The 114,804-nt window shown below is 61.0% G+C and carries 104 protein-coding genes (2 of these 104 running past the window's edge); 64 read left to right on the forward strand and 40 right to left on the reverse strand.

From position 1 onward, the window contains the following. Window positions 1-240, reverse strand: partial view of a LacI family DNA-binding transcriptional regulator gene (locus IFT59_RS13510; RefSeq protein ID WP_192087207.1) — the start only. The gene continues 783 nt to the left of window position 1, outside the view; only the first 240 of its 1,023 coding nucleotides appear in the window; it begins with the start codon at window positions 238-240; the stop codon falls past the left edge of the window. A gap of 236 nt (window positions 241-476) precedes the next feature. Here IFT59_RS13510 and IFT59_RS13515 point away from each other — a divergent pair, with 236 nt between their 5' ends. The 11 genes from IFT59_RS13515 (at window position 477) to IFT59_RS13565 (ending at window position 11,374) form a co-directional block, all read left to right on the forward strand. After that, on the forward strand, window positions 477-1,769 hold the full coding sequence (locus IFT59_RS13515) for an ABC transporter substrate-binding protein (RefSeq protein WP_192087208.1): 1,293 nt from the start codon (window positions 477-479) through the stop codon (window positions 1,767-1,769). A 77-nt stretch (window positions 1,770-1,846) separates the two neighbouring features. Next, complete coding sequence (locus IFT59_RS13520; protein WP_192087209.1) at window positions 1,847-2,722, forward strand: carbohydrate ABC transporter permease; 876 nt, start codon at window positions 1,847-1,849, stop codon at window positions 2,720-2,722. A 10-nt stretch (window positions 2,723-2,732) separates the two neighbouring features. Then, window positions 2,733-3,560 carry a carbohydrate ABC transporter permease gene (locus tag IFT59_RS13525; RefSeq protein ID WP_113167729.1) on the forward strand — a complete coding sequence of 276 codons (828 nt, stop codon included), beginning with the start codon at window positions 2,733-2,735 and terminating at the stop codon, window positions 3,558-3,560. A 5-nt stretch (window positions 3,561-3,565) separates the two neighbouring features. Then, entirely contained in the window at window positions 3,566-4,564 is a 999-nt protein-coding gene (locus IFT59_RS13530; RefSeq protein WP_249407593.1) for an alcohol dehydrogenase catalytic domain-containing protein, read from the forward strand. A 3-nt stretch (window positions 4,565-4,567) separates the two neighbouring features. Continuing rightward, the gene (locus tag IFT59_RS13535) at window positions 4,568-5,644 is read left to right on the forward strand and encodes an ABC transporter ATP-binding protein (protein WP_192087210.1); all 1,077 of its coding nucleotides are present in this window, start codon (window positions 4,568-4,570) and stop codon (window positions 5,642-5,644) included. After that, window positions 5,641-6,564: a PfkB family carbohydrate kinase gene (locus IFT59_RS13540; protein WP_113167727.1), complete on the forward strand. Its 924-nt coding sequence runs from the start codon at window positions 5,641-5,643 to the stop codon at window positions 6,562-6,564. Before IFT59_RS13535 ends, IFT59_RS13540 begins: the two co-directional genes overlap by 4 nt. Before the next feature lie 11 nt (window positions 6,565-6,575). Continuing rightward, the gene (locus tag IFT59_RS13545) at window positions 6,576-7,622 is read left to right on the forward strand and encodes a tagatose 1,6-diphosphate aldolase (RefSeq protein ID WP_192087211.1); all 1,047 of its coding nucleotides are present in this window, start codon (window positions 6,576-6,578) and stop codon (window positions 7,620-7,622) included. Window positions 7,623-7,703: 81 nt separating this feature from the next. Beyond that, a complete protein-coding gene (locus tag IFT59_RS13550; RefSeq protein ID WP_192087212.1) occupies window positions 7,704-8,438 on the forward strand; it encodes an SDR family NAD(P)-dependent oxidoreductase in 735 nt (244 codons plus the stop codon). Between the two features lie 15 nt (window positions 8,439-8,453). Continuing rightward, window positions 8,454-9,602, forward strand: a complete 1,149-nt coding sequence (locus tag IFT59_RS13555; RefSeq protein WP_192087213.1) for a mandelate racemase/muconate lactonizing enzyme family protein — start codon at window positions 8,454-8,456, stop codon at window positions 9,600-9,602. Window positions 9,603-9,607: 5 nt separating this feature from the next. Next, window positions 9,608-10,360 (forward strand): TSUP family transporter, encoded by a 753-nt coding sequence (locus tag IFT59_RS13560; protein ID WP_192087214.1) that lies wholly within the window; start codon window positions 9,608-9,610, stop codon window positions 10,358-10,360. A 162-nt stretch (window positions 10,361-10,522) separates the two neighbouring features. After that, complete coding sequence (locus IFT59_RS13565) at window positions 10,523-11,374, forward strand: formylglycine-generating enzyme family protein (RefSeq protein WP_342366100.1); 852 nt, start codon at window positions 10,523-10,525, stop codon at window positions 11,372-11,374. Window positions 11,375-11,383: 9 nt separating this feature from the next. On the opposite strand, the gene IFT59_RS13570 is transcribed toward IFT59_RS13565, so the two are convergent. Beyond that, the gene (locus IFT59_RS13570) at window positions 11,384-12,055 is read right to left on the reverse strand and encodes an SDR family oxidoreductase (RefSeq protein WP_192087216.1); all 672 of its coding nucleotides are present in this window, start codon (window positions 12,053-12,055) and stop codon (window positions 11,384-11,386) included. Window positions 12,056-12,213: 158 nt separating this feature from the next. Here IFT59_RS13570 and IFT59_RS13575 point away from each other — a divergent pair, with 158 nt between their 5' ends. After that, window positions 12,214-13,710 carry a sulfatase family protein gene (locus tag IFT59_RS13575; RefSeq protein WP_192087217.1) on the forward strand — a complete coding sequence of 499 codons (1,497 nt, stop codon included), beginning with the start codon at window positions 12,214-12,216 and terminating at the stop codon, window positions 13,708-13,710. On the opposite strand, the gene IFT59_RS13580 is transcribed toward IFT59_RS13575, so the two are convergent. Then, entirely contained in the window at window positions 13,707-14,795 is a 1,089-nt protein-coding gene (locus IFT59_RS13580) for a LacI family DNA-binding transcriptional regulator (protein WP_192087218.1), read from the reverse strand. The two genes, IFT59_RS13575 and IFT59_RS13580, sit on opposite strands and share 4 nt — an antisense overlap. A 170-nt stretch (window positions 14,796-14,965) precedes the next feature. Between IFT59_RS13580 and IFT59_RS13585 the strand changes: the two genes are divergently transcribed. The 5 genes from IFT59_RS13585 to IFT59_RS13605 all read left to right on the forward strand — a co-directional run bounded on the left by IFT59_RS13585 (window position 14,966) and on the right by IFT59_RS13605 (window position 20,346). Next, window positions 14,966-16,402: a sulfatase family protein gene (locus IFT59_RS13585; RefSeq protein WP_192087219.1), complete on the forward strand. Its 1,437-nt coding sequence runs from the start codon at window positions 14,966-14,968 to the stop codon at window positions 16,400-16,402. Window positions 16,403-16,513: 111 nt separating this feature from the next. Beyond that, the gene (locus IFT59_RS13590) at window positions 16,514-17,248 is read left to right on the forward strand and encodes an ABC transporter permease (RefSeq protein WP_192087220.1); all 735 of its coding nucleotides are present in this window, start codon (window positions 16,514-16,516) and stop codon (window positions 17,246-17,248) included. Continuing rightward, window positions 17,245-18,018, forward strand: a complete 774-nt coding sequence (locus tag IFT59_RS13595; RefSeq protein WP_192087221.1) for an ABC transporter ATP-binding protein — start codon at window positions 17,245-17,247, stop codon at window positions 18,016-18,018. The genes IFT59_RS13590 and IFT59_RS13595 overlap by 4 nt, the downstream gene beginning before the upstream one ends. A 46-nt stretch (window positions 18,019-18,064) precedes the next feature. Next, a complete protein-coding gene (locus IFT59_RS13600; RefSeq protein ID WP_446737838.1) occupies window positions 18,065-19,039 on the forward strand; it encodes an aliphatic sulfonate ABC transporter substrate-binding protein in 975 nt (324 codons plus the stop codon). Between the two features lie 587 nt (window positions 19,040-19,626). Beyond that, window positions 19,627-20,346: a dihydroorotase gene (locus tag IFT59_RS13605; protein WP_192087223.1), complete on the forward strand. Its 720-nt coding sequence runs from the start codon at window positions 19,627-19,629 to the stop codon at window positions 20,344-20,346. Window positions 20,347-20,351: 5 nt separating this feature from the next. On the opposite strand, the gene IFT59_RS13610 is transcribed toward IFT59_RS13605, so the two are convergent. Beyond that, entirely contained in the window at window positions 20,352-20,498 is a 147-nt protein-coding gene (locus tag IFT59_RS13610) for a hypothetical protein (RefSeq protein ID WP_192087224.1), read from the reverse strand. Between the two features lie 384 nt (window positions 20,499-20,882). Here IFT59_RS13610 and IFT59_RS13615 point away from each other — a divergent pair, with 384 nt between their 5' ends. The 7 genes from IFT59_RS13615 (at window position 20,883) to IFT59_RS13645 (ending at window position 27,614) form a co-directional block, all read left to right on the forward strand. Continuing rightward, on the forward strand, window positions 20,883-21,518 hold the full coding sequence (locus IFT59_RS13615; protein WP_174197842.1) for a TetR/AcrR family transcriptional regulator: 636 nt from the start codon (window positions 20,883-20,885) through the stop codon (window positions 21,516-21,518). 41 nt (window positions 21,519-21,559) lie between these two features. Next, the gene (locus tag IFT59_RS13620) at window positions 21,560-22,411 is read left to right on the forward strand and encodes a metallophosphoesterase (RefSeq protein ID WP_192087225.1); all 852 of its coding nucleotides are present in this window, start codon (window positions 21,560-21,562) and stop codon (window positions 22,409-22,411) included. 29 nt (window positions 22,412-22,440) lie between these two features. After that, window positions 22,441-23,739: an ABC transporter substrate-binding protein gene (locus tag IFT59_RS13625; RefSeq protein ID WP_192087226.1), complete on the forward strand. Its 1,299-nt coding sequence runs from the start codon at window positions 22,441-22,443 to the stop codon at window positions 23,737-23,739. Window positions 23,740-23,829: 90 nt separating this feature from the next. After that, window positions 23,830-24,549 carry a tyrosine-protein phosphatase gene (locus IFT59_RS13630; protein WP_192087227.1) on the forward strand — a complete coding sequence of 240 codons (720 nt, stop codon included), beginning with the start codon at window positions 23,830-23,832 and terminating at the stop codon, window positions 24,547-24,549. A 75-nt stretch (window positions 24,550-24,624) separates the two neighbouring features. Further along, on the forward strand, window positions 24,625-25,545 hold the full coding sequence (locus tag IFT59_RS13635; RefSeq protein WP_092662735.1) for a carbohydrate ABC transporter permease: 921 nt from the start codon (window positions 24,625-24,627) through the stop codon (window positions 25,543-25,545). Further along, complete coding sequence (locus IFT59_RS13640) at window positions 25,535-26,407, forward strand: carbohydrate ABC transporter permease (protein WP_192087228.1); 873 nt, start codon at window positions 25,535-25,537, stop codon at window positions 26,405-26,407. The genes IFT59_RS13635 and IFT59_RS13640 overlap by 11 nt, the downstream gene beginning before the upstream one ends. Before the next feature lie 85 nt (window positions 26,408-26,492). Next, window positions 26,493-27,614 carry an ABC transporter ATP-binding protein gene (locus IFT59_RS13645; protein ID WP_062577692.1) on the forward strand — a complete coding sequence of 374 codons (1,122 nt, stop codon included), beginning with the start codon at window positions 26,493-26,495 and terminating at the stop codon, window positions 27,612-27,614. 210 nt (window positions 27,615-27,824) lie between these two features. Here the strand turns inward: IFT59_RS13645 and treS are convergent, their stop codons facing one another. After that, entirely contained in the window at window positions 27,825-29,891 is a 2,067-nt protein-coding gene (gene treS, locus IFT59_RS13650; RefSeq protein WP_062577695.1) for a maltose alpha-D-glucosyltransferase, read from the reverse strand. A gap of 986 nt (window positions 29,892-30,877) precedes the next feature. On the opposite strand from treS, the gene IFT59_RS13655 reads away from it, so the two are divergent. From IFT59_RS13655 to IFT59_RS13670, 4 genes are all read left to right on the forward strand, one after another. Further along, entirely contained in the window at window positions 30,878-32,866 is a 1,989-nt protein-coding gene (locus tag IFT59_RS13655; protein ID WP_192087229.1) for a BCCT family transporter, read from the forward strand. A gap of 254 nt (window positions 32,867-33,120) precedes the next feature. Next, window positions 33,121-34,380 (forward strand): DUF2254 domain-containing protein, encoded by a 1,260-nt coding sequence (locus IFT59_RS13660; protein ID WP_192087230.1) that lies wholly within the window; start codon window positions 33,121-33,123, stop codon window positions 34,378-34,380. A gap of 164 nt (window positions 34,381-34,544) precedes the next feature. Next, complete coding sequence (locus IFT59_RS13665; RefSeq protein WP_192087231.1) at window positions 34,545-36,047, forward strand: dihydrolipoyl dehydrogenase family protein; 1,503 nt, start codon at window positions 34,545-34,547, stop codon at window positions 36,045-36,047. Then, window positions 36,044-36,661: a CDP-alcohol phosphatidyltransferase family protein gene (locus tag IFT59_RS13670; RefSeq protein ID WP_192087232.1), complete on the forward strand. Its 618-nt coding sequence runs from the start codon at window positions 36,044-36,046 to the stop codon at window positions 36,659-36,661. The genes IFT59_RS13665 and IFT59_RS13670 overlap by 4 nt, the downstream gene beginning before the upstream one ends. Window positions 36,662-36,678: 17 nt before the next feature. Here IFT59_RS13670 and IFT59_RS13675 read toward each other — a convergent pair whose 3' ends face one another. Next, complete coding sequence (locus IFT59_RS13675; RefSeq protein WP_174197002.1) at window positions 36,679-37,287, reverse strand: RNA polymerase sigma factor; 609 nt, start codon at window positions 37,285-37,287, stop codon at window positions 36,679-36,681. Window positions 37,288-37,441: 154 nt separating this feature from the next. Here IFT59_RS13675 and IFT59_RS13680 point away from each other — a divergent pair, with 154 nt between their 5' ends. The 6 genes from IFT59_RS13680 to IFT59_RS13705 all read left to right on the forward strand — a co-directional run bounded on the left by IFT59_RS13680 (window position 37,442) and on the right by IFT59_RS13705 (window position 43,332). Then, on the forward strand, window positions 37,442-38,233 hold the full coding sequence (locus tag IFT59_RS13680; protein WP_342366101.1) for a TVP38/TMEM64 family protein: 792 nt from the start codon (window positions 37,442-37,444) through the stop codon (window positions 38,231-38,233). A 35-nt stretch (window positions 38,234-38,268) separates the two neighbouring features. Beyond that, window positions 38,269-38,514 carry a zf-HC2 domain-containing protein gene (locus IFT59_RS13685; protein ID WP_184655502.1) on the forward strand — a complete coding sequence of 82 codons (246 nt, stop codon included), beginning with the start codon at window positions 38,269-38,271 and terminating at the stop codon, window positions 38,512-38,514. An 87-nt stretch (window positions 38,515-38,601) separates the two neighbouring features. After that, on the forward strand, window positions 38,602-39,831 hold the full coding sequence (locus IFT59_RS13690; protein WP_092662806.1) for an ABC transporter substrate-binding protein: 1,230 nt from the start codon (window positions 38,602-38,604) through the stop codon (window positions 39,829-39,831). A gap of 42 nt (window positions 39,832-39,873) precedes the next feature. Beyond that, on the forward strand, window positions 39,874-41,562 hold the full coding sequence (locus IFT59_RS13695; RefSeq protein ID WP_092663438.1) for an ABC transporter permease: 1,689 nt from the start codon (window positions 39,874-39,876) through the stop codon (window positions 41,560-41,562). Beyond that, on the forward strand, window positions 41,562-42,236 hold the full coding sequence (locus tag IFT59_RS13700) for an ATP-binding cassette domain-containing protein (protein WP_192087233.1): 675 nt from the start codon (window positions 41,562-41,564) through the stop codon (window positions 42,234-42,236). Before IFT59_RS13695 ends, IFT59_RS13700 begins: the two co-directional genes overlap by 1 nt. Beyond that, the gene (locus tag IFT59_RS13705; protein WP_192087234.1) at window positions 42,229-43,332 is read left to right on the forward strand and encodes an FAD-dependent oxidoreductase; all 1,104 of its coding nucleotides are present in this window, start codon (window positions 42,229-42,231) and stop codon (window positions 43,330-43,332) included. The genes IFT59_RS13700 and IFT59_RS13705 overlap by 8 nt, the downstream gene beginning before the upstream one ends. Window positions 43,333-43,552: 220 nt before the next feature. Here IFT59_RS13705 and dhaL (IFT59_RS13710) read toward each other — a convergent pair whose 3' ends face one another. From dhaL (IFT59_RS13710) to IFT59_RS13745, 8 genes are all read right to left on the reverse strand, one after another. After that, window positions 43,553-44,197, reverse strand: a complete 645-nt coding sequence (gene dhaL, locus IFT59_RS13710) for a dihydroxyacetone kinase subunit DhaL (RefSeq protein WP_192087499.1) — start codon at window positions 44,195-44,197, stop codon at window positions 43,553-43,555. A gap of 43 nt (window positions 44,198-44,240) precedes the next feature. Beyond that, on the reverse strand, window positions 44,241-46,310 hold the full coding sequence (locus tag IFT59_RS13715) for a bifunctional sugar-binding transcriptional regulator/dihydroxyacetone kinase subunit DhaK (RefSeq protein WP_249407618.1): 2,070 nt from the start codon (window positions 46,308-46,310) through the stop codon (window positions 44,241-44,243). A gap of 192 nt (window positions 46,311-46,502) precedes the next feature. Continuing rightward, on the reverse strand, window positions 46,503-47,150 hold the full coding sequence (dhaL, locus tag IFT59_RS13720; protein ID WP_192087235.1) for a dihydroxyacetone kinase subunit DhaL: 648 nt from the start codon (window positions 47,148-47,150) through the stop codon (window positions 46,503-46,505). 10 nt (window positions 47,151-47,160) lie between these two features. Further along, a complete protein-coding gene (locus tag IFT59_RS13725) occupies window positions 47,161-48,153 on the reverse strand; it encodes a dihydroxyacetone kinase subunit DhaK (protein WP_062578282.1) in 993 nt (330 codons plus the stop codon). Window positions 48,154-48,162: 9 nt separating this feature from the next. Beyond that, entirely contained in the window at window positions 48,163-48,936 is a 774-nt protein-coding gene (locus IFT59_RS13730) for an SDR family oxidoreductase (protein ID WP_192078551.1), read from the reverse strand. A 74-nt stretch (window positions 48,937-49,010) separates the two neighbouring features. Next, window positions 49,011-49,997, reverse strand: coding sequence for a substrate-binding domain-containing protein (locus IFT59_RS13735; RefSeq protein ID WP_062578278.1), 987 nt, complete (start codon window positions 49,995-49,997; stop codon window positions 49,011-49,013). Between the two features lie 84 nt (window positions 49,998-50,081). Then, window positions 50,082-51,086, reverse strand: a complete 1,005-nt coding sequence (locus IFT59_RS13740) for an ABC transporter permease (protein ID WP_062578276.1) — start codon at window positions 51,084-51,086, stop codon at window positions 50,082-50,084. Window positions 51,087-51,153: 67 nt separating this feature from the next. Continuing rightward, window positions 51,154-52,632 carry a sugar ABC transporter ATP-binding protein gene (locus IFT59_RS13745; protein WP_062578274.1) on the reverse strand — a complete coding sequence of 493 codons (1,479 nt, stop codon included), beginning with the start codon at window positions 52,630-52,632 and terminating at the stop codon, window positions 51,154-51,156. A 368-nt stretch (window positions 52,633-53,000) separates the two neighbouring features. Between IFT59_RS13745 and IFT59_RS13750 the strand changes: the two genes are divergently transcribed. Further along, the gene (locus IFT59_RS13750) at window positions 53,001-54,047 is read left to right on the forward strand and encodes an NAD(P)-dependent alcohol dehydrogenase (RefSeq protein ID WP_175487276.1); all 1,047 of its coding nucleotides are present in this window, start codon (window positions 53,001-53,003) and stop codon (window positions 54,045-54,047) included. 191 nt (window positions 54,048-54,238) lie between these two features. Here the strand turns inward: IFT59_RS13750 and IFT59_RS13755 are convergent, their stop codons facing one another. From IFT59_RS13755 to rsgA, 9 genes are all read right to left on the reverse strand, one after another. Further along, window positions 54,239-55,354, reverse strand: a complete 1,116-nt coding sequence (locus tag IFT59_RS13755) for a TRAP transporter substrate-binding protein (RefSeq protein ID WP_062578270.1) — start codon at window positions 55,352-55,354, stop codon at window positions 54,239-54,241. A 62-nt stretch (window positions 55,355-55,416) separates the two neighbouring features. Continuing rightward, a complete protein-coding gene (locus IFT59_RS13760; RefSeq protein WP_062459274.1) occupies window positions 55,417-56,985 on the reverse strand; it encodes a TRAP transporter large permease in 1,569 nt (522 codons plus the stop codon). A 21-nt stretch (window positions 56,986-57,006) separates the two neighbouring features. Continuing rightward, entirely contained in the window at window positions 57,007-57,555 is a 549-nt protein-coding gene (locus IFT59_RS13765) for a TRAP transporter small permease subunit (protein ID WP_062459277.1), read from the reverse strand. 388 nt (window positions 57,556-57,943) lie between these two features. Continuing rightward, window positions 57,944-59,047 carry a branched-chain amino acid ABC transporter substrate-binding protein gene (locus IFT59_RS13770; RefSeq protein WP_192087236.1) on the reverse strand — a complete coding sequence of 368 codons (1,104 nt, stop codon included), beginning with the start codon at window positions 59,045-59,047 and terminating at the stop codon, window positions 57,944-57,946. Between the two features lie 412 nt (window positions 59,048-59,459). Continuing rightward, window positions 59,460-61,061, reverse strand: a complete 1,602-nt coding sequence (locus tag IFT59_RS13775) for an ABC transporter ATP-binding protein (RefSeq protein WP_192087237.1) — start codon at window positions 61,059-61,061, stop codon at window positions 59,460-59,462. Between the two features lies 1 nt (window position 61,062). Continuing rightward, complete coding sequence (locus tag IFT59_RS13780; RefSeq protein WP_062459285.1) at window positions 61,063-62,196, reverse strand: ABC transporter permease; 1,134 nt, start codon at window positions 62,194-62,196, stop codon at window positions 61,063-61,065. Continuing rightward, the gene (gene oppB / locus IFT59_RS13785) at window positions 62,189-63,112 is read right to left on the reverse strand and encodes an oligopeptide ABC transporter permease OppB (protein ID WP_062459288.1); all 924 of its coding nucleotides are present in this window, start codon (window positions 63,110-63,112) and stop codon (window positions 62,189-62,191) included. The genes IFT59_RS13780 and oppB overlap by 8 nt, the downstream gene beginning before the upstream one ends. A 57-nt stretch (window positions 63,113-63,169) precedes the next feature. Beyond that, window positions 63,170-64,753, reverse strand: coding sequence for a peptide ABC transporter substrate-binding protein (locus tag IFT59_RS13790; RefSeq protein WP_244508866.1), 1,584 nt, complete (start codon window positions 64,751-64,753; stop codon window positions 63,170-63,172). Window positions 64,754-65,306: 553 nt separating this feature from the next. Further along, complete coding sequence (gene rsgA / locus IFT59_RS13795) at window positions 65,307-66,308, reverse strand: ribosome small subunit-dependent GTPase A (RefSeq protein WP_092663297.1); 1,002 nt, start codon at window positions 66,306-66,308, stop codon at window positions 65,307-65,309. A gap of 446 nt (window positions 66,309-66,754) precedes the next feature. On the opposite strand from rsgA, the gene IFT59_RS13800 reads away from it, so the two are divergent. From IFT59_RS13800 to IFT59_RS13810, 3 genes are all read left to right on the forward strand, one after another. Continuing rightward, window positions 66,755-66,964, forward strand: coding sequence for a cold-shock protein (locus IFT59_RS13800; protein WP_062459297.1), 210 nt, complete (start codon window positions 66,755-66,757; stop codon window positions 66,962-66,964). Window positions 66,965-67,093: 129 nt separating this feature from the next. Then, window positions 67,094-67,324, forward strand: a complete 231-nt coding sequence (locus IFT59_RS13805) for a hypothetical protein (protein WP_062459299.1) — start codon at window positions 67,094-67,096, stop codon at window positions 67,322-67,324. A 13-nt stretch (window positions 67,325-67,337) separates the two neighbouring features. Further along, entirely contained in the window at window positions 67,338-68,327 is a 990-nt protein-coding gene (locus IFT59_RS13810) for a sensor histidine kinase (protein WP_113166133.1), read from the forward strand. Between the two features lie 111 nt (window positions 68,328-68,438). On the opposite strand, the gene IFT59_RS13815 is transcribed toward IFT59_RS13810, so the two are convergent. Together IFT59_RS13815 and IFT59_RS13820 are read right to left on the reverse strand one after the other, a co-directional pair. After that, window positions 68,439-68,840, reverse strand: coding sequence for a response regulator (locus tag IFT59_RS13815; RefSeq protein ID WP_062459305.1), 402 nt, complete (start codon window positions 68,838-68,840; stop codon window positions 68,439-68,441). 606 nt (window positions 68,841-69,446) lie between these two features. Beyond that, the gene (locus IFT59_RS13820; protein ID WP_192087238.1) at window positions 69,447-70,202 is read right to left on the reverse strand and encodes a phosphatase PAP2 family protein; all 756 of its coding nucleotides are present in this window, start codon (window positions 70,200-70,202) and stop codon (window positions 69,447-69,449) included. 95 nt (window positions 70,203-70,297) lie between these two features. Between IFT59_RS13820 and IFT59_RS13825 the strand changes: the two genes are divergently transcribed. The 7 genes from IFT59_RS13825 to IFT59_RS13855 all read left to right on the forward strand — a co-directional run bounded on the left by IFT59_RS13825 (window position 70,298) and on the right by IFT59_RS13855 (window position 76,925). Next, on the forward strand, window positions 70,298-70,996 hold the full coding sequence (locus IFT59_RS13825) for a response regulator transcription factor (RefSeq protein WP_192087501.1): 699 nt from the start codon (window positions 70,298-70,300) through the stop codon (window positions 70,994-70,996). Further along, the gene (locus IFT59_RS13830) at window positions 70,989-72,131 is read left to right on the forward strand and encodes an ATP-binding protein (RefSeq protein WP_192087239.1); all 1,143 of its coding nucleotides are present in this window, start codon (window positions 70,989-70,991) and stop codon (window positions 72,129-72,131) included. Before IFT59_RS13825 ends, IFT59_RS13830 begins: the two co-directional genes overlap by 8 nt. Before the next feature lie 357 nt (window positions 72,132-72,488). Further along, window positions 72,489-74,054: a GMC family oxidoreductase gene (locus IFT59_RS13835; protein ID WP_197978111.1), complete on the forward strand. Its 1,566-nt coding sequence runs from the start codon at window positions 72,489-72,491 to the stop codon at window positions 74,052-74,054. Between the two features lie 67 nt (window positions 74,055-74,121). Further along, window positions 74,122-74,865: an SDR family oxidoreductase gene (locus IFT59_RS13840; RefSeq protein ID WP_062460066.1), complete on the forward strand. Its 744-nt coding sequence runs from the start codon at window positions 74,122-74,124 to the stop codon at window positions 74,863-74,865. Continuing rightward, a complete protein-coding gene (locus IFT59_RS13845) occupies window positions 74,862-75,308 on the forward strand; it encodes an SRPBCC family protein (protein WP_192087241.1) in 447 nt (148 codons plus the stop codon). Before IFT59_RS13840 ends, IFT59_RS13845 begins: the two co-directional genes overlap by 4 nt. Window positions 75,309-75,392: 84 nt before the next feature. Continuing rightward, window positions 75,393-76,313, forward strand: coding sequence for a LysR substrate-binding domain-containing protein (locus tag IFT59_RS13850; protein ID WP_192087242.1), 921 nt, complete (start codon window positions 75,393-75,395; stop codon window positions 76,311-76,313). Between the two features lie 36 nt (window positions 76,314-76,349). Then, the gene (locus tag IFT59_RS13855; protein ID WP_174197827.1) at window positions 76,350-76,925 is read left to right on the forward strand and encodes an NADPH-dependent FMN reductase; all 576 of its coding nucleotides are present in this window, start codon (window positions 76,350-76,352) and stop codon (window positions 76,923-76,925) included. A 145-nt stretch (window positions 76,926-77,070) separates the two neighbouring features. On the opposite strand, the gene IFT59_RS13860 is transcribed toward IFT59_RS13855, so the two are convergent. The 3 genes from IFT59_RS13860 to IFT59_RS13870 form a co-directional block, all read right to left on the reverse strand. Next, window positions 77,071-78,078 (reverse strand): Atu2307/SP_0267 family LLM class monooxygenase, encoded by a 1,008-nt coding sequence (locus IFT59_RS13860; protein ID WP_174197826.1) that lies wholly within the window; start codon window positions 78,076-78,078, stop codon window positions 77,071-77,073. A 135-nt stretch (window positions 78,079-78,213) separates the two neighbouring features. Further along, window positions 78,214-79,797, reverse strand: a complete 1,584-nt coding sequence (locus IFT59_RS13865; protein WP_192087243.1) for a Na+/H+ antiporter — start codon at window positions 79,795-79,797, stop codon at window positions 78,214-78,216. Window positions 79,798-80,162: 365 nt separating this feature from the next. Next, window positions 80,163-80,936, reverse strand: a complete 774-nt coding sequence (locus IFT59_RS13870; protein ID WP_197978113.1) for an SDR family oxidoreductase — start codon at window positions 80,934-80,936, stop codon at window positions 80,163-80,165. 108 nt (window positions 80,937-81,044) lie between these two features. Here IFT59_RS13870 and IFT59_RS13875 point away from each other — a divergent pair, with 108 nt between their 5' ends. From IFT59_RS13875 to IFT59_RS13895, 5 genes are all read left to right on the forward strand, one after another. Next, window positions 81,045-81,920: a helix-turn-helix domain-containing protein gene (locus IFT59_RS13875; RefSeq protein WP_192087244.1), complete on the forward strand. Its 876-nt coding sequence runs from the start codon at window positions 81,045-81,047 to the stop codon at window positions 81,918-81,920. Window positions 81,921-82,495: 575 nt separating this feature from the next. Next, on the forward strand, window positions 82,496-82,786 hold the full coding sequence (locus tag IFT59_RS13880) for an NAD/NADP octopine/nopaline dehydrogenase family protein (protein ID WP_249407594.1): 291 nt from the start codon (window positions 82,496-82,498) through the stop codon (window positions 82,784-82,786). 165 nt (window positions 82,787-82,951) lie between these two features. Continuing rightward, window positions 82,952-84,142, forward strand: coding sequence for a glycine C-acetyltransferase (locus IFT59_RS13885; RefSeq protein ID WP_062459309.1), 1,191 nt, complete (start codon window positions 82,952-82,954; stop codon window positions 84,140-84,142). Between the two features lie 44 nt (window positions 84,143-84,186). Then, window positions 84,187-85,221, forward strand: a complete 1,035-nt coding sequence (gene tdh / locus IFT59_RS13890) for an L-threonine 3-dehydrogenase (protein ID WP_192087245.1) — start codon at window positions 84,187-84,189, stop codon at window positions 85,219-85,221. A gap of 150 nt (window positions 85,222-85,371) precedes the next feature. Further along, window positions 85,372-86,646, forward strand: coding sequence for an MATE family efflux transporter (locus IFT59_RS13895; protein WP_197978114.1), 1,275 nt, complete (start codon window positions 85,372-85,374; stop codon window positions 86,644-86,646). Window positions 86,647-86,664: 18 nt separating this feature from the next. On the opposite strand, the gene IFT59_RS13900 is transcribed toward IFT59_RS13895, so the two are convergent. Next, the gene (locus IFT59_RS13900) at window positions 86,665-87,228 is read right to left on the reverse strand and encodes an NIPSNAP family protein (RefSeq protein ID WP_192087247.1); all 564 of its coding nucleotides are present in this window, start codon (window positions 87,226-87,228) and stop codon (window positions 86,665-86,667) included. 85 nt (window positions 87,229-87,313) lie between these two features. Further along, complete coding sequence (locus IFT59_RS13905; protein ID WP_062578250.1) at window positions 87,314-88,213, reverse strand: helix-turn-helix domain-containing protein; 900 nt, start codon at window positions 88,211-88,213, stop codon at window positions 87,314-87,316. A gap of 116 nt (window positions 88,214-88,329) precedes the next feature. Between IFT59_RS13905 and IFT59_RS13910 the strand changes: the two genes are divergently transcribed. Genes IFT59_RS13910 through IFT59_RS13920 form a run of 3 tightly spaced genes read left to right on the forward strand, consistent with a single transcriptional unit; the run spans window position 88,330 to window position 91,551 of the window. Next, the gene (locus tag IFT59_RS13910) at window positions 88,330-90,039 is read left to right on the forward strand and encodes an FAD-dependent oxidoreductase (RefSeq protein WP_192087248.1); all 1,710 of its coding nucleotides are present in this window, start codon (window positions 88,330-88,332) and stop codon (window positions 90,037-90,039) included. Beyond that, a complete protein-coding gene (locus IFT59_RS13915; RefSeq protein WP_192087249.1) occupies window positions 90,036-90,815 on the forward strand; it encodes an SDR family NAD(P)-dependent oxidoreductase in 780 nt (259 codons plus the stop codon). The genes IFT59_RS13910 and IFT59_RS13915 overlap by 4 nt, the downstream gene beginning before the upstream one ends. After that, window positions 90,808-91,551, forward strand: a complete 744-nt coding sequence (locus tag IFT59_RS13920; protein ID WP_192087250.1) for an SDR family NAD(P)-dependent oxidoreductase — start codon at window positions 90,808-90,810, stop codon at window positions 91,549-91,551. The genes IFT59_RS13915 and IFT59_RS13920 overlap by 8 nt, the downstream gene beginning before the upstream one ends. A 40-nt stretch (window positions 91,552-91,591) precedes the next feature. Here IFT59_RS13920 and IFT59_RS13925 read toward each other — a convergent pair whose 3' ends face one another. From IFT59_RS13925 to IFT59_RS13960, 8 genes are all read right to left on the reverse strand, one after another. Continuing rightward, entirely contained in the window at window positions 91,592-92,314 is a 723-nt protein-coding gene (locus IFT59_RS13925; protein WP_113166127.1) for an ABC transporter ATP-binding protein, read from the reverse strand. A 1-nt stretch (window position 92,315) separates the two neighbouring features. Beyond that, entirely contained in the window at window positions 92,316-93,074 is a 759-nt protein-coding gene (locus IFT59_RS13930) for an ABC transporter ATP-binding protein (RefSeq protein ID WP_184655470.1), read from the reverse strand. Beyond that, on the reverse strand, window positions 93,071-94,045 hold the full coding sequence (locus IFT59_RS13935) for a branched-chain amino acid ABC transporter permease (protein ID WP_062459343.1): 975 nt from the start codon (window positions 94,043-94,045) through the stop codon (window positions 93,071-93,073). The genes IFT59_RS13930 and IFT59_RS13935 overlap by 4 nt, the downstream gene beginning before the upstream one ends. Then, window positions 94,042-94,920 (reverse strand): branched-chain amino acid ABC transporter permease, encoded by an 879-nt coding sequence (locus IFT59_RS13940; RefSeq protein ID WP_113111559.1) that lies wholly within the window; start codon window positions 94,918-94,920, stop codon window positions 94,042-94,044. Before IFT59_RS13940 ends, IFT59_RS13935 begins: the two co-directional genes overlap by 4 nt. Before the next feature lie 101 nt (window positions 94,921-95,021). Further along, window positions 95,022-96,149 carry an ABC transporter substrate-binding protein gene (locus IFT59_RS13945; protein ID WP_092663271.1) on the reverse strand — a complete coding sequence of 376 codons (1,128 nt, stop codon included), beginning with the start codon at window positions 96,147-96,149 and terminating at the stop codon, window positions 95,022-95,024. A 117-nt stretch (window positions 96,150-96,266) separates the two neighbouring features. Further along, window positions 96,267-97,079, reverse strand: a complete 813-nt coding sequence (locus IFT59_RS13950; RefSeq protein WP_342366102.1) for a shikimate dehydrogenase family protein — start codon at window positions 97,077-97,079, stop codon at window positions 96,267-96,269. A gap of 108 nt (window positions 97,080-97,187) precedes the next feature. After that, window positions 97,188-98,075, reverse strand: a complete 888-nt coding sequence (locus tag IFT59_RS13955; RefSeq protein ID WP_192087251.1) for an NAD-dependent epimerase/dehydratase family protein — start codon at window positions 98,073-98,075, stop codon at window positions 97,188-97,190. Further along, window positions 98,072-99,802 (reverse strand): FAD-dependent oxidoreductase, encoded by a 1,731-nt coding sequence (locus IFT59_RS13960; protein WP_192087252.1) that lies wholly within the window; start codon window positions 99,800-99,802, stop codon window positions 98,072-98,074. Before IFT59_RS13960 ends, IFT59_RS13955 begins: the two co-directional genes overlap by 4 nt. Before the next feature lie 139 nt (window positions 99,803-99,941). Between IFT59_RS13960 and IFT59_RS13965 the strand changes: the two genes are divergently transcribed. The 6 genes from IFT59_RS13965 to IFT59_RS13990 all read left to right on the forward strand — a co-directional run bounded on the left by IFT59_RS13965 (window position 99,942) and on the right by IFT59_RS13990 (window position 106,595). Continuing rightward, entirely contained in the window at window positions 99,942-101,039 is a 1,098-nt protein-coding gene (locus IFT59_RS13965; RefSeq protein WP_192087253.1) for a Gfo/Idh/MocA family protein, read from the forward strand. Then, entirely contained in the window at window positions 101,036-101,872 is an 837-nt protein-coding gene (locus IFT59_RS13970) for an IclR family transcriptional regulator (protein WP_192087254.1), read from the forward strand. The genes IFT59_RS13965 and IFT59_RS13970 overlap by 4 nt, the downstream gene beginning before the upstream one ends. A 51-nt stretch (window positions 101,873-101,923) precedes the next feature. Beyond that, entirely contained in the window at window positions 101,924-103,666 is a 1,743-nt protein-coding gene (locus IFT59_RS13975; RefSeq protein WP_192087255.1) for an FAD-dependent oxidoreductase, read from the forward strand. Beyond that, the gene (locus tag IFT59_RS13980) at window positions 103,663-104,274 is read left to right on the forward strand and encodes an NIPSNAP family protein (RefSeq protein ID WP_192087256.1); all 612 of its coding nucleotides are present in this window, start codon (window positions 103,663-103,665) and stop codon (window positions 104,272-104,274) included. The genes IFT59_RS13975 and IFT59_RS13980 overlap by 4 nt, the downstream gene beginning before the upstream one ends. Window positions 104,275-104,451: 177 nt before the next feature. Beyond that, window positions 104,452-105,621, forward strand: a complete 1,170-nt coding sequence (gene pobA, locus IFT59_RS13985) for a 4-hydroxybenzoate 3-monooxygenase (protein WP_062459363.1) — start codon at window positions 104,452-104,454, stop codon at window positions 105,619-105,621. A 314-nt stretch (window positions 105,622-105,935) separates the two neighbouring features. Then, window positions 105,936-106,595, forward strand: a complete 660-nt coding sequence (locus IFT59_RS13990) for a helix-turn-helix domain-containing protein (RefSeq protein ID WP_192087257.1) — start codon at window positions 105,936-105,938, stop codon at window positions 106,593-106,595. Here IFT59_RS13990 and cydC read toward each other — a convergent pair. Next, a complete protein-coding gene (cydC, locus tag IFT59_RS13995; RefSeq protein WP_192087258.1) occupies window positions 106,589-108,250 on the reverse strand; it encodes a thiol reductant ABC exporter subunit CydC in 1,662 nt (553 codons plus the stop codon). The two genes, IFT59_RS13990 and cydC, sit on opposite strands and share 7 nt — an antisense overlap. Then, on the reverse strand, window positions 108,247-110,013 hold the full coding sequence (gene cydD / locus IFT59_RS14000) for a thiol reductant ABC exporter subunit CydD (protein ID WP_249407595.1): 1,767 nt from the start codon (window positions 110,011-110,013) through the stop codon (window positions 108,247-108,249). Before cydD ends, cydC begins: the two co-directional genes overlap by 4 nt. Before the next feature lie 160 nt (window positions 110,014-110,173). Here cydD and IFT59_RS14005 point away from each other — a divergent pair, with 160 nt between their 5' ends. From IFT59_RS14005 to IFT59_RS14025, 5 genes are all read left to right on the forward strand, one after another. Continuing rightward, the gene (locus IFT59_RS14005; protein ID WP_342366113.1) at window positions 110,174-111,754 is read left to right on the forward strand and encodes a cytochrome ubiquinol oxidase subunit I; all 1,581 of its coding nucleotides are present in this window, start codon (window positions 110,174-110,176) and stop codon (window positions 111,752-111,754) included. A gap of 24 nt (window positions 111,755-111,778) precedes the next feature. Further along, on the forward strand, window positions 111,779-112,927 hold the full coding sequence (cydB, locus tag IFT59_RS14010) for a cytochrome d ubiquinol oxidase subunit II (RefSeq protein ID WP_192087260.1): 1,149 nt from the start codon (window positions 111,779-111,781) through the stop codon (window positions 112,925-112,927). Window positions 112,928-112,939: 12 nt separating this feature from the next. Beyond that, a complete protein-coding gene (gene cydX / locus IFT59_RS14015; RefSeq protein ID WP_062459376.1) occupies window positions 112,940-113,098 on the forward strand; it encodes a cytochrome bd-I oxidase subunit CydX in 159 nt (52 codons plus the stop codon). Then, window positions 113,095-114,426 carry an oxygen-independent coproporphyrinogen III oxidase gene (gene hemN, locus IFT59_RS14020; RefSeq protein WP_192087261.1) on the forward strand — a complete coding sequence of 444 codons (1,332 nt, stop codon included), beginning with the start codon at window positions 113,095-113,097 and terminating at the stop codon, window positions 114,424-114,426. The genes cydX and hemN overlap by 4 nt, the downstream gene beginning before the upstream one ends. A 110-nt stretch (window positions 114,427-114,536) precedes the next feature. Beyond that, a protein-coding gene (locus IFT59_RS14025; RefSeq protein ID WP_162734831.1) for a pyridoxamine 5'-phosphate oxidase family protein crosses the window boundary here: on the forward strand, window positions 114,537-114,804 show its 5' portion. Its footprint extends 179 nt past the window's final position; the window shows 268 of its 447 coding nt (coding positions 1-268); the start codon lies at window positions 114,537-114,539; the stop codon falls past the right edge of the window.

Raw genomic sequence — 114,804 nt, forward strand, 5'->3', positions numbered from 1 at the left:
GAACATCGCATTGTCGATCGTTGGGATGATCGCGCCGATCGTGCGGGTGCGATTGCTCGAAAGCGCCCTAGCCATGCCATGCGGCACGTAACCTGTCTGATCGACGATACTCGTAATACGCAGTCGCAGTTCCTCACTGACGCTCTGCGGATTGTTCAGGGCGCGCGAGACCGTTGCAGTGGAAACTCCCGCAAGTCGGGCGATGGCGCGTATCCCGGTTTTTTCTTTTTCAACACTCATCTGCGAGCCTGTATGTAACGTTACATACCCTAGCAACCATTTATATTCGTCTGTCAAATGGATTTTACTCGGCACCGCAGCAGTCGTGATGACTGCGATTACCCTGTTGACAGCGTTTCTTGATAGGGTCTATGTAACCGGTTACAAGATGTGCGTTCGGGAGAAATGCAGATCGAAGTCGCTCAAGGAGGAGCGTAGGAGGAACACCGCCCAAGGGCGGCGACGTGGAGGAAAGCATGCCGAATATCTCCGCAGCACGTATTGCGATCGCATCAGTTCTACTGGCAGGCGTTGCCAGCCCCGCCTTCGCCTTCGACTGGAAGGCGCATGACGGTGACACCGTCTCGTTTCTTGCCAACAACAATCCCTGGTCCCAGGCCATCCTCTCCTACAAGGACGAGTTTACCGCGCTGACCGGCATCACCTTGAAAGTGGATTCCTACCAGGAACAACAGATGCGTCAGCGTCTCGTCACGGTTCTGAATTCCAAGAGCGACGAAGTCGATGTGTTCATGACGCTGGCTTCGCGCGAAGGCCAGCAGTTTGCCGCCTCCGGCTGGTATGCCGACCTTTCCGCCTATACTCAGAAGGACGTTTCGCCGGACTACGACTTCGCCGGCATCAGCCCGGCCCTGGTCAAGGCAGCAACGTTCGAGGGCAAGTTGACGAGTGTGCCCCTCAATCTCGAAGGCCCGCTGCTCTATTATCGCACCGACATTTTCCAGAAATGCGGTATCGTCAAGCCTGCAACCCTGGATGATGTGAAGGCCGCAGCCAAGAAGATCAGCGAATGCGAAAGCGGCGTCTCGCCGATCACGTCGCGCGGCCTGAAGGCGGCGCTCGCCTATACGTTCAGCAATGTGCTGCACAACATGGGCGGCCAGTATGTCGTCGACGGCAAGTCTGCGCTTTGCTCCCCGGCCGGCCAGAAGGCGATCGGCTATTATGGCGAGCTGCTCAAGGATTACGGACCTCCGGGGTCGTCCAACTACAGCTTCTATCAGATCTCCGCGCTCTATCGCGCCGGCCGCGCCGCCATGGCGTTCGAATCCTCCAACGAACTGCGGACCATCATGGAAGGCGGCGAGCGGCTGAAGGATACCGATGTGATCCCGCTGCCTGCCGGAGAGGCCGGCAGCGTGCCGACCGCGATCGGCTGGGGCCTGTCGGTGTCCGCCAACAGCGCCAACAAGGATGCTGCCTGGTATTTCATCCAGTGGGCTTCGAGCCCGGTAATGCAGAAGCGTCTGGCCATCCAGGGTGTCGCGGCGCCACGTCCTTCCGTGTCGGAAGATCCGGAATACAAGAAGTGGATCGCCGAGGCGCCGGTACGCGCCAGCTGGCAGTCGGCGCTCAATGTGTTGGCGACCAAGGGATCGTCGGAGGTCGGTTATCCGATCGTCGCCAATCCAGAGTCCCGCGACTATATCGGTCAGGCGGTTCAGGACGTGCTCCTCGGCCAGAAGCCGGTCGCGGAGGCCTGCGCTGCCGCTGACACGGCACTCGACCAACTGATCGCACGCAAGTAAAGCGCGTCAGCGCTGCGTGAAAAAGTGCTCCGCTTCGGCGGAGCTCCCACTCCCCGATCCGATACCGGAGACCGGTCATGACCTCAGGCTCGACGAACAGCCAGGGACGGCAGCTTGCTGCCTTGTCCGCCCCAGCAGTGGTGTTTACCGTGGCGATGATCGCGTTTCCGATCGTCTACACGATCTGGCTCGGTTTCCGCTCCTTCTCGAGCAGTGGCGAGTCGCGCTTTGCCGGCCTCGCGAACTACGCCCAGCTGGCCGGTGACGGCGAGTTCTGGAACGGGCTTTATGTCACCTTCGCGCTCTACCTTCTTTCGATGGTCCTGCAACTGGTGCTCGGGATCTATCTCGCGATGCTGCTCTTTCATTCCAAGAAGCTGTCGGGCCTGCTGCGATCTCTGCTGATCTCGCCGTTCATGATGCCGCCGGTCGTTGCCGGCATGATGTGGCTCGTCATTCTCGATCCGTCGCTCGGTGCAGCCAACTATATCCTCGAATCCGTCGGCCTGCCGGCATCCGAGTGGCTGGCGTCGCCTACCTGGGTCATCCCGACAATCGCCCTGATCGACACCTGGCAATGGGCTCCCTACGTGGCGCTGATCGTTCTCGGTGGCCTTCAGTCGCTGCCGCCGAGCGTCTACGAAGCGGCCCAGATCGACGGTGCATCACCGGCACGGATCTTTCGCCGCATCACGCTGCCGCTTCTGCTTCCGACGATCGTCACTGCGGCGGTTCTGCGCAGCGTTGATCTGCTGCGGTTTTTCGACATCATCTACATCACCACGCAGGGCGGCCCGGGCAATGCGTCCAACACGCTCAACATCTACGGTTTCCGGGTCGGTTTCGAATTCTTCAACATCGGTTACGCCAGCGCGCTGATGATCACCCTGTCGGCCATCGTGCTGGTGGCGGTGCTGATGCTCAACCGGCTGCGCGCCACAGTCGCCTGGTAGGGAGAAGACGATGAACGGAACAAATCGCTCCGACCGCTGGATCCACTGGCTTAACACCATCCAGCTGACGATCGCCGGCATTCTGATCCTGGCCCCGACCGTCTGGATGGTGCTGTCCTCCTTCAAGCCGTCCTTCGAGGTGACGTCTTATCCGCCGACAGTGATCTTTCAGCCGACCTTCGAGAACTACATCATTCTGTGGGAGACGACGCCGTTCCTCTCCTACGCGGTGAACAGCTTCATCGTCACCATCGGCTCGACGCTGCTTGGCCTGATCTTCGGCATTCCGGCGGCCTTCGCCGTCTCCTGGTCGCGGGTCACCTGGCCGGCAATCCTGACGCTGGCTGCCCGCATGGCGCCGGGAACGCTTTTCCTTCTGCCCTGGTACATCATGTTCCGCGAGGTCGGGCTGATCGGCTCCTACACGGCCCTGATCCTCAGCCACGCGGTCATCACCATGCCGATCGTCATCTGGGTATTGATGCCGTTCTTCGACAATATTCCGCGGAGCGTTTTCGAGGCGGCGCAAATCGACGGCTGCTCGGTGACGCGTGTGCTGTGGAGGATCGCCATGCCGCTGGTGGGCTCGGGCATCGCCGTTGCCTCGATCCTCGCCTTCGTCTTCTCGTGGAACTTCTTTCTCTTCTCGCTGATCCTGTCGAATTCCGACACGAAGACGCTGATCGCCGCCGCATTCAATTTCGTCGGAGAGGGCTCGACTCAATGGGGGTCGTTGATGGCCGCAGCAACGCTGATTGCGCTGCCGCCGCTGGTGCTCGCCATTCTGGTCCAGCGCTGGCTCGTCGCCGGCCTCACTCTTGGCGCTGTTAAAGGATGATTATGATGACTGACGGACAGAGTTCCCGCATGCGCGCTTCGGTGTTTCACGGCGATCGCAAGATCACCATCGAGACGCAGGGCATACCCGAAGTCGGAGAAGGCGAGGTCCTCGTCAAGGTGCTGCGGACCGCGCTGTGCGGCTCCGATTTCAAGCTCTGGCACAAGGGCGCCGAATTCACCGCCGGTCACGAGATCTTCGGGATCGTCGACGAGCCTGGTCATCCGCGCCATGGCGAACGGAACGTCGTTTATATTCCGCTGCATTGCGATCACTGCGAGGCCTGCCGGGCCGGCGATACGCAGATGTGCCTCGAGGTCTCCAGTCTGATCGGCTGGAACCGGCCGGGCGGTTATGCCGAATATGTGCCGGTGCCGAAAAACTGCCTGCTCCCCGTGCCGGACGACATCGAAGACGACCTCGCGCCGCTGCTGCTCGATACGATCGGCACGTCCGCCCACGCTGTCCGGTTCGCCATGCCGCTTGTCCCGCCGGAAGAAAACGCACCTATCCTGGTCATGGGGGCCGGGCCGGTCGGCCTGGGCGTCGTGCTGGCGCTTCAGAGCCTCGGTTACAAGGATATCCACGTCGCCGACCCCAACGAGGAGCGCCTGTCGATCGCACTGTCCTTCGGTGCCAAGGCACACCCCGTCGGCTCTCGGGAAAAACGCTTCAAACTGATCTTCGAATGCTCGGGCGCGCATGCCGCCCGCAATCTCGGCATCGAGCTGGTTCTGCCGCGCGGCGCGTTGATGCTGGTCGGCGAGAATGCAGCGCCCTGGACGATCGAAGAGGGAAAGATCTTCCGCCGAAAGGACTTCTACATGATCCGCACCTTCTATTTCCCGATCCGGGATTTTGCGCCGAATGTCGAACTGCTGCGTAGCAACAAGGAGCGGTACCGGCGCTTTGTCGACGCGTCTTTCGGTCTGGACGCGCTGCCGGACTATTTCGCCCGCTTTGCCGAAGGCAAGCTGATCAAACCTGTCCTCTCATTCGGGTGAACCATGGCCTCCATCAGCATCAAGAACCTCGTCAAGAAATTCGGCGAACTGACCATCATTCCCGGTCTCGATCTGGAGATTGCGGACGAGGAATTCGTCGTCTTCGTTGGTCCGTCCGGCTGCGGCAAATCCACACTGCTGCGCATTATCGCTGGCCTCGAGCCGTCGACCTCAGGTGATCTCTTTATTGGCGATACCAAGGTCAATGACGTGCCGCCGTCGAAACGCGACATCGCCATGGTGTTTCAGGATTACGCGCTCTATCCGCATATGACCGTCTACGACAACATGGCATTCGCGCTCGAACTGCGCGGCATGACAAAGGCGGAAATTGACCAGCGTGTCCGCCGCGCTGCCGGTCTGCTTCACATCGAACCTTTCCTCGAACGAAAGCCAAAGGCCCTGTCCGGCGGCCAGCGACAGCGCGTCGCGATGGGCCGCGCGATTGTTCGCGATCCGAAGGTCTTCCTGTTCGATGAACCGCTGTCCAACCTCGATGCAAAACTGCGCAACCAGGTCCGCACCGAGATCAAGGGGCTGTCGCAGGAACTGAAAACGACGATGATCTTCGTTACCCACGACCAGATCGAGGCGATGACGATGGCGGATCGCATCGTCGTCTTGAAGAGTGGCGAAGTGCAACAGTACGGATCGCCGGAAGACGTCTACGAACGGCCGAATAACCAGTTCGTCGCCGGTTTTATCGGCTCCCCGGCGATGAACTTTTTTGATATCCGCCGGTCGGGCGAAGGCTTTTCGCTGGTTGGAGCATCCGATCTGGCAGCGCCCGTTCCGGCCGCCACTCTGGCGGTGCTCGCAGGCGCGCAGGATGCCGTTCTCGGCATCCGCCCAGAACACTTCATCCACGCGCCGGAGGACTCACGTGCCTTTGCGGTGACGATCGACCTCGTCGAACCGCTCGGTTCCGATACGCTGGTGCATTTCATGCTGGCCGGGGTGAAGACGGTGGCACGCGTCAATCCTGAGTTGCGGCCGAAGGTTGGCGAGACGCTTAAGCTTGCGGCCCAGCCAGGCAAGCCGCATGTCTTCGACAAGGCGTCGGGGGAGGCAATCCGGTGAGCGGGTCGAAGATCGGACCCGTCACCATCCCCGATACGGCGCATCCCCGCGTGATTTGCCTGGGGCTGTCGGCACTCGACCGCATCTGGCGGGTGGAAGCGCCGTTTTCCGGTGGCAGCGAAAAGATCCGAGCCGGGGAACACCTGACCGAGCCGGGCGGCATGGCCGCCAATGCGGCCGTCGCGGTCGCAAGGCTCGGTGGTCGCGCTTCCTTCTGGGGCAGGGGCGGCAATGACGATGCCGGTCGCGCCATGTCCGAGGCTTTTGTCGCTGAGGGCGTCGATGTCGGTTGTTTCCGGCTGTTCGACGACGGTGCGTCGTCGGTCTCGGGCATTATCGTCGATCAGACCGGCGAACGGCAGATCGTCAATTTCCGCGGCGCCTTTCCGACGGATCCCGCATGGCTGCCGCTGGCAAAGCTTGATGCTGATTGCGTGCTCGCCGACCCCCGCTGGCCGGACGGCGCCGTAGCCCTGTTCACCAGGGCGCGGGAGCAGGGCATTCCGACCGTGCTGGACGGCGATGTCGCCGATGCTGACATCTTCGAACGGCTGCTGCCGCTGACGGATCACGCAATCTTTTCCGAACCCGGCCTGTCCGGTTTTGCCGGCCCCGATATCGGCGCGGCTCTTGAAAAGGCTGCGTCCTTCGGTTCCCGTATGGTGGCGGTGACGCGCGGCAGCAAGGGCGTTGCCTGGCGCGAGGACGGTGCGGTTCACGACCTGCCGGCGCCCAGTGTCCGTGCGATCGACACGACGGCTGCCGGCGATGTCTTCCACGGCGCCTATGCGTTTGCGATCGGCGCCCAGTTCGAGATCCGTGACAGCCTGGCGTTCGCCAGCGCTGCCGCCGCCTTCAAATGCACCCGCGCAGGCGGCCGCGCCGCCATCCCGACACTCGATGAACTCAGGTCTTCTTGAAAGGAAACGTCATGCTTACACTCGGTAAAACCCGCGGCCTTGCTCGTCTGGCCAACAACGAAGGGCATTTCTGCATGGTCGCCCTCGACCAGCGGCCGCCGCTGTTCGAGGCAATCGCCGCAGCCCGCAAGATCGACAAGTCGCAGGTCCCGTTCTCCGACGTGATCACTGCCAAACGGCTGCTGGTCGAAAACCTGTCGCCGCATTGCAGCTCGATGCTGTTCGATCCAAACTACGCAATCCCCGCGGCAATCGATGTTCTGCCCGCCGATTGCGGCCTGATCGTCACACTCGAGGATCACCGCACGGAAGAGACGGAAGGGGGCCGCAAGACAAAATCGATCGCCGACTGGAGCGTCGAGAAAATCCGCCGTCTTGGCGGCGATGCGGTCAAGGTTCTGGTCTGGTACAGGCCCGATGCCTCGGCCGAGGTCATTGAACATCAGAAGGCGTATGTCCGCCAGATTGGCGACGATTGCAGGCGCTACGACATCCCTTACGTGCTTGAGTTGCTGGTCTTCCCATTCCTCGGCCAGGCGGGCCATACCGCGGATTACGTCGAATCCCCGACCAAGCTGCCGGAACTGGTGATCGAAAGCGTCCGCGAGTTCGCCAAGCCTGAATACGGCGTCGATCTGCTGAAGCTCGAAAGCCCGCTTGCGGCCAACAGCTTGCCGCCGCGCGACGGCAGCGAGGCTTCGAAGGCTGCGCAACGGGAATTCGACGCGGTCGGCAAGATCTGCGCCGATGCGGGCATCCCCTGGGTGCTGCTTTCAGGCGGGGCCGCACCTCCAAAATTCGAGCTCGTGCTGGAATACGCCTATGCAGCGGGTGCCGGCGGTTTCCTCGCCGGACGGACAATCTGGCTCAATGCCATCCGCTCGCATTTTCCCGACACCGCCGCGGTTGCCAAGGCTTTGTCCGAGGAAGGCGTCGGCGTGGTCGAGAGCCTGAGCAAACTCACCAAGGAGAAGGCACCGCGCTGGAAGGCGCCGGCTCCGGCCTTCCAGTCGATCAGCAAGGAAGGCGATCTCGCCAGCAGCTATGCCGCTGCGTGAGCGCTTTTGAGCCGGCGCCCCGGAGCAGACTTTCGGGGCGCTGGATCGTCGCAATCGATGATGTTTGAAGATGAGGCCAGCATGCAGGATCCATTCAGTTTTTCGCCCGGCTTCCATGCAGTCGTCGTCGGTGGCGCCGGCGATATAGGTTCCGCGATTGCCGAACTGTTTCTCGCTCGCGGAGCGTCCGTCACAGTCACCGGGCACGACCAGCCGGCGCTCGATCGCTGCCGTCTGAAAGGGCAGAAGGGTGTCGCCGTCGAAATACTGGACGTCACCTCGGATGCCGGCGTCGAAAACTTCGCCACCGGCTTCGAGCGTGTCGACGCCGTTGTCAACTGTGCCGGCATTCTGGCACGCGATGAAGAGTTCAAGATTGAAATGTTTCAGCGGGTGCTGGACGTCAATCTCACGGGTACGTTTCGCATCTGCATGGCATTTCGACCGCATCTCGTCGCCTCACGCGGTTCGATCGTCAATGTCGCTTCGATGAATGCCTTCGCCGCGCTTCCCCGGATTCCCGCCTATTGCGCCAGCAAGGGCGGCGTCGTGATGCTAACCAAGGCGCTGGCGCTCGCCTGGGCCGAGGACGGCATTCGGGTCAATGCCGTGGCGCCAGGCTATATCGAGACGGCGATCAATGCCGAGGGGCGCAAGGACGCCGCTCATCACGAGCGTATCGCGGCACGCACCGCGTTAAAGCGATGGGGCAAGCCGGAGGACGTGGCGGGCACCGTCGTGTTCCTGTGCCTGCCGGCATCGGACTATGCCACCGGTACCGTCTTTGCGGTGGATGGCGGCTTTCTGGCTGGGTGAAATGAAGGAGGTCACATGACGGATCCAGTAACGATCATCTCCGCGCGGACGCTTGTTTTTCGCGTGCCATTGGCGAAACCGGTTTCTACATCTTTCGGGACGATGTTCAATCGGCCCGCTGTTTTCGTTCGACTGGAAGATGAAATTGGAACGGTCGGATGGGGAGAGATCTGGTGCAACTGGCCGGCCTGCGGCGCGGACCACCGCGCCCGGTTGCTGACGACAGATCTCGCTCCGCGCATTCTTGGCCGGCCTTTACCTGCACCTCCGGAAGTATGGAGGCAACTGACTGCCGCCACCGAGATCCTCGTGCTGCAGACCGGCGAGGTCGGTCCTTACGCGCAGGTGATTGCTGGTTTCGACATGGCCTACTGGGACCTTACGGCGCGTCGCGCCGGGGTGCCCCTGGGAAAGGCGATGGCAGCCGGTGCGACCGGAAAGGTGCGCGCTTATGCCAGCGGCATCCATATTCTCGATGCCGAGCAGATGGTAGCGCAGGCACGCATTGATGGTTATCGCGACTTCAAGGTGAAGGTCGGGTTCGATTTCGACCGCGATCTCGATCTGCTGCGCGGCCTGCATGCAAAGCTCCGCCCTGGCGAGACATTGTACGCCGATGCAAACCAGGGTTTCCCACTAGATAAAGCACGCGTCTTTTTGCAGGCGACCGACAATCTCGGCCTCGGATGGATGGAAGAGCCGTTGCGGGTGGATTGCCCGGATACGGTCTGGCAAGAACTCCGTGGATCGACATCGACGCCGATTGCCGGCGGCGAAAACCTTATCGGTGAGCAGGCGTTCGAGGCAGCGATTAAAGCCGGCAGCCTTTCGGTCATACAGCCGGATGCTGCAAAATGGGGAGGTCCGAGCGGTTGCCTTGCCGTCGCCCGTTCAGCCCGCGCGGCGGGGCGACGTTATTGCCCGCATTTTCTGGGTGCCGGCATCGGCCTGGTTGCCTCTGCCCATATTCTTGCAGCGGCCGGCGGCGATGGATTGCTCGAGATCGATGTCAACCCAAATCCGCTGCGTGACGCCATTGTGCCTCGCTGGCCGGTCGTCCGGGAGGGCTTGGTCGAGCTGCCTGCAGGTGCAGGGCTCGGTGTCGAACCCGACCTCGACCAACTGGCACCATTCCAAACGTTAAGTCTTAGCGCAGAAGGGTAGTCGTAATGCCCAGCGAAGGCGTTGCCCTTTTCCTCTTGCTCTCCTTTGCTGCGGCCTATGTCCAGACACTCACGGGGTTCGCGTTCGGGTTGTTGCTGATGGGGGCAATCGCTCTGACGGGTCTCATTCCGCTTCCAGACGCTGCCGTCATCATTGGCTTCCTCACCTTGGCCAACGCGGTTGTCGTGCTTGTCAAAGGTTGGCGCGCAATAGCCCTGATGCCATTTCTGCTGTCATTGCTCGGTGCAATCCCAATGATCGTTGTTGGGTATATATTGCTGAACCTTCTGGCTTCGTCATCTTTGGTGGCGCTGCGGCTGGTGCTTGGTCTCGTCATTATCATGTCCAGCCTGCAGCTAATCCTCCGGCCAGCGGCCTGTGGAAGCTTGTCATCGAAACCAAGCTTCGTTTTCTTCGGTGCACTTGGCGGTCTCATGGGAGGCCTGTTTTCGACCGCAGGGCCGCCGTTGGTCTATCACGTTTACAGGCAACCTCTGTCGCATGCGGCGATCCGCGAGACGCTTGTGGCGGTTTTCGCGATCAATGCCATGTTTCGTCTCGTGCTGGTAACAGCATCAGGCGAATGGCCAGCGCTTGCCTCAATATGGGCACTGGCTGGACTTCCCGGTGTGCTGGTCGCGAGTTATGCCGCGCGGCGATGGCCACCGCAACTGTCGCAGAACACGATGCGAAGGCTCGCTTTTGTATTGTTGCTGATGTCGGGGCTGTCTCTGGTTGTCCCGGTGATTGCCGGATGAGTGTTGCGCTGTCGGCAGCGAAGGCCGATAGAGGTTTTGCGGGTTAAGGCAAATCTGAGCACTTTCTGGGAGGAACGCATGGGTGGATGTTGTTCGGGAGCGGCGCGAGCTGGGGAAGGCCAGAAGTCGGCAGGAGCGAAAAGTTTCACGGTTCGAGGTCGCGTGGCCCAAACGATTGCTGTGAATGGAGGAGAGAGCTTCGTCGGCACCCATGATCCTGTCATCGCCGCCGATGGTGAAGGACCGGAGCGGAGGGTCTTGCTGCAGGATTTCCATCTTGAGGTCGAGACCGTCACGGTCGTCCGATTTGCGGACTTCATCGAGGCGACGGGCCATGTGACGGAATCGGAGCGGTTCGGCATGTCGGCCGTGTTCTCCCCACTCCTCAAAAACCAGTCCATCGCCACTGGAGGTGTCGTCAACACCCCCTGGTGGACACGCGTCGACGGCGCGACATGGAATCAACCGGAAGGGCCAGGCAGCTCGATCGAGGACCGTCCGGATCATCCTGTAACGCACGTCTCCTGGCATGATGCGATGGCATTTGCCGCATGGGTAGGTGGCCGACTGCCTACCGAAGCCGAATGGGAACATGCCGCACGCGGCGGCAACCGGAGGCGCCGGTATCCCTGGGGCGACATTGAGCCGAGCGACGATCTGAGTTTCTGCAATATCTGGCAGGGCCGGTTTCCGAACCACAATACGATGGTTGACGGCTACTTCGGCACGGCGCCGGCACGCAGCTTCGAACCGTCAGAAGCAGGTTTCTACAACCTTTCCGGTAACGTCTGGGAATGGACCGCGGATGCCTTCAAAGTGCGGTCGCTCTTCAAGGCTGCGAAGCTTCGCAACGACCAGGCGAAAAAGTCCGCTGACAAGGTTCTGAAAGGTGGCTCTTTCTTGTGCCACAAGAGCTACTGCTATCGCTACCGAATAGCTGCCCGCATGGGCCTTTCGGCCGACAGTGCTTCGAGCAATACGGGTTTCCGTGTCGCCTATGACGTGCTGCCGTAACCGTGACTTTTACCAAGGGAGGATCTGGCCATTGTAATCGTAGAAGCTGCCTGTCTGGTGCGGGCCGGAATGATCGATGACCTCGCGCATCCGCACGATGCTCTCGGATATGCTCAGTCCGCCGTCCCCTTGACGGGCGACTTTGCCGGGGTGAAGGCCAAGCACGCAGATCTGGCGGGGACCGAGATCGATGGCGAGGCTCTTCATGACCATGTTGAGGCCTGCCTTGCTGGATCGATAGGCATAGGAGCTGGCGGTATTGTTGAGCCCGATCGACCCCATGCGACTTGTTATGAACGCGATCACCTTCCGCTCGCTACTGGCTACGTGCTCGGTAAGAGCCCTTGTGACGACGAAAGGCGCGATCAGATTGACTTCCAACATGTTTCGCCAGAGCGTCAGGTCTGTTTCTTGCAGGCCCGGATGCGGGCCGGGAATGCCGGCATTGTTGACCAGCACGTCGATCGCAACGCCGTTCAGCTCCGCAGCGAGGCGCAGGACGGATGTTTCATCGGTCACGTCGAGCTTGACGGTTTCTATAGTGCGGAGATGTTTGTGCCGTTTGCTAAAAGCGTCGGGATCGAGGCAAGTGGCGATGACACGATCGCCTTTGGCCGCGTATTGAAGCGCGAATTCCTCGCCAAGCCCGCGATCGCAGCCGGTGATCAGAACGGTCGCCATTGGTCCTCCTCCTGCTCGCCGGCATTGCTTGCGTCCGCATCGGGCGCAGCATCATATTTGGTACTAGAGTTTTTGGCAGATGAGAACAGCTGCTTGTTGAGAGTGAAAGGCTTGCGGTCGCTCGGGCTGTAAGCGGGTGTCGGACTGGGAGGAACATCATGTCAAACGAGAAGAAAAAGCCGAACATCATCTTTGTCATCACCGACCAGCAGCGGTTCGACACGATAGCTGCCGGCGGCTTTCCCTACATGAAGACGCCAAATCTCGACCGGATGGTAAGGGAAGGCACCTATTTTCGCCAGACCTATGTCACCTCGCCATCCTGCGCCCCGTCGCGCGCAAGCCTATTTACCGGTGTGTATCCGCATACCAACGGCGTGTTCCGCAATGACGAACCCTGGGCATTCAGCTGGGTGCAACTGATGGCCGAGGCGGGATACCGCTGCGTCAACGTCGGCAAGATGCACACGTCTCCCTTCGAGGATTCGTTCGGGTTTCACGAGCGGCACGTGGTGGAAAACAAAGACCGCGCCACGCCGCGGCTCCCGTTTTTCCTCGACCAGTGGGACAAGGCGATCTGGACGCGTGGCTTTGAAAAGCCGAGCCGTGTCACCTATCGTCGGCGGGAGGATTACCGCTCGTCGCTCGGCGCCTTCGTCTGGAACCTGCCCGAGGACCTGCATTCCGACAACTTCGTCTCGGCGCTCGCCCAAATGTGGCTCGATACCTACACCGGCAATGAACCTTTCTTTCTGCAGATCGGTATCCCGGGGCCGCACCCGCCCTATGATCCGACCCAGGACTTCCTCGACATGTATGCGGATACCGAGATGCCTGAACCCATTTTCAGCGACGAAGACATCGCCGCGCAGCCGGCGGCGCTGAAAGTGCTGCGCGACCAGCATCTGGCGGTCGACCACGATGCGGTCGTGCATCTGGCCGAACCGACACGGGAACAGACACGCCGCCAGCGGCAACACTATTTCGCCAACGTTTCTATGATCGACGCACAGATGGGCAAGCTGATCGAGGCCGTGACAAGGCGCGGCGTGCTGGACGATACGATCATCATCTTCACGTCGGACCACGGCGACAGCCTAAACGATCACGGACACAGCCAGAAATGGTCGATGTACGAGCACAGTGTCCGCGTGCCGGCAATTGTCTGGGCGCCGGGGCGGGTGGCCGAGGGCAGGGTGGTCGACGATCTCGTGTCGCTCTTCGACTTTGCTCCGACTGTTCTGGACATGGCTGGCGTGCCGGTGCCGGACTGGATGGAGGCACAGTCGCTGATGCCTTATCTGCGCGGTGAGCAGTGCGAACCCCGACGATACGTCTTTTCCGAACATGCCGGCGACCGCATATTCAGCGGAACGACGTTCATGACGATGATCCGCAGCCGGCGCCACAAGCTCGTGCATTTCGTCGACAGCGACGAAGGCCAGTTGTTCGACATGGACGATGATCCGACGGAGGTCAACAATCTCTGGTCCAACCCAGCGCACCAGGCCGTGAAGCAGGAACTGATCAACGCGATCTTGGCTTGGCGCATCGAAAGCTCGCTGAAGACGCAAGGGTGGACGCTTGCGAGTGTGCGCCTTGGCGCCAGTTCCAGCCGCACGCCGGAAAGCAAGTCGCGGCAGGAAGGAGCCTAGCCCGCGTCCGTCGGTTCCACCGTATCGCGTTGCGTGCTTTGGCGAGCAACCAGTTTCCAGTCGACGATCGTCGTCTGGGGTTCGCCGCCGTTGATGCGGGCGACGATGGCATCGGCGGTCAGGCGACCGATCCGTTCGCGATCGGGACGGATGGTGGTCAGCGGCGGAGTGATGCAGGCGGCGGCTTCGTTGTCGCCGAAGGCCATCACGCCGATGTCCTCGGGCACACGTTTGCCAAGCTTTCTCAGGCCGCGCATCACGCCGAAAGCAACGACGTCGCTGTTGCAGACGATGGCATCGATGCCGGGATGGGTCTGGAGCAGGTCAAGCGCCAGCTTTTCGCCGAGATCGGGGCTGCCACCTATCGGTTCTGTGGAGGTGACGACCGGTGCAATCCCGGCTTTGACCGCTTCGGTTTCGAGGCCGAAAAGACGTTTTCGCGCGCGCCGGTCGTTTTCGCGGAGGCTGCCGACAAAGGCTAGCTTTCGGTAACCGCGATCGATCAGGTGTCGGGCCTGGGCTGCCCCCACCGCTTGGTGGTCGAAGCCGATCGCCGTGTCGATCACCGGACCGCTGGTATCCCACATCTCGATGATCGGTATGCCGGAGGATTTCAGGAGCTCGACCACTTTTGGCGGATGGTCGATTCCGATGATCGCCACGGCCGCCGGCCGCCAGCTCAGGATCGAGCGTACCAGTTTCAGCTCCTGGTCGGGATTGTAGCGGGTATTGGCAAGCATGACCTGAAGGTCGTGTTCGAGAAGGGATGACTGCAACGTATCAATGATGCTGGCGAATTCCGAATAATACAGCGAGGTCACGACGACGCCGACGATATCGGTGCGCGTGCCGGAAAGGCCACCGGCTAGGCGGTTCGGAACGTAATTAAGTTCTTCCATCGCCACGTTGATGCGTTTGCGCAGTTCGACCCTTACCGTATTGGGTGCCCGAAGTGCGCGCGATACGGTGTTGACGGAAACGCCCACCCGGTCGGCGATCGAGGCGAGCGTTGGGGCAGGGCGGTCCTTCCTCTCACTCGCACTTCGGTCGTCGTCCCCGTCCCTGGCTTTCGTACTGATCGTCATAGGTCCAAAACCTGCCAACTAACGTCGTTCGAGCAGCGATAGTGATCGTTGCGTTATCGATAACTTTGTGTCATTCATTGCTTCGGGAGGCAAGCGAAAGAGGGGGATAGTTCCTTCGCATGCTGTAATGTCCGCCGCGCCGTTTGGATGCAGCGGGGAGGAGCTGTTTGATGGCTGACAGGCCGAACATCATTTTGATCATGACCGACCAGCAGCGCTACGATTCCATTTCGGCGCTCGGTTACCCTTACGCCCATACGCCGAATATCGATGCGATGATCGAGAAAGGTGTGGCGCTGACCGACTGCCACATCACCGCGCCGAGTTGCGTGCCGTCACGCGCAAGCCTGTTTACCGGCTATTACCCGCATACGACCGGCGTTCTCGCCAACGGTCAGAAATGGCAGCGGACCTGGGTCGAGAGCCTGCGCGATGCCGGTTATCGCTGCGTCAATGTCGGCAAGATGCACACCATCCCCTATAATTCGGACAGCGGTTTCCACGAGCGTTACGTCGTGGAAAACAAGGACCGCTACATGGAAGGACGTTGGTACTTTGACGAGTGGGACAAGGCGCTCGCCGCTCAAGGTCTCGTCAAGCAGCAGCGCGAATTCTACCGCGAGCGTGCGGACTATCGAGAGCGGCTTGGATGTTTTGACTGGGAGCTTCCAGAAAACATGCATTCCGATGCCTTCGTCGGCGACATGGCGAAGTGGTGGGTCGAGACCTATCCGCCGACAGAGCCATTGTTCTTGCAGGTCGGCTTCCCCGGCCCCCATCCGCCGTTCGATCCGCCGGCGCGCTATACCGAGCGTTATTTGAAGCGCAACGATTTGCCGCTGCCGAAGCCGACGAAAGAGGAACTCGAAGGCCTGCATCAGGAGCTGAAGGACAAGCGTCAGCACGATGTCGAGGTTGACCATGATTCCGTCGTCTGGAGCCTGGATCCGAGCGAAGACCAGATGCAGCGGCTGTGGGCTCACTATCTCGGCAATGTGACGCTGATCGACGAAAAGGTCGGCGAACTGCTCGCCTCATTAAAAGAGCGTGGATATCTCGAGGACGCGATCGTCATCTTCACCTCGGATCATGGGGAGTGCCTTGGCGAACATGGGCTAATCCAGAAATGGTCGATGTACGATATCGTGACCCGCGTTCCGACGGTCATCTGGTCGACTGCCGGCCGGTTCGAGGGCGGCCGAACCGTGGACGGGCTCTGCCAGCTTTTCGACCTGGGGCCGACCATTCTCGACTATGCCGGCATCACGCCGCCGGAGACTTTTGAAGCGAAAAGCCTGCGGCCTGCATTGGAAGGCAGGGACTGGACGCCCCGCACGCACGTCTTCTGCGAGCAGATCGGCGACGTGGCAATGGCCGGCGGCGTCGAATTCATGACCGGTGTGCGCAGCGACAGATGGAAACTGGTTCATTTCAAGGGCTCGACCGACGGACAGTTGTTCGACCTCGAGAATGATCCGAAGGAGGTTAGAAACCTCTGGAGCGATTCAGACTATCAGGATCGCAAGCGCGAGCTTTTGGACGTGATGCGCGACTGGCTAATCGAATCAAATTTCAAGACTCGGAATGTTATGGCGGCGGCGCGCTGACCGGATGACGGACTGGCCGAATGCTCGGGAGGAGTGGTCTTGGCAGTTATAGAGAACGAAAACACATCGGATAGAGCAGGTGTTGTGCCTCGGCGTTCGGGTCCACTCACAATGCTGATGATCAACATCGTTGCCGTCGTTTTCGGTATCTCGATGTGGGCCCTGGTAACAGCCTATGGCGTTGTCGGGCTACCTACGCCGCTGGCGGTCGCCAGACAAGCTGTGATCCAAGCGCAAAGCGGCCTTCTATGGTCCGACGCGCTGGCAAGCCTCGGCCGCGTCTTTACCGGTTTCGCGCTCGGCATTCTCGTTGCAATTCCGGTCGGCTTCCTGATGGGCTGGTACAAAGTCGCCCGCGCCATCATCGAGCCCTACGTCCAGTTCTTCCGCACCATTCCGCCACTTGCCATCATTCCGCTGGCAATCGTGACGATGGGCATCGACGAGACGCCGAAGATCTTCGTCATCTTCCTCGCGTCTTTCCTGTCTTCCGTCGTCGCCACCTATCAGGGCGTCATCAGCGTCGACAGGACGATGATCAACGCGGCGCGGGTGCTGGGCGCCAACGATTTTACCATCTTCCGACGCGTCATTGTGCCGGCTTCGCTGCCTTATATCATGGTGGGGGTGCGTATCGGTCTTGGTTCTTCGTGGTCGACCGTGGTGGCTGCCGAGCTGATCGCAGCACAGTCGGGCCTCGGTTTCCGGATGCAGCAGGCACAACTCTACTACGACCTGGCGACCATTTTCGTCAGCCTTATCTCGATCGGTCTTCTTGGACTGCTCATGGATCGCATCGTCATGGCGATCGACAGTGTGCTGACCGCCTGGCAGGAGAAGCTATGACCCCGAAAATCTCATTCAAAAACGTCAACAAGACGTTTGATATCGCCGGTCGGCCAGCGTTTACGGCACTCGAAGGTCTGAACCTTGATATCAAGGATGGCGAGTTCATCACCGTCGTCGGACCCTCCGGGTGTGGCAAGTCGACGGCGATGAATATTGCAGCCGGCCTGACCGCGCCGTCTTCCGGACAGGTTCTGGTCGACGACACGCCAGTCAGTGGGCCGGGACCAGAACGCGGCGTGATCTTTCAGCAATATGCGCTTTTTCCGTGGCTGACTGTGCGGCAGAATGTTGAGTTCGGCCTGAAGATTGCCGGCCACAAACGGGATGAGCGGCGGCGGATCGCCGATCATTTCATCGCCCTTGTCGGGCTGACCGAATTTGCCAGTTCACTGCCGAAGACTCTGTCTGGCGGCATGAAGCAACGCTGCGCGATTGCCCGTGCCTATGCGGTCAATCCGAAGACCTTGCTCATGGACGAGCCGTTTGGAGCGCTCGATGCTTTGACCCGCGTGCAGCTTCAGGATCAGTTGCTGACGATGTGGAGCAAGGAACGGCGCACGGTGATGTTCATTACCCATGATGTCGACGAGGCCGTCTATCTCGCGAGCCGTGTCGTTGTCATGGCAGCTCGGCCGGGTCGGCTTCACAAGATCGTCAATGTCGACCTGCCCTATCCTCGCACCGAGGACATGCGTCTGTCGTCTGAATTTTCCGAATTGCGCAACGAAGTCTGGCGGGCAGTGTATCACCCTGCCGCAGCCGCCTGATCCTTGCCAAAAAAAATTGCAGCCCGTCAAAGGAGGAATGACCATGCTGACGAGACGACATCTTATGGTAACGAGCGCCGCACTTGCCGGCGCCAGCGCGTTTTCCATCGGCGGCCGGGCCCGTGCCCAGTCCGCCGAGATGACGATCGGTTATATCGCCGATTTCCCGAATGCCAGTGTGCTGGCAATCGCCAAGGACCAGAAGCTGTGGGAGGCAGAAGGTCTCGAGCCAACGGTGAAGGTCTTTACCAATGGTCCGATCCAGATCCAGGCGATGGGTGCGGGCAGTCTCAATTTCGGGACGATCGGCCCCGGCGCCCTCTGGTTGCCAGCGAGCGGCCGCGCAAAGGTGGTTGGCGTCAACGATATCGGCTTTTCTGACCGCGTTATCGCCCAGGCCGGTATCGCGTCGATGGCCGATCTCAAGGGCAAGAAGGTCGGCGTTCCTCAGGGAACGTCTGGCGATATGATCTTGCGCATGGCGCTGACAAAAGCCGGCATGACGATCGCCGACATCCAGATGGTGCCGATGGACCCGTCGACCGTTGTCGCGGCATTCACGTCGAAACAAATCGATGGCGCAGGCATCTGGTACCCGCTGATCGACACGATCAAGCCGCGCGTGCCCGACATGAAGGAACTAGCCTCTAACCAGGACTTCTATCCGCAGACGTCCTTCATCAACACGTTTGTGGCACGCAACGAAATCGTCGAACAGAACCCGGACTTGGTGAAGAAATTCCTGCGGGTGATGAAGAAGGCGATGGATTACCGCGTCGCCAATCTCGATCACTCGATCGAGATCACCACGGCGTTTCTCAACGCACCGAAGGAAGCAACCGACAAGGTTGCCCGCAGCCGCAAGATGCTGACATCCAAGGAACTTGAAGGCTTTACCAAGGACGGCACGGTCAACAGATGGCTGGCTGATTTCAACAGGATGTTCCAGGATTTCGGCACGGTCAAGGACCCGCTGGCGCCGGAGAAGTTCTACACGGGCGAGCTCTTCACCAGCGCTTAAGCATTGCTAACAGAAGTTGACGTCATGAACGGACGACAGTCGGGGATGGCTCCCGACTGTTCTACTAGCACGCAAAATCTGGGGGGACCTGAAAGGTTTACTGTAGATATCGGTTTGCGTTTGAGCGAACAGACCAAACGTGGGCACGTGGCTTTAGACCCTTCGAAACGCGTCGGAAGGGTTCCAATAACGTAACCCGGCGCCGAAGGTTCGGACCTCATCAAGGTAGCTGAAATTACACGTCTCGGTGCGCTCAGGCTCCGCAACTACCGAGACTTGACACACTCTCCGTCCAAGTTGTTTTCTCAAAAGCTCCCGGGCATAAGCCGGAAGGAGCTCTTGCTTATTGCGTTCATTGTCAAGCTTACCTGAAAGCTAACGGCAGGACGTCCTTCCACCACTGCCTCGAACTTTGCTTCCATCATGCTTTCCTGTTCAAGCTTTGCGAGCTCGCGGCTGCGAACAACGGCATGGTGTGCGCTCATCCGGAATATATCTCGTTCGCGTGGGTCTTGCGCGACCGCCTCAAGGTGGACAGCCCAGGACTGGATGACCTTGCACTCTCAAATACATCGAGGCCGCCGTTCTTGGAAGCAGATGCGGTACAGAGTTCTGCCTACCTTGCGCGACAGGCCGGCGCTCCGCTCTACGTCGTTCACACTTCGTCCCGTGAAGCCCTTGAACTTGCCCTCATGCAACGTACGCGTGGTACCCAAGTATTTTTCGAGACATGGACGCATTACCAGACGCACGACATTTTTTGGGAGGGCGGAAAGAAAGGCAAGATCAATCCGCCGTTGCGCGTGCGCAGCGATTGCAAGCACCTGCGGCAGGGGCTGCCGAACGGAGAGATTGATACAATCGGAACAGACCATGTCCACCGCGACATCTCGTCCAAGTCAGCCGACATCCAGGGGTCCTCGCACGGTTGCCCAGGTTTGGATACCATGCTGCCGGTATCGTTGACCGACGGTCGTCACAAGCGTGGATTGTCGCTGGAGCGAATTGCCAAGTTGACGTCCACGAACTCGGCTCGGCTCATGGGGCTCGACCATGCTAAGGGGTCGATGGCGACCGGTATGGACGCCGAGCTTACGATGACCGATGTCGATGCAGAGTGGACGCTCGAACGGTCGGACGTGCTGAGTTCGGCAGGGTATTCGATCTATGAAGGCAAGCGCTTCAAGGGCGCGATCGAGCATACCATGGTGAGCGGACGATTTGGACTGAGGGGCCGCAAGCTCGTCACCGAGGATGTAGGGCGTGGTAGATATGTCTATCAAAAGCTTCGGTCGATCGGCGAGTAATCGCGTCAAGGCGTCGCATGAGGATGATCCAGATCGGTAATATCATCGCTCATTCGACTGAACTGCCCAAGCGGGCGATGAAAAATCACAATAAACACAAAATCGATCGATCGTTCCTGCCTGTTTAAGAATGATGAAATCTTCGTTGCCATACTCCACTCCGGGATTTCACAAATCCGGCGGTATCGGCTTCGGGACCGCCGCAGCGAGCTGCCCATTTCCCATCTTAAGAAGCATTTTAAGCGGCAATCCTCTCCCTGCGGAAGGTCCGCCGCTTTTGGCGACGCACGTATATCCGGTCTCGAGTGGCCTCATTTCACTGAAAGTCCCAACCGGCTCGGCGTGTTGCGACAAACCTCAGCGCTTCTCGGGCGCGGTTGCCGGCAGCCCCTTTCAGGGGGCGTTCTCGCGGGCCTGCCCGACCCGATTTGCGCGAGAGGCGTGGTCTCCGCGCCAGCCTTCTCCTTGACCTTCACTCGGATGTCACAGAAATTGCGCTACGCAACCGTATGATAGCAAGCCATACGCGAGAGAAATTGCGCACTGCGTGCGAGCAACTGCTGTCGGCTGCTCGGCACCCCGATGACGTGACGGTGCGGACGATCACCTGTCGGGCGGGCACCAATGTGGCGGCGGTCAACTATCATTTTGGAACCCTTCAGCACCTGATTTTTTCGGCTGCCGAGCGCGTCTACCTCCGCCTTAATGCCGAGCGCCTGGCATTGCTTCAGGCGGCGGTCCAACGGGCCGATCCCGCACCTGCCTGCGCCGGCGATCTTATCGCAGCGCTTGTCGGGCCATCCATCCGCTGGAGCCTCGATCCCCATTCCAGTTACGGGGTGCTCCGTCATCTGACGACGCTTGCACAATCCAGCGACGACCCGGAAATATTCCGGCCGATGGTCGAGGATATCGAGCATCATCGCCAGTTCGTCCCGCACTTCAGAAAAATCGCGCCATGGCTGAGCGAGGTCGATGTCGGATTCCGCATCTCGTGCCTTCTCGGGGTGCGCACGCAGATGACGAGAAGCCGCGGCCGCACCGACGAACTGACGGACCACCAGCTCGATCTTGGCAATGCCAGCAGCATCATTGCCCTCGTTGTTGCAGCAACGGAGCCGATGTTTACCACGCCGATTTCAAACAGCGTTTCAAAGCCGTCATCCCGCTGAGACGGGAAGCGCCTAGACAGGCTCCAACGCAGGAGCTCCCCATGGTCGAAACGACGTTCATCCACATCACCGATCTACATGTCGGCAATCCTTCCGTCGCCGATAGCCATCTGTTCAGCGACACCTCGGCCACGCTTTCGCGCGTGCTCGCGCTGATCGGGTCGATGGATCAGAAGCCGCAGTTCATTATCGCCAGCGGCGATCTCACCAATCGCGGCGATGTCGAGAGCTACCGCCAGCTGCGGTCGCTGATGGCCGCCACCGACGTGCCGGTCGTCTACGCGATCGGCAATCACGACACGCGCGCCGGGTTCTACAAAGGCATGCTTGACCGAACCAGCGATCTCGATGCCCCCTATGACCACGACCAGGTTATCGGCGGCATCCATATCGTCACGCTCGACACCACGACCCCTGGCGAGATCGGCGGCAGCCTGACGCCCGCGCAATTCGCCTGGCTCGCTCACGCGCTCGACCGGCACGGCGATCTGCCCAAGCTGATCGTTGCCCACCACGCCCCGGTGCTGGGCGACGCTGTTCCGTGGGACCACTGGCGCACGATCGAGTTCAGCCAAAGCCAGCAGCTGGCCGGGTTGCTCAAGGGCCGCAACATCCTCGCGATCCTCTCCGGTCATATCCATCACGACCGGTTCTCCTCATGGCATGGCATCCCGGTCATCGTCGGCATGGGCCAGCATGCCGCAACCGATATCCTGACGACAGACATCCTGCGCATGGTCGAAGGCGCCTCCTTCGGGATCGGCACCATTCGCACCTCGGGCCTGACCATGGCGCTCGTTCCCCTGCCGCAGACCCGCAACGAACTCAACCGCTACGACCTGTCTCTGCTGCGCCACAAACAGGATGCGGCCATGGCGGGCGCCACCGAATGACCAACTTCTCCCAACAGGAGCTTCCCGCAATGAGAAAACGCACCTTCCTCGGCCTTGCGGTCGCCGTAGTCCTCGGTGCTGCCGGAACAACCGGCGCCGCGCATGCCGAAATGGCCGCCGAGATTACCAAGCCGGTGACCATCACCTTCTACAACTACAACCTCGCCACGGCGAGCGCCGGTGCCGACGCCACCCGCGAGATGATCGCCAAGTTCGAGCAGGAACACCCGCTGATCAAGGTGAAGACTGTCGGAGTTCCGTCCAATGACATCATCACGCGCCTGCAGGCCGATATGGCCGCCGGCATGCAGCCCGATGTGGCGCAGCTGGTGTTTCGCGACCTCATCTATCTCGCCTCCGATCTGGGTGCACAGCCGCTCGAGGATCTGGCCGGGGCCAAGGGCTACGCTGCCCTTACCGACGGACTGATCCCGCGTGGCGTCAACCTTGGCAAGATCAACGGCAAGACCTATGGGCTTGCCTATACGTTCTCGACGCCGATCCTCTACTACAACGCCGACCTCTTCCGCAAAGCCGGCCTCGATCCCGAGACCCCACCCAAAACCTGGGCCGAAGTGAAGACGGCCGCCGAAGCCATCGTCGCCAAGACCGGCGCGGACGGCTTCTTTCCCGGCGCCTATGGCCCGACAGACGGCACCTTCGTCTATCAGGCGATCCTGATGTCGAATGGCGGCAAGGTCCGCGATGGCAACACGCTGACCTTCGCCGACAAGAATGGCATTGAAGCGGTGCAGATGCTGCGCGACATGGTCGACAGCGGCGCCCATGCCCGCCTCGACCCGGCCAATCCGCAGGAGGCTTTTGCCGCCGGCCGGCTGGGCATGTATCTCTACACCAGCGCCCTGCAGAACTCCCTGTCCAAATCCGCCGACGGCAAGTGGGAACTGCGCGTGACCGGCATGCCGGCCTTCGGGACCAAGCCGACCGCGCCCACCAATTCGGGCTCGGCGCTCTATGCCTTCTCGCAGGATCCGGTCAAGCAGCGCGCCGCCTACGAGTTGATGAAGTTCCTCACCTCCGACTACGGCTACACAATCATCACCTCGAAGATCGGCTATCTGCCGCTTCGCCTCAACATCGTCGACGATCCAAAGCTGCTCGGCCCCTGGACAGCGACGCACCCGCTGATCCGTCCGAACCTCGAACAGCTGTCGCGTCTAACCCCCAATGTCGCCTTCCCCGGCCCGAACTATCGCCAGGCCGAAGCGATGATGAAGGAAGCCGTCTCGGAGGCCGTGCTCGGTCCCAATGACGTGGTGAAGACCCTGACCGAGGCGCAAGCCAATGCCCAGGCGCTGATGCCCTGACCACGCGCGAGTGGGGGCGTTGCATCCGCGACGACGCGCGCCCCCAAATTGTACCAAGACAAACAGACCGAAGCACAGCAGGAGGCCGCCATGCGTCACTGGACGCTGCCCGACACCCACAACATCCGCGATCTCGGCGGGTACAACCGGCAGGCCGGCGGCACCACGCAATGGCGCCGGATCCTGCGCGGTGAAGCGCTGCACCCGCTGACGAGCGACAGCCTGGCGACGCTTGTCGCCGATGATCTCTCGCTCGTGATCGACCTGCGCGGGCCGCACGAGACTGCGGTGACCAGCCACCCTTTCATCGGCCACGAGACGGTGTCCTACCGCAATATCGTGCTCTTTGATGCGCTGGCGCCGATCGCGATGGTGCAGCAGCCCTTCGACATGGCAGAGCGCTATTGCAGCGCGCTGGATCATTGTGGCGCGCAGTTCGCCACGGTGTTTCGCGCCATCGGGCAAGCCCGGCCGGGGATGGTGCTGTTCCACTGCACCGCCGGCAAGGACCGTACCGGCGTCGTCGCTGCCATGCTTCTGGCCATCGCCGGCGTTTCGCATGCCGACATCGTGGCCGACTATGCGCTCACCGCCTCCGCCGAGGGCCTGATCGCGCAGCTTCGCGCCCGTTCGCTTGCGGCAGGCATCGATGCCGGCCATGTCGATCGGATGCTCGCCAGCGACGCCGTAACGATGGAGGCCTTCCTCGCCTTTCTCGATGCGGCGCATGGCGGGATCGCGGCCTATCTTCAACGGATCGGCCTCACGCCCGCGGAGATCGAAGCGCTGACGGACCGTCTGTGCGCGTAAGACACCCGTCGCCCGAATTGCCACGACCGGACCGACGGAAAAGGCCAACGCCTTTCAAACCCACTGGAGCGTAGAATGGCCTTGGCCACACAAGTACCGACCCGCCGCAGACGGATGACCCAGTCGCGCTGGGCACCCTGGCTCTACCTGTCTCCGGCCATCATCCTGCTTGTGGTTTGGATCTACTGGCCGCTGGTCGATGCGCTGCGTCTGAGCTTCTACCAGTGGAACATGCTGCCCAATTCGCCGCAGATCTATGTCGGCTGGAACAACTACACGCGCATCTTTGCCCTGCCCAAATTCTGGCAGTCGCTGCGCAATACCGGGATCTACATTTTCGGTCTTTTGCCGCTGGCCGTGCTGATCCCGCTGGCGATCGCCATCTATACTCATGACCTTCCCGAGCGCTCGCGCAACATCTACCGCGCCATCATCTTCGTGCCGATGATCATCGCGCCGGTGGTGGCCGCCGCCGTCTGGCGCTGGCTGCTCGATCCCGGCTACGGCCTAGTCAACCAGATGCTCCAGGGCATCGGCTTCAAGCCCGTGAAGTTCCTCTCCGATCCCAACACCGCCATCTGGACCGTCATCCTGATCACCGGCTGGAAGCTGATCGGGTTTTCGACGCTGATCCTGTCTGCCGCCAATGCCAACATCAACCCCTCCCTGGTGGAGGCCGCGCGCATGGACGGCGCCAGCAAATGGGAGATCATCCGCGACATCCGCCTGCCGCTGCTCAGTTCCACGGCCCTGTTTCTGGTCGTCATGACGATCCTGCTCGGCGCGCAGTGGAGTTTCACCTACATCAACGTGCTGACAGGCGGCGGCCCGCTCGGCTCCACCTCCAACATCTACTATCTCCTTTGGGATTTCGGCTTCTCCACCATGTCGGTGGGCTGGGGCTCGGCTGCGGCCGTCATCCTTTTCCTCGGCTTCGGCGCAGTGGCCTTTGTGCTCTTCCGCCTGATCGACAGGTATACTTTCCATGACAACTGACGTCCTGCACGCGCCCCGCCCGATGGCGCGCCCGCTTCGTCGCATCTCGGACAAATCCGGCCTCGACACCGCGGCCGGGCACGTCCTCATGGTCCTTCTGTCGATCCTGTGCCTTTTCCCGGTCTACTGGATGCTGGCCAGTTCGCTGCGTCCCGCCAATGCCATGTTCGAGACGAGCCTATGGCCGACGAGCATGTCGCTCGACAATTACCGGCAGGCGCTGGAGGCCATCCCGATCGGCCGCATGCTGGTCAACACGCTTGTCTTTTCCGTCGTCTCCACGGCCTTTCAGCTTCTGACCGGGCTTCTTGCCGCCTTCGCCTTCGCCCGCTGGACATTCGCGCTCGACAAGCTGGTGTATAGCGCCGTGGCGCTGACCTGGCTGGTACCCTTTCAGGTGGTGATGATCCCGAACTATCTGCTGATTGCCCAGATGGGTCTGCTCGATAGCATCGTGGCGCTGATCCTGCCGAACCTTGTCTCGGCGCTTGCGATCCTGCTTCTTGCCCAGGCCATGCGCAGCTTCCCCCGGGAAGTCATCGAGGCGGCGCGGATGGACGGCGCACGCAATTGGCGGATTCTCTGGGAGGTGATGGTGCCCAATCTGCGCGGCACGATTGCCTCGCTTGCTATTCTCATCTTCATCTCGACCTGGAACGAGTATTTCTGGCCACTGCTGCTCAGCCGCACGGCCGAAAACTCCGTCATCCAGATCGGCATCCAGATGTTCATGACGGCCGAGGGCAACCAGTGGGGACCACTGATGGCAGCCTCGACGCTCGCAAGCCTGCCGGTCCTCGTCATCTACGTCGTCCTGCAGCGCCAGGTCGTCCAGTCCTTCATGAAATCCGGTATCCGCTGATGCGCGGCAGACCCATTCTCGCAGGCATCGGCCGCGACACGTCCACGATTGCACACCTGCACAACCGTCGTCCGGGAGACATCTGATGGCTGATCTGACACTCTCAAACCTGAAAAAATCCTACGACGGCAAGCCGGTCCTGCATGGCGTCGACATCACCATCCCCGATGGCCATTTCGTCGTCATCGTCGGTCCATCGGGCTGCGGCAAGTCGACCCTCCTGCGTATGATCGCGGGACTGGAGGAGGTCACGTCAGGCACGATTTCCATCGGTGAAACGGTGATGAACGACATCGAGCCAGCCGATCGTGGCTGTGCCATGGTGTTCCAGAACTATGCACTCTATCCGCACATGACCGTGCGCCAGAACATCGCCTATCCGCTTCGGATCGCCAAGCTGCCGCGGGCCGAGCGCGACAGCAAGGTCGAGGCTGTGGCGAAGATCCTGAACCTGACGGAGTATCTCGACCGGCGCCCGGCGCAGCTCTCCGGCGGGCAGCGGCAACGCGTGGCCATGGGCCGCGCGATGGTGCGCGAACCCGACGTCTTTCTGTTCGACGAACCGCTGTCCAATCTCGATGCACTGCTGCGCGTCCAGATGCGCATCGAGATCAAGAAGCTGCACCGGCGCCTCAAGGCGACGTCGGTGTTCGTGACGCATGATCAGGTCGAAGCGATGACGCTTGCCGACACGCTGATCGTGATGAATGCCGGTCGCGTCGAGCAGATCGGATCGCCCGCCGAGGTCTACCGAAAGCCGGCCTCGGTCTTCGTCGCCGGGTTCATGGGGGCGCCGGCCATGAACCTTTTCCCGGCCGCCATCGGGGCCGGCGGCGCTCTCGTCATCGATGCGCCAACTGGCGGGGTCGGCATCGGCCGGACAAGCCTTGCGGAAGGAACTCCGGTCACCGTCGGGGTCAGGCCGGAAAACCTCCTGCTGAGTGAAACTGCCGGAGCCGGCCTTCCGGCGACGGTCGACTTTGTCGAGGAACTGGGTGGCTCGCGTGTCGCCTATTGCACCCTTGGCGACCGGGAGATCGCAGCGACCCTGCCACCCGGCGACCAGCAACTGGAAGGCCGGCCCGTCTGGCTGACCCTGCCGCCAGAGGCACTGCACCTCTACGACCGGACCACAGGACAACGCATCGACGTGCCGGTCCATGCCGCCAGGAGCAGCATCCCGAGCGCTTTCGAGCTGTCCATGTGATGTCATGCATGGAGGTAGCTTAATGTCGCCCGCGTGGTCCTGCGATCGGTTGCCACTCGACAGCAGGTGTAGGCGTCAGAGATCCCGTATCGTTGGATCACCGCCGGCCAAGGCGTGTAAAATCCCGTCATGTATCACGTCCGCAAGCGGGTCGTAGACCCGCAAGCGAACGCACAAGCGCGGCTATTTGCAGAGATATGCGCGTGACATTTAGAGCGTCGGGAGCGTTCCAACAACTCTGAGGGATAGACCCTCGTAGGGCTCCAGATTGATAGTCAATGCGCCATCTTCTGTAAGGTCGCCTTCGATTGACTCCGCAATCATGTCGACGACAGGTCCTGGCCTGACGTTCTGCAAGATCACGACTTCGGAGATCGCCGAGGAGCTGAAATTCAGGGCGGTCACCTGCGTGCCTCGTAGATCCGGAAGTTCGTGGACCATGATGAGCAAACCTGGGGCGGTGGTATCAGGTATCGAGACTTGTCGACTGGCCGCGATCCCATAAGCTTCCCGAACGGCCAGCAGGCGTTTGAGCTGCGAGGCAAACGAGTCCGGCTGCGCCAGCTGCTCGCTGATCGGGCCGTATAGGGCGCGGGCACGCGGCATGCCGTCGGCGGAAAACTCCTCGCCAGAGTTCTGACCCGTCAGATCATAGGCGCCGCGTTCGATCCAGCGGGTGTCGCCGTCGGCCATCAGGTGCTGCACCTGAGCCGGCGTTAATGGCAAAGCGCCGACCAGATCCCATCCGGAAAGCGCGAATACGCCCGGCTGAAAAGCGTTGTACATCACCAGCAGAAGGTGAATTTTCTGGATCAGCTTTGTCGTCTCGTCATCGATGCTTTCCAGGTCGGCAATGTCGAGGGCTGCGGCAATGACGCTCGCTGTCGTGCAGGCGATTCCGTTCGTGACAAAGGGAAGGTTATAGGGGGCGTTAGGTCCCGAAAGGCGCTCGCGTATTACGTCGCGAATATGCATGCGCAGCGTACGCCCCTGCCAAGTCTGGCCGGCAAAGGTGTAAATATCGTCTGCATGCAATGTCCAGAAATGCACGAGTTCCGTCGTCAGTTCATCGTGATTCTGAAGCGCATGAATAAGCGACGCAGGATCGATGCCAAATTCATGGACCATCCGCAGCATCATGCGCAAGAACTCGGTATTGCCTGTCAACAGCGCGTGATGATAGGCCGGGCGCGTGATAAAATCGTAGGACAGATCCGCTCCACCCTTCGACATCGCGGCAATATCATCGATCGTCAGGTTAAGCTCCTGAAACGAAAACCCGCCGGCCTTGCGGATCATGCCAGCGAGCAGTGCGTTGCCCGTCACGGAAAGCGGATGGCTTTCCGACCATGCCGGCCCCTCCACTCGGCGCTCGACGCCGAGAAATCCATTCGCGTCCAACCGCAGGCCACGGGCGCCCATCTGGTCGATCGAATGCAACGCATCGCCGATGATCATCTGTTGCGCGGCAAATGATGGATCCAGCCAGTTCAGGCTCGGCTGCCCCTCCTTGAAGTAGTGCAGGTAAACCCAGCGGCGCTCCTTGCCGTCGACGCCGGTAATAGGGCCGGTCGCACTCCAGTCCGTCTCTTTGACGCCGGGCTCGAAGAAAATGACCCGCTGGAGCTGGCCGACAATCAAGCCACGATCCCTCAGGTAGTCAACGGTATCGGCAGGCAGGTTGACCGCCTCCCGGCCCTCAGGCACGTCCGGAAGACGCTGCCATTCTTCCTCTGGAATTTCGACCATGTGATAGAGACCAGGGTAGGTCGAATGATTCATTTCGGCGAGCCGAAAATCCGGACCCTTGCCCGTGTGTGAAGGAATGACATCGTCAATGACAATGGCGTTGTGTGCCGCCGCCATGCGGCTGATGGCAACGAATTCCTCGTTCGTGCCGAAAGTCGGATCGATGTCGAAGCTTATTCTGTCGAAATTGCCGTCGATCGTCGGGCTGTAGACGCCGTCTTTCATACTGCCGGCACGTTTCATCGGTCCCGTGTGAATACCGCGTACGCCGATCGCCGAAAGGGCTGACCACAGATGTGCGTCGCCAAGGGTCTTGAGAACGGATTCGCCGGGCAACGGGATTACCGAAGGGGGATAAGCCGTCATCCATACCGATGCGATCGATGAAGCGACACGAGGCCGCGCCTCTGCATAGGGCCGCTGCCATAGGCGCGACTGCCCGCCGTAGGCCTCGGCAAATGTACGTGCTTGTTGCAACATCGACAAAGCGACGAGCTCTTCGATTGATTCATTGCTTGGTAGCGTCATTAATGCCTCGAAGCCGGAGCGGGAGTACAGGGATTATTGCAGGCCGATGCAGGTAGCAAGCCTCCCGAAAAGAGCCTGCCTATTGGAAACTGCATCCTCACTTACCCCGGAGTTGTCGGTTCTACCAACAGACTTCTTGCTTTCCTCACACCCAAAGCGTCCGAACACCGATAGCGCGACATCCTCAAATCCAGGTTTCGCGGTGCCCAGTAAAGAGCGAAGCTGCCGGCACACCCACTCTGCAAACCGCGTAAGTACCGAGTCGACGGTTCCTTTGGGTTTAAGGCGGTCGAGTTTTCAGATCGCTGCGCCATCAGGCCCCCGCAAGCAACAAAACTTGCAAATTGCCCACCTCTAATATGTGTTCTTTAGTTCGTAGACGTCACTGTCGAGGAGGATGCCAGTTTCCCGCCGAGCCTTGCCGGGTTGGGCTATATATCAACAGCAGACACAATTCCCAAGCATTCTACGTCGTTGCAAAGACGCTGAGAGTCGAACCGCGCGCTGCCGTTGCTCATCTGAACACGGTTGCAACCGGTGGCTTCGGGCGCGGTGTTCTCGCTCTTCCACTATCTGGACATGGGTCGAGGAATGCAATTCAAGGTTACCTCGAAGGAGGTATCAATTCTCCAGGCTGATGCGACCAACTCTGTTCAGCACAGCAACCTTTCCACACCAATGCGAAAGTGGTTTCCTCCTTGCACTCCCATGTCGGATTTCCGCGCGTTTCAACGCCTCACCGGAGGCCGACATACGCTGTTCGCGAGTAACGACGGCCAAGCTGGAGCACGATTGCAAACTTCGGTCTCGTATCATGTCTCGCCGTCATGGTCGAAGAATGGACATTTGCGATAGGCATCGGCTTGCGTCGTCATTGTGGACTTTTCAGGAGCGCCGCCTAGTTTCCATGAAAAGCGGCCGGATTGGGGCGGGATCGTCCGTCCCAATGATCCGCAAGTCGGAGCGCAGGAGGACAAATCCGCGGTATGAAAAGTTTTGTCATCAACCCCCCGGTTTTCTACGGCTCAGTCATCGTCATCGGTCTGTTTCTGGTGGTCGGCATCGCCATACCCGGGCAAGCGGGCGCTTTTTTTGGCGCCGTACAGGCATCGATCCTCGGCGCGTTCGGCTGGTTCTATCTGCTTTCCGTCGGCATATTTCTCGCATCCGTCCTGCTGCTCTGTTTTGGCCGCTTCGGACAGCTCAAGCTTGGTCCGGATGATTCCGTTCCCGATTTCCGCTTCCTGTCGTGGATCGCCATGCTGTTTGCCGCCGGCATGGGGATCGGCCTGATGTTCTACGCCGTCGGTGAACCGATGACGCATTTCATGGCGCCGCCGACGGCCGAGCCGCGTTCGGTCGCAGCCATGCGCGAAGCAATGACCGTGACTTTCTTCCATTGGGGGATCCACGCCTGGGCAATCTACGCCGTTGTCGGCCTGTCGCTCGCCTATTTCGGCTATCGCTACAACCTGCCGCTGACGATCCGTTCCGGCCTCTATCCGATTCTCAAAAACCGTATCGATGGTCCGATCGGTCACGCGGTGGATATCTTTGCGATTGTCGGCACGATGTTTGGGATCGCCACGTCGCTCGGTGTCGGCGTCTCGCAGATCAATGCGGGTCTCAACCACCTTCTCGGCGTTCCGATCGGCATCGCTGTGCAGTTGCCGTTGATCGCAGTTGTGACCGCGATGGCGACCGTGTCGGTCGTGACCGGCCTCGACAAGGGCGTCCGCATCCTGTCGGAAACCAACCTTATCGTTGCCATCCTGTTGATGATATTCGTTCTCGTGGTTGGTCCGACCAGCCTGTTGTTTCGGGATTTCGTGCAGAACCTCGGTCTCTATTTCGACACGCTGGTCCTGCGCACATTCAACATCTACGCCTATGAGCCGACGCCCTGGGTTGATGCCTGGACCTTGTTCTACTGGGCCTGGTGGATTTCCTGGTCGCCCTTCGTCGGCATGTTCATCGCCCGCATTTCCCGCGGCAGAACGGTGCGTGAATTCGTCGTCGCCGTCCTCTTTATTCCCGCCGGGTTCACCTTCTTCTGGATGACGGTGTTTGGCAATACGGCGATGTTTATCGATACCGGCATCGCCAACGGCGCTCTCGGCGCGGCTATCGCCAATGACGTCTCAGTCGGGCTGTTCCGGTTCTTCGAGTATCTGCCGCTGCCGGCAATTACCTCGACGCTCGCGGTTCTGCTGGTGTCGATCTTCTTCATCACCTCGGCAGATTCGGGTGCGCTGGTCGTGGACTCCATTGCAGCCGGCGGCGAGACGAACACGACAACAGGACAGCGGGTTTTCTGGTGCGTTATGGAAGGTTTCGTGGCGGGGTGCCTGCTGCTCGCCGGTGGCCTGACGGCGCTGCAATCTGCTACTGTCGCCAGCGCGCTGCCGTTTGCCGTGATCATGCTCGGTCTTGTCCTTTCGCTGTATCTGGGCATGCGAGAGGACCTTGCACAGCGCGATGCGCACAACGGCGCCACACTTCCGGTTGCCCAGCCGGCATCCGGGCAGACCTGGCAGCGGAGACTGGCCCTGATGCTGGCCACCGCGACCGAAGCCGATGTCCGTCGCTTCATCGACACGCATGTGCGTCCAGCCCTTGATCAGGTCGCGCAGGAACTGACCTCCAGGGGACGGCATGCTGAGGTGGTCGATGACACGGACGGAGCGATCGTCCTGCGCTCACCCGCACAAGATGTTCGTGACTTTGTCTACGGTGTCACACCCACAAAGCAGCGCGTCGCGAGTTTTACGCCTGTGCGGGCCGGAGAGCCTGAGTTTCGCTTTGAGGCGCGGACCTATTTCTCGAGCGGCAATCGCGGGTATGACGTGATGGGGATGTCGCGCGATCAACTCATCAGCGACGTCCTGGCGCAGTTCGAACGCTATCTTCACCTGGTGCATTCGCCGGAGTTTCAGCTGGTCCACAGTGCTCCAGAACATCCATCCGGAATATAGCTGTTATGGGGGGCGGCCTCGTTGCAAGCCGCGCCTGTTACCATAACAGGTCCGACGCTCATCGTAGCGGAAGGCGGTCTGTTCGCAGACGCTTGATCCTAGGTCCCGCTACGTGGGTTGAGCTCCAAAGCGGACACCAACTGTCGCGGCAGACTGACGGGCGACCTGATTAATCCCAACTTGGCAGGCAAAGGCGTACACCTGAGACGTCGACAAGAGACGGCCCGCGATGAGCCAGAAGAGTGAGAATACCGATGACGTCACGCTGGGTTTGGCTTTTGTCGAAACTGGTCCGGAAAATCTGGTTTCGGGCAAGTCTGTTTTCCATCCTTGCCATTATCACCGCACTTGTCGCCATCGTCGCCAGTCCGTTCATTCCGGGTGATCTTCCCACGAAGATTGGCGCTGGCGCTGTCGATAATATACTAGGCATCATTGCCTCAAGTATGCTGACAGTCACGACATTCTCTCTCAGCACGATGGTGTCGGCCTATTCGGCTGCAACCAGCAACGTCACGCCCCGCGCGACCACGCTGGTCATGGAGGACAGCACGACGCAGAACGTGCTCGCGACCTTCATCGGCTCCTTCCTCTTCAGTCTTGTCGGGATCATCGCGTTGAGCACCGGCGCCTACGGCGACCGCGGTCGCGTCGTTCTCTTTGTTGTGACAGTTGCCGTGATTGTGCTGATTGTCGTCACGCTCTTGCGTTGGATCGACCACCTTTCCAGGCTCGGGCGTGTCACAGAAACGACCGAGAGAGTGGAAAAGGTCACCGTAGAGGCGATGCGGTCCCGGCGTAAGCAACCGTATCTCGGCGGAAGCCGGTTAAGCGCTTTCGAGACCATTCCGGCCACGGCGAGACCGGTCTTTGTCGATCGGATAGGGTACGTGCAGCATCTTGATACCGGCGCCCTTTCCGGCATCGCAACCGACGCGAAAGCGCAGATATACATTCACATGATTCCGGGTCAGTTTGTGGATCCGTCGACGCCGGTTGCGTGGATCGACGGCGCCGATGACGGCGAGGAGACAACGGCAATCTCCCGCTGTTTCACGGTGGGCGATACCAGGTCCTATGATCAGGACCCGCGATTTGGCGCTGCAGTTCTGTCGGAGATTGCGTCTCGCGCCCTTTCGGCGGCCACCAACGATCCCGGTACCGCGATCGATGTTCTCACGCGGACAGTGCGCGTTCTGGCTGTCTGGAACGAAACGACAGGGGAGGATGAGCATGAAGTGCCGTATCCAAATGTCTACGTGCCGGCGATCAGCCTTGACGAACTGTTTGATGATCTCTTCACACCGATCGCGCGGGACGGCGCCGGCGTTGTCGAAGTCGGGCTGAGATTGCAGAAAGTGCTGCGAATTCTCGCGACGTTTGAACATGATCGCTATCGCGACAATGCCATACGCCACTCGAGGGAGGCCCTTGAGCGGGCCAAACATGGACTGACTTTGCCGGCGGATTTCGAGCGCGTAAAAGCCGCGGCAGAGGCGGTTGGGGGATTGTAGCTGCGGTTGTTCAAGCGTGACGAGCGAAGCCAGCATCGCGTAATAGCGCTGTTCTGAAGGGAAAATCCATTCATCACAGGAAATCTTGATGAAGCCTTGTAACAATGTGGATTCCTGCGCGTCTTCCTGAAGCAACGTATATTGCGGGTGGAAAGACGAAATCTATGGACCAGAACGAGGGCTTTTCCCGATCCACCTGGACGCGGCCGAAGCGTTTCGATCGCAACCTGGTGGTCATTGGCGCCGGATCCGCTGGGCTGGTGTCTGCCTATATCGCTGCCGCCGCCAAGGCGAAGGTGACGCTGGTCGAGGCGAACAAGATGGGCGGCGATTGCCTCAACTTTGGCTGCGTCCCCTCGAAGGCCCTGATCAAGAGCGCAAAGGTGGCGCACCAGATGCGCCATGCAGACCATTACGGCCTGGAGCCGGTCGAGCCGAAGGTGCCTTTTTCCGCCGTGATGGAGCGGATCCACAGGGTGATCGCCGAGATCGAGCCGCATGACAGCGTCGAGCGCTATACGGGGCTCGGCGTCGAAGTCCTGCAGGGCTACGCAAAGCTGCTAGATCCCTGGACGGTGGAGATCACGCTCAAAGACGGCGGCACGCAGCGTCTGACGACGCGCGCGATCATCATCGCGACCGGCGCCCAGGCCTTTGTGCCCCCGATACCGGGCCTCGCCGACATCGGCTATCTCACATCTGACACCATGTGGGAGCGGCTCCGCGATCGACCTTCTGTGCCGCAAAGGCTCGTGGTTGTGGGCGGAGGGCCGATCGGCTGCGAGCTGGCGCAGAGTTTTGCGCGGCTTGGCTCCGAGGTCACGCAGATCCAGATGGCACCACGGCTGATGATGCGCGAGGACGAGGATGCGGCCGCGCTCGTCGAGGCTTCGATGAAGGCGGACGGCGTCAATGTGCTGACCAGTCACAAGGCGGTCGCCTGTGGCGCGGATGCCGGTGAAAAATGGATCGAGGTCGAGAAGGACGGGGCCAAGTTCCGCATCGGCTTTGACGAGATCATCGTCGCGGTCGGACGCGCCCCGAGGCTGAAGGGCTTCGGGCTCGAAGATCTGGGCATCAAGGTCGATCGTGTGGTCGAGACCAACGAATACCTCCAGACCCTTCATCCGAACATCTTGGCGGCAGGCGATGTTGCAGGGCCCTACCAGTTCACCCATGTCGCCGGGCATCAGGCCTGGTTTGCGGCGATCAATGCGCTGTTCGGTGATCTCAAGCGCTTCAAGGCCGATTACTCGGTCATTCCGTGGGCGACCTTCACCGATCCGGAAGTGGCGCGTGTCGGGCTTTCGGAAGACGATGCCAGGCAGAAGAATATTCCGCATGAGGTGACGCGTTTTGGCTTGGACGATCTCGATCGCGCGATCGCTGATGGATCCGCCCGCGGCTTCGTCAAGGTGCTGACCGTGCCGGGCAAGGACAAGATCCTGGGTGCAACCATTGTCGGCGAGCACGCCGGCGACTTGCTTGCAGAATTCGTCTTCGCCATGAAACATGGCCATGGGCTCGGCAAGATCCTCGGCACGATCAATATCTACCCGACGCTGGCAGAGGCCAACAAGATGGTGGCAGGCCAGTGGCGCCGCAATCACATCAACGGGTTTCTGCTCTCGCTGCTTGAACGCTTCCAGACCTGGAGGCGCGGATGATCGACGCCAAGATCCTGCCGCTGCAGAAGGCAGCTCTGCAGCCCATCGCTGCGTTTCTGGCCCATCGCGGGGTTCGTGCAGATCAGATCAGCCTCGTTGGTTTCATGGGCGGGCTCGGCGCCTTTGCCGCGCTTTGCCTCGGCTACTTTTGGGTGGCGCTTCTGCTGATCCTTGTGAACCGGGCGCTGGACGGGCTCGATGGTGCGGTTGCCCGCATCCATGGTCCGACGGATCGTGGCGCCTATCTCGACATCGCGCTCGACATGGTCTTCTACGCGTTGATCCCGCTCGGTTTCGCGGTTGCGGTGCCCGAGATCAATGCGCTGCCCGCAGCGGTGCTGATCGTGTCCTTCGTCGGCACAGGCTCGTCCTTCCTCGCTTTCTCGGCAGTTGCGGCGAAACTCGGCCGCGAGGCCCCGGAATTTCCCACCAAGGGCATCTACTACGCTGGCGGTCTCGCCGAAGGCTTCGAGACGATCGCGGTCTTCATCGCCATGTGCCTCTTGCCTTGGCATTTCCCGCTGATTGCCTATGGATTTGCCGCGCTTTGCGGGGTGACGACCGTCATCCGCTGGCGCCAGGGCTGGGTCGCCTTTTCCGGAGATGATCAATGAGCGACGCCGTGTCCCTCTCAGGGATCCGCATTGAGCCGGTCAAGCGCGTTCCGCACCGTCAGCCGCGCCCGGTGCAGAAGTACGCGCATATTGCCCTCGGAAATGTCGAGAAGGGTGCAGACCTCCGCCGGATCAAGCTCCTGCTGGCCACGAAGGATCAGCACCGCGCGTTGCGCCTGCGGCAGAGTTTCGATGACGGCTTCCACATGCTGCAGAATGCTTCGACCCTCGACATGGCGTTCCGGCGTCAGATTTTCCCAAAGTGCGGGCATGATGCGCCAGTGGCCGCGCCCGTCGAACGCGTCGTTGAGGGTGCCGTCGACACCAAAATCGTCGAAGGACACCGTGCGGCCTTCGCGTCTGGCGCGGCTGCGCGCCTTGTTGATCAGGATAGTGTAGATCCAGCTTGCAAGCGATCCGCGCCCTTCGAAGAGATCGATGCGGTCGAGCACTGTGACCCAGGTGTCCTGCGCGACGTCTTCCGCGATGACACGCGAGCGGACGATGCCGTTGCAAAGACGGATCATCGCGGCATTGTGCCGGCGATAGAGCAACTCGAACGCTACCGCATCCCCATCGACGAGACGCAGCGCCAGAGCCCGATCATCACCATCAACCTGCGCCATGCTGCCCCCAGCCTCAGCTCAGGCGTCATTAGCAAAACAATCGCCTTCAAAGTCCAGCCGCATTCGATCCTATCAAGCCATAGTGACCACGCGGGATCTGTCGCGCCGGTACATCCGATCCCACAAGGCGTGCCGCAGCTTCACGGAAACCGCCATGATTGACAGCCGTTCCCCACAACACGGCGCGCCGCCGGATGACGAGCCCACCACCTCGAAGGGCGCTGTCGGCAAAGGTAGCATGTGGCGTTATATGCCCTTGGTCCTCGTCATCGCCGGCCTCGCACTCGGCTATGCCTTCGGCCTGCAGGACTATCTCAGCCTCGGATTTCTTGCCGAACAACGGGAGGCTTTGAGGAGTTACGTCGACACCAATGTCCTCTGGTCGGCCGTGATCTTCCTGCTCGTCTATATCGCGGCCGTCGCCTTCTCGTTTCCGGCAGCTTCCGTGCTGACCATCTTCGGTGGTTTCCTCTTCGGCTGGATGATCGGGGGGGCGCTGGTGGCCGTTGGTGCCACGGTCGGTGCGGCGATCCTGTTCCTCGCCACGCGCTCGGCCTTCGGCGATTTTCTGCGCCACCGGGTTGATGGCGTCATCAAGAAAATGGCGGACGGTTTCCGGGAGAATGCCTTCGGCTATCTCTTCGTCATCCGGCTCGCTCCGGTCTTTCCCTTCTTCGTCGTCAATATCGCGGCTGCCCTGTTCGACATCAGCCTCGGGCGGTTCATAGCCGCCACGTTCTTCGGCATCCTGCCCGGCACTTTCGCCTATGCCTATCTCGGCCAGGGAGTTGACAGTGTGCTGGTCGCCGCGCAGGCGAGCGGAAGGCAAGCGCAGATTTCGGATCTCGTGACGCGCGATATCACGCTCGCCTTCTTCGCGCTGGCGCTGGTGGCGCTGATCCCGACGCTCGTGCGGCAGATCGCCAAGCGCAGGAGTTCGCAATGAGCGTTCACTTTACCACATCCGGGGAGGGCTGAGCCATGTTTCGATGCAATGAAGTGGTCGAGCGCGCCAGCCTTCTGATCGACGGCGATCTCGGCTTCTGGCCGCGGCTCAACATCAGGCTACATCTGGCGATTTGCCGGGGATGCCGGGCCTTCGTCGAACAGATGCGCATCACCCATGATCTGACTGCAATGGCGGGCGCCCTGCATGATCCGGCACCAAGCGAGGAGATTGCGGCCGCGCTCGCGCGACGGAAAATGGGGCCCGGCAAGAAAGCATGAAACCCGGCGCATCTCGAAGACGTAATTCAAACAGGAGCCGCAGCGCGTCAGCGTCAGGCGGTCGACTTTCAGGGAGTAGGGCACATCATGCGATTGATGACAGGAATTTTCGCCGCCGCTTTGATGGCAGCCACAAGTAGCTTTCCGGCGAAAGCCGCCGGCCCCGAGCTTTCCGACTGGGCAGCCGTCGAGAAGGCAGCAACCGGCCAGACGGTCTATTTCAACGCCTGGGGCGGCTCGGAAAACATCAACGCCTATCTCGAATGGGTGGGCGCCGAGATGCAGTCACGCTACGGGGTGAGCGTGGTGCAGGTGAAGCTCGAGGATACCGCAAGCGCGGTCGCCAAGGTGATCGCCGAGAAAGCAGCCGGCAAGAATGACGGCGGCTCGGTCGATCTCATCTGGATCAACGGCGAAAACTTCGTCTCGATGAAGCAGCAAGGGCTGCTCCTCACCCCCGGCTGGGCAAGCTCGCTGCCCAACTGGGCCTATGTCGATGTCGAAAACCAGCCGACCATCCTCACAGATTTCACCGAGCCGACAGAGGGCCTTGAAAGCCCCTGGGGTGGCGCGAAGATGGTTTTCTTCCATGACAGCGCGCGCACCGAAGCCTTCGCCATGCCGGACAACGCGACTGCGCTTCTCGATTGGGCGAAGAAGAACCCAGGCCGGTTTTCCTATCCGGCCCCACCGGACTTCAGCGGCTCGTCCTTTCTGAAACAGGTTTTGAGCGAGGTGATCGCCGACCCCTCCAAACTGGCGAAGCCGGTCAGCGAAGAGACTTTTAACGCTGATGTCGAGCCGCTCTTTGCCTATCTCGACCAGTTGCATCCGGCAGCCTGGCGTTCGGGCAAGACATTCCCGCAGAACTATTCGGATATGAAACAGAAGCTGGCCGACGGCGAACTGGACATCATCTTCGCCTTCAATCCGTCGGAAGCCTCTGCCGGGATCAAGGCCGGCGAACTGCCCCAGACCGTGCGCTCCTTCACCTTCTCCAAAGGCACGCTCGGCAACACCCATTTCGTCGCCATCCCCTACAATGCCAATGCGAAGGAGGGGGCGCTGGTGACGGCGAACTTCCTCATCTCGCCTGAAGCGCAGCTTCGCAAGCAGGACCCGACTTATTGGGGTGATCCGACCGTTCTCGCCATGTCAAAACTGCCGGAGCCGGATCGTGCCGCCTTCAAAGCGCTCGACCTCGGCGCAGCCACCCTTGCGCCGGACAAGCTCGGCCCCGTGATTGCCGAGCCGCATGCGAGCTGGATGGAGCGCATCGAGGTCGAATGGCGCCGGCGCTACGCCAGCGGAAACTGAGCTGTGACAGCCCAGGCGACCGATCGCTCCTTTTTGAACGGAATGACCGCACTTCTTCCGAGGAGTGCGGTTGCCGTCACGCTTAGCCTTCTGGTCCTGCCGATCACTTTCGGGCTCCTCGGCACGTTGCTGCCGGCCTTCGGCTATCTGCCCGCACTCGGCGGACATGACCTCAGCCTGCAACCCTTTCGAGATCTTGCGGCGACACCGGGTCTGCCAACAGCGGCAGTCTTGAGTGTAGCAACCGGCCTCGCCGCCACCCTGATTTCTCTCGGCATCACGCTGATCTTCGTTGCGAGTTACGCCGGCACACCGACGCTGTCACGCCTGCAGCATCTGCTGTCGCCTCTCCTGGCCGTGCCCCATGCGGCGGCCGCTTTCGGGCTCGCCTTCCTGATCGCGCCATCGGGTTTCCTTATTCGCCTCGTCGCGCCTCTCTTTGGCATTGATCGGCCGCCGGACATTCTTATCCCCCATGACCCGATGGGGCTGACGATGATCGCGGGCCTCGTGATCAAGGAAACACCGTTCCTGTTTCTGGTCACGTTGGCGGCCCTGCCGCAGGTGGAGCTTTCCGCTGCGCGAAGGCTTGCAGCCTCCTTCGGTTATGGGCGTATTGCGGGCTTCGTCTACCTGCTCTGGCCGTCGCTTTACCGGCAGATCCGTTTTGCCGTCTATGCCGTCATCGCCTACTCGTCCTCGGTCGTGGATGTGGCGCTGATCCTTGGTCCCAACCTGCCCGGCACGCTCGCGACCCGGCTCGTCCAGTGGATGAATGATCCGGATCTGTCCGTGCGTTTCCTCGCCTCGGCCGGTGCCGTCCTGCAACTGGGCGTCACCCTGGCAGGATTGCTCTTGTGGTTGATGCTGGAGCGGGTCGCTGCGGTCCTGCTCCGCGCATCGCGGGACAGGGGATGGCGGTTCGTTCGCGACCAGTTGCTGCGCCGCGCGTCGATCCTGGTCGTCGGCCTGATCGGCGGAGCCGTCTTCGCAGGCCTCGCCATTCTGGCCATCTGGTCTGTCGCCGGTCTGTGGCAGTTTCCCGATATCCTGCCGCAGAGTTTTACGCCGAGGAGCTGGATGAGTGCCTTGCCGCGCATTGGCGATCCGCTCGTAACGACACTGGTGACAGGTCTCGCCTCGACGCTGCTGGCCATCCTGCTGACCGTCGGCTGCCTGGAGCGGGAGATTCAGACGGGACGCCGCGTGAGCCAGAAGGCGCTGTTGATGCTCTACCTGCCGCTGATCGTGCCGCAGATCACCTTCGTTTTCGGCCTGCAGCTGCTTTTCATCGGTAGTGGTGGCGGCGATTACAGGCTGACAGCCCTCGTGCTCGTGCACCTGGTCTTTGTGCTGCCTTATGTCTTTCTCTCGCTCGCCGATCCCTGGCGCGCGCTCGATCGTCGCTACGAGATCATTGCGACAGCACTCGGCCGGTCACGGCTGTCGGTGCTCGTGTCGATCCGCCTGCCCATGCTGGTCCGTCCGATCCTGACAGCACTTGCCCTTGGCTTTGCCGTCTCGGTTGGGCAGTATCTGCCAACCCTCCTGATCGGGGAGGGGCGGCTCTCGACCATCACCACGGAGGCCGTCGCTCTAGCCTCCGGCAACAACCGCCGTGTCATCGGAGTCTATGCCCTGCTGCAGACCATCCTGCCTTTCCTCGCCTTCGTGCTCTTCGCGCTGATCCCCGCAGCGCTCCACCGCAACCGCCGGGATATGAGGGTCTGATGATCGTCCAGCGACAGCCGACCAATGGCCTCTCCCTCTCGAATGTGTTGATCCGTCTGGGTGATGTCAGCCTGATTGCGCTGACCGCGGACGTTCCTCCCGGTTCAGTCGTCACCGTCATGGGACCTTCGGGATCGGGCAAATCCACCTTGCTGTCCTTCATCGGCGGGTTTCTCGATCCTGTATTCGACGCCAAAGGGACCGTCTTTGTCGATGGTGTCGATCTCCTGTCGCTGGAGCCGCAAGCCCGTCGCGCCGGGATCCTGTTCCAGGACCCGCTGCTCTTCCCGCATATGTCTGTTGGCGCCAATGTCGCCTTCGCCATTCCGGCAGATGTGCGAGATCGCCGCCAACGCCGGCAGATCGCGGCAGACATTCTCGCCGACATGAACCTTGCAGATTTTGCCGACCGGGACCCGGCCACGCTCTCCGGCGGACAAAAAGGCCGGGTGGCGCTTGCCCGCGTTCTCGTCTCCCGGCCCAGATTGCTGCTGCTCGACGAACCCTTTTCCAAGCTCGACATGGAATTGCGCGCCCAGATGCGAACCCTGGTGTTCGAGCGCGCAAGAACCGCCGGCCTGCCGGTCATTCTCGTCACCCATGACGAAGCGGATGCCGAGGCCGCTGGCGGTCCCGTTCATCGTATCGGAGTAAAGGGAGCGGCTCATGACTGAGGCAAGCGCGAAAATCCCGGTCGTGCTTCTCGGTGGTGGCCACGCCCATGTCGAGGTGGTGCGCCTGCTGGGTCAGATGGGTCTCGGTTCGCAGATCAAGCTGGTTTCGCCGTCGCGCTATGCGCCTTATTCCGGCATGCTTCCGGGCCATATCTCGGGGGAATATGGTTTCGACGATTTCCACATCGATCTGGCGACCTTGTGCGCGCGCTCTCGCGTCACCTTTGCCGAAACCACGGCTACCGCTATCGACCCGGAACGCCGCGTCGTCTCTACTGCAAGCGGCCAAAGCCTCGCCTACGGCCTGCTCTCGATCGATATAGGCTCCACCCCTTCACTGCCCGACGGCATATCAACCGGCATCTCCGTAAAGCCGATCGCAAGCTTTGCCGATCGCCTTGCCCGGCTCGATGCGCTGGCCGCAGAAGGACGGCTCTCAACGCTCGCGGTCGTAGGGCAGGGGGTGGCAGGCGTCGAGGTCGCCTTTGCGCTCAGACGCCGGTTTGCCGGACGAGACATCCGCATAACCCTCGTCGGACGGGCAGCGGAGCTGGTTCCGGAGCGCAGTCGGCGGGCGCGGCATTTGTTGGAGCGGGAACTGCGAAGGGCGGCCATCGCCCATCACCCCGCGTTCGATGTCGTCGCTTTCCACGACGCTGAGCTCGTCGCTCGCGATGGGAGGCGACTTCCAGCAGATCAGGTCATCTGGACGACGTCGAGCGGCGCCCCGGCCTTCTTGCGCGAGACCGGCCTTCTCCTCGACCGAAGCGGTTTCATTTGTGTGGACGAAACGTTGCGATCCCTGTCGCATCCGGATGTCTTCGCCGCCGGCGACGTCGCATCTCTGCCGAGCACCCGTCCAAAGGCCGGCGTGTTTGCCGTGCGGCAAGGACCGGTTCTGGCCGAGAACATCCGCCGCAGCTTCTGCGGAGAAGCCCCGCTTTCTTATCAACCGCAACGGCAATGGCTGGCACTGATCTCTCTCGCCGACGGGCGGGCCACTGCCGACAAGTGGAACATAGCCGTGGCCGGCCGCTGGGTGGCCAAGTGGAAGCATCTCATCGACAGCCGCTTCATGCGGAAATATCGGGAGTGAGGCGACTTCGTTTTCGTTCCGACGTGATTCATCTATTCGCAGGTGGATAACGGGCAGGCCGATCTCAACCATTCTGTTGCCGACGCTGAGCAGCAGGGGGAAAGCGCGGTGCCTCGACAAACTACTGTGCGGAGAGGACTATGCGGTTACTTGAATCCCGGGCGCTATTTTATGGGACTCAGGCCCCGCAAAAGCCATCGAGCTGTCCGCCCCCCAATTGTCAGCCAGATGCCGCCCCGTCGAAGGTTTCTCGCATCGCCTTGAGGATCACGACCGCGGAGGCAGCGCCAGGGTCGATATGGCCAAGCGAGCGTTCGCCCAGTCTTGCTGCGCGACCACGAAGCGCGATCATGGATTGCGTTGCTTTGGCGCCCAATTCTCCCGCTTCGCAGGCCGAGGACCAAATGTGTCCGGGTTCGCCGGATCTCGCCTCCGCCGCATCGGCTGCCGGCATCCAGGCATCGAGCATGGTCTTGTCTCCGCGCATTCCTTTGCCCCGCTGCTGAATGCCGGTTGTGATGGCTCTCAGCATCGCGACCTGGCCAGCGGCATCGAGAGGTCGATGTGCGTTCATACGATCGGATGCATGGAGAAAGCCGGTCGCATAGAGCGGGCCCGTGGATGCGCCTACCGCATCGAGAAACGTGGTCGCAGCAGCCGCCATGACTTCGGCGGCAGTCCTGCTGTCGAGATCGCTCCGCGACAATTCACTCGCAACAGCGCTGAAGCCAAGCGACATCGTGATGCCGTGATCGGCGTCTCCGATCGCCTCATCAAGCTCGGTCAGGTAATCCTTCTCCTTGGCCATCGCATCGGAGATCTTGTTGAACATTCGGCTGAGTAAGCGCGCATCGTTTCCGTGCACCATTTCCCTCCAACTGTTGCACTGTGCCATTGAAAGCCCTGCCTTACCCTATTTTCAACGCCGCAGTGTCGCAGGGATGATGGAGCAGAGTAGACAGATCGTCATCAAGATGAAGGATTGAGATCGACGCGCCGACCATATCCAATGATGTGCAGTAGTGGCCAATCCAGTTTGCTTCGATCTCGATGCCCTTGGCCTTCAGCCTCTGCTCGACACGCCTGAACAGAATATAGAGCTCCATCAATGGCGTTGCACCGAAGGAGTTGACCAGCACGGCGACACGGCTGCCTGCGATCGCCCCCATCTCGTGAAATATGCGATCGATAATCTTGTCCGCAATCGCGTCGGCATTCTCGATCTTCTCGCGACTGACACCCCGTTCGCCATGGATGCCGATGCCGAACTCCATCTCGTCTTCCCCGATCTCGAAACTCGGACGGCGCGTCTGCGGCATAGAGCCGGCTTCGAGTGCGACACCCAGCGTGAATGTGCGGGAGTTAGCCTTGCGTGTCAGTGCTTCGCACGCGTCGAGCGAGTGACCGCGGTCGCAGGCTGCACCGGCGATCTTGAAGGTAAAGAAATTGCCGGCGACACCGCGTCGGCCGTCCCGGTCTTCCATGGAGGACGAGGCGACATCATCGGTGGTCAGGACCGTGCGCACCGCGATGCCCTCGGCCTCGGCCATTTCTGCCGCCATCTCAAAGTTCATGACGTCCCCGGCATAGTTGCCGTAGACGAAAAGCACACCGGCATCACCCGAAGCCGCCCGGGCGCAATGCAGGATCGGCATCGGCGGCGGGGAGGAAAAGACATTGCCGACGGCGACCGCATCCGCCAGCCCCTTTCCCACATAGCCGAGAAAGCAGGGTTCATGACCGGAGCCGCCGCCGATGACAAGACCGACCTTGCCGGGCCGCGGACCTTCCCTGGCTATCAACGCCCGGTTGGATTTTCCGGCGGGCATCAGATGTTTCTGATGCGCCCGCACGACGCCTTCCAGCATTTCCTCAACCACATGATCCGGATCATTGAGGAACTTCTTCACGCGATTGCGGGTCCGCGTCCCTGTCCCTTGGCTAGACGGGCTTTCCGACCGAGGGCGCTGCGCAAGCATCTGGTCGATGACGGTCACGCCGTCGGCATTCAGAATACCCCGTCCGGTCGCCGCATCGGTGATCAGCACGTTGACATATCCGCCGCGCAGGGCAGCGAGGATCGCCGGCACCTTGTCGAATCCTCCGGCCGCAGCAACGCGGAGGCCGACCGATTTGAGCATGTCGAGTGACATGCCGATCAGGCGCTCGTCCAGCGGCCCTGCCACCGGACGCCCCTGGCCGTCGATGAAGCGGCCAGAGACGGCGCCGACGGCGCCCTTGGCGAGATAATCCTGCAGCGCCACGTCTTCGAAAAAGCCGCTTGTGTGAATGGTCGAATTCGGCCTCAGTGACGAGATGCCAAAAAGCGCCTTGTTGGCACGCGACAGCATGCCGAACTGATCGGCCACCAGCGGCTCTTCCAACAGAGCGTCACGCATCGTTCGAGACGAGAGGATGGCGGGGGCGGATATGTTGACGAGCTTGGCGCCAACGGCCCCGGCGACAGCCGCTGCGCAAAGCTCCGGCGTATAGGAAAAGCTTGCCCGTGTTCCGCCCGCCGCCTGAATGACCGTGACATCCTGCAATCCGGGAACATGGGCAGCTTCGCCGATCGCAAGCATTGTGCGCCCCCAGGAAACGGCGACCGTATCGCCCGACTTGATCAGACGCTGCAATGCCTGGCCGCCGGCAGCACCGATCCGTTCGATCAGCGATTTGCCGGTTTCTTCGCTGGGGACGACAAGACAGTCGACGAGCCCGAAATGCCGCTTGAGTTCGCGCGCGATGGTCAGTGACGCAAGCCGGGCGGGTTCGATGGCGATGTTGACGATGCCGCGCTCACGCGCCTCTGCGAGATAGTTGTTCACCGTGGCGCGCGACACACCCATCGTGGCAGCGATATCGCCTTGGGTAAGACGATCCTCGTAATAGAGCCAGCAGGCCCAGACGAGGGGGTCGTCGCCATATCTCAGAGACATGCCCTCGCGGGCGTGTTCGACATCGTTGGTGCCGATCATCGCCTTGCCGGACTGCTGTGTCTTCACTGGTGTCAATCCGAAACGTGCTCCGACAGTCGATTCGGGGCCGAGCTATCCGGACCGCCCGAATTTTTTAGGACAATTCATCGACGTTGGCTTCTTATTTCTGGAATTCGGCGGCGACCTGCCCGAAAAGGCAGGTCGCCCGGTCCTGGGAGGGGTTTGCTGAGTTCAGGGCGCCTGCAACTTGCCTGACACGCCCTTCGCGATTTCCTTGAGGATCAAGGCGCATGACGTGGCACCGGCATCGAGAACGCCAAGCGAGCGTTCGCCGAGACGGCTGGCGCGCCCGATCTTCGCGACGAGGTCGATGGTGGAATCACGTCCCTTGTCGGCGGCTTCGGTCATCGCCGCCAGCGCGTCAGCAAAGGACTGTCCGCCTGCGACCGTGCTGTCGAACGCTTCGATGGCCGGCACGAACGCGTCGATCAGCGTCTTGTCGCCAACCTTGGCAGAACCGATCGACTGAATGCCGGCAAGGCCCATATGAAGCATTGTCGAGAAGAGGCGAGCGTCAACGACATCCTTGCCTTCGAGCGTTTCTGCGAACTCGGTGAACATCACGCCGTAAAGCGGACCCATAGAGCCGCCAATCTCCGTCATCAACACAGTGCCGAGCGTATCGAAGGCTTCGGCCAGCGACACGTCTTGGGTCTTGAGGCGCTCGGACGTCATGCCGAAGCCCTTGGCCATGTTGACGCCGTGGTCACCATCACCGATCTTGCCGTCGATCTCACTGAGATAGGCGCGGTTTTCGAAGATGCGGTCGGCGATCGCAATCACGATATCGCCCGCGTGGGCATTGAGGAAAGTCTGCATCGCCAGGTCCTTAAAGCAGCATGGTGCAGCGCGTCTCGAGATCGAGAAGCGGCTTGGTTTCGTCGTCGAGCGCCATGACCGTCAGGGTCGCTCCCACCATTTCCAGCGACGTGAAATAGTTGCCGATGAAGGTCTTGTAGACCTTCAGGCCACGCGCGGAAATCTCGGTTTCGATCGTATCGTTGAGGATGTAGAGTTCGTTGAGCGGCGTCGCGCCGAGGCCTGACACGAGCACGGCGACTTCGACGCCGGCCGGCAGGTCATGATCGTCGAGCACGATCTTCACCATGTCCCTTGCAACGTCTTCGGCTTTTTTGAGCGGTTCGACCCGCACCCCAGGCTCGCCATGGTGGCCGATGCCGACTTCCATCGTGCCGGGCTCGATCTGGAAATTGGGATGGCCGACGGCGGGAAGTGTGCAGGGGCCAAGGCCCACGCCGATCGACCGGCAGTTGTCGATCGCCTTCTGCGCGACGGCGCGAACCTCCTCGAGCGAGCCGCCCTGGCTGGCCTTGGCGCTACCGATCTTCCACATGAAGATCTCGCCGGCGACCCCGCGGCGCTTCTCCCGCTCGGACAGAGGAGCCGAGCAGACGTCGTCGTTGGCGACGACCGTCAAAACCTCGATTCCTTCCTTGGTGGCAAGCTTGGTTGCCATCTTCACGTTCATGTTGTCGCCGGCATAATTGCCGTAAAGGCACACCACTCCGGCGCCTCCATTTGCCTCGCGGAATGCGTCAGAGAAGCTCTTGGCTGTCGGCGAGGAGAAAAGTTCGCCAACGGCGACCGCATCCAGCATGTTCTTGCCGGTGTAGCCCATGAAGGCGGGTTCATGACCTGAACCGCCGCCGGTGACGATGCCGACCTTGCCTTTGACGGGGGCATTCTTCGCCACGACGACACGTGGGTTTTCCGCAAGCCGGACGATATCGGAATGGGCCTTGACGAAGCCCTTGACCGTATCTTCGACGACAAGATCAGGATTATTGACGAAACGCTGCATGGTTTGTCCTCAGAGAATTGTGTAACCGCCGTCGATCAGGAGATCGGCGCCGTTGATCATGTCCGCACCATTGGAGACAAGAAAGACTGCCGCTGCGGCGATTTCCTGCGGGTAGGCGAAACGGCCGGTCGGGATACGCTTCTTCGCATTTTCACCCTTTTCGCCGGCCCAAGCCTTCTTTCCGAGTTCCGTCAGCACGACTGTTGGCGAAATGGTATTCACGCAGATACCGTATTTTCCCCACTCGGCCGCGAAGGTCTTCGACATGCCGATGACGCCGAATTTGGAGGCGCAGTAGGCGACGTGCTCCTCGATTGCGACGGTGCCCGCCTGCGAGGCGAGATTGACGATCTTGCCGCCCTTGCCAGCGGCGATCATCGCCCTTCCGACTGCCTGCGTGAAGAGAAAAGTGCCCTTCAGGTTGATGTCGATCGTCTTATCCCAGTAATCGAGCGACAGATCCTCGGCCGGAGCGAGGAAGACGACCCCCGCGCTGCTGACGGCTATATCGATGTGGCCGAAGGTGTCGAGGACGCCCGCGATCGCCTTCTCGACGGAAGATGCCTGCGAGACATCGCAGACGAAGGATTTCGATGCGCCACCGAGTTCGGCCGCTTTTGCTGCGGCCAGTTCGGCATTGAGGTCAAGCACGGCGACGGTCGCGCCCTTTTCGGTCAGCGCGTCGCAGACGGCAGCGCCGATGCCGGATGCGGCGCCGGTGACGACGGCAATCTTGCCGTTCAGGGGGAAATTCAGGTCGATCTGGGGAGCGGTATCACTCATGTCTTCAAGCCTTTGCGACGGAGACGGGAGGGGCGGCGGTCACCGCCCCTCCCTTGGATCGAAAACGAAAAGTATCAGTTACGGGACTCGAGCAGCTTGTCGGCGTTTTCTTTCGTGACAGGCGTCCAAGGCACGAGGTAGTCCTTCTCGGCGCCATCCGCCCACTTCATGTCCGGATACTGGGTCCAGATCTTCGATTCGGGCTTGTAGTCCTTGTTGGCGGCCTTGATGGCGACGTCGAGAGCGCCCTGAGCCTGGGCGTTGGCGTCCTGCAGGATGGAAGCCATCTCGCCGCGCTTCACCGAGTTGATCGCATCCGTCACGCCATCGACGCCGGCAATCGCGAAGTCTTCAACCTTCAGACCTGCAGCCTTGATTGCCTCGATCGCACCGAGTGCCATTTCGTCGTTCTGGCCGATGATGCCATTGATCTGGCCCGGATGGGATGTCAGCCAGTTTTCCATCAGGGTCTGAGCTTCGGCGCGCGACCAGTTGCCGGTCTGCTTTTCGAGAACCTTTACGTCCGGGCAGGCAGCGAGTGCCTTTTCATTGCCTTCCAGGCGCTGGATCTGGCCGGACTGGCCGATCGGGCCTTCGATGATGACGAGATTGCCCTTGCAGCCCATCTTGTCCAAGACTGCCTTGGCTTCGAGCTCGCCGGCTTCCACGTCGTTCGAGCCGACATAGGATGTGAGGAGATCGGAATTGACGCGGGCATTGGAGCCGACAACGGGGATGCCGGCATCATGGGCCATCTGCACAGCGGTCGCGCCGGCCTCGATATCCATCGGCACGAAGATGATCGCGTCGAATTTCTGTGTGATCATCGTGTTGAACTGTTCCTGCTGGACCAGCGCGTCATATCGGCCATCGAACACCGTGACATCGACCTTGCCGCTCTTGACGGCCGGATGTTCCTTCAGAGCCGCCGACCAGATCTGCATGAATTCAGCATTGAGACCATAGGTGGTCGCGCCAATCTTGAGCTTCTTGTCCTGCGCCATTGCGGGTGCCGAAAGCATCGCCGCACTGGCGACGAGAGCAAGCAAAAGTTTCTTCATTTTCTTCTCCTCCACGGAATGTCCGGTCGCCGTTTTGACGCGCGGTACATGTCGGACCGTTTCGCGATCCGAATTGTTCTGGGGTCAGGCCCCTTGATTGCGTTTTTGATCCAGCATGACCGCACCGACGATCAGCGCCCCTTTGAGGACCTGCTGGTAGTAAGATTCGATGCCGAGCAGATCGAGACCGTTGTTCATGACGCCGATAATGAGCGCGCCGATCAGGGTTCCCGTGACGCGACCGACACCACCCGAGAGGCTGGTACCGCCGATGACCACGGCCGCGATGGCGTCGAGCTCGTAGGCAACACCGGCCTGCGGCAGGCCGGAGCCCGTGCGAGCGGCAAGGATCATACCGGCAAGACCCGCAAGTGCTCCCGAGATGCAGTACACGGCGAACTTGATGCGGGTGACGTTGATGCCTGAAGTCACGGCGGCATGCGGGTTGCCGCCGACGGCGTAGATATAGCGGCCAAAGCGCGTGCGGTTGAGAACCCACCAAGAGGCAATGAAGACGACGGCGAGAACGACGACCGGCATCGGGATGCCGATAATGTTGCCGGTTCCAAGCCAGCGAAAATCCGGGATAAGCGCCGGGACAGGTCTGCCGCCGCCATAGATCAGCGTCATGCCGCGTGCCGCCGACAGCATGCCGAGGGTGGCAACGAAGGCGGGGACGGAGAAGCGCGAGACGATTACACCGACGACCATGCCGCATGCGAGACCGACGAGAATGCCCGCCGCGAACGCGACGAATGCCGGATAGGGGCCGCCCGCAACGCCGGCGGTCGCTGAAGTCGTCGCAAGGCTCGCGGCCACCATACCAGCGAGCGCTACGACCGAGCCGACGGAGAGGTCGATGCCCCGGGTCAGGATGACGAATGTCATCCCGATCGCCAGCACCCCATTGATAGATGTCTGTAGAAGCACGTTCGAGATATTGCCGGCGGTGAGGAAGTACTCGTTGGAGACCGACAGGATGAATGCCAGGAGCAGGAAGGCGAGAAAGATGCCGTATTCCTGGATGAGCAACTTGCGGTTATCCGAACCGAACCATGCGGCTGCCGGCTTGTTTTCTGTGGCGGACACTGTTCTTACCTCTTCCCATGCCGATCGAATCTTGAAAATGCGCGTCTGGCCCAGTGACCCGGGCCCGTCACGTAGAAAGGTGCACCAACGCCTGCGCGTCTGTCTCCGCGCGCGGATAGATGCCAGTCGAGCGACCGTTGCGCATGACGAGGATGCGGTCGGACATGCCCAGCACTTCGTCGATTTCCGATGAAATCATCACTACGGTTCCACCGGCCTCGGCGAATTCGCAGATGATGCGATAGATCTCGCGCTTGGCGCCGACATCGACGCCACGCGTCGGTTCATCGAGCAGAAGCACCTTGGGATTGCGCAGGAACCACTTGCCCAGGACGACCTTTTGCTGATTGCCGCCTGACAGGCCCGAGACCGGCATCGTGTCGCGGGCCGCCTTGATCGCAAATCTTTCGATCATGTTCCGGCTGGCAGCCTGCTCGCCGCGGCGACGCATGACGAAATTGGGGCTGAGTTCCGGCAGGCTGGCAAGCGCAATGTTGCCTCTGACGCTATCGGTCAGATTGAGCCCGGTCAGCTTGCGGTCCTCGGTAACGAAAGCGAGCCCGTGCTCCATCGCGTCAGCCGGCTTGCTGACCTTGACCGGCGCGCCATCGATCCTGATTTCGCCGCTATCGAGACGATCGAGACCAAAGATGCAGTTGAAAATTTCCGACCGGCCGGATCCCATAAGTCCGTAGATCCCGAAGATCTCACCCTTGCAAACCGAAAACGAAATGTCGTCGATCTTGCCGGCGGCTGTCAGCCCCGTAACCTGTAGGCCATCCGTTTCCGTCGGCGTGTTGGTCTTGATATATTCCTCGCCCAGTTCCCGACCGACGATCATCTTGATCAGGCTCGGCCTGTCGATATCAGCCAAGTCACCCGAGCCGATATAGGAGCCGTCGCGGAACACCGTGTAGGCATCCGCGATCTGGAAGATTTCTGACAGGCGGTGCGAGACGTAGACGATACCCTTGCCGGCGGCCTTCAGCCGTTCGATCGTTTTGAAGAGCTGCTGCGCTTCCTTTTCGCCGATTGCCGATGTCGGCTCGTCCATGAAGATGACTTCCGCATCGTGGCTGAGCGCCTTGGCGATCTCGACCAGTTGCATCTGCGCAACCGAAAGGTTCATCATGAACTGAGTGGGACGGATCTGGAATTCGAGCTGATCCAGCAACCGCTGGGCGTTACGGTTCATCGTCTTGAAGTCGACGCCGCCGAAGCGCCCGGAGGGTTCGCGACCAAGATAGATGTTTTCCGCCACGGTCATATGAGGGACAGGGCTCAGTTCCTGTTCGATGATCGCGATGCCGGAGGCGAGCGCTTCGGCTGGGCCTGAAAAATCGACGTCCTGACCGCGACGGCGAATGGAGCCGGCATCGCGCTTGTAAATGCCCATGAGGATTTTGAGGAAGGTCGACTTTCCGGCGCCGTTGCCGCCACACAGCGCGTGCACCGAGCCCGGCTTCAGCTGAAAGCGACCCTCACGCAATGCGGCAACGCCGCCGAAGGACTTCTTCAGTCCTTCCACCTCAAGCAGATATTCCACGCTAATTTCCTCCGATGATCCTTCCGCTCGATGAGCGTCGGACCAATCACTGTCTGGGTTAACCGCCCTCCAGCGGCCAGCACGTGACATTTGTCAGATAGTTTTCGACAAATGTCAACATGCCTTCATTGTAGGCTGAAGGTGTCCCTATGGTGAGCAAAAATCCTGTTTTTATCGTTTTAAAACAAACGGAAGGACTGCTTGGTGGGGAGAGCGAGACCTTGGGGGCGAAGGGGCGATACGCGCAAGAAAGAAGCGATAGCTGCTGAAAATCTCACCAAACAGCACTTTTCTTTTTCAAACCGGTCGCTATTCCTAGGTCAACCGATGCGCCGAATTTGGCGCCCATCGAGCAAAAGGATCCGATGATGAAAGCCTTGGTACTGGAAGAAAAGGGCGTTCTCGCCCTTCGAGACATTGACCTGCCGCTGGCGGTCGGAGCTTCGGAACTGAAGATCAAGATTCACACGGTTGGCGTCTGCGGCAGCGACGTACACTACTACACGCACGGCGCAATCGGACCGTACGTGCTGCGTGAGCCAATGGTTCTGGGACATGAGGCGGCAGGCACGGTGATCGAGGTCGGCTCGGCCGTTTCCGGTTTCAAGGTTGGAGACCGGGTGTGCATGGAACCGGGAATACCGGACCTCTCGTCGCGCGCATCCAAGCTCGGCATCTATAACGTCGATCCCAGCGTCCGGTTCTGGGCAACGCCGCCGATCCATGGCGTTTTGACATCCGAAGTTGTCCATCCCGCGGCGTTCACCTACAAGCTTCCCGACAACGTGTCCTTCGCCGAAGGCGCGATGGTGGAGCCATTTGCCATTGGCATGCAGGCTGCAGCGCGTGCCCGCATCGCCCCCGGCGATGTTGCGGCGGTGATCGGAAGCGGCCCGATCGGGATCATGGTCGCTCTGGCGGCGCTCGCTGGTGGGTGCAGCCGCGTGTTCATTTCCGATTTCAGCGCACCGAAACTCGCCATCGCTGCCCAGTATTCCGGTATCACCCCTGTCAATATCGGGGAGGAAAGCTTCGCCGAGGTCATCGCACGGGAAACCGACGGCTGGGGCGCCGATGTTGTTTTCGAAGCCAGCGGCAGCCCGAAGGCCTATGACGGGATATTCGACCTCGTTCGCCCGGGTGGAGCGATCGTGATGGTCGGCCTGCCGGTGGACAAGGTTTCGTTCGACGTGGCAGGCGCGATCTCGAAGGAAATCCGGATAGAGACGGTCTTCCGCTACGCCAATATCTTCGACCGGGCGCTGCAGCTGATTGCATCCGGCAAGGTGGACCTTAATCCGCTGATTACCGAGACTTTCCCTTTCGACAAGAGCATTGAGGCCTTTGAGAGGGCAGCAGCCGGCAACCCGTCAGACGTCAAGCTGCAGATCCTTCTGGGTGACGCCGCGGTTTAGGAAAATCCGATCAGTTCTGAAGGCCGGTGGCCGGGAAAGCATGGGATCGTCACGCGAGATCATGCCGTCCCGGCCGCGGCTTTTGCGATGTGACGGTAGGACCACCTGGACATCCCAACGATAGACCTGTCTCTTCGGTGCCAATTGATCGTGAGTCCGGAGGCCGGCCTTAAAGCCGACCTCCGGTTTTGTTACTTGCCCGAGGCCTGGGCGGAGTACATGTAGCTATCATAGCTGTATTCGGCGACGCGGAACCACTCGAAGGACTCGTCCCTGAACTTCTTCCAGCCCGGATAGATCTTTGCCCATGCCGGGTGCTTGGCGCTATATTCCGCGTAGAGTTCGAACGTCGTCTTGTAGGCGGCATCCATGACATCGCGTGGCAGCGGTCGCAGTTTGACGCCCTTGCCGACAAGCGAGCGGATCGCTGCAGTGTTCTTCACATCGTAGAGTGCCTGCATGTTGATGTTCGCCGCCTTGCAGGCGGCATCGAGTGCGGCCTTGTAGGCGGGAGGCAGACCCTCATACTGTGCCTTGTTGATGAAGAAGTGGATCGTCAGACCGCCTTCCCAATAGGCCGGGTAGTAGTAGTTCGGCGCAATCTGGTAGAAGCCGAGGCGTTCGTCGTCATAGGGACCGATCCACTCGGCCGCGTCGATTGTTCCGCGCTCGAGAGCCGGATAGATATCGCCCCCCGGTAGCTGCTGCGGCACCACGCCGAGCCGAGACATCACTTCGCCGGCGACACCGGCGATGCGCATCTTGACGCCCTTGAGGTCGGCGACGCCCTTGATCTCCTTGCGGAACCATCCACCCATCTGGGCACCGGTGGCCCCGCCGGGGATGCCAACCACGCCATAGGCAGAGAGAAACTCGTTATAAGCCTCATTGCCGCCGCCGTGGTAAAGCCAGGCGTTCTGCTGACGACCATTGAGACCGAAGGGGATGGTCGAGCCGATCGCAAATGTCGGATCCTTGCCGGTGAAATAGTATCCGCAGGTATGAGCGATCTCGACGGTGTTCGCCTTCACCGCATCGATCGCCTGCGGTCCGGGTACGAGTTCGCCGGCCTGAAACACCTGAATTTGGAATTTCCCGTCGGTGATCTTCGACAGTGTCTCCGCCATGACGGTTGCGCCGCCGTAAATCGTGTCGAGGTTGTTCGGGAAGCCCGATGTCAGGCGCCATTTGATGCTCGGCAGTTCTTGGGCAACCGCCGGTGCGGCGAGTGCGGTCGCGGCGACTGTTGCCGCCCCTCCGACTGCGCCTTTCGTCAGGAAATTGCGTCTGTTGATGGTTTCCGTCATTGCGTTTCCTCCTCCTCAGGTTCGGCAGTATCGAACGCACGCTGTGCGATCAAAGCGTGTGTCTAGTTTTTCGGTGCGCCGAAGCTTGGCGTCGGGGAACCGAAATCTGGTGCAGGGATATCGACGGCCGGGGCGGCGGGATCGCCGGAAGACTGCTCCGGTGCGCCGAAAGGCTGGGTCGGTGTTCCAAACGGGTTAGCGCCATCGGCACCCGGCATCGGTACGTTGAGCTCAATCGTCGATGGATCGACGACGGCAGATCCTGATTTGTAGTGGGTCACGAGACCCGGAAAGACGATGACGACGACGACCATGACGAGCTGGATCGCCAGGTAGGGCAGGGAGCCCATGTAGATCTGGCCGGATGTGACCGGCTGGATTGTCGCACCGGTGATGCGATCCTTGTAGGCCCGTGTCGGAGCGACGGAGCGCAGGTAAAACAGCGAGAACCCGAACGGCGGATGCATGAACGAGGTCTGCATGTTGATCGCCAGCATCACGCCGAACCAGATCAGGTCGATGCCGAGCGCATCGGCAACCGGTGCCAGCAGCGGGATGATGATGAAGGCCAGCTCGAAATAATCGAGAAAGAAGGCCAGGAAGAATACGAGCAGATTGGCAACGATCAGGAAGCCGATCTCGCCGCCCGGGATCGACGTCATCAGGTGCTCTACCCAGACGTGACCGTCGACACCGTAGAAGGTCAGCGAAAACACGCGCGCGCCGAGCAAGATGAAGATCACGAAGGAGGACAGTTTCGCCGTCGCGTAAAGGGCCGACTTGACCATCGCCAGCGTAAGCTTGCGATTGAAGGCTGCAAGAAGCAGAGCACCGACTGCGCCCATCGCGCCGCCTTCGGTCGGCGTCGCAAGGCCGATAAAGATTGTGCCGAGAACGAGGAAGATCAGCACGAGCGGCGGCACGAGCGAGGTGATGACCTTGGCCACAAGCTTCCAGCCACGAAGCGATCGCGCCTCGATGGGAAGAGCCGGCACGCTTGCCGGACGCAGAAAGGACATCAGGATGATGTAGCCGGTATAGGCAGCAACCAGCATGAGACCGGGCACGAGTGCGCCCTTGTACATGTCGCCGACCGACCGGCCGAGCTGGTCGGCCAGAATGATCAGCACGAGGCTCGGCGGAATAATCTGGGCAAGCGTTCCCGACGCTGCGATCGTGCCGGCCGCGACCCGTCGGTCGTAACCATATCGCAGCATGATCGGCAGGGAGATCAGGCCCATCGAGATGACGGAGGCCGCAACGACGCCTGTGGTGGCTGCAAGGATGGCGCCCACGAAGATGACCGCGAAGGCGAGCCCGCCGCGGATCGGGCCGAACAGCTGGCCGATCGTATCGAGCAGATCCTCGGCCATTCCGCTTCGCTCGAGAATCAGCCCCATGAAGGTGAAGAACGGAATGGCGAGCAGTGTCTCGTTCGACATCTGCCCGAAGATGCGGTCAGGGATCGCTCCGAACAGGTTGATGGGCAAAAGGCCCATTTCGATGCCGATGAAACCGAAGACAAAGCCGACAAAGGCGAGTGCGAAGGCAACCGGATAACCAAGCAGCAACACGACGATCAGTGATAGAAACATGATCGGCGCGAGATTTTCCGCAAAGAATGCAAACATATGAGCGTATCCTGCTACGAATTAGAGCGCTTGCGCTTCGGCGTCGGCGAGAGCGACGGCGTCGGGCATCGCACCGCTGAGGATCGCTAGCCGTTTGATGAGTTCCGACAGTCCCTGGAGTGCCAGCAGGCCGAAACCAATCGGGATCATGGCCCAGACTGGCCACAGCACCAGCCCACCGGTATTGTTGGAGACCTCTCCGCTCACATATTTGGCGATGACGATCGGCCAGGACAGGTAGATGGTGACGAGGCAGAACGGCATCAGGAAGAAGATTGTCCCGAACACCTCGATCCAAAGCTGCGCCCGTCTGGGGAGCTGGCCATAGACCAGATCGACCTTGACGTGCTCGCTGCTCAGCAATGTCCAGGCCGCCGCCAACAGGAAGGCTGCGGAGAAAAGGTACCATTGCGCCTCGAGCCAGGCATTTGAGCTCAGATTGAAGACTTTTCGGGTCACTGCGTTGATGGCGCTGATCAGCACTGCCGCCAACAAAAGCCATGAAACGGCTTTACCGAAAAGCGTGTTCATCGCGTCGATAGCGCGCGACACGGCGAGTAGACCAGACATTTCAAACCCTCCCAGGCAAGCTGCCCGAAGGCAGCTGTCCCATGCACTACTATCGCCGCAAATCACACGCGACAAGAGCATTATGACAAGAGGCCAATCTCGCGGTCTGGGAAAAGGCTTCGATACACGTTGCTATGGGCTGGAACAGACAGTGACGCAGGGAGCGCAAACGTCCCCGCTGATTCTCGATTTCGACGCTTATTCTTTTCGCATGCAGGGTGAACGCGTGACGCGCATGACGAGCGATTTTTGTCGTCAAATCAGTGACTTTGAGAAAAGAGACCTGGTTGCATCCGCCGTCGCTTCGGGCGACAATCGACGGATAGTGCACCGACGGCAAGCAAACGGGCGCCTAGGGCGCCCGTCGCAATACAGATCCGGAGCGGCCTTATTCGGCCACAACCGTCTTTCCGCCTTCCCACTTGTAGACGGAAAAGCTCTGCGAGCTCAGATCGCCGGTTTCACCGTAGGTCAGTTCGCCAATGGCAGTCTTGATACCGGTGCCATCCTTGAGCGCGGCAGCAACTGCCTCAGCGTCGTCGGTGCTGCCAGCCTTGGCGATGCCGGCGGCGATGACCTCGACGGCTGCATAGGCGTTGAGGGTAAACGCTTCGGCGGGGATCTTTTTTGCAATGAGCGCATCGGCCGCGGCCTTGCTGTCGGCATTCTTCAGCGCGTCGGCAGCGTTGGTGAAGATCGTGCCGTTGGCTGCGTCGCCGCCGGTGGTGATGAACTCGCTGTTGGAAAGGCCGTCACCCGCGATCAGCTGCACATTCATGCCGGCATCCTTCATCTGGCGCACCAGAAGGCCTGCTTCTGGGTGATAGCCGCCGAAATAGAGGACTTCGGTGCCTTCCGACTTCAGGCGTGTCACCAGCGCGCTAAAATCCTTGTCGCCCGCCGTCAGCGCGTCGTTGAAGACTTCCGTGATGCCGGCCGCATTCAGCGATGCCTTGAAGGCATCGGCGAGACCCTTGCCATACTGCCCCTTGTCGTTGAGGATGGCGATCTTCTTTTCCTTGAATTTCTCGACCACGAATTTTGCTGCAACGTCCGCCTGCTGGTCGTCCCGGCCGCAGGTGCGAAACACGGTGGAAAGGCCACGCGCGGTCAGTTCCGGCGAAGTGGCTGTCGGGGTAACCATCAGTGCACCGTTTTCGGCAAACGCGACCGAGGCGGGGATAGAGACGCCCGATGTGACAGGGCCGACCACGAAACGGATATCGTCGGCAATCAGCTGATTGGCGGCAGATACGCCCTGCTTGGGTTCGCCGGCATCGTCGACAATTTTGAGCACGAGCTTCTCGCCGTTGACGCCGCCCTTCTTGTTGATTTCCTCGACCGCGGTTTCCGCGCCGTTCTTGATCTGCGCGCCGATCGCAGCAACCGGGCCGGTCAGCGGCGCGATGAGGCCGACCGTGATGTCGGCGTAGGCAAGCGGGGCGAATGCGAGTGTGGCAGCGAGTGCCGCAGTGATTGTCTTCAATGTCATGTCAGTCTCCTGGGATGCGGACCTCCCGACCCGCGTGCTAATCGTGCGCCGAACCCGCTCAAACCGTCGGCAATGCCATGACTGGTGGAAGAGGGAGGGCGCGTCCGTCCGCGCGTGGCCATATTGAGCTTCTCCGCGCATCCGACAATTTTCCTAGAAATATTGGGACGGTGACGCAAGAAGATAACTGGAAGCCATGACCTCTTGATTGAATAATTCACGCCTTCTTGTGGCGACGTGATGGGCGGCTGCAGCCGTGCCCTTTCATGCCGGCAACTCACACGACGGAACCAACCCATGATTCAGGCAGCCGTCCATGGCGCCCGCCGGCGATCAGGCGGATACGTGTCTTTCTCCACATGCGCCGCGGTTCGAAGACGACGACGGTGGGCATATTGCTGATAGTGGCGACTCAGATGCTGAAAGCGGCTCCGATCAGCGCCCTTGTGTAATCGGCCTTCGGGGCGTCAAAGATCGCGTCCGTATCGCCTTCCTCAACAATCTTTCCGTTGTTCATGACGATCACATGATCCGCGATGGCCCTGACCACGGCAAGGTCGTGGCTGATGAAGACGTAGGAAAGGTTGTGGTCGGACTGCAGCTTGCGCAAGAGGTCGATCACCTGTCCCTGCACGGACCGGTCGAGTGCCGAGGTCGGTTCGTCGAGGATAACCACACGCGGCTTGAGGATCATCGCGCGGGCAATCGCGATGCGCTGGCGCTGACCGCCGGAAAATTCGTGCGGGTAGCGATTGCGCGCCTGGTGATCGAGCCCGACTTCGGTCAGGGCGGCGATCGCGCGCCGGTCTCGATCCGCCTTGTTCAGCGAAGGCTCGTGGACGAGCAGACCTTCGGTGATGATCTCGCCGACTGTCTGACGCGGCGAGAGAGACCCAAAGGGATCCTGGAAGACGAGCTGCATCTCCTTGCGCAGGGACCGCATCTGCCGACGGTCGAAGCCGGAGATGTCGGTCTTGTCGAAGCGGTAATGACCATCGCTGTGGAGAAGCCGGAGCAGCGCGCGCCCAAGCGTCGATTTCCCCGAGCCGGACTCACCAACGATACCGATCGTCTGGCCCTGCCTGAGCTTGACGGTGACGCCGTCGACGGCCCGGAAACTCTTTGGACCCTTCGAAAAAAGTCCGCGGCCGATCGGAAAATCGACCGTGACATCGCGTCCCTCCAGAATGATCGGTGCGTTTTCCGCTGGCGGTTGCTTGCGACCCTGAGGTTCGGCATCGATCAGCATGCGGGTATAGGCGGAAGTCGGAGCCTCGAAGATCTGTGATGTGGCTCCCTGTTCCACCACTTCGCCGCGCCGCATGACGACGACACGTTCGGCAAAATGCCGGACAATGCCGAGATCGTGGGTGATCAGCACAATCGCCATGCCGAAACGCTCCTGGAGCGAGCGCAGCAGTTTCAATATCTGCGCCTGGACCGTCACATCAAGCGCCGTCGTCGGCTCGTCGGCGATCAGGACGTCGGGTTCGTTGGCAAGCGCCATGGCGATCATGACGCGCTGCCGCTGGCCGCCGGACAGTTCATGCGGGTAACTGTCAATGCGGCGGGCGGGATCGGGAATGCCGACCAGTTCCAAGAGTTCCAGCACGCGGCTGCGGGCCGCTTTCCGGCTGCCGCCGCGGTGGTAGACGATCGGTTCGGCGATCTGGCGGCCGATCGTGTAAAGCGGATCGAGCGAGGTCATCGGCTCCTGAAAGATCATCGTGATCTTGGCACCGCGGATCTTGTTGAGCTCGTTATTTCGCAGTCCGACCAGTTCCTTGCCCCGATAGGCGGCGGAGCCAGTGACGGTGCCGTTTCCAGCGAGCAGGCCCATAATGCCCATCATCGTCTGGCTCTTGCCGGAGCCGCTTTCGCCGACGACGGCGAGCGTCTCGCCGGCACGGACATCGAAGCCGATGCCCTTGACCGCATTGACCGTGCCATCCGGCGTCGTAAAATTCACTTTCAGGTCGCGGATCGAGAGAATGGTGTCTTTTTGATCGGTCATGTCAACGATCCTTCGGGTCGAGCGCGTCGCGCAGGCCGTCGCCGATAAAGTTCAACGAAAACAGCGTTGCCACGAAGAAGATGGAGGGAAAGATCAGGAGCCAGGGTGCCGACTGGATATTGTTGGCGCCTTCCGAAATCAGAGCCCCCCAGCTGGTCAGTGGCGCCTGAACCCCGAGCCCGAGGAAAGACAGAAAGCTTTCCAGGAGGATTACCTTCGGAACCACGACGGTGACGAAGACGATCACCGGTCCGATCGTGTTCGGGATGATATGCCGGCGGATAATTTGCCAGTCGCTCAGGCCGAGCGCTTGGGCAGCGCCCACGAATTCCCGGCGCTTCAGCGCCAGCGTCTGGCCTCGCACGATGCGCGCCATGTCGAGCCATTCCACAGCGCCGATCACCAGGAAGATCAGGATGAAGGAACGACCGAAGAAGACGACCAGGACGACGACAAGAAAGACGAATGGCAGAGAATAGAGGATCTCGACGAAGCGCATCATGACATTGTCGACACGGCCGCCAAGATAACCCGCGGTCGCGCCGTAGAGCACGCCGATGCCAAGCGAGACGAGGCTGGCCAGCACGCCGACGGCAATCGAGATCTGGCCGCCGAGCATGACACGGGCAAGCAGGTCGCGGCCGTTCGGATCCGTGCCGAACAGGAAGTATTCCCGGCTGACATTCCCTTCGACTTTGAGAACGCGCCCGTCTTTTTCGGTCGCCACTACCTTGGTGTCGTCGAACTCGTTGGCACGGTCGAAATAACGCGTCGTGCGTGGATCGATCGGATCCTCGGCGCTGATGGTCGCGGAAAAGATCTGGCCCGTCACCTCGAACGCGTCGAGGTTGACGCGGGCGCGCGTCGCGACGCCTTGCATGGCGCCCTCCAGCGACGCCTCGTCTGGCCGCGGCTCGAGACTTGGCGCCACCGTCACATAGGAAGAAAAGACCTGGTCATAGCTATGCGGCACAAAAAGTGGGCCGAGATAGGAAAAGAGCGCGATCAGAACGAGCATCACGCAGCCGCCCATCGCCGCCTTGTTGCGACGGAAGCGGATGGCGGCAAGCTGGAAAAGACTGCGGCTTGTGCTCTGGGGCGGGGTGGAAGCCGGATCGGTGGCGATATCAGTCATGACGGACCCTCGGATCGAGCAGGCCGTAGAGAAGGTCGACCAGGAGATTGAAGACGATAACAAAGATGGCGATCAGAACGACGGTGCCCATGACCAGCGTATAGTCACGATTCAGCGCGCCGAGCACGAAATAACGGCCGACGCCCGGAATGGTGAAGATGGTCTCGACGACGGCCGAGCCGGTCATCAATGCGGCGGCACAGGGTGCGAGATAGGAGACGACCGGCAGCATGGCGCCGCGCATGGCATGCGTGATGACGACGATCCTTGCCGGAAGGCCATAAGCGCGCGCGGTGCGGATATGGTCGGCATGCAGCGCCTCGATCATCGATCCGCGCGTCAGCCTGGCGAAAACGGCAAGCTGCGGCAGCGCCAGTGCGATCATCGGCAGGAGCAGGAACGAGAACGAACCATCTCCCCAGCCACCGGCCGGCAACAGCGCAAGAAGAATTGCGAAAATCAGCGTCAAAACCGGGCCGACGACGAAATTCGGGATCGTCGTACCCATCGTCGCGAGCGTCATGATGGAAAAATCGAGCACGCTGTTCTGGCGCAGGGCCGCGATCGTGCCGAGCGTCACGCCGCCAATCAGGGCAAGAAGCAGAGCGTAGAAACCGAGTTCAATGGAGTAGGGAAGGCCTTTTCCGATCAGTTCCGCGACGGTGTTGTCCTTGTAGATATAGCTTGGACCGAAATCACCCTGCACGGCATTGCCGATATAGGTGAGATATTGACGCCATAACGGCTGGTCTAGCTGGTAGGTCCGCATGATGTTTTCCATCGTTGCGGGTGGCAGCGGACGTTCCAGGTTAAAGGGACCGCCCGGAGCAAAACGCATCAGGAAGAAGGAGATCGTCACGACGATGAAAAGCGTCGGGACGGCGCTCGCAAGGCGGCGCAGGATAAAAGACAGCATGCAGTAGTCTCCTGCGGGATGGCGTCCGAAACGCTGTCGGACGCCATCCCGTGTCGATTATTCGGAAACGCTCAGGAAGCGGCTCAGGTGTTCATTGGCAGCATTGTCCTGCCAGCCCTTGATGCGGTCCGAAACAAGCCACAGATCGGCCTGGGTCAGGAAGGGAGCAATCGGCTGGTCGCGCATCAGGATTGTTTCCGCCTCATGCATGATCTTCGATCGCGCAGCCGGATCCGTTTCCGCATACGACTTCTTCATCAGATCGTCGAATTCCTTGCTCTCGTAATGCCCGTAATTGAAGGTCTTGTTGGTCGAGAGGTTCAAGGCGAGGAAGTTTTCCGGATCGGCATAATCGGCAACCCAGCCGGCACGTGCCACGTTGAACTTGCCGCCTTCCTGGAGATAGGCGTAGTGCGAGGAGACATCGAGATTGCTCATCGTCACCTTGGCACCGAACGTGTTTTTCCACATGTCGGCAACGGCGGTGGCGACACGTTCGTGGTTCGGGTTGGTGTTGTAGCGGACCTCGATATTGAGCGGCTTGCCGCCTTCACCGTAACCGGCTTCCTTCATCAGTTCGATCGCCTTGTCTTCGCGGTCGAGCTGGGAAAGTTCTGCGAAATCGGCCTTGGCGGGTTCGCCATAGTTCGCCATGCCCGGCGGCACCAGCGAATAGGCGGGAAGCTGCGACCCGCTATAGATCTTCTTGGCCAGGAAATCGCGGTCGACGGCCATGGACAGGGCCTGGCGGACACGAACGTCGTTGAAGGGAGCCTCGCGGCCATCGAAGACGTAATAATAGGTTGCAAGCGTCGGCGACACGTGCACCTGGTCCTTGTAGGCCGAGCGCAGCCGCTCGATCTGGTCGGCGGAGAAGTTATAGACGAGATCCATTTCCTTCGCCTCGAAGCGGCGGACGGATGCGGCCTGGTCGTCGATCGGGTAGAAGATCACCTTGTCGAGCTTGACGTTGGCGGCATCCCAGAAATTGGGGTTCTTTTGGACAACGAGGCTGTCGTTCGGCACGTGGCTGACGAGCTGGAAGGCCCCGTTCGACACCATCGTGCCTGGCTTGACGAAATCGGCGCCGTTCTTCTCAAGGCTTGCCTTGGAGACAGGCAGGGCAGTCTGGTGAGCAAGAAGTTCAAGGAAGAAGGGGGTCGGGCGCTCGAGGGTGATCTCGAACGTCTTGTCATCGACGGCCTTGATGCCGAGTTCCTTCGGATCGGCCTTGCCGGTGTTGACCATTTCCGCGTTCTTGATCGGGTAGAGGATGTTCGCATATTTCGCGGCGGTCTTCGGATCTTCCACGCGCTTGAACGAGAATTCGAAATCCTGCGCCGTGACGGGCGAGCCATCGGACCACTTGGCATTCTCGCGCAGCTTAAACGTGTATGTCAGTCCGTCGTCGGAGACTTTCCACGACTCCGCTGCACCCGGTACAATCTTGCCCGCCGCGTCGTAGATCGTCAGACCTTCATAAAGATCCTTCAGGATGAAGGCTTCGATATTGATCGAGGTCTGGGCCTGATCGAGCGTTTGCGGTTCGCCGGAATTGCCACGATGAAGCACCGTTTCAGCAAATGCCGGTGCCCCGGCCAGCAGAGTTGATCCGAGCAAAGCGACCGCAGCCGCACGCATGAGACGAGATGACATACCGTTATCCTCCTGGTTTTCCGTCCGATTGGGCGAGTGAATGCCAGAAATATCGGAACTGCAAGGCTTTTTTGCTCTCGACTCAAATGCGGAGTGTATATCCGCGCGCCTCGACTAACCTCATAATTGTAGGGTCCTGCAGGGGCGATAGCCCGGGTATCCTGACCTTGCATCCGCGCCAGACCGTGAGTCGAGAAAGCCGCGACATTTTACGTTCAGGTAAACCGAGCAGCGAATACCATGGTGTCGCGATCATGGTGCCTGGAGTAATTTTATTGCAGGAGCACAAATGAAAGCGGTTTCCACCGATCCATCTCGATACAATCAGGGAGGGCATGGTTGGGCATCATCGGACTGAAATATGCGCCTCTCGCGATATGACGATCCGGCACCCCATCAGCGGCTCTCAAACATCGGGGACGGTGTAGCGTCGGCTATCACGGGCAACGAGCCGATGGGGCAAAGCGTCACGAATCTGCACGCTCCGCGGCTCATCCCTTCAACAAAGCGCTTTGGCCAAGCATGCGGCAGGTCGCGCCTAGTGGCGCTTTCTTCTGGAGATCTTGTTGCCGTGTGGACCGCTGACGACCGGCGTCCTGTCCCGATTTTCGGTGACCAGGGTTCGCCACCGGTCGAGACGATCGCCTGCAAGTTCGCCGCTTGCGACTGCAGCCTGAACGGCACATCCGGGTTCGTGGACATGGCTGCAATCGCGAAACCGGCACTGCGATGCCAGTTCGGCGATATCGGAAAAGAAGACATCGATACCGTCGGCAACATCACTTACATACAGCGTCCGGATCCCGGGTGTATCGATCACCCATCCGCCACCCGGTAGCGCGTGCAGCGATCGTGCCGTCGTGGTGTGTCTGCCCTGCGAGTCGTATTCCCGGATCGTGCCGGTCTTCTGTGTGTCCGACTGAGACCCGACGAGCGAGTTGACCAGGGTTGATTTCCCAACGCCCGACGATCCCACGAGCGCGCAGGTCTGTCCCTCGCCGCACCACGGCGCCAGGAGTTCGCGTGCCTCTACCGAGCGTCCGTTCAGGAGGATAACGGGCAGGCCAGGCTGCAGTCCCTGCGCCTGGACCCGGAAGACGTCAGCGTCTTCGGTCGTGTCCGCCTTTGTCAGGACGATCACCGGGTTGCTCCCGGCTTGTTCGGCCAGGATCAGATACCGTTCCAACCTTGAAAGGTTGAATTCGGCGTTGCAGGACGTCACGATGAACAGGGTATCGACGTTGGCAGCAACCAGTTGCGGGATCGTGTCGTTCCCCGCACGTCGTTGAAAGAGAGTTTTCCGTTCAAGACGGCGAACCAGCATGCCGCTGATCGGGTCGGCGAGGATCCAATCGCCGACCGCGAAATCGGCTGTGTTGGCGTTGGCTGGGAGCTCGAGGGCGGCCGGACCACCGGCATCAATAGCCTCCACGCGCGACCGGTGGACGGAGGCAATGCGCCGCGGCGCGAGTTCGTCTTCATCGGATGTGAGCTGATCCGAAAAGAAGTCCGACCAACCAAGTCGTTTAAGCGCTGTCATGTGAAGGGGGTCGATCAAAGGAAGGTCGCAATCTTTGGAGCTGTTAGGGTTGGACGGGGCCTGTTGGCTTCGGTTTCCCTTGGCTGCGCGAGAAGTTTGGCCGAAAAGAGTCTATGAGCGTCGGTGCGTCGCGGACGGAGGCAAGTTCTTTTGGACGCTGGCATACACAACCATCCTCTTCAGACTGTATGCGCGGGGCAGTTGGCGGACAAGCCCTAACGAACCTCGTCGTGCGGGACGGGTCTGCAGAGCAGGTCAAAACTAAAGGTTGACTTGGCGGCGCTTCGTCTCTATCTTTGGTTTATCGATCTTTTGCTTGCTGAACTTTGGTTACCGCGCGATTGGCACCGCGCTCTGAACGAACTTCCCTCTCAAAATCAATCGTTACACTCATCCGTTCGGCTTCGGTCCTACGGTCACTCAACATTGCTTTGAAAGGGTTCATCATGACCACAGGCACAGTAAAATGGTTTAATTCCACCAAGGGTTTCGGCTTCATCGAGCCTGACAACGGCGGCGCTGACGCGTTCGTCCACATCTCTGCCGTCGAGCGCGCGGGAATGCGCGAAATCGTAGAAGGCCAGAAGCTTGGCTACGAACTCGAGCGCGACGCGAAGTCGGGCAAGATGTCGGCCTGCAACCTTCAGGCTGCCTAATCGTACCTGGTTTCGTCCTTGACCACGGATGTACTGGCACCGACGACACCAAGTTATCTGAGAGGCCGGGCTTATAGCCTGGCCTTTTTTGTTGGCTCGCTCAAAGCAGGCTCAACCACAGGAAAATCCATGACACAGACCCATTCGAAATCCAGACAGCAGGCCGAGATTGCCTTCGGCAACACGCAGACGCAGTTCTTTGCCCGAAATCACGCCGTCGCGGAAATGGACTCCCTCGTTGCGGCGCGCGAGACGAAAACACAAAGGCTGCGGCAGGCACGCCTCGCGAAGGATGCCGACGACATCGCCAAGGCATCCGCAGGCCTGATCGCAATGCGCGCCCGCAAGTCCGACCTTTAAGGATGCCATCTTGATGGACCAGAACACCGAGTGGACATCCGGTCAGCTGCGACGCGCGATCAAGGCGGCAGGCGTGGCGCTGTGGACCTGGAACGTCGATACGGACGCGTTCACGATGGACCAGCGTGGATATGCACTATGGGATTTGGAGGTCGATGGCGTCCTGTCCTTTGAGGACCTGTCGGCCAAGGTCCATCCGGCCGACCGCGATCGTGTGAGGGCAGCGTTCTCGGCAACACGTGCCGTCGTTGGACCTTACGAGATCGACTTCAGGATCATGAGCGATGTTGAAGTTCGCTGGATCTCAGCACGCGGTCAGGGGAGCGATGAGGATATTCTGGCTCGGCAGATGACCGGCATCTTTCTCGATGTCACAGGCCGCAAGCAGGCTGAAGAAGGGCATGAGCTTCTCGCCGGAGAAATGAGCCACCGGGTCAAGAACCTGCTCGCCATCGCGTCAGGGCTGACGCAGATGACATCCCGGTCCTCGAGTTCGATCGCCGATATGACCTCACAGCTCACTCTAAGGCTAACCGCTCTCGGCCGTGCTCACGACCTTGTCCGGCCTTTACCTGGCGGGCAGGGCAAGGCCGCTCTTCTCGGTGACCTGATCACGATCTTGCTCTCCCCCTATGACGAGACGGCGGCGTTTGCTGGCCGTATTCGGGTAGCAGTTCCAAGGATGGGCGTGGGAGAGGCGGCAGCCACAGGCCTCTCGCTGGTGATCCACGAACTCGCCACGAATTCACTGAAATACGGCGCCCTGTCAGTCGGCACCGGAACACTGGATGTGTCCGGATCGGTCGAGGAGAACAATCTGATGGTGACCTGGATCGAGCAGGGCGGGCCCGAGGTTGTCTTCCCACAGGGCCCGGCCGGCTACGGTAGCAGAATGCTGGACCGTACCATGTCCGCTCACCTTGGAGGAACGATCTCCTATAACTGGACACCGGACGGAGCGCTGGTCACGCTTATCATCGACACGAGCCGGCTTGCCTCTTGACCGCTTGGAAAAGGCCTCGGCCGCAAGCCCGCGCCGGAAAACCGACGGGCTAACGCGCAGCTGTTTTGTCGTTGAACGTCTGCGCGGTCGCCTCGGTTGCCGGTGAATAAGTTAGCGTCCGCTTGTTTCGGAAACATGGCTAGATGAAGCGCGCTGATCAGCGCTTTTCGACATCGACTCGAAGCGCGCAACGATCAGATCAAGGTCATACGGCTTGGAGAAAAATTGTGCCGAAGATGGCAGATCGATCTCACCGGGCGTGATGCGACCGGAGGCAACCACGATCCCGGCGTGAGGGAAGCGAGCGGCGACTTCGTGGGCAAGGTCCACACCCGTCAGAAGGCCTGGCATCTGGATATCCGTGAACAGGAAGTGAATGGTCCCGTCGTCAATCTTGTCCAGGGCCTCGTCCACCGTGCCGGCTTCTATGACCTCGAACCCCGCATCCTCCAGGGCGTCTGTGACCGTCATCCGGATCAACACCTCGTCGTCCACCACGAGTACTTTGCGCATGTCCCACTCCCTGCATGGCCCTACAACAGACCGACGCGGTTATCGTTCCAAAAAACGCAGTGGGTATCAGACAACTGCATTGGCCTTTCCGGCTAGTGCGTTGAATTGCAGTGGCAGTAGAGCTTTCGGTTAGTAGCAAGGAGGTCTCGCCGTGCTTTCACATATTCTGGCCGACCGGGATGTGGTCGGGTCGGTTGATACGGCTGATCGTGGACTTACCGCCGACAAGTCTTCCCATCCACGTCGTCTGATTATCTCGCAGAAACATTCGCCAAGCGTCAGAGCAGTCCTCGACTTCTCGTCGATGACGTTAGCGATGACGTCTTGACGACCTTATCCAAGGCGCCATAAGGACCGCGGCCATCAACTAGCAGGACAGATGGCAATCCGCAGATCGCGGCAATATCCAGCTTGCGACCCCGCCCGGTTCACGATCGACCGGTATATTCATAAATTAGGAAGTCTGAAGTCGGCCGTGCCAGCGAATTTAAGTAGATGTCCGCAGCGTTGCACCAGATGCGGCCACGGTTCCTGCCGGCAGCGAACGTAACCGACGGCATTACTCCAGGCCCAGGCCGCACGCTCTGATGCGATCTCAACGAAGACTTACGTTCGGCACGGATCTCTCTTGAATAATGCGTCGATCTGAGGTGCGTTTTGAGAAAACAATTGCCAGAGGAGCACGGCCAGAACGAACATCATATTCCAGGCGATCACCACGTCCGAGAGGAAGTGGCCTCCGAACATCACTCGGTTGAATGAGAAGGCTGCCGCGACAATGCCGACCGCTGCGAGAAAAGTTGTCCGGTGTCTGGGGGTAACGAACACGACAAGTGTGAGCAGCGCAAAGGCGCTTGCGGCCTCTCCCGAGATAAAGGAACAATTTCTGACGCATTGGTCGGTGAGCTGCCACGGAGGGGTAAAGATCGCGCTGCCGCCGAATTCGTCGAGTGCTCTTGGACGCGCCCTCCCGACCAGCATCTTGATGAATTGAACGACCAGCCCCGGACCTGCTGCAAAGAAGGTCAGCACGAATAACAACTTATACGGTGCGGCTGAGTATTTCGGGTTCCTGAGGAAAGGACTTGCAAGCAAAAGCACGATTGCAAACCCGATCACGACCCAAGGCAGAAGCCTGTTGAGGTCACGAAACGCAATGAGAAAACTGTTTTCCTCGAAAGCGAAGCCCGCGATGGGATCCCAGAAATAACGACTGATGATCAGGTCGATTTCCGGCACAGTCGCAAAGATCAGCGATATAAAACCCAGAAGCATAAGCGCCTCTGGAAGCAAACGGTGTGCTTCGTCTTCAACGGTCTTCGGATTTGCTTTTTGAACGTGGTTGAGATCAGTTGCGTCCATGGGTGGTTCCTCTGTGAGGACCACGTTCTCTCGCCGGATTATCAAGATTTGACCGAGAACCGGAGAAGAGCATGTCAAAGTCAGAGAGTTTGACGATGATCTCATCACTCGTGCTGGTCGTCGAGGACGACCAAGAGATTGCTTCCCTTATTGAAAAATATCTCGCAAGAGCCGGCTACAGGACGGTAAAGGCTTCGACGGGCCTTACGGCTCTCACCCATGTCCAGAGATTACAGCCAGACCTGATCCTGCTCGATATCGGCCTGCCGGACATCGATGGCTTCGATCTTCTGGCGAGGGTCCGGGCAAATTCGAGCGTGCCGGTCATCTTCCTGTCGGCGATGGATGACAGTACCGACAAGTTGCTCGGCCTGAAGCTCGGCGCCGATGACTATGTCACCAAACCGTTCAACCCGCAGGAAGTCGTGGCGCGGGTGGGCGCTGTCCTCAAGCGCACCAGAGGCGTTGGCGCTCATGAGGTTGTCCGGCACGACGGGGTCGAGGTTCAGCTGGAGTCCCACATCGCGTTTGCATCGACGGACAAAGGCCGGGTCGAACTGCCGCTGACCGCAACGGAGTTTCGCCTTCTCGTCTGTTTCGTCCGGTCGCCGTTCAAGACCTTCGAAAGAGCATCCTTGCTGGATGCGTGCATGCCCGAAAGCGATGCGCTCGATCGAACCGTCGATACGCATATCGCCAACCTCAGGCGAAAGCTGGCGAGTTGCGGCCTGGACGGCTTTATCGTTGCCGTGCGCGGGATAGGCTATCGTTTCGCGAGGTCGACAGGTGTCTAGACCGGCTCTATCAACACTGACGGCGGCTCTGGTTTCCGTCATTCAACTGATGACCATCGCGCTCCTCTATATCCTGACCGACTGGTATATCGATCATGCCGAATTATCGGCACTGGACGCGCTGCCCCCCGATGCGAAACGTGCCTGGGTCAGCATCAACAATGGCGAGATCCCCGCACCGAGCGATCTCGCGGCACTCGCGCCGCTCTATCCGACACTGGAAGAGGCGACCGAGGCGTCCCCTGTCGAGGGTGTTTTAGGTTTCGGATTTCTGCTGATCGTGTTTACCAGCGGCATTGGCGTCGTCCTGGCCTACCGGCTCGTCGCGCCGCTCACCCGCCTGACGGCCGCAGCCGAAAAGATCCGGCAGGGCGATTTTCAGGTCACGGTCGAACCGGGCGCAACCAAGGAAGTCGAAACGCTTGCGATCACCATCAATCGCATGGCGAGCGAGTTGCTTGCATTGGAGACCCGCCTGAAATTCAACACGCGCGCGGTGGCCCACGAACTGCGCACACCACTGACGGTGCTGCAGGGCAATCTGCAAGGCATGACTGACGGCGTCATTCCCGCCAGCGAAGACCAGTTGCGTGCGCTCTTGGCGCAGACACGGGGCATGTCGCGGCTGGTGGACCAGCTGAACACGCTCTCACTGGCGGGCACGATCGACTTTGTGACCGCGACCACGGCGACCGACCTGGCCTTGCATGCTTCGGAGACGGTGACCCTGTTCCAGATCTCCGCAGGCGGTGATATCAATTTCCGAACCTACCTTGCGCCCGCACCGGCAATGATCGATCCGGACCGTTTCCGCCAGGCTATCCTCGCTCTTCTGGAAAACGCACGGCGATACGCGGGCGATTTCGGGCCGATCGATGTTCATACTGGGGTGGATGACACGGGGCGGTCGTTCATTTCTGTCCAGGACAAGGGTCCAGGACTACCAGACTATGCGCAGCACTCCTCTTTCGACATGTTCTGGAGAAGCGAGAGGCTCAGCGGTCGTGGCACGAGCGGTTCAGGGCTTGGTCTGTCGGTCGTCAAAGCGATTGCGGAAGGCCACAATGCCCGCTTGGAGGTCGGAAACAATCCTGACGGTGGCGCATACGCCAAGGTTACATTTGAGGTCGCGTAGACCTAAGCGATCCCGAGGACGATCCAACTGAAATGGAGGCGAACAGCGCCTGCTTGTCGCACCGGGTAAGAATCTACCGATCCTGACCGACAGCGGAAATGCCTCCGCCTTGCGCCTCAAATTCGGTCGTCAAGCTCTGCATCGCTGTGGTCAGACAGCTGGCCTAGCTTTGTGGTGTCGTCACGTCGTCGGTGTGCATCGTCCATCCTGTTGAACGTAGCTTCCGGGATGGGCCCGCTGTTCGCACAATCCCGTATTCGCTACTTCCCTGAAACAGAAGTGAAGCCTTGCCTGCAGCGCTCATAGCGCTCGACGAGGGACAATTTCACGCAAGTGGCAATGACGAGGAGACGTTTCATGGCTGGAAGCGGCAAAGCAACGGGCGCTGTCCTGATCGGCCTGGCGCACGCTCATGCCGAAGCGGCACCGGTCAATGTGATTATCGTGGGAGGCGGGTCCGCCGGAGCGGTGCTTGCGACGCGCCTCAGCCCCGATCCTCATCGCACCGTACTGTTGCTGGAAGCGGGGCCTGATTTTGCGCCGAGCGCCTATCCGCAGAGCCTGACCGATGCCGGCACTGTGGGGACTCCGGATTACGATTGGCACTATCACAGCGACGACACGACAAAGCTCGGCCATGACATTCCATTGCCGCGGGGCAGGGTGGTCGGTGGCAGTTCCGCCGTCAATGGCACGGTCGCCATGCGGGCACGGCCGTCCGACTTCGCACGCTGGGCGGCGCGCGGGATCGAAGGCTGGTCCTGGAACGATGTGTCGGCCGCTTACAAGGCTTTGGAAAACACCCCGACCGGCGACGATACCCTGCATGGTCGATCCGGCCCCTTTCCGGTCCGGCAGCGAACCCTCGAGGAACTGACCGTGTCCTCGCGCGGCTTCGTTCACGCCGCGTGGGCCTTGGGTCTGGCTGACGTTTCGGATTTCAACAGCGCGGCTGCGGACGGGGCAGGGGCCTATCCGCTTAACGTCGTCGACGAGAGGAGGATGAATACCGGCATCGTCTATCTCACCGAGGAGGTTCGCGCCCGCCCGAACCTCACCATCCGCGGCGAGACAGAAGTGGATCACGTTGTCTTCAGCGGCAATCGGGCCTCCGGCGTCCGGCTGGTGACGGGAGAGGTTTTGACCGGCGGCGAGATCATCTTGTCGGGCGGGGCGTTCGGAAGCCCGGCCATGCTGCTGCGCTCCGGCATCGGCCCTGCCGGCGATCTCAGCGCGCTCAAGATCCCTGTTCTGGTGGACTTGCCGGTCGGCGCGCGTCTCCAGGACCACCCGTTCTTCTACAACGTCTACGCCCTGAAGGCCGTCGACAGGGCCATGAGCCCTGCAGCCGGCGCGCTTGTCTGGACGGGCTCATCGGCAGCGACCGGCGGCGATCTCGACCTCCAGGTATCCGCGACCCACTTCATCGACCCGAAGGCGAGCCCGACGGGCGGCGCGATCATTCTCGCGGCTGCGGTGACGCTGCCAAAGTCGGTCGGCAGCTTCCGCCTGGCCTCGCGAGACCCGCGCGTTGCGCCGCGCATCCACTACAATTTCTTCAACGACCCGAGCGATCTCGACAGGATGTTGGAGGCGGTCAAGCTGTCCCGCGAAATCGGCAGAACCGCGCCTTTCGCGGGCATGGTCGATCACGAGATGGCCCCGGGGGACGGCGTGCACAGCGACGCGGACCTGCGCGCCAATATCATCGCCAACATCGCGGCTTACCAGCATCCGACCTCGACGGTTCCGATGGGGACAGACACCGACGAGACCGCCGTTGTCGATGCCTTCGGGCGCGTGCGCGGCACCGAGAACCTCCGCGTCGTCGACGCCTCCATCCTGCCAGACATCCCATCGGTCCCGACCAACGTCACCACCATCATGGTCGCCGAGCGGATCGCCGCGCGCATCCTCGCCTGATCGATCGGACCGAACGGTCAAGCCGACGGTCTCGCCCATCATCGCCCACATACGAAGGAGCATTCTCATGACATCTCTTATAGGCAAGGTGGCGCTGATCACCGGTGCATCGCGCGGCATCGGCCGGGCGATCGGTGAACGGCTCGGCCGCGAGGGCGCAACGGTCGCGATCAATTATCGCAGCCGTCCGGAGGAAGCGGCGGAAGCGGTGCGGGCCGTCGAGGAGGCCGGCGGCGTGGCGCGTCCCTTTCAAGCCGATGTCGCCGATATGGCGGACATCCGCCGGCTGTTTGCCGAGGTCGATACGGCCTTCGGCGGCCTCGACATCGTGGTCGCCAATGCCGGGCTGCCGTTCATCGGCGTGCCGGTCGTCGACGTGAAGGAAGAGGATTTTGACCGAATTTTTGGTCTCAATGCCAAGGGCTCGTTCTTCGTGCTCCAGGAGGCGGCCAAGTGGGTGCGGGACGGCGGAAGGATTATCGACATCTCGACCTCGACCACCGCGTTCACGGCACAGGGCATGGGCCTGCACGCGGCCTCGAAGGCCGGATCGAAGCTGATCGTCGAGGTTCTGGCGATAGAGCTGGGTCACCGCGGGATTACCGTAAACTCGGTCATGCCCGGCGCAACCAACACCGAGTTCATCAAGGATGCGCCGCAGGAAGAGCGTGACCGGATTGCGGCCGGGTCGCCACTCGGACGCCTTGGCGAACCCGACGAGATCGCCGATGTCGTCGCCTTCCTAGCTTCCGACCAGGCACGCTGGCTGACGGGGCAGCACGTTCTGGCCAACGGTGGAGCACGGGTATGAGCAAGAGCTATGTCGCCGTCTATACCGCGACCCTTGCCGCAAGCCCGGAACGGATCTGGTCCGTCGTTCGCGATTTCGCAGCGGTCGCCTCGTGGAACCCGATTGCCCGTGAAAGCCGTCTGCTCGCCGACGGAGAACGGGAGCTGGTCACGACTGACGGGACGACCGTCCGCGAGCGGCTGATATCCAGTGATGACGGGGCGTGTCATCTCACCTACCAGATGGTGACGTTTCCGATCCCAGTCAGCGAGCAGACGAACCAGATCCAGGTTCGTCCCGGCGTGAGCGCCGATGAAGCCAGCATCCGCTTCGAGGCGTCGTTCGTCCCGGTGGATGGGATCGATTCGGAGGTGGTGATGGGGATCAACCTCTCGGCGTTTGCGGCGGCATCTAGAGGGCTGGCCGATTATCTCGGGGTTGCGCTTGTCAGGGCGTCTCTCTAATGCTGGTCGTGGTCTCCTTGGAATTGGCCCATCAAAAACGGCCTTTGGCGGTCTTTGCGCCGATCTCGTAAAGGGACTGAACCCGTGCTCGACCTCAATGATTTCCGTACCTTCGTCCAGGTCGTCGACAGCGGCGGCCTGACAGCTGCAAGCCGCAGCACGGGCGTTGCGAAGTCGACACTCAGCCATCGGCTGCAGCAGCTTGAAGCTGCCCTCGGCGTCCGGCTGATCAATCGAACGTCACGGGTGCAGACGCTGACCGAAGCGGGCACTCTCTTCTATCGCCACGCGCTTGTCATGCTTCAAAACGCCGACATCGCCGAGAACGCGGTGCGCCAGAGGCTGGAGGAGCCGACGGGGGTCATCAAGTTCACGACGGCAATCGCGACCTCGGTCTATGTCCTGCGGCAGATCATACCGCAGTTCGCGATCGACCACCCGAAAATCCAGCTAGTCCAGCACACGGGCGACGAGCAGACGGACATCATCGGCGGCGCCTTCGATCTCGCGATCCGGGCTCACGAGGGGCAGATGACCGATTCGGCCCTGGTGCAGCGGACGCTCTCTCCGGCGCCCTGGTTCATTTTCGCAGCGCCGAGCTATATCGAGCGTCGCGGCGAACCGAAGACACCGGACGACCTATCGGAGCATGACCTTCTGGCGATGCACCGTCCCGGGCAGGCAACGGTGTGGAAGCTCAGCCATCCCGTGATCGGCGACCGGGTGCTTCCCGTCCAGCCACGAATGGCGGGCAACGACCTGATCATGCTGAAACAGGCTGCGGCAGACGGCATCGGGATCGCGGCGCTTCCCGGTTACATCTGCCGGGAAGACGTGCTTGAGGGCAGATTGCAAAGGGTCATGCCGGAATGGCTGGCCGGCAAGGCGGAGATCACCGCCGTCCTGCCGTTCCGGGATTACGTGCTGCCATCGGTGCGTGCGTTTCTCGACTATCTCATCATCGAGCTGCCGAAAGTGGTCAATTTGGATTCTGATCCCGTTTGATCCGCCTTTTCGTCAGCATTCTCATTTGGAGCCTTCATGTTTGAACCTAAGCCGCTGCACTTCGTGACCCTTCTCGGAAGCCTGCGTCATAAATCCTACAATGCTGCAATCGCTCGCTCCCTGCCGTCTCTCGCCCCCGAGGGCGTGACCATCACGGCACTCGGCTCGGTCGGCATGTTCCCGCTTTATGACGAGGATGTGCAGGCGGCAGGGTTCCCTGCGGAGGTGACGGCGATGGGTGAGGCGATCCGTCTCGCCGACGGCGTAATCATCGTCACGCCCGAGTACAACTACTCGGTCCCGGGTGGCATCAAGAACGCCCTGGACTGGCTTTCGCGCCTGCCGAACCAGCCGTTTTCCGGCAAGCCGGTGGCCATCCAAACGGCGTCAGCCGGTATGCTCGGCGGCGCCCGGGCTCAGTACCATCTCCGACAGATCCTCGTTTATCTGGATGCCGCCGTTCTCAACAAGCCGGAGGTCATGATCGGGCATGTCGCGGCCAAGGTGCACAGCGAAACGCTGGAACTGACCGACGCCGAAACCCGTCACTTCCTGGAAAAACAGGTTTCGGCCTTCGTGCACTTTGCGCAAAGGTACCGAGTCTCAGGCTGAACGCCGCCTGCAACGCGTGCGGATAACCGACGGACCAGGCGCCTTTTGGCTCAGTAGGTCGGAACCCGCATTTTCGTCGCCTTGTCCTCCGGCGGATACGGAAAGGCCGCCTCGGCAACCGTCGCTTTGAGAAACGACCTTTTGCTCAGGCCGAGAGGCGTGGCTTCACCTCGCGGCCGAGCATTTCGATCGACCGCAGCATCGCCGGCTGGTCGCTTGCCGCGGAGCTCATCTGGAACGTCAGCCGGTCGATGCCGCCGAGGTCCTCGGACGTCTGCCGGATCTTTGCCGCCACCGTTTCGGGATCACCGACGAGGAACGCGCCGCCGGGCCGAACCAGGTTGTCGAACTGCGCGCGCGTCGACGGTGCCCAGCCACGCTCGAGGCCGATCTTGGTGAACATCGCCTGCCAGCCGGGGAAGAAGCGATCCTCCGCCTCGCGGTCCGTCTCGGCCACGAAGCCGAGCGCATGAATGCCGACGCGCAGTGCTTCGGGCGCGTGCCCGGCGCGTGCTCCGGCCTCCCGGTAGAGATTGACCAGCGATCGAAACCGCCGGAATTCCCCGCCGATAATCGCCACCATCAGCGGAAGACCAAGGATCCCGGCACGGGCGAAGGATTGCGGCGTGCCGCCAACCCCAAGCCATATGGGCATCTTCGGCTGGGCAGGACGTGGGTAGACACCCTGGCCGTCAAGTGGCGCACGAAACCGGCCGGACCATGTCACATTGGTCTCGTCGCGCAGGGCGAGCAGCAGTTCCAGCTTTTCCTCCGACAGGGCATCGTAGTCGTTGAGGTCGAGACCGAACAGCGGATAGGCCTCGATCGAGGATCCCCGACCGACGACGATTTCAGCCCGTCCCCGCGAGATGAGGTCCAGCGTCGCGAACTCCTGGAAGACGCGGACGGGGTCTGCGGCGCCAAGCACCGTTACCGCGCTGGTCAGCCGGATCGACTTCGTCCGCGCGGCGGCGGCGGCAAGGATGACGGCCGGTGCGCTGTCGAGATAGTCGCTGCGGTGGTGCTCACCAATGCCGAACACGTCGAGGCCAGACGTATCGGCCATCTCGATCTCGTCGAGCAGGAAACCCATGCGATCCATGTCGCTGACACCCTTGACGGTTGCCGCAAAACTGTCAATTCCGATTTCCAAAACCATAGTTCCTTCATTTGCAGTCGATCGCCGGTGATGCGATCGTTTTAAGTCATGGGCTCCGGCATCAGAAGGGACACGAGCAGGACGCTAAGTCCAGCACGTTGGACAGAGGTAAACGCCGCAAGCGTCATGTCAGAGGGATTTCGCGGCTGTCGCCGATAGCTCTTCCAGATCGAGGTCCCGCTCCAGGTCATGCAGCGTTTCGTCACTGATCTGGTGGGCGCGATGAAGGCGCACGAGTTCGGCCCGGCCGGCCCTTACCGCCTCGAGGACGAGGTCGTAGTGGGCCGTGATCTCGTCTACGAAAGTGTCTTCGTCGTCCGCGTTCTGGAATGCCTGGTCGGCGCGCCGCTGGAAGCCCTCGAGCAATCGCGGGTGGGCAAGCGTTCCGTCGTCGGTATAGGCCTGCGACCGGACGGCGACGAGCTGGGCTGCTGCGACCGCCGCTTCCGCCTGTGCAAGGCTCAATGCCGGGCGCACGCCCCGATCAGACAGGTTCGCCGCGCGGATAACCAGCCCAAGCGTCGTCCCCTGGAGAAGAACAGTGACGAGAATGGCGGCGAAAGCTGCGACCAGCATGAGGTCGCGACCTGGCATTGTTTCGGGGACGGTCAGGGCAACAGCGAGGGTGACCACGCCACGCATGCCCGCCCAACTCATCACCGTCGCGGCCCTCGGGCCGAGCGGGTCGTCGATGGGAAATCCTATCCGGTTGAGCAGCGCAAGAACGGCGTCACAGCCAAAGATCCAGACGAAACGCGCCAGCGTCATCGCGACGATCACGCCCACGACCGGAACCGCCATGGTGGCAAGGACAGTCTCGAATCCCCCGACGCGCTCCAGCACGCCGCGCAGCGAAAGACCGATGAGGATGAAGATCATGGCCTCCATCAGGAACACCATGACGTGCCAGAAGGCGCCGGCGCGTATGCGAACGCTCGCGGTAAAGACGACGTGCTGGTACCAGCCGAAAACCAGGCCCGCAGTGACTGTGGAGATGACGCCCGAGACGTGGATCGCTTCGCCAGCCAGATAGGCGGCCCAGCCGAGGATCAGGGAGGCAAGGATCATCAGGGTCTCGTCGCCCAGCCGTCGGAGGAGGAAGGTCCAGGCCCCACCCACGACGGCGCCGACCATGACGCCGCCAATCGCCAGGAAGCCGAACTCGAGGCTCGCATCCACGGCATCAAAACTTCCCGTCAGGGCTGCCGCGACAGCGAAGCGGAAAAGCACCAAGCCGCTGGCGTCGTTCAGGAGGCTTTCACCCTCGAGAAGCGTTGTCAGCCTGCGGGGAAGCTTCACGCGCTGCAGAACCGCCCGTGCCGAGACGGCATCCGGTGGCGAAACAATGGCGCCAAGGGCGAAACAGGCGGCCCAGGGCAGCGCCGGGACCAGCCAGTGGACAACAAGTCCCACCACCAGGGTGGTGAAGACGACCGCGCCGATGGCCAGCGACAGAATGCCGGCGCTGTGGCGGCGGAAGGCGGCAAGCGCGGTATAATAGGCCCCGTCCATCAGGAGCGGCGGCAGGAAAAGCACGAGAACCAGCTCGGGATCCAGCTCGATCACCGGCAGTCCGGGAAGGAAGGCCAGGGCCCCGCCGCCGACGAGAAGGGCGACAGATGGCGGAAGCTTGGCGCGTTCGGCAAACCAGTGCAGGGCGAGGATCGCGAGAAGCAGGGTGAAAACCAGTTCGAACGTTTCGGCCGGATGCATCTCTCTCTCCCCAAGGTGCCAATCTCTCTGATGGCGGATACCTCCAGAGTATAGGGCCAGTCGCCCAAAATTTGTGGTGTGTAACAGATCAATGGATGTGCATTGCTGCTCCTGCACCCTTAGGTATTCGAACAGCTGCTTAAGGCAGTTACTCTGAGCATTTGCGACATAGCAAGAACGGCCGCCTGATCCCAACGCTGCTGATGAACCGATCATATGGTTCGTCGCGGGCATGCAGACCAAAAGATAGGATGGGTCGCGATAGCGGGCCACACCTGATCAAGTTCGCGCTGCCTCAGGCGGGTTGGATGCCGGCTGACGTCCTGATCGATGGGCCGTCAGCCTTGTTGCGTGCAGTCGAGGGATCAGCGGGCGATGAAGCCGCCGTTGATGAAGAGGGTCTGCGCGGTGACCCAACTGCCGCCCGGGCTGACCAGGAACTCGATCAGCGGCGTGATCTCGTCGATTTCGCCGAGCCGGTTCTGCGGGCTCATGCCGGAGAGGAAGGCCTTCGATTCCGCGCTTTCCACCGGGTAGAAGAAGGAGGTGTTGAGCGGGCCGGGTGCTACGGTGTTGACGGTGACGCCCCGGTGGCCGATCTCCTTGGCAAGCGCGCGCGTGAAGTGTTCGAGCGGCGCCTTGGAGCCCGCATAGATCGCGTATAGCCCGGTCGTTGCCGCCTGCAGCGTCGTGCCGATGTTGATGATACGGCCGTTGTCGGCGATCCTTTTTGCGGCTTCCTGCATGCAGAAGAACGCCGCCTTGCTGTTGATTGCGAAGCTCTGGTCGAAGTCGGCCTCGGTGATCTCGACAAATGGCTTCTTGACCACCTTGCCGACCGTGTTCACCACGATGTCGAGCTGGCCGAACGACTTGTCGACCGCGTCGAACAATCTCGCGACATCGGCGACCTGGGTCAGGTCGGCGCTGAACAGGAGGGGTTCGGCACCGTGATGCTTGATCTCGGCGGCAGTTTCTTCCGCTTCGCCGCGGGAGGCCTCGCCGTGATAGTGGACGGCCACGCCGCGGCAGCCGTTGCGCGCCAGCATGACGGCATAGGCCCGACCCTGGTTGCGTGTTGCACCCATCACCACTGCAACCTGGCCGTCGTTATTTTTGATCATGTCGCTGGTCGTCATTGTCTTTCTCCTTGTTGATGATCAAGGAATAGGCGACATGGAGGGGGTGCGGCTTTCAGGATACGCGCATCGTTGTTAGTAAATCCGCACGCTGGACGGGAAACAGCCATGTCAGATGCTATTCTGCCCGAAGCACCGCATGTCGCCACTGCCGACACGCCGGTGCCGAACTGGGGTCGGCTCGTCCGGTCCGATTTCGGGACGGCGGCGTGGAACCGGCGGAACGCCGGCGAGATCAGCCAGTCGATCCCCCATCATCTCGTGCTCTTGTCGTTCAAGCCCTTCAGCAACCGCGAGTCACGCCTTGGCGGGACGCGGATCCGCACCGCCTCGGCTGCGAGCGGATGCTGTGAAATCGTTCCGGCAGGCGCAGACTACTGGGCGCGCTGGCATGAGCCCAAGGAAGTGGCGGCATTCTCGCTGTCGCAGCCATGGCTCGACGGTCTCGCCCAGTCCGACCTCGATCTGCCGGCCGCAACAGTCGTCGCGGATGCCTTGCCGGTCGTCGACCGGCGTGTCGGGTTGATCGGTGGCATGCTGCGCGACGAACTGCGTTCAGGCACGCATGGCACGATGGCCGGCCTCGAGCTGGATTCGCTCCTCAACCTGCTTGGCATCCACCTCATCCGGCAATATGGCGTAGCCCGGCCACAGAAGGATCTGGGTGGGCTGTCTGATCGGCAGTTCCGGCAGGTGCGCGATCACATGCAGGCGCATCTCACACTGGGTGTCAGGCTCGAGGACCTGGCCTCGCTGGTTGGGCTTTCGTCGAGTCAGCTGCTTCGCTCGTTCAGGCGTCGGACGGGCACGAGCCCGCACCAGTACTTCACCCGACTTCGCCTCGACGAGGCCCGTGCACTGATCGTCAACGGACCGCTGCCCCTGGCAGAGATCGCACTTACCTGCGGCTTCTCCAGCCAAAGCCACCTGACGGCCATCATGCGCCGGGAAGACGGCCTCACCCCCGGCGCGCTGCGGGTGTGATGAGGTCCGGATTAGTGGGTGAACGGCCGAAGTTCTCGGCGCCAGCATCGCGTTGGCACAGTTTGTTATAGCGTTGCGGTGCGATTTTCTTTTTCGACGCCCAATAACGGACTTGACGCTCCCGGCTTCAAGCAGACATCGAGGGACTACTAAGTGGCGAAAAGGTTTTCGCATTATGCTTGAGCCAACGATGTGCCATACCTTAGAACCTTGATTTCAGCGTTATGGCAGCAGAGAGTTCCCGCGATGGGTTAGATCGTATGGGCGCATATCCGGTTCCCTGGCCTGAGGACTTGCTCCATTACCAACAATAGGTTTGGCTCAAGAACTGGGACAAGAGGGGCAAGCGGGTTCTCGTTGCGGTCGTACTCAATGACAAAGAAGATCCGATCACGGGTGAAATTAACTGCAAGGCAAACGAGAATTGACGAGTTGTTTACCATCAGCAGTCCGGCACAGAAGTATTAGTCGCCCTTCAGAGGGGGGGTGGTCGGTACAGCTGATCTTAACATCCATTGTAGAACGAAATGCTCTCTTAAATCCGGCTGGTCCTCGGTCGCCTTTCGATTTCGCAAATGAACCAGGAAATGCACGAGGCCGGTAATGGCGGTACGGGTCCGAGTACGGCCGACAGCCGTTATGTGACGGAAGACGTCCCATTTGGCTTGGTGATGACGGCGAAACTTGGCCGTCTCGCCGATTCTCCAGCGGAGCTCCACGAAGCCGGTGTCCGGATCTTCTCAACCATGTACGGACGTGATTTCGCGGCTGAGAACGATCTTCTCAACGCGCTTGATCTAGACGTAATGTCATTGGATGATTTAAAGACCCTTTGCCAAAACGGGTTCGCACCCTCGGCCGCGTGACCATCGTAAGCCTTCGATCTATGCTTCACCGTTCGGCAAACCAACCGAGCGGCTTAAGGTCGAGGACGGGGAGGTAGGAGCGTCAACGCGCTTCTCCTGTCCCATATCCGAATTTCTCCAAGCCGCGACGCGGATGCGTCGGAGGCAAACAAGGTTGCATTCACAATGAGCAACGCGTTCCTCGCACATCTCTCCACCGAACTTGCGGGTCTGAGGTCTTCGGGTCTCTACAAGACCGAGCGGGTGATCGTTTCCAAACAGGCCGGCGAGATCGAAGTCGCATCTGGTCGCAAGGTTTTGAATTTTTGCGCCAACAATTATCTGGGCCTTGCCGACAACGCCGAACTGGTGGAGGCCGGCAAGAACGCGCTGGATCGTTACGGCTACGGCATGGCATCTGTGCGTTTCATCTGCGGGACGCAGGAAGAGCACAAGCAGCTCGAAGACCGGATTTCGAAGTTTCTGGGATTGGAGGATACGATCCTCTATTCGTCCTGCTTTGATGCCAATGGTGGATTGTTCGAGACGCTTCTCGGCGAGGAGGACGCGATCATATCGGACGCACTCAACCACGCTTCGATCATCGACGGAGTGCGCCTCTCCAAGGCGAAACGCTTCCGCTACGCCAATAACGACATGGCGGCGCTGGAGGAGGAACTGAAAAAGGCCGAAGGCAGCCGGTTCAAGATGATCGCCACAGACGGCGTGTTTTCGATGGACGGCATCATCGCCAATCTTGCGGGCGTCTGCGACCTCGCCGAGAAATATGGCGCCATGGTCATGGTCGATGACAGCCACGCGGTTGGCTTCGTCGGCAAGCACGGTCGCGGCTCGGCGGAACATTGCGGCGTCGAGGGCAGGGTGGATATCATCACCGGCACGCTCGGCAAGGCGCTTGGCGGTGCATCCGGCGGCTATACGTCCGGCAAGAAGGAAGTGGTCGACTGGTTGCGCCAGCGCTCGCGTCCCTATCTGTTTTCCAACACCCTCGCTCCCGTGATTGCGAGCGCCTCGCTGAAGGTGTTTGACCTGATCGACAATGGTGACGCATTGCGCGCCCGGCTAGAAGCCAATTCCCGCCTCTTCCGCGATGAAATGAGCAAGCTTGGGTTCACGTTGGCGGGCGAGGGGCATCCGATCATTCCCGTCATGCTCGGCGATGCGTCGCTGGCGCAGGACATGGCGGCGAGGATGCTGGAAAAGGGTGTCTACGTCGTCGGCTTCGCCTTCCCGGTCGTACCCAAAGGCCAGGCCCGTATCCGCACCCAGATGTCTGCGGCGCATAGTGAGGACGATGTGCGCCGGGCCATTGCGGCGTTCGAAGAGGTCGGCAGGGAACTGCGCGTGATCGAGTAGACGCCCGGCCCGAACCGATCCAACTCATTGACAGGAATTTTTCGATGACCAACATGATGCGCGCCCTCGTCAAGTCGAAAGCCGAAACCGGTCTCTGGATGGAGCATATCCCTGTTCCGGACCCCGGCCCCAACGACGTGCTGATCCGGGTGAAGAAGTCCGCGATATGCGGCACCGACGTTCATATCTGGAACTGGGACAGTTGGGCCCAAAAAACCATTCCGGTGCCGATGGTCGTCGGCCACGAGTTCTGCGGGGAGATCGCGCAGGTGGGCTCTGCGGTCACCAAGGTCCAGGTCGGCGCGCGCGTCTCCAGCGAGGGACATATCGTTTGCGGCAAATGCCGCAATTGCCGCGCGGGGCGCGGACACCTTTGCCGCAACACGTTGGGCGTGGGTGTCCACCGGCCCGGATCTTTTGCCGAATTCGTCTGCATTCCCGAAGACAATGTCGTGCCGATCCCGGATGATGTGCCGGACGAGATTGCCGCGATCTTCGATCCGTTCGGCAACGCCGTGCACACCGCTCTCTCCTTCGATCTGGTCGGCGAGGACGTCCTGGTGACCGGAGCCGGTCCGATCGGCATCATGGGTGCGATGGTTGCCAAGCGCTCCGGCGCCCGCAAGGTCGTGATCACCGACATCAACCCGGTGCGCCTGGCACTTGCCGAAAAGCTCGGCATCGACCACGTCGTCGATGCGTCCAAGGCAAACCTGTCGGACGTGATGAAGCGCATCGGTATGACCGAGGGCTTCGATGTCGGTTTGGAAATGTCGGGCGCGGCCCCCGCCTTCCGCGACATGATCGACAAGATGAACAATGGCGGCAAGATTGCCATTCTCGGCATCGCGCCGACCGGGTTCGAGATCGACTGGAACAAAGTGATCTTCAAGATGCTCAATCTCAAGGGCATCTATGGGCGGGAAATGTTCGAGACCTGGTACAAGATGATCGCCTTCGTGCAGGGCGGCCTCGACCTTTCGCCTCTCATTACCCATCGCATCGGCATCGACTCCTTCAGAGACGGGTTCGAGGCCATGCGCTCCGGCAATTCCGGAAAGGTCGTCATGGACTGGTGAAGCCAACATGAGGTCCAACAAAAAGCCGACCGATGGGGGCAATACGATGTCGATCAAGACTTTAGGGCAGGCGAAGCTCTTCTGCTTAGGCCCTTTCGGCTTATGACCATCTTGCCGGAACAGGGAGCAAATGAAAACTGGAACCGTCGGATGGTCTTTCTGGCGCTTCCCATCATTCTCGCAAATCTGGGTCAGCCGATCCTGTCACTTGTCGATACGATGGTGGCGGGACATCTCCCGGGGTCTTTCTTTCTCGGCGGGGTCGCGCTGAGCGGCGTGCTGTTCAATTTCCTTTTCTGGAGTTTCAGTTTTCTGCGCATGGCAACGACCGGTCTGGTCTCCCAGGCGTGGGGTGCCAAAGATAGCACGCTCATGCGCATGCATCTGTTTCGGGCGCTGCTTATCGCCGCTGCCGGCGGTGCCGTGATCATCCTGCTGCAAAAGCCGATCATCGAGATCGGACTCGGATTCCTCGGCGGCAGTGAAGCGGTCTACCGGAGCGCGTCGGATTATGCATTCGCCAGAATCTGGTCAGCGCCTGCGACGCTCGGAAATTTTGTCCTTCTCGGCTACCTTCTCGGTTGCCAGCGCGTGATGATCTCACTGGCGCTACAAGTCGCCCTTAATATCGTCAACTTGCTCGCAACTCTCACGCTGGTTCTTGTTTTCGACTGGGGTGTCGCCGGGATAGGGGCGGGGACCGCCCTTGCCGAATGGGTGGCCTTGATCGCAGGCCTCTTCATCATCAAGCCATTCGGTGCGCATCCCGCAGTGCGGATGAAGGAGCTGCTGGACGGGTTGGCGCTTCGACGGCTGGTCGCGGTAAACCGGGACATCTTTCTGCGAAGCTTCTTCCTTCTGCTCTGTTTCGGCTGGTTTGCCCGCAGCGGTGCCAAGGAAGGCGACACGATCCTCGCCGCCAATGCCATCCTTCTCAACCTCCACGGCTTTACATCCTATGGGTTGGACGGGTTTGCGAACGCCACTGAAACCCTGGTCGGTTCAGTCATCGGCGCGCGGCAAAAAAAAGCGCTTGCCCAGGTGGTCAAGGCCGCGTTTGTGTGGTCGGGTCTGGTGGCGTTTCTGTTTTCAGTTGTTTACGCCTTCGCTGGCCCATCGATCATCTCGCTCCTCACCGATCAGGAAGATGTTCGTACCGCCGCCATTGCCCTGCTTCCCTTCCTGATCGCGTTGCCGCTCGTTTCCGTGACCAGCTTCATGCTTGATGGCATCATGATCGGAGCCATGCGTGCCCGAGATATGCGCAACAGCATGATCATCTCCACCGGCATCTTCATCGCCACCGCTTATGGTCTGCAGCAGGTCTGGGGAAATGAAGGGTTGTGGACAGCGATGATGGTCCTGATGATAGCGCGTGCGGTAACGCTCGGCTTGAAACTGAAAGAGACATTTGCGCAGGTGTAGCGGCAATTTGCACAGCGTTCAAAGCGGCGAAAACGACAAGGGGCGCAGCACGGTGTGCTGTCCGTCATACCCACCGACGTACCTCAACGGATCAGCGTGACGTGGAAGCAGGGCAAGAGGACCTTCTGTCGAACCGGAAAACGGCTCGAGCAGCGCGACCGCATCAGGCGGCGCATGGCCGGTCACCAATCCTGCACAGTCAGGGGCAAACAAGGGCGTGCCTGCGGGCCGTGGGCCATGCTGCCGGTGACGGTCGGCGACGGCCGTGTCGAAAACGGGTGATCCGCGCCCAAGCGTCGCCAGATAGTTATGCTGCTGCAACACCATCGGGAAAGCCTGGGGGATGAAGCCGTTTACCCAAGCCTCTTCATTCGAGAGTGCGGCGCGGCATGCTTCGCGTTCAGCCCAGTCCGCATAGGTCCAGAGATGGTGGATCACATTCAGAGGACCGGTTTCCGCTTGCCAGTAGCCAAGAAGCGGCAAGTGCCGTGTCACAAGCGGAAGCCCGAGGTCTGCAAGCAGCGCGAGGTACTCGCCGGTTGCGCCCGGCTTTAGCTGATAGGTTCGCCATTCGTGGATCATCACCGTCTCCCATCGCGTCAGTCTGGCACGCCGGACCGCCCGTGAACATGGATAAGGTCTGCAAGAGATTGGACAATTGAGCCTATTAGCTGTCGTGTCGTGCCGCCTGTTTGCGATAGGTCCCCGGAGAGATCCCGACACGCTGGGTAAAGAAGCGGTTGAAATAGGCGGGGTCGTCAAAACCGGTCATATGTGCCACCTGGGCTACGCTGCTCTCGGTATAGACGAGGTAGCGCTTGGCTTCCATCAACAGCCGCTCGTAGAGCAGGTCCGACGCGGTCTTGCCGGCGCGCGCCTTGCAGGCCGCATTGAGCCGCGCCTGCGTCGCCGCCAGCTCTTTCGCATAGAAGGTTAAGGATCGCTCCGTCCGGAAGTGGCGTTCCAGAAGGGCCCTGTAGCGCAAAAGCAGATCATAACCCCGGTCTGGCGTGGATATACCGGTCTCGTCATGGGTGATGTTAAGCCTCAGCACGATCACGAGCAGCCGCATGTAGTGCGCCATCATCGATATGCGCCGGCCGGGTGCCGACCAGATGAATTCCCGATGCAGCCAGTGAAACGTATCGACGACGGCCGGAATGCTGACGCCGGTTCCTTCGATCGGGTAGACTGCCGGTCTCGATGCGGCCGTTTCGAGCCGCGGGTCCGAGCTTGACGCTGCCTTCAGGCAACCGAGTGCGGCCGTCACCACGTAGCCGTCAGTCCCCGGATCAAAATCGATCTGGTGAACAATTCCGGCTGGAACGACCATGATCGCAGGCGCGGGTATGAATGAGATTTGATCCTCCATGCGGATCGTTCCACCCCCCTCTCTGACCAGCAGAACCTGCATATGGTCCGGATGAGCATGCGGACGAATTCTCCAATCGTTTGGCCCGCTGCGGTCACGCAGGGGTTCGATATGCAGGAAGTCCAGATCGACGTCGGCACCCTGATCGCCATAGAGATAGTAAAGCGGAATGCCGCCTGCGGCCAAGCTTCCCATGTGTCCTCCTCATTATCTCCCTGCCAAATAGTGCAACAATTGCGCGACGGCGTCCATTGGTCATCCCCGGTATGCGGGTTAGCAAGATCTCCATCAAACGCGACCGGGAGAAGCGGATGGAGCCGAAGAAGGAGGAGGGGCACGTCTGTGACGTGCTGGTCGTCGGGTCGGGCGCGGGAGGGCTTGCCACCGCGATCACGGCGAGGAAACACGGCCTGTCCGTGATCGTGATCGAGAAGGAGCCTGTGTTCGGAGGCACGACGGCGTTTTCGGGTGGCGTGCTGTGGATACCCGGAAACCGGCACGGGAAATCGAACAACCCGAGCGATACGCGCGACGCGGCGCGCCGTTACCTCAAGGCCGAGACCGGGAACTGGTTCGACGCGCAAACGATCGACGCGTTTCTCGAGGCCGGTCCGAAAATGCTCGACTGGTTCGAACGCGAGACGGTGGTGAAATTCGTCCCGACGCTTTACCCGGACTATCACCCGACGGTGGATGGCGGCGTCGATGTCGGGCGCTCGGTGCTGGCGGCGCCTTTCGACAGCAGCGTGCTCGGCAGCGATCTTGCGCGGCTGCGGCCGCCGCTCGGCTCGATCACGTTCATGGGCATGATGTTCAACTCGTCCAATGCCGATATCCGGCATTTCTTCAACGCCACCAAATCGCTGACCTCGTTTTCCTACGTGATGAAACGCCTTGTCGCGCATGCCGGCGAGGTTGTGCGTCACGGCCGCGGCGTCCAGGTCACGAGCGGCAACGCGCTGGCAGCGCGGCTGGCCGCGGCCTGTCTCGATCTCGACATTCCGATCCTGACCGAGACGCCGGCGCTGCGGCTGACCAAGGACGGTGGTCGTATCACCGGCGTCGAGGTCGGTGGCGCGTCACCCGGCCGTATCATCGCCCGGCGGGGCGTAGTCCTTGCCTGCGGAGGATATGCGCAGGATCTCGCGAGGCGAGCCGGGATCTACGCCCATCTCAAGGCAGGCGGTGAGCATTTTTCGCCGGTACCGGAGGGCAATAAAGGTGACGGCATCCGTCTCGGCGAGGAGGCAGGCGGCGCATTCGATGCCGAATTCGCCCAGCCGGCCGCGTGGATGCCGATCAGCCGTGTGCCCGGCAAAGGCCTGTTTCCGCATCTGCTCGATCGCTACAAGCCGGGCATGATCGCCGTTCTGTCCAATGGTCGGCGATTTACCAATGAGAGTGAGAGCTACCACGATGTCGGCGCTGCCATGGTTGCGGCGGGCGAGGGGGGCGCGTGGCTGATCTGCGATCATCGGGCGATCCGCAAGTATGGTCTTGGTCACGCAAAGCCGGCGCCGGTGCCGCTTCTGCCGTGGCTGCGAAACGGCTACCTCAAGAAGGGAAAGACACTTGCCGATCTTGCCGCGGCTTGCGCGATCGACGCGACGGGTCTGGATGCGACCGTCGCCGAATTCAACCGGGGGGCCAGGCACGGACGGGACGAACAGTTCCATCGCGGCGAGACGACCTTCAACCGATACCTTGCCGATCCCGACCACAAGCCCAACCCTTCGGTTGCGCCTCTCGAGCATGGGCCGTTCTACGCCGTCCGGCTGGAAATCGGCGACCTCGGAACGTTCGACGGACTAAAAACCACAGTGGAGGGCGCGGTCGTCGATCGGGATGGCCGGGTGATCGATGGCCTGTTTGCGGTTGGCAACGACCGGGCCTCGATCATGGGCGGAAATTATCCAGGGGCCGGCATCACGCTCGGCCCGGCAATGACATTCGGCTGGATCACCGGGCGCTATCTCGCAGGGATCGCACCGGGGGCGACGGGGGAGGGAGACGCGGCATGAGCTGGCTTGGACTGGAGGGAAAGACGGCCGTCATCACCGGCGCCGGAGGCGGCATCGGTCAGGGGCTGGCGCGCGCCTTCGCTGCGGAAGGTGTGCGGGTCGTGCTGCTCGACCGTGACGAGGCGCAGACGGCGTCGCTCGCTGTTGAACTGGGTACGGGCAGTTTTTCGCTTCCCTGTGATGTGTCGCGGGCAGACGACGTTGCCGCAGCGGCGGCGGCGGTCGAGGCGCAGGGAGGCGCCGATATCCTGATCAACAACGCCGGAATTCTGCGGCCCGGCCCGCTCGAAAGCGTCTCCGAGGCCGACTGGTCGGCGATGCTTTCCGTCAACCTCACGGGTTATCTTGTGACTGCGCAGGCGTTCGGTCGCGGCATGATGTCCCGCGGACGGGGCGCCTTGGTGCATGTGGCGAGCATCTCCGGCAGCTACCCTCAGCCCGCAAGCGGCGCCTATTCCGCATCGAAGGCGGCAATCCTGATGCTGTCGCGCCAGCTTGCCTATGAATGGGGACCGAAGGGCATCCGCTCGAATACGTTGAGCCCGGGACTGGTGCGCACGGCGCTTTCCGAAACCTTCTACGCCGATCCGCAGGTCAAGGCCCGGCGCGAAGCCATGGTCCCCATCCGCCGTATCGCAAGCCCTGAAGATCTGGCAGATGCGGCTTTGTTCCTCGCCTCGCCGCGCGCATCCTATATCACGGGACAGGACATCCTCGTCGACGGGGGACTATCGCAATCGCTGATGGGACTGGTACCGAGGCCTGGTTATGCGTGAAGCCCTCGTCACCGGCGGCGCCGACGGGATCGGCCTGGCAATTGCGCGAGCGCTTGCTCACAGCGGCCACCGCATCACCATTGCCGATATCGACGGCGATAAGGCTGCTGAGCGGGCGGCCGAATTGGGCGATGTCCATCGCGGCATGGCCTGCGATGTGACCGATGAGGCGCAGGTGGAAGCGGTCGCTGGTTCAGCGCCGTTCGATGTGCTGGTCAACAATGCCGGGATCGGCGACATTCACCTGCCAACGCTGGAGCAGGGGATAGAGGCGTTCCGTCGCGTCCTCGACGTGCATTTGGCCGGCACGTTTCTGATGTCGCGGGAAGTAGCGTGTGGCATGGTCGCGCGTAGCGATGGCGCAATCGTCAATTTGTCCTCGATCGCGGGACTGACGGGTCTTCCCAAGCGCAATGCCTATGGTGCTGCCAAGGCCGGGATCGTTGCCATGACGCGGGCGATGGCCTGCGAGTGGGCTGGGCGTAGTGTGCGGGTCAATGCCGTTGCGCCGGCTTTCGTGCAGACGGCGCTGGTGGAAAAGCTGGCGGCCGCAGGCCGGATCGATCTGCCAACGCTTCGCCGCCGCACGCCGATCGGGCGACTGATCATGGCCGAGGAGGTGGCGGCCGCCGTCAATTTTCTAGCCTCTCCAGCGGCATCGGCGATCACCGGCGTGGTGCTGCCGGTCGACGGCGGCTGGACCGCGTTCGGTGATTTCGGCGACGCGTCCCCTTGAGAACGCTTCGCCGAAAAGGTTATGCGATCGCGAGGATCAATCAGGCGGCATCCTCGATGTGACCGCCGAGGAAGAGCTGGCCCACACGCGGGTCATTGAGCAGCTTGTCCGACCTGTCGAACATCCGCGTCTGGCCGAGTTCCAGGACCAGACCATAATCGGACATGGCGAGCGCTGCCTTGGCATTCTGTTCGACCATCAGGATCGTTACGCCCTGGTCGCGCAGGCGGGTCAGCGTCTGGAACACTTCCTGCACGAGATTGGGCGACAGGCCGATCGACGGTTCGTCGATCAGGATCAGCTTCGGATCGAGCAGCAGCGCGCGGGCGATCTCAAGCTGTTTCTGCTGGCCGCCGGAGAGCTCGATTGCCTTCTGGTCCTTGCGCTGGCGCAGCATCGGGAACTGGTCCATGACCTGTTCCATCCGCATTTTCACCCGCGCCTGATCCTTGGCGGTGATGCCGCCGAGTTCGAGATTGTGCAGCACGGACAGTTGCGGCACGACATTGCGGCCCTGTGGCACGTAGGTAACGCCACGGGCAATCATGTCGGCCGGGCGCTTTCGCGTCACGTCCTCGCCTTCCAGGTGGATGGAGCCGGAATTGATGTTGAGCAGTCCGAAGATCGCCTTGAACACCGTGGACTTGCCCGCGCCGTTCGGACCGATCACTGTGGTGATGGACGCCTTCGGTATGCTGAAAGACGTCCCGTTGAGGATTGTGATACGGCCGTAACCGCCATTGAGGTTTTTCACTTCCAGCATGTCAGCCTCCGAGATACGCGTCGATGACCAATTGGTTCGCCCGGATCTCATCCGGTGTCCCCTCGGCGATGATCTCGCCCTGCGCCAGCACGATGACGCGGGTGCAGAGCGACATGACGAATTCCATATTGTGTTCGATGACCACGAAGGTCGTGCCATGTTCCCGGTTGTAGGTGATCAGCCGGTCCTTGAGGTGCCCGAGCATGGTCAGGTTAACGCCGCCGGCCGGCTCGTCGAGAAGTACGATGCCGGGTCCCGCCATGAAGGCCATGGCGGCATCCACCAGCTTTTGCTGGCCATAGGAAAGCGAACCCGCCGGTGTGTCGCGGTAAGGCGTCAACCGGAAGAACTCGATCAGCTGTTCGGCTTTTTCCGTCAGTCCGGCGTCCGATTTGCCGAACAGGCGCGACAGCATCGAGCCTTCGTGCTCCTGGCCGGCCACAATGATATTGTCGAGCACCGTCATGTTGGGGAAGACCGAGAGCTGCTGGAAGGTGCGGCCGACACCCATCAGAGACAGGTCGGCAGGCCTAACGCCGTCGGTGGACTTGCCGTTGATCTGGCAGTGCCCCTCGGTCGGCTTCGACTGGCCGAGAATGCAGTTGAACAGCGTCGATTTGCCCGATCCGTTCGGCCCGATCAATCCGAGAATCTCGCCTTTATGCACATCGAAGCTGACCTGGTGGACGGCACGGATGCCGCCGAACCGCTTCGACATGTTGTGAACCGAAAGAATGACCTCCTGGGCCGCCGCATTCATAGCTGGACTCCCTGTTTGAGATCGCGGCGGGCTTCATGCTTGGGCCGGAACCTTTCCGCGAGTTTCTTGCCGGCCCCGATCAGGCCGGTTGGCGAAAACACCATCAGGACGATCACCAGCGTCGAGTAGATGATCAGGTAATAGCCTTCCGTGAAGCGCAGCAGTTCCGGCAGGAGGATCACCACGGCGGCACCCAGCATCGGGCCGAAGAAGAAGCCCGAACCGCCGACCACCACCATCAGCAGGATTTTCAGGGAATGGATCAGTGCAAAGCTGCTGGGCTCAATGAACTGCACCAGCGGTGCCTGCAGCGCGCCGGCAAGACCGCCGAACGCAGAGCCGATGGCAAAGGCGAGCAGTGTCTGGCGTCGAACCTTAAGGCCAAGGCTTTCGGCGCGGATTGGATTTTCGCGCAGCGCCCTGAAGGCTCGCCCCCAAGGGGACCGCAGGATCCACCACATGGCGCTAGCGGACACGACGAAGCAGACCAGCGTGAAATAGTAGAATGCGATGTTGCTGTCGGTGGTGATGCCGAAAAACGACGGCCGAGGCATGCCGACAAGGCCGAACGACCCGCCGGTTATCTCTTCCTCGTTGCGCAGCACCAGGAACAACAGCGTGTTGAAGGCAAGCGTGACGAAGGCGAGGAAGTGGTGCTGAACCCGCAGCGCGGGGTAGCCGAGCAGCAAGCCGACCGCGAAGCTTGCTGCGATCGACACGATCACGGCCAGTCCCCAGTGAATGCCGTTGAGCGTCATCAGCGCGGTGATGTAAGCGCCGATGCCCATGAAGGCGGCCTGCGCCAGGCTGACTTGTCCGGCATAACCGAGCGTCAGGTTGAGGCCCATGGCAGTGATCGAGAAAATCAGCCACGAGGCCAGCGTGTAGACAATGTAGTTGCCCTGGCCGATCGGAGCGGCGACGAGGGCAGCAATACCCAGCAGAAGCAGAAACGGTTTCAGGCGGATCATACGGTTCTCCCTTCCGAGGTGCCGAGCAGGCCCTGCGGACGCAAGAGGATGATGGCGATCAGCAGCAGAAGCGGCATGGCCGAGCGGTACTGGGCGGAGATGTAGACGGCTGACAGATTGTCGATCACGCCGATCAGCAGGCCGCCGACCAGCGCGCCGCGGATCTGGTTAAACCCGCCCACGATAGCGGCGATGAAAGCGACGAGACCGAGCGTTTCACCATTGGAAAACTTGGCAAGATAGATCGGCGAGATCAGTACCGAGGCGACGGTGGCAAGGCCGGCATTGATCAGAAATGTATAGAGCACCATGCGCTTGACGTTGACGCCGAGGATTTCGGCAACCGCCGGATTCTGGGCGCTGGCCTGCATGCAGCGGCCGGTCCGTGTTCGATTGAGAAACAGCTGCAGGCTGCCGATTGCGAGCATCGAGACAACGAGATTGCCGATATCCTGCATAGAAACGCTGGCGCCAGCGATCTCGTAGACCGTCTGCGGAAAGATCGCAGGGAAGGGCTGGGCGGTCGCGCCGTAAAATTCCTTGACGCTTTCCTTCATCAGGAGGCCGAGCGAAATGGTGGCGATGACGAGCGGCAGCGTTCCGTGCGGCAGCATCGGTTCGACGATCAGCCGCTTGAAGGCCACGCCGAGGATAAGAAGCGACAGCGCGAGCGCCAGCGCCACGGAGGGCCATAGCGGCAGGCCAAACACTGTCATACCAACCAGCACGAAAAACGCTGGCAGCATGACGAACTCGCCTTGGGCAAAGTTGATGGTTTGCGATGCCTGCCACAACAGGGTGAAGCCGACTGCCGCAAGCGCGTAGATGGAGCCGGCGGCGAGACCGGAGACAATAATCTGCATAAACTCGGCCATGGGGTCGTCCTCACGGGCTGGTAATCGGCGTGACGTGCAGGATTGATGACGACGTGTCGGCGGCGCGAACCGCCGGCACTTGTCTCGTCATGCGATCAGCATCAGTTCGGCGGCAGCACCGCCTGGACCACCTGTTTGCCGTTCTCGACTTTCACGACAAAGCTTTCGCGCGACATCTCGCCGGTGTCGTCCCAACTCACATCCATCAGGACGCCGGGATGATCCTTGGCGGTCAGCTTGAGACCGTGCAGCTTTTCCGCGATGGCCTTGCTGTCCGGCTTGCCGACCATTTCCGTGACGTATTTCAGCGTCCAGGCGGCGGTGTAGCCTTTGATGGCATTGTGGTCGGGCGTGTACTTGAACTTCGTCTTGAAGCGCTCGACCATTTCCTTGACGGCGGGGATATCGGCATCGGGCGTCAGGCCGACATGGCCCATAGCGCCGTTGGCAGCATCGCCGGCAAGTTCGATGACCTTGTGGCCGATCAGAGTAGTTTCGCCGAGAAGCGGTTTGTTCAGGCCTTGCTTGCGGGCTTCGCGCAGGAAGCGGGCGCTTTCTTCCTCGGTGTAATAGATGAAGAAGGCTTCGGCCGTGGAGCCCTTCAGCTTCAGCACGTCGGCGGAGAAGTCAGCCTGCGCCTGTTCAGACGGCACATCGACGACGACCTCGATATTGGCAGCCTTCATCGCATCGACGAAAGCCTTGTGGCCGCCCTTGCCGAATTCGGTATTGGCCCAAGCGACGCCGACCTTTTTCAGACCCATCGTCTCGGACATGTATTTGGCAAGTTTCGGCACGCCCTTTTGCGAGCCGAAGGCGGTGCGGAAGATGTAGGGGTTTTTCATGGCGACGATGGACGGGGCCTCGGAGCCGGTGAACTGCGGAATGCCGGCCTGACGCGCGACCAGCATGTTGACCACGGTTGATGACGAGAACACCGTTCCCATGATCGCGTAGATGCCGTCGTCGATACCCTTCTGCACCATGGCGCGCGAAACCTGCGGGTCGGTCTGGCTGTCATATTCCAGAACCTTGACCGGCTCCTTGAGGATGCCGCCCTGCGCATTGATTTCCTCAAAGCCCATCTTCACGCCATCGCGGAAGTTGGTGCCGGCCGCGGCACCGGGTCCGGACAACTCGACGATCGAGCCGACCTTCAGTTCGGCAAGCGCCGGCATTGCGCCGAGCGCCAGTACCATTGCAGTCGTGGTGATTAGTTTTCTGATCATGACCTTCCTCCTTGGCTGATCGATATTTCCGTCCCGGCGGCCAGGTCTCCTCCCTTGTCGCCGTATCCCTCCTGCCCGTGCGTAAAGCCGGGCCTGCGGTGTCTTCGTCTCGATCGCCTAGGCGTCGATCGTGCGTGTCCCCATCAACAGATCGGCCAGCAGCACGGCCTGGGCGTCGAACATGCCTGACCCGGACATGGTGCCGCAGCCATTGTCGCGGGCAGCAGCAATCAGCGGCGGCACGGCCGGTCGCGTCACGACGTCCGAGACGAACTGGTCTGAGGTCAGAAGATCCGTCTGCACCGGCAGGGGATCGGTCTCCCGCATGCCAAGTGGCGTGGCATTGGCGACCAGTGCAAAACCGCGTGGATCTGTTGAGCCTATCCGCGCACGACCCGGAAATGCCTTGTTCAACTGCGCGATCAACGCATCGCGTTTGTGCGTGTCGAGATCGTGCAGGGCCAGTTCCGAGGCGCCGCGCGCCAGGATTTCGTAGGCGATGGCCGCTCCGGCGCCGCCGGTACCCACCAGAAGCGCAGACTTGCCGGCGATCTCGAAGCCTTGGGCCGCGATACCGTCAAGGCAGCCGTGTCCGTCGGTCGCGTCGCCCACCCAGTCGTCGCCATCGCGGATCATGATGTTGACGGCGCCGGATGCCTTTGCGCGGGCCGATATGCGGGCGCAGAATTCGAGGCAGGGGACTTTGTGCGGTACCGTGACAATGATGCCCGCGACATTGCGCATGCTCTTTGCCTGCGACAGCCAGCCGGCCAGGTCTTCGGGGAGAATATGGACCGGTGCGACGATGCCGTTAAAGCCGCGATCGGCCATGATCTGGCTGAGCGAAGCGGGCGATTTCACCTGTCCGATCGGATGGCCGATGATCGGGAAGAGCTTGGTCTCCCCATCGACCTTTATATGTATACTCACGCCTTCCTCCCCTCGGCATGCGATCCGACCCTTGTCCGGTCGTTCTCAAGCTCGACAAAAACATAGGCCCCGTCATCGGCAAATGGACGATGGGGGCGAAACGTTGGACTATTCAACACCGGCGGTCTCCTTCAGTTCGGCCAAGGCCCGGGCGATGCCGTTGCCGACGGTCGTGACAGGCTGATTGCCGAGGATGTGCGGCACCGGGTCCGACGCCAAATCGGCGGGAATACGCAAGGGCGGCCCGCTGATCCGGATCTCGTTCCAGCCGGACTGGTGACTGAGTTCGGCGACAAAATCGGTCATCTCCACCGTATCGCCGGCCATTGTCAGAACGGTCGCTCCTTCCAGCGGCACTGTCATCGCGGTCGAAAGCATCCGGGCCACGTCGTCGACGTAAACGAAGCCGACGCGGCCGGAAAAACGGATTTCAGCCGGTTCGCGGCGCACGGCTGCTCCAAGCGCGATCGACGGACCAGCCGCGATGCCAGCGCTTTCGCCGGGGCCGTAGACGATGTAGGGGCGAAGGCCGAGGCTCGGGATGCCGTGATCCAGCAGATAGGCGCGCGCCATGCCTTCGACCGCAAGCTTGGTCGCCCCATAGACCGTCATCGGCCTTGGATTGACGGCATCGTCGAGTCCGAACACGCCGGCCGAGCTCAGATAGGCAACCGGTAGGCGCTTTGCCTTTGCCGCCTCGAACACGTTGATGCTGCCTAGAAGATTGACGCGCGTGCCGAGCGCCGGGCTGCGGGCACAATCGACCGTCATCAGGCCGACGAGATGGACAATTCCGTTGCATCCATCGGCAGCTTTCGCCACCGCGGCGGCATCGGTGATGTCGCCCGAGACGATCTCGACGCCATCCATGACGGATAGTCGTTCCGGCTTGGGAGCCAGGTCGAAGATCCGGACCCGGTGCCCGGCCGCCTGCAATGCCCTGACGGTTCGCAGGCCGACGAAGCCGGTTCCGCCGGTCACAAGGACGAGGCTCATGCAGCCTCTCCCTTGCGAGCAGCGACGGCGCGGCGGGCTGCATGACGGGCGGCGATGGCCCCGAACACGATCGCCGGGCCGACTGTGATGCCTGGGCCGGGATAGACCCCGCCCATGATCGACTGCAAATCGTTGCCGCAGGCATAAAGGCCCGGAATTGCCGATCCGTCGCGGCGGAGAAGCTGAGCATTTTCGTCGCCGACCAGGCCTATGGCCGAGCCGATATCGCCAGGCCAGAGTTTGACGGCATAATAGGGCGCCGTCTCGAGCGGCCCGAGCGTCGGATTGGGCCCATGCGTCGGATCACCGTTGGCCCTTTCGTAGACGGTGGTGCCGCGGGCGAAATCTGCGTCCGTGCCGCTCCTCGCATAGGCGTTCATCCTGGCCACGCTGTCGTTCAGGCCGGCAGCGTCGATGCCGAGCTTTCCTGCCAGTTCATCGAGCGTTGCAGCCTCGGTCAGGTAGCCATCGGCAAGATAGGGGGCAATGTTCGCACCGCCGGGCCGTATCATCCCCATGCCGTATTTCTTCAGCGCCGCAGCGTCGGCAATCAGATAGGTGGGCACATGGCTGCCGTCCTTGTTCGCCGCATACATGGCCGACACGAACAGGTGGTAGCTGGTGCTTTCGTTGACAAAGCGACGACCGTCGCGGCCAACCGAGATGATGCCGGGTTTGGAACGGTCGAAGACGAAATGCGGAAAAACCGCGATCGAGCCATCGGCGCGCTTGCGATGCGAGACCGGCGCCCAGAAGCACGGCTGCGCCGCCGTGTCGCCGTGATAGGCGCCCGCGTTAAAGGCGAGATCATGCAGCGTGCCCGTATGACCGGGTGCCGACGGGCTAAATTCGGGCAGTGGTTGCGGCAACTTGTCTGCACGCATGGTCGGGTGACGGGCAAAGCCGCCGGAGGCGAGGATCAAACCGCCCGTGACGTGAATCTGCCGTTCGGTATCCTTCTGACGGAGTGTCACGCCTGTTACGCCGTGAGGCCCGGTCGTGAACGCCAATGCCTCGGTTTCGGTGAGGATGGCGACCCCAAGCTTGCGCGCGGCAAGCAGCATCCTGCCGATGAGAGCATTGCCCATCACCAGCCGCGTTCCGCGGCCATGGCGGATCTTGTCCAAGTAGTAATGTCCGATCAGTCGAGCCGAGTAAGCGGTCGACTTCGCCGATTTGCCGATTTTCATCAGATGGGCGATGTCGTCACGGTCCACCATGAGGCCGCCGAGAATAGTAAATTCCGGGATGGGCGGACGGATGAGATGCAGGTCTTTCCCGAGCGCCGATGCATCGAACGGCAAAGGTTCGAGAGCCCGCCCGAAGGACGTGGCGCCCTCCAGCTCGTAAAGATAGTCGGGGTGAAAAGGGCGCGCACGGAATTTGACGTCCGTTTTGTCTTCCAGCGCATCGACCACACCTGTGCCGGCTGCAACAAACGCATCACGCACGGATTTGGAGCTGTGGTTGCCGACAGAGCGATCGAGAAAGCCTGAAACCTTATCGCGGCTGTCGTCGGCACCCATGGCCTGCGCGTGACGGGTAAGCGGGATCCACGTGGTCGCGGCGGAATAGGAGGTCGTGCCGCCGAGATATTCGGTGCGCTCGACCAAAAGGACACGTGCGCCTTCTATTGCGGCAAAGATGGCGGCAGACATGCCTCCTGCGCCAGCTCCCAGTACGACGACATCGTAATCCGGCCCGACCTCCGTCAGTGCATGTTGCATGTGGCAATCCTCCCAAAAGACGAGACAGACCAATCTTCTATGGCCACCATCACAAATAATGGAATGACATTCAAGAATAAAAACCAGTTCCATTTTTGTTATTCGTCTGATACCTCACATTCGATCGGGGAGGATTTGGATGGGACGTGTAATCGACATTGCGGTAATTGGTGCCGGTGCCATCGGCGGTACGCATATCGATACGCTGGCCGGAATGCCCCGTTTTCGCCTGACCTCGATCGTCGACCCGATGCCGGCGGGAGCTGTTCTCGCTGCCTCGCTCGGCATTCCCTGTCTTCCGTCCGCAGAGGCGTTGATCGATTCGGGTCTCGCTCGCGCGGCGATCGTTGCTACGCCGAACGAGACGCATCTCCCCGTATCCGAAGCTTTGTTGCGGGCCGGTATTCCTGTGCTTCTGGAAAAGCCGGTCGCCGAAAGCCTGGCTTCGGCGCTGAGGCTGATCGCGATTGCCGACGAGACCGGTCTGCCGCTTCTGATTGGCCATCACCGCCGCCATAACCCGATCATCCGCGCAGCCCATGCGGCGGTCCATGCCGGCCGGATTGGCGATCTGGTGATGGCGACCGTGACCTGTTCGCTGGCCAAGCCGGCCGGATACTTCGAGGCCGCGTGGCGCAGAACTCCGGGAGCCGGCGGGCCACTGCTGATCAACATGGTCCATGAAATCGATCTGCTGCGGCATTTCTTCGGCGAGATTGCGCAGGTCCAGGCGATCGCCAGCCATGCGCGCCGCGGGTTCGCCGTCGAGGATACGGCGGCGGTCAATCTCTCCTTCGTCGATGGCGGGATCGCGACCCTGTGCATATCCGATGCAGCGGTCGGCCCCTGGGCCTGGGACCTGACAGCGGCCGAAAATCCGGCACGCTTTCCGGCTCATCCGGTAACCGCCCATCATTTTGCCGGCAGCAAAGCTGGCCTCTCGCTGCCCGATCTGACGCTCTGGGAACCGAAGGGCGAGCCGGACTGGACTAAAGAATTGCGGCCAACCGTACTCGATGTCATCCAGGCCGACCCCTACGAGCGGCAGCTTTCCCATTTTGCCGATCTGATCGACGGGTCAGGCACGCCGATCGTGTCAGTACGGGACGCGACGGCCAACCTGATCGTGCTCGATGCGATCCGCGCGGCAGCCGATACCGGACAGTCCGTCACAGTTGACCTTTCACCGCTCGAAAGCCTTAGTGGAACCGTGTTCAACAACGGAATGGGTCCATGAGCAGCGTTCTCGGAAAATCCCTCGCCATCATCGAACTGCTGGTCAATCATCCGGCCGGCCTCACCGTGTCGGCGATCGCCAGCGAAATCGATCAGCCGGCAAGCGGCGTACACCGGACTTTGCAGGAGCTCGCGCGGCTCGGTTACGTGCGCCAGGCGCAGGCGCAGGGCGATTACGCCCTGACTATCAAGCTGCCGGCCATGGGCGTCGGGTTTCTCGGCCGTGCCGGCATTACGGATGTGGCGCAGCCGGTGCTCGACGAACTGGCAGCCCATTCCGGCGAGTTGATCCGGCTTTCGGTCATCGATGGCGACCGCTTGACCTGGGTGGCGGTGGCGCAGGGGGCAACACGTGGCCTCCGTTACGATCCGGGCCAGGAACAGGGCGTGGTCGTGCATCTGGCGAGTTCCGCCGGCGGTAAGGCGTGGCTTTCGTCGATGAGTGATGAAGAGGCGCTGTCGCTTGTCTCCGGCCAAGGGCTTTTGCGACAGGCGGAAGGCACGGGACCGAACGCCCCGCGCAGCCTTACGCTGCTGTTGGAACAACTGGCTCAGGCCCGCGCGCTCGGTTACGCGACGGCGGTGGATAGCTATATCGCCGGCATGGCGGCGATGGCCGTTCCGGTCCGGTATCACGGCCATGGTCAGGTGCTCGGATGTCTCTCGATCGCCGGCCCGGCCGTGCGGATGACCGCGGAGCGGATGGCGGTGCTCGCACCCCGGCTCCAGGCCGCGGCCATCGAACTTGGCGAGGCAGCCTCGGGATCGCAATATTTTCAGGCAGTCGTGAAGGCGGTTGAGCCGGCCAGCGGAATGGAACGAAAGACCGCGTAGCAACGCGCCGTTCCACTGTCTTGTCCGGGCATGTACGTAAGGCGGGGATGGATGGAACGGCAATCTGTGATTACCATGACCTGTGATGTTCTCGTCATCGGTTCCGGCGCTGCCGGGCTCGCGGCGGCGGTGACGGCAGCGCACTACGGCTGCAAGGTCATCGTCGCTGAAAAGGCTTCTGTTTTCGGCGGCACATCAGCCTGGTCGGGCGGCTGGCTCTGGATACCCCGCAATCCTCTGGCGCGGGCCGCCGGAATAGACGAACCACCGGAGGGGCCCCGCGGATACCTGCGCAGCGAACTCGGCAACCGTTACGGTGATCCGCGCGTCGCGGCCTTCCTGGACAATGGTCCGGAAATGGTTTCCTTCTTCCAGGATCATACGGAGGTCCGCTGGGTGGACGGCAATCGCGTGCCGGATTTCCACGACACGCCCGGTGCTCTGAAGGGTGGCCGGTCGGTGACGGCAGCTCCGTATGACGGGCGGCGGCTCGGGCCATGGATCGACAAGCTTCGCCCGCCGCTCGACGTCGCCAGCCTCTGGGGCATGGGGCTCGCAAGCGGTGCCGACATCGGACATTTCTTCAAGGCAACCCGCAAGCCGCGTTCGGGGCTCTACGCAGCGGGCCGTCTCGTCCGGCATCTCCGCGATCTTGCCCTGCACCGCCGCGGCATGCATCTCGTCAACGGCAATGCTCTTGTTGCACGCTTGTTGCGATCAGCGCTCGATCTCGGCGTGTCGATGATGGAACAGGCGCCGGCGAAAGAGCTGTTGCGGAATGGCGGTCGGGTCGTCGGCGCGCGGCTCGGCACCGACGGTGGCGATACGATCGTTCATGCGGCGCGGGGCGTCGTGCTGGCGACCGGTGGTTTTCCGCATGACCGCGACCGTCTGACTGCGCTTGCCGGATCGGCCGGCGGCGGCGAGGGGCATTTTTCGGCCGCACCCAGCAGCAATACGGGCGACGGATTGCGGCTGGGGGAAACCGTCGGCGCCACCGTTTCCGCAGATCTCGCATCGGCCATGGCGTTGGCGCCTGTGTCGCTGGTGACACGGCCGGATGGCAGCGTTGCCCATTTCCCGCATCTGATCGAACGCGCCAAACCCGGCATCATCGCCGTCACCGCGTCGGGCAGACGGTTCGTCAACGAGGCGGACAGTTATCACGACTTTACCAAGGCGCTGCTCGATGCGACGCCGCAGGCAAGCCCGCCTGTTGCCTGGCTGATTGCCGATCACAGGGGACAACGCCGCTGGGGCCTTGGATGGGCAAAGCCGTTTCCCTTTCCTCTCGGCCCGGCGATCCGTTCCGGTTACCTCAAGAGAGGCCGAACGCTTGCCGAGCTTGCCGCGGTCTGCGGCATTCCCGAAGTAGCTCTCACAGACACGGTCGCGACTTTCAATCGATATGCCGAGCGTGGCGAAGACCCCGAATTCGGGCGTGGTCGGTCCGCCTACAACCGGGTCCAGGGCGATGCCGACCACGGGCCCAATCCATCGCTTGCACCGCTTGCCCATGGGCCGTTTTACGCGGTGAAGATCGTGCCGGGATCGCTCGGAAGCTTCGCCGGCCTGCGCACCGATCCGCAGGCGCGGGTTCTGGACGCGGGCGGCGAAGCGATCCCCGGTCTGTTTGCCGTCGGCAACGACATGACGTCGATCATGGGCGGCAATTACCCGTCCGGCGGCATCACGCTCGGTCCGGGCATGACGTTCGGATACATCGCCGGTCGCGTTCTGTCCGGCCAGTCCGTCACGGTATCGGAGACACTTTCACAGGAGGAAATGGAATGAGCCTTTATGAACTCGCGACGCTCGACACGGTGATCTTCGGCGCCGGCAAGGCAACGCCCGGGATCGAAGCCTGGGTGGCATCAGGCGTGGGGCGCCTTTGTGGAGCCTGGGGCACCGATATCGGTTCGCTGAACCGAATCTTCCTGCTGCGCGCCTTCGACAGTCTCGATGATCTCTACGGTGAGCGCGAGCGGGCGTTGCGTAGCGACAACCCCTTCGGCTGCGTCGAGCAACTGGTTTCGCTCAGCATGGAAAGCTACCGGGCGCTGGAATTCCTGGCTCCCGTCGAGGCGGGCACGTTCGGCCCGATCTATGAGTTCCGCACCTATCACACCCGGATCAACGGCATCACGCCGACCGCGGAGAAATGGGCCGATGCGGTGCCCGCGCGCGAGGCCTATTCGAAGCTCACCGTTGCCATGTACGGGCTCGACGGCAGGCCGCGGCTCACCCAGATCTGGCCCTATGCCAGCCTTGCCGCCCGCACAGAGGCACGCGGGAAATCGGTCACCGACGGAAAATGGCCACCGAAGGGTGGGCCGGACTGGCTGACACCTGAAATGACCAGCCAGATCGCGTTGCCGCTGCCATTCTCGCCGCTGAAGTGAAGGCACCGAGCCTGTGACGATAGCGCCGGACATCATTCTGCCGCTCTCCGCGTCCCGCGAGCGTCGTTTTCCTGTGTCCAGCCGGACCGGCATCAGTCCTATAGATTGGCCGTATAATCCATTGTTCAAACGCCTGCGGGTGCGCTTAAAGAGACCCCAAGATCTACGGAGGATTTCATGCGCACCCAAGTCGCCATCATCGGTTCTGGCCCTTCGGGTCTCTTGCTTGGCCAATTGCTGACCAATGCCGGTATCGAAAACGTCATTCTCGACAGGGTGAGCAAGGACTACATCCTTGGCCGGGTGCGGGCGGGCGTGCTGGAGGAAGGCATGGTCAGCATGATGGAGCGTGCCGGTGCGGCGGACAGGATGCACAGGGACGGCCTCCCACATGACGGGTTCTCGCTTGCCTTCGACGGCCGCGACCACCGCATAGACCTGTTCGGGCTAACAGGAAAACGCGTACTGGTTTACGGCCAGACCGAAGTCACCCGCGACCTGATGGATCAGCGCGAAGCCTCCGGCGCAACCACGATCTATAGTGCCGAAAACGTAGCGCCGCATGACTTCGATGGAACGAACCCGTACGTGACATTCGAAAGAGAGGGCGTCAGCCACCGGATCGACTGCGATTTCATCGCCGGCTGCGACGGTTACCACGGCATCAGCCGTAAATCGGTGCCGGAGCACAGTCTCACGACGTTCGAACGGGTCTATCCGTTCGGCTGGCTCGGGATCCTGGCGGATGTGCCGCCGGTCAGCCACGAACTGATCTACGCCAATCACAGCCGCGGTTTCGCACTGTGTTCGATGCGCTCGGCCAGCCGCAGCCGCTACTATATCCAGTGCGGACTGGACGAGAAGATCGAGGATTGGTCGGATGAGCGCTTCTACGACGAACTGCGTCGGCGGCTGCCGGCGGAGCATGCGGAAAGCATGGTCGTCGGCCCCTCATTCGAAAAATCGATCGCGCCGTTGCGGTCCTTCGTTGCCGAGCCGATGCGGATCGGCCGCCTGTTCCTGGTCGGCGATGCCGCCCATATCGTGCCCCCGACCGGCGCCAAGGGGTTGAACCTTGCAACCAGTGACGTGTTCTACCTGTTCGAAGGTCTGCAGGAGTATTTCTCAGAGAAATCAGCCGCGGCAATCGACGCCTATTCGATGCGAGCCCTCAAACGGGTATGGGGCGCCGTGCGCTTCTCCTGGTCGATGACGACGATGATGCACCGCTTTCCCGAAGCCGGCGAGTTCGACCGGAAAATCCAGGAAGCGGAACTCAATTACCTCGTAGGCTCGAAGGCTGCCGCAACAGCACTCGCCGAAAACTATGTCGGCATTCCCTATTAGGCTCCGTCGGAAAGAGTTGTAGGCCGAAGCTGCGGAGCGGCCGCCATACACGCCGATCGCGATCATTGCCCATCGCAAACGTGATAATATGTTGTATTCGTCGACATGCGTCATACACTTGGCAGGATGGTTGGGCGTTCCTGATCGTCGGCATCCGCAATATCGGTTGTGTGTCCCACTGAATATTTTATGTTGAAGTGACAGCAGACGAGAACGATCGATTGGTAGATACGCACGACAGTCCTTTCACCACCCAGAAATCGGTACATCGGCGGAAAGCGTGCAGCGCTTGTGCCAACTGCGATGTGCGCACAATGGCTGTTTGTGCTGCGTTGGCTGACGAGGAACTTTCCGAACTCGACAAGATCATGACCTCTCGGCATCTTGCTCCCAACGAGATGCTTGTGAGTGAAGGCGACCCTTTGCATCGGACCTACAGCCTTACTGCAGGCATGTTGCGACTATCGATCGCGCTCCCCGATGGACGCCGCCAGATCACCGGCTTTCTGCTGCCGGGCGACTATCTTGGCCTGGCGGATGAGGACGTCCATTCCTCCACGGCGGAAGCGATTGGTTCAGTCCAGCTCTGTTCGTTCTCGACGCGCGAAATGCATGCGCTGATGGAACGCTACCCCAAGCTGAAGGACCGGCTGCATTCCTTTACCCGCTCGGCGCTTCGCCAGGCCCGTGACAATCAGATGATTCTCGGGCGCCTGGCGCCGGTCGAAAAGCTTGCGAGCTTTCTTCTGGCGCTGTCTTCAAGGGCTGCGGAGCATAAACTTTCCGCCAATCCTCTGTCCCTGCCAATGTCGCGGACCGACATAGCGGACTATCTTGGGCTGACGATCGAAACCGTCAGCCGCTCCTTCACCAAGCTGCGCAATACGGGCATGATCCGGCTGCCCGATCCGCAAACCGTCGAACTGATCGACATGTCTGCGTTGGAGGCCGTTGCAGGCATCAACGTTCACTGATCTTCGCGCAGACGTCCGTCCGTCAGATGGAGGATGCGGTCAACGATCCCGAACGGCAAGTGCGCATGGCTGATGAGGAGGACGGTTCGTCCCACCGTCGCGTTCCTGAGATCACTGAAGAACGAGAGTTCGGTTTCCCGGTCGAGACCGCTGGTCGGCTCATCGAGAACGAGGATCTCCGCCTTGGACAGAAGTGTTCGGGCGAGGCAAAGCCGCCGTGCCTGTCCGACGGAGAGTGTATGACCGGCTTCTCCGACCGGCGTTTCCAGACCGGCAGGCAGACTGCGCACAAAATCGGCGAGACGCGCCTTGCCGAGAGCGAACCAGCATTCGTCATCGCTCGCTCCGTTGCAGCCGATCCTCAGATTGTCACCGATCGTGCCGATGAAGACCGGCGCGTTCTGTTCGAGCAGGGCGATCCTGGCGTGGAGATCGGACTGCGCGATGTCGCGGATATCCGTACCCGCAACGCGCACGGCTCCCGCGATGGGATCAGCGAGGCGCAGGAGAAGGGCGCCGAGTGTGGATTTTCCGGCGCCGCTTTCCCCCATGATGGCGACGCTGCTTCCGGCGTCCACCGTCAGATCGAGGTTCCGTAGGACAGGCCGCCGCGGATCGTAGCCGAAGGTCAGGCCTTCGATTGAGATACTTCCCCCGGCGGGAAGGGCTGCCGGATCGAGCGTATCGACGACAGCAGGTGGTGTCTCCGCCAGTCTCCTCAGTCGCTCCGCCGCGGCGATCGCGCTGCCGAACTTTGCGACCTGACGGGTGACGGCCGCCGTTGCCTCGAAGCTCCCGAGCGAGGCGAGAAGAAGGCCGATGAGAATAGGGCCGCTGATCAGGCCACGTTCCAGAGCCGTCAGCCCGGTCAGCAATGTGCCGACGACTGCAAGTCCTCCGAGGACGGCGATTGCTGCTGACGCCGATGCCGAGGCACGGGCGAGACGCAGCCTCGTCCTTGAAAGATCTGCAGCGATTGCATCGGAGCGTGCCCGCATCCGATCGGCAGCACCGAATGCAGTCAGATCGGCGTGGCCGTCGACCATGTCGAACGCCGCCACACGCAGTTCGGTCGAGAGGTCTATGATCCGGGCGCCCAGCCGGCGCGTTCCGCTTGAAAGGAGAATCGGAACGACAAACAGAGCTGTCGCCATGACGACCGCATATAGGATAACAGCTGCCGGCAGCATGACGGACAGGAAAACGGTCACTGCCGTTGCTGTGAGTACACCCGTCACGAGCGGACCGGCTGCGACGATGCACACACTGTCGAGCGCATCCACGTCTGCCGTTAGCCGTGAAACCGCATCGCCTTTGCGGAGCGCTTTGCTGGCTTGATGCACGCCGGGACCGAGGCGTCTGAACAGCCATTCGCGAATGTCGGCCAGTACTCGAAGTGTCGTGTCGTGACCGACGAGCTTTTCGCCGTAGCGCGACAGGATGCGCAGCATCGACAGTCCTCGGACAGCAGCCGACGGACCGAAAAGATTGAAGCTCATGGCAGCGGTGGTCAGGAATGCCGCGGTCAGGAACCAGCCGGACAGGCCCAGCAGAGCAACGCCCGCGAGAAGGGTCGCCAGCGAAAGCCAAAGCGCAATAGCGAAGCCTGCCAGATGGCGCCGAAACAGCGGGTGGAAAGACAGGAGCGCTCTCATGCGGCAAACTCCTGACCAGAGGAAACGACAGACAGGGTCGGCCTCATTGGCAAGAGATGTCCGTTCTCGAACCGCATTGTCGCGTCCATGCGGGAAGCGACCGTCATCGAATGCGTGGCAATGATCATCGTCCGCCCTTGGGCGAACCCCTGGAGGCGATCGAGCACGGTCGCTTCCGTCTCGGGATCGAGATGCGCGGTCGGCTCGTCAAGCAGGATGATGGACGGATCCGTGAGATAGAGGCGGGCCAGGCCGACGCGATGCGCCTCGCCGCCCGACAGGCCGAGCCCACCTTCTCCGATGCTGGTGGCAAGGCCGTCCGGAAGTCCATCGCTGAACGCGGTGACCAGGGCCAGATCGGCCGCGCGGCGCACTGCGTCGTCACTGGCCCCGGGATCAGCGAGGCGGATATTGTCGGCGATCGTGCCGTGGAAGAGATGCGGTTTCTGACTGACGAAGGTCAGCATCCGGCGGAGGTCGCGCTCATCGATGTCATCGAGCCGGCGATTGCCGAACTCGATTGTTCCCTCAGTGCGCGCAAGCCTTGCCAGCACATTCAGCAGCGTCGACTTGCCGATGCCACTGCGGCCGACGAGAGCGATATGCTGGCCAGCCGGGATGGAAAGTCTGCTCGATGTGAGCAGAATGGAGCAACCGTCCGGCGTTTTGATGCTGAAATTGGTGGCGAGGATCGGGACCGCGGAGGAGACAAGCCGCACCGGTGCCGGAGGGATGATCACAGCCACGGGCATGGGAAGCTCGCCGAATTGCCGCACGATCTCTGCGACCGCCCCCTTGGCATGGGCGCGGTCGTGGTAATGTGCGGCGAGCGATCTAAGCGGAAGATAAACTACTGGAGCCAGCAGCAGACAGAAAAGCCCGGATTGGAGCGACAACTGCGTACCCGGCAGGTCGACCATGCCGAGATAGCTGAGGCCGACGTAAAGTGCGACGCCGGCAACGCCGAGCGCTGCGAAGAATTCGAGCACCGCCGATGACAGGAACGCGATCCGCAACACGCGCAGCGTCCGCCGGCGAAGCTGGTCTGTCGCTTCGTGCATGGCTCCAGCCTCGATCTCCATTCGTCCGAACAGCTTCAGCGTGAGGAGGCCGCCGAGACGATCGGCGAAATACTCCGACAGCCGCGACAGCGCATTGGCCTGTGCATCGCTTGCGGCCTGCGCCCCGAAGCCGACCAGCGCCATGAACAGCGGGATCATCGGCGCCGTGAACAGGAACAACAACCCGACCACCCAGTCGAACGGCATGACGGCCGCGGCAAAGACGATGGGGAGCAGCGCGGCCTGAATGGTTGCGGGCAGGAACCGCGAAAAGAATCCCTCCAGAGCCTCGACCTGATCGACGACCGTGCTGGCAAGCGCGCCGGACGACCGGTCTTGTCTCCAGTCTGGACGGGGGGCGAGCAGCCGTGTGGTCAGGCTGTCGCGCACCGTTCGCTTGATCTTTTCGGCAGCGAACGATCCCGCCACTTCGGCAGCAATGGAGAGGGCGATACGGAGTGCAACGAGGGAGGCGAAACCGAAGATCTGCGGCCAGAGTTGGTCTAAGGGAACGCCATCCTCGATGGCCCGGCCAAGCACCTGCGACAACAGGAGCACCTGCCCGATCAGCAGCAGGCCGGAGATTATAGGGAGTGCGACCGCGATGCCGAGGGCGATGCCGCCGTGTCGGCGCAGGGCGGAAAGCGCTTTCCGGTCGCCGCCATCTTCACCCATTTCCTGCTCGTCTGTGCTTGTGGTCATCGGTTTCCGTACTGCCCTGATCGTCGTGGGACTATCTAATCCGGCATGCAGGAGGGCTCATTGATTGCAATCAATGCACGGGGCCCGTGCGGTGGATTATGCCGCTTTCAGACCGGGGATTTCGAACCGGAAAACCTGAAAATAGGCGGGTAGACACATGATCGACTTTACGGTTGTCGACCTTTCGCGACTGCAGTTCGCGGCGACGGCAATGTACCACTTCCTCTTTGTTCCGCTGACCTTGGGGCTGTCGTTTCTGATGGCCATCATGGAAAGCGTCTATGTGATGACCGGGCGCGAAATCTGGCGGCGCATGACGCTTTTCTGGGGCACGCTGTTCGGCATCAACTTTGCGCTGGGCGTCGCAACCGGCATCGTCATGGAGTTCCAGTTCGGCATGAACTGGAGCTATTACAGCCACTATGTCGGCGATATCTTCGGGGCGCCCCTGGCGATCGAGGGCCTGATGGCCTTCTTCCTGGAAGCCACGTTTATCGGCATCTTCTTCTTTGGCTGGGACAGGCTTTCCAAAGTCGGCCATCTGGCCGTGACCTGGCTCGTGGCGCTCGGCGCCAACTTCTCGGCCCTGTGGATCCTGATCGCCAACGGCTGGATGCAGAACCCCGTCGGCTCGACCTTCAATCCCGATACCATGCGCATGGAAATCACCGATTTCGCCGCTGTCATCTTTAATCCCGTGGCGCAGGCAAAGTTCGTCCACACGGTCAGCGCCGGCTATGTCACCGGCTCCATGTTCGTCATGGCGATCAGCGCCTGGTTCCTGCTGCGGGGACGCCATCTGGATCTAGCCAAGCGGTCGATGGCGGTCGCTGCGAGCTTCGGCCTCGCCTCGGCTCTTTCCGTCGTCGTCCTTGGTGACGAGAGCGGCTATGTGGCGACCGAGCACCAGCAGATGAAGATCGCTGCGATGGAAAGCATGTGGGAAACAGAACCGGCACCTGCCGGCCTCAATGTCTTTGCCATCCCGGGCGTCCGCGAGAACAGCTATGAGGTGAAAATCCCTTACGTCCTTGGCCTCATCACCACGCGGTCACTCTCCACCGAGGTGCCCGGCATCCTGCCGCTGGTCGAGCATGCGGAAGTTCGCATCCGCAACGGCATGACCGCCTATGCGGCGCTGGACCAGATTCGTGCCGACCGCAACAATGCTGCTGCCCGCCAGACCTTTGCCGATACCTGGCATGACCTCGGTTATGCACTCCTGTTGAAGCGTTACGTCGATGACGTGCCGGCGGCGACCGACGAGCAGATCGAAAAGGCCGCCTGGGATACGGTGCCGGACGTGCCGACGCTGTTCTGGAGCTTCCGCTTCATGGTCGCGATCGGCCTCTACCTGATCGTCTTCTTCGCGGTGGCTTTCTATCTGGCCTCCCGCCACAGGCTTGGTGAAAACCGCGTGCTTCTGTGGATCGCCCTGTTCAGCCTGCCGCTGCCATGGGTTGCCATCGAATTCGGCTGGCTCGTTGCCGAATACGGGCGTCAGCCCTGGGTGGTCGAGGGAGTGCTGCCGACTTTCTATGCCGCGTCGGGCCTAACCCTCGTGGATCTGGCGATCAGCCTCGGCTTCTTCCTCACGGTCTACACGACGCTTGCCGTCATCATGGTTCTGCTGATGCTCAAAATCATCAAGGCAGGTCCGAGCGAAAGAAACGTGCTGATCGATGGCATTCGCGGATCGGCAGTGGTTCCCGAACGCGCCGCCGCTGCGCCGCAACGCTGACCCTCTCATTCGAAAGCAAGGTCCATGTCCCATTTACCTCTCGATTATGAAACATTGCGGATCATCTGGTGGTTGCTGCTCGGCGTCCTCCTGATCGGCTTTGCCATCGCCGACGGCTACGATCTCGGCGTTGGCGCCCTCCTGCCATTTGCGGCCAAGACGGACGAGGAGCGGCGCATCCTGCTCAACCTGATTGGGCCGACCTGGGAAGGGAACCAGGTCTGGCTCGTTCTGGGCGGCGGCGCCATCTTTGCCGCCTGGCCGGCGCTCTACGCGGCTTCTTTCTCCGGCTTCTACCTTGCCATGATCGCCATCCTGCTGGCCCTCATCCTCCGGCCGGTCGGTTTCAAGTTCCGCGGCAAGGTCAAGGATCCGCGCTGGAGAAGCACCTGGGACTGGGCGCTGTTCATCGGCGGTTTCGTGCCGGCGCTGATCTTCGGTGTCGCGGTCGGCAACGTGCTGCTCGGCGTACCTTTCGGCCTCGATGGCACGATGAGGGCCCATTACGACGGGAATTTCTTCGGTCTTCTTCGGCCATTTGCCCTGGTCGCTGGCCTCACCAGCCTGTCGATGCTGGTCATGCACGGAGCCGTGGTCATTGCCATGCGCTGCTCGGGGCCGGTCGCCGAACGCGCGACGCGCTTTGGCCGGATGGCGGCCGCAGCCACCGTCGCCCTGTTCGCGCTCGCCGGCTTGTGGGTCGCCTTCGGCATGGACGGCTATGTCGTCACCAGTATTCAGGAAGCTGCAGGTCCATCCAATCCGCTGGCGAAAACCGTCGTCACGCAGGCTGGAGCATGGCCTAACAACTACCATGCATATCCCTGGATGATCACCGCGCCGGTTCTCGGTTTCGTCGGGTCGCTCGTCGCCCTGGCAGGACTTGGCAGCCGCCGGTTCAAGATCGCACTCGCTGGATCGAGCCTTGCCATCTTCGGCATCATCTCGACCGCCGGCCTGTCGCTGTTTCCCTTTCTTCTGCCATCGTCGATCGATCCGGCCGTGAGCCTCACGGTCTGGGACGCGTCATCCAGCCACCTCACCCTGTTCATCATGCTGCTGGCGACCGTCGTCTTCCTGCCGATCGTGCTCGCCTACACGGCCTGGGTCTACCACGTGATGCGCGGTCCAGTGAACGCGGCTTCGATCGGTCGCAATCCGAACGCTTACTGAAGGAGATCATTCATGTGGTATTTTTCCTGGATCCTCGGCGTCGGCCTCGCCTGCGTCTTTGCCATCCTCAACGCCATGTGGTTCGAGATGAAGGAAGACCGGCGCCTCTCGGCGCTTCCGGACCCCTCAAACAAGCCTAAACGCAGCTCCGTCGGAGATCCGGCCGCATGAAACCGGATATGGTCGAGCGTCTCGCGGAAATGCCGGTTCCACGATACACATCCTACCCCACCGCCGCGGATTTCAGCGAGGCGGTGGGGCCCAAGGAACAGGCCGCCTGGCTCGGCCAACTTGATCCGGCCGAACCGGTCTCTGTCTATCTGCACGTTCCCTATTGCCGGCAGCTTTGCCACTATTGCGGTTGCCATGCCAAGGCGGTTCGGAAGGCCGAGCCGGTCGAGGACTACCGGACCACGCTGGAGGCAGAGATCGCGCTGGTTGCCGCTCACCTGCCAGCCCGGCTGAAGATCGGCCGCATCGCCTGGGGCGGCGGCACGCCCTCCATTCTGGGCGAGGCAGGCTTGAGCTCCGTTCTCGGTATGCTCAAGAAGCATTTCGACCTGGAAGACGACTACGAGCATTCGATCGAACTCGACCCGCGGATGCTCGGGCGCGATCTTTGCCAAGCGCTCGGCCGGCTCGGGATCAACCGCGCCAGCCTCGGCGTCCAGGATCTCGACACCGTTGTGCAACAGGCGATCGGGCGGGAGCAGCCGGAAGAAAAGGTGGCCGCCGCCGTCCGCGACCTGCGCGACGCCGGCATTTCACGCATCAATTTCGATTTGATCTATGGTCTGCCGAACCAAACCCAGGAAAGCTTGCTGACGACCTGCCGTTCCGTCTTGGACCTTAATCCGGATCGCATCGCCTTTTATGGATACGCCCATCTACCATCACGAAGGGCCAACCAGCGCCTGATCGATAGCGCATCGCTTCCTGGACCCATCGAGCGTTTGCAGCAGGCAAGCGCGATCGCGTCTTTCTTCATCCGCGAGGGCTATCAGGCGATCGGCATCGATCATTTTGCCAAGCCTTCCGATCGACTGGCGGCTGCCGCAAGAGAAGGTCGGCTCCACCGCAATTTTCAAGGCTACACGGACGACGATCGCCCGACGCTGCTGGGGTTCGGGTGCTCTTCCATCTCGCGGCTCCCCGGTGGCTACACGCAGTCCGAATCCGGTATCGAGGCTTACAAACGCCATATCGCGGAGGGGTCTCTACCCACGCGACGCGGCCACGCCTTTGTCGAGGACGATCATGAACGCGCGACAATCATCGAACGCCTGATGTGCGATTTCTCCGTCGATCTGGGACAGAATGCCGCCGGTTATGCCGACGAACTAGCCTTGCTGCGACCGTTCGCTTTGAGCGGTCTGTTGACGGTGCGGGCGAACCGCATCTCGATGACGGCAAAGGGGAGACCCTATGTTCGCACTGTTTCGGCGATCTTTGACCGGTTCAGAAGCCAGGGGCAAAATCTGTTCAGCCCCAGCGTATGAACGTCATCACTGACATAATGAATTTGAGGATTTCGGCTTGAGGAGCGGAAAGCGCGCCCTCACGAAAGGCAGACGGGATGAATATAAGAGAACTTGATTATCAGGAGTGCATGGCATTCCTTTCAAAAACCCGTATGGGGAGATTGTCCTGCGTCCTCGAAGGCCGCCCGTACACGGTTCCGATTTCTTTCATCATTGAGGACGACTGGTTCTACAGCTTCTCGCTCGAGGGCAAGAAGATCTCGTGGATGCGCGAGAATAACTCCGTCTGCATTCTGGCAGACGAAATCTCCAGTCCGCAACAATGGCGGACCGTTATCGCGAATGGGCAGTTCAAGGAATTCGATCAGGCTGCCGAATGGGCGAAGTATGCGCGTG

Origin of the sequence: Rhizobium sp. CFBP 8752, assembly GCF_014842035.1 — a bacterium.
Classification (GTDB): domain Bacteria; phylum Pseudomonadota; class Alphaproteobacteria; order Rhizobiales; family Rhizobiaceae; genus Neorhizobium; species Neorhizobium soli.

What these genes read in the sequence shown, in the direction of transcription:
- IFT59_RS13515 (WP_192087208.1), top strand. Translation starts at nt 477, where the DNA reads ATGCCGAATATCTCCGCAGCACGTATTGCGATCGCATCAGTTCTACTG.
- IFT59_RS13520 (WP_192087209.1), top strand. Translation starts at nt 1,847, where the DNA reads ATGACCTCAGGCTCGACGAACAGCCAGGGACGGCAGCTTGCTGCCTTG.
- IFT59_RS13525 (WP_113167729.1), top strand. Translation starts at nt 2,733, where the DNA reads ATGAACGGAACAAATCGCTCCGACCGCTGGATCCACTGGCTTAACACC.
- IFT59_RS13530 (WP_249407593.1), top strand. Translation starts at nt 3,566, where the DNA reads ATGACTGACGGACAGAGTTCCCGCATGCGCGCTTCGGTGTTTCACGGC.
- IFT59_RS13535 (WP_192087210.1), top strand. Translation starts at nt 4,568, where the DNA reads ATGGCCTCCATCAGCATCAAGAACCTCGTCAAGAAATTCGGCGAACTG.
- IFT59_RS13545 (WP_192087211.1), top strand. Translation starts at nt 6,576, where the DNA reads ATGCTTACACTCGGTAAAACCCGCGGCCTTGCTCGTCTGGCCAACAAC.
- IFT59_RS13550 (WP_192087212.1), top strand. Translation starts at nt 7,704, where the DNA reads ATGCAGGATCCATTCAGTTTTTCGCCCGGCTTCCATGCAGTCGTCGTC.
- IFT59_RS13555 (WP_192087213.1), top strand. Translation starts at nt 8,454, where the DNA reads ATGACGGATCCAGTAACGATCATCTCCGCGCGGACGCTTGTTTTTCGC.
- IFT59_RS13560 (WP_192087214.1), top strand. Translation starts at nt 9,608, where the DNA reads ATGCCCAGCGAAGGCGTTGCCCTTTTCCTCTTGCTCTCCTTTGCTGCG.
- IFT59_RS13570 (WP_192087216.1), bottom strand. Translation starts at nt 12,055, where the DNA reads ATGGCGACCGTTCTGATCACCGGCTGCGATCGCGGGCTTGGCGAGGAA.
- IFT59_RS13575 (WP_192087217.1), top strand. Translation starts at nt 12,214, where the DNA reads ATGTCAAACGAGAAGAAAAAGCCGAACATCATCTTTGTCATCACCGAC.
- IFT59_RS13580 (WP_192087218.1), bottom strand. Translation starts at nt 14,795, where the DNA reads ATGACGATCAGTACGAAAGCCAGGGACGGGGACGACGACCGAAGTGCG.
- IFT59_RS13585 (WP_192087219.1), top strand. Translation starts at nt 14,966, where the DNA reads ATGGCTGACAGGCCGAACATCATTTTGATCATGACCGACCAGCAGCGC.
- IFT59_RS13590 (WP_192087220.1), top strand. Translation starts at nt 16,514, where the DNA reads ATGCTGATGATCAACATCGTTGCCGTCGTTTTCGGTATCTCGATGTGG.
- IFT59_RS13595 (WP_192087221.1), top strand. Translation starts at nt 17,245, where the DNA reads ATGACCCCGAAAATCTCATTCAAAAACGTCAACAAGACGTTTGATATC.
- IFT59_RS13610 (WP_192087224.1), bottom strand. Translation starts at nt 20,498, where the DNA reads ATGGCAACGAAGATTTCATCATTCTTAAACAGGCAGGAACGATCGATC.
- IFT59_RS13620 (WP_192087225.1), top strand. Translation starts at nt 21,560, where the DNA reads ATGGTCGAAACGACGTTCATCCACATCACCGATCTACATGTCGGCAAT.
- IFT59_RS13625 (WP_192087226.1), top strand. Translation starts at nt 22,441, where the DNA reads ATGAGAAAACGCACCTTCCTCGGCCTTGCGGTCGCCGTAGTCCTCGGT.
- IFT59_RS13630 (WP_192087227.1), top strand. Translation starts at nt 23,830, where the DNA reads ATGCGTCACTGGACGCTGCCCGACACCCACAACATCCGCGATCTCGGC.
- IFT59_RS13635 (WP_092662735.1), top strand. Translation starts at nt 24,625, where the DNA reads ATGGCCTTGGCCACACAAGTACCGACCCGCCGCAGACGGATGACCCAG.
- IFT59_RS13640 (WP_192087228.1), top strand. Translation starts at nt 25,535, where the DNA reads ATGACAACTGACGTCCTGCACGCGCCCCGCCCGATGGCGCGCCCGCTT.
- IFT59_RS13645 (WP_062577692.1), top strand. Translation starts at nt 26,493, where the DNA reads ATGGCTGATCTGACACTCTCAAACCTGAAAAAATCCTACGACGGCAAG.
- treS (WP_062577695.1), bottom strand. Translation starts at nt 29,891, where the DNA reads ATGACGCTACCAAGCAATGAATCAATCGAAGAGCTCGTCGCTTTGTCG.
- IFT59_RS13655 (WP_192087229.1), top strand. Translation starts at nt 30,878, where the DNA reads ATGAAAAGTTTTGTCATCAACCCCCCGGTTTTCTACGGCTCAGTCATC.
- IFT59_RS13660 (WP_192087230.1), top strand. Translation starts at nt 33,121, where the DNA reads ATGACGTCACGCTGGGTTTGGCTTTTGTCGAAACTGGTCCGGAAAATC.
- IFT59_RS13665 (WP_192087231.1), top strand. Translation starts at nt 34,545, where the DNA reads ATGGACCAGAACGAGGGCTTTTCCCGATCCACCTGGACGCGGCCGAAG.
- IFT59_RS13670 (WP_192087232.1), top strand. Translation starts at nt 36,044, where the DNA reads ATGATCGACGCCAAGATCCTGCCGCTGCAGAAGGCAGCTCTGCAGCCC.
- IFT59_RS13675 (WP_174197002.1), bottom strand. Translation starts at nt 37,287, where the DNA reads ATGGCGCAGGTTGATGGTGATGATCGGGCTCTGGCGCTGCGTCTCGTC.
- IFT59_RS13680 (WP_342366101.1), top strand. Translation starts at nt 37,442, where the DNA reads ATGATTGACAGCCGTTCCCCACAACACGGCGCGCCGCCGGATGACGAG.
- IFT59_RS13685 (WP_184655502.1), top strand. Translation starts at nt 38,269, where the DNA reads ATGTTTCGATGCAATGAAGTGGTCGAGCGCGCCAGCCTTCTGATCGAC.
- IFT59_RS13690 (WP_092662806.1), top strand. Translation starts at nt 38,602, where the DNA reads ATGCGATTGATGACAGGAATTTTCGCCGCCGCTTTGATGGCAGCCACA.
- IFT59_RS13695 (WP_092663438.1), top strand. Translation starts at nt 39,874, where the DNA reads ATGACCGCACTTCTTCCGAGGAGTGCGGTTGCCGTCACGCTTAGCCTT.
- IFT59_RS13700 (WP_192087233.1), top strand. Translation starts at nt 41,562, where the DNA reads ATGATCGTCCAGCGACAGCCGACCAATGGCCTCTCCCTCTCGAATGTG.
- IFT59_RS13705 (WP_192087234.1), top strand. Translation starts at nt 42,229, where the DNA reads ATGACTGAGGCAAGCGCGAAAATCCCGGTCGTGCTTCTCGGTGGTGGC.
- IFT59_RS13715 (WP_249407618.1), bottom strand. Translation starts at nt 46,310, where the DNA reads ATGATCGGCACCAACGATGTCGAACACGCCCGCGAGGGCATGTCTCTG.
- dhaL (WP_192087235.1), bottom strand. Translation starts at nt 47,150, where the DNA reads ATGCAGACTTTCCTCAATGCCCACGCGGGCGATATCGTGATTGCGATC.
- IFT59_RS13725 (WP_062578282.1), bottom strand. Translation starts at nt 48,153, where the DNA reads ATGCAGCGTTTCGTCAATAATCCTGATCTTGTCGTCGAAGATACGGTC.
- IFT59_RS13730 (WP_192078551.1), bottom strand. Translation starts at nt 48,936, where the DNA reads ATGAGTGATACCGCTCCCCAGATCGACCTGAATTTCCCCCTGAACGGC.
- IFT59_RS13735 (WP_062578278.1), bottom strand. Translation starts at nt 49,997, where the DNA reads ATGAAGAAACTTTTGCTTGCTCTCGTCGCCAGTGCGGCGATGCTTTCG.
- IFT59_RS13750 (WP_175487276.1), top strand. Translation starts at nt 53,001, where the DNA reads ATGAAAGCCTTGGTACTGGAAGAAAAGGGCGTTCTCGCCCTTCGAGAC.
- IFT59_RS13755 (WP_062578270.1), bottom strand. Translation starts at nt 55,354, where the DNA reads ATGACGGAAACCATCAACAGACGCAATTTCCTGACGAAAGGCGCAGTC.
- IFT59_RS13760 (WP_062459274.1), bottom strand. Translation starts at nt 56,985, where the DNA reads ATGTTTGCATTCTTTGCGGAAAATCTCGCGCCGATCATGTTTCTATCA.
- IFT59_RS13765 (WP_062459277.1), bottom strand. Translation starts at nt 57,555, where the DNA reads ATGTCTGGTCTACTCGCCGTGTCGCGCGCTATCGACGCGATGAACACG.
- IFT59_RS13770 (WP_192087236.1), bottom strand. Translation starts at nt 59,047, where the DNA reads ATGACATTGAAGACAATCACTGCGGCACTCGCTGCCACACTCGCATTC.
- IFT59_RS13775 (WP_192087237.1), bottom strand. Translation starts at nt 61,061, where the DNA reads ATGACCGATCAAAAAGACACCATTCTCTCGATCCGCGACCTGAAAGTG.
- IFT59_RS13780 (WP_062459285.1), bottom strand. Translation starts at nt 62,196, where the DNA reads ATGACTGATATCGCCACCGATCCGGCTTCCACCCCGCCCCAGAGCACA.
- oppB (WP_062459288.1), bottom strand. Translation starts at nt 63,112, where the DNA reads ATGCTGTCTTTTATCCTGCGCCGCCTTGCGAGCGCCGTCCCGACGCTT.
- IFT59_RS13790 (WP_244508866.1), bottom strand. Translation starts at nt 64,753, where the DNA reads ATGCGTGCGGCTGCGGTCGCTTTGCTCGGATCAACTCTGCTGGCCGGG.
- rsgA (WP_092663297.1), bottom strand. Translation starts at nt 66,308, where the DNA reads ATGACAGCGCTTAAACGACTTGGTTGGTCGGACTTCTTTTCGGATCAG.
- IFT59_RS13800 (WP_062459297.1), top strand. Translation starts at nt 66,755, where the DNA reads ATGACCACAGGCACAGTAAAATGGTTTAATTCCACCAAGGGTTTCGGC.
- IFT59_RS13805 (WP_062459299.1), top strand. Translation starts at nt 67,094, where the DNA reads ATGACACAGACCCATTCGAAATCCAGACAGCAGGCCGAGATTGCCTTC.
- IFT59_RS13810 (WP_113166133.1), top strand. Translation starts at nt 67,338, where the DNA reads ATGGACCAGAACACCGAGTGGACATCCGGTCAGCTGCGACGCGCGATC.
- IFT59_RS13815 (WP_062459305.1), bottom strand. Translation starts at nt 68,840, where the DNA reads ATGCGCAAAGTACTCGTGGTGGACGACGAGGTGTTGATCCGGATGACG.
- IFT59_RS13820 (WP_192087238.1), bottom strand. Translation starts at nt 70,202, where the DNA reads ATGGACGCAACTGATCTCAACCACGTTCAAAAAGCAAATCCGAAGACC.
- IFT59_RS13825 (WP_192087501.1), top strand. Translation starts at nt 70,298, where the DNA reads ATGATCTCATCACTCGTGCTGGTCGTCGAGGACGACCAAGAGATTGCT.
- IFT59_RS13835 (WP_197978111.1), top strand. Translation starts at nt 72,489, where the DNA reads ATGGCTGGAAGCGGCAAAGCAACGGGCGCTGTCCTGATCGGCCTGGCG.
- IFT59_RS13840 (WP_062460066.1), top strand. Translation starts at nt 74,122, where the DNA reads ATGACATCTCTTATAGGCAAGGTGGCGCTGATCACCGGTGCATCGCGC.
- IFT59_RS13845 (WP_192087241.1), top strand. Translation starts at nt 74,862, where the DNA reads ATGAGCAAGAGCTATGTCGCCGTCTATACCGCGACCCTTGCCGCAAGC.
- IFT59_RS13855 (WP_174197827.1), top strand. Translation starts at nt 76,350, where the DNA reads ATGTTTGAACCTAAGCCGCTGCACTTCGTGACCCTTCTCGGAAGCCTG.
- IFT59_RS13865 (WP_192087243.1), bottom strand. Translation starts at nt 79,797, where the DNA reads ATGCATCCGGCCGAAACGTTCGAACTGGTTTTCACCCTGCTTCTCGCG.
- IFT59_RS13870 (WP_197978113.1), bottom strand. Translation starts at nt 80,936, where the DNA reads ATGACGACCAGCGACATGATCAAAAATAACGACGGCCAGGTTGCAGTG.
- IFT59_RS13875 (WP_192087244.1), top strand. Translation starts at nt 81,045, where the DNA reads ATGTCAGATGCTATTCTGCCCGAAGCACCGCATGTCGCCACTGCCGAC.
- IFT59_RS13880 (WP_249407594.1), top strand. Translation starts at nt 82,496, where the DNA reads ATGAACCAGGAAATGCACGAGGCCGGTAATGGCGGTACGGGTCCGAGT.
- IFT59_RS13885 (WP_062459309.1), top strand. Translation starts at nt 82,952, where the DNA reads ATGAGCAACGCGTTCCTCGCACATCTCTCCACCGAACTTGCGGGTCTG.
- tdh (WP_192087245.1), top strand. Translation starts at nt 84,187, where the DNA reads ATGACCAACATGATGCGCGCCCTCGTCAAGTCGAAAGCCGAAACCGGT.
- IFT59_RS13895 (WP_197978114.1), top strand. Translation starts at nt 85,372, where the DNA reads ATGGTCTTTCTGGCGCTTCCCATCATTCTCGCAAATCTGGGTCAGCCG.
- IFT59_RS13900 (WP_192087247.1), bottom strand. Translation starts at nt 87,228, where the DNA reads ATGATCCACGAATGGCGAACCTATCAGCTAAAGCCGGGCGCAACCGGC.
- IFT59_RS13905 (WP_062578250.1), bottom strand. Translation starts at nt 88,213, where the DNA reads ATGGGAAGCTTGGCCGCAGGCGGCATTCCGCTTTACTATCTCTATGGC.
- IFT59_RS13910 (WP_192087248.1), top strand. Translation starts at nt 88,330, where the DNA reads ATGGAGCCGAAGAAGGAGGAGGGGCACGTCTGTGACGTGCTGGTCGTC.
- IFT59_RS13915 (WP_192087249.1), top strand. Translation starts at nt 90,036, where the DNA reads ATGAGCTGGCTTGGACTGGAGGGAAAGACGGCCGTCATCACCGGCGCC.
- IFT59_RS13920 (WP_192087250.1), top strand. Translation starts at nt 90,808, where the DNA reads ATGCGTGAAGCCCTCGTCACCGGCGGCGCCGACGGGATCGGCCTGGCA.
- IFT59_RS13925 (WP_113166127.1), bottom strand. Translation starts at nt 92,314, where the DNA reads ATGCTGGAAGTGAAAAACCTCAATGGCGGTTACGGCCGTATCACAATC.
- IFT59_RS13930 (WP_184655470.1), bottom strand. Translation starts at nt 93,074, where the DNA reads ATGAATGCGGCGGCCCAGGAGGTCATTCTTTCGGTTCACAACATGTCG.
- IFT59_RS13935 (WP_062459343.1), bottom strand. Translation starts at nt 94,045, where the DNA reads ATGATCCGCCTGAAACCGTTTCTGCTTCTGCTGGGTATTGCTGCCCTC.
- IFT59_RS13940 (WP_113111559.1), bottom strand. Translation starts at nt 94,920, where the DNA reads ATGGCCGAGTTTATGCAGATTATTGTCTCCGGTCTCGCCGCCGGCTCC.
- IFT59_RS13945 (WP_092663271.1), bottom strand. Translation starts at nt 96,149, where the DNA reads ATGATCAGAAAACTAATCACCACGACTGCAATGGTACTGGCGCTCGGC.
- IFT59_RS13955 (WP_192087251.1), bottom strand. Translation starts at nt 98,075, where the DNA reads ATGAGCCTCGTCCTTGTGACCGGCGGAACCGGCTTCGTCGGCCTGCGA.
- IFT59_RS13960 (WP_192087252.1), bottom strand. Translation starts at nt 99,802, where the DNA reads ATGCAACATGCACTGACGGAGGTCGGGCCGGATTACGATGTCGTCGTA.
- IFT59_RS13965 (WP_192087253.1), top strand. Translation starts at nt 99,942, where the DNA reads ATGGGACGTGTAATCGACATTGCGGTAATTGGTGCCGGTGCCATCGGC.
- IFT59_RS13970 (WP_192087254.1), top strand. Translation starts at nt 101,036, where the DNA reads ATGAGCAGCGTTCTCGGAAAATCCCTCGCCATCATCGAACTGCTGGTC.
- IFT59_RS13975 (WP_192087255.1), top strand. Translation starts at nt 101,924, where the DNA reads ATGGAACGGCAATCTGTGATTACCATGACCTGTGATGTTCTCGTCATC.
- IFT59_RS13980 (WP_192087256.1), top strand. Translation starts at nt 103,663, where the DNA reads ATGAGCCTTTATGAACTCGCGACGCTCGACACGGTGATCTTCGGCGCC.
- pobA (WP_062459363.1), top strand. Translation starts at nt 104,452, where the DNA reads ATGCGCACCCAAGTCGCCATCATCGGTTCTGGCCCTTCGGGTCTCTTG.
- IFT59_RS13990 (WP_192087257.1), top strand. Translation starts at nt 105,936, where the DNA reads ATGGCTGTTTGTGCTGCGTTGGCTGACGAGGAACTTTCCGAACTCGAC.
- cydC (WP_192087258.1), bottom strand. Translation starts at nt 108,250, where the DNA reads ATGAGAGCGCTCCTGTCTTTCCACCCGCTGTTTCGGCGCCATCTGGCA.
- cydD (WP_249407595.1), bottom strand. Translation starts at nt 110,013, where the DNA reads ATGACCACAAGCACAGACGAGCAGGAAATGGGTGAAGATGGCGGCGAC.
- cydB (WP_192087260.1), top strand. Translation starts at nt 111,779, where the DNA reads ATGTCCCATTTACCTCTCGATTATGAAACATTGCGGATCATCTGGTGG.
- cydX (WP_062459376.1), top strand. Translation starts at nt 112,940, where the DNA reads ATGTGGTATTTTTCCTGGATCCTCGGCGTCGGCCTCGCCTGCGTCTTT.
- hemN (WP_192087261.1), top strand. Translation starts at nt 113,095, where the DNA reads ATGAAACCGGATATGGTCGAGCGTCTCGCGGAAATGCCGGTTCCACGA.